Here is a 114588-nt window from a genome sequence, read left to right as displayed (position 1 = left end):
ATCGAAGATGCAGCTGTGGGGGTTACCCACGATGTCGATGCTCACAATCGGGTCGGTGGTGTACTCGATGATGCCTTTCAGGGGACCTTCCGCGGCGGCTTTCAGGGCCGCGTTGATTTGCTCCTTGGTCACTTCCTTTTTCAGGATAACGGTCAGGTCGGTCATCGAGCCGTCCGGCACGGGCACACGCATGGCGAGGCCGTCGAGCTTGCCCTTCAGCTGGGGCAGCACTAGGCCCACGGCCTTAGCCGCACCGGTGCTGGTGGGGATAATGCTGTAGGCAGCGGCGCGGGCGCGGCGCAGGTCCTTGTGAGGAGCATCCTGCAGGTTCTGGTCCGAAGTGTAGGCATGCACCGTGGTGATGTAGCCTTTTTCGATGCCGAAGGCGTCATCCAGCACTTTGGCCATCGGGGCCAGGCAGTTGGTGGTGCAGCTGGCGTTCGAAATGATGGTTTCCGAACCGGTGAGGATTTCCTCGTTCACGCCCAATACCACGGTCGGGATGTTGCCGGTGGCGGGAGCCGAAATCACGACTTTCTTGGCTCCGGCGGTGATGTGCTGGCCAGCGCCGGCCTCGTCCACAAAGCGGCCGGTCGATTCCAGTACTACGTCAACGCCCATTTTGCCCCAGGGCAGGAGCTTGGGGTCGCGCTCGGCAAGGGCGGCGATTTTCACGCCATTCACGGTGAGGCTCTCCTCGTCGTAGCTTACGGTGCCGTCGAAACGGCCGTGTACGGAGTCGTACTTCAGCAGGTGGGCCAGCGTTTTGTTGTCGGTCAGGTCGTTGATAGCAACGATTTCCACGTTGTCGCGGCCGAGCAGCGACTTGAAGGTGAGGCGGCCGATACGGCCGAAGCCGTTGATGGCGACTTTAATTTTTGCCATTGTAAAACAGGTGGGGATTAGTGGCCAGCCGCCACGCTGGCGGCCGGTTGAAACGCGGGGCGAAGATAGCAGGCGGGCGCGGGTTAGCCCACATTCTGCTTCGACCTTATAGGAGTTCGATTCCCCTACGTGACTACGGCGCGGTTCGGTGGGCAGTTGCCCGGCTCCAATCGTTTTGGTGAGCAGGCAGTAGGATGCCGCGAAAAATTTTCAGCCTGAAAAACAGGGTACTTTGGTCCTAATAGCACTTTTTTTTCTACCAGAACTTGCACGAAACAAAGCGCGCCGTACCTTTGCATCATCAAAACGAACAACGGTCCGTTCGTCTAGGGGTTAGGACAGTAGATTTTCATTCTACCAACAGGGGTTCGATTCCCCTACGGACTACTAAAAAGCCGCTCTACATCACGTAGAGTGGCTTTTTTTTATAACTGGGGCACAGTATAGGGTACAAGTCGGTTTTTTCGGTTTTTACTGATTGCCTCAAAGGGTGAGATTGTCAGCAGGAACATACTTGCTTGATGCGGTGCTGTAAACCTGTCGCATGTGAATAAAATCTTAGCTGTGCCCATGCCTAACGCATAGGCGATGGTAAGCCAAGTAATACAGTAGGCAAACTGACCGCGTAAGCGTACCTTACTTGTGGAAACTGCGCATGGAAGCACTCGTTGAATCATCATTAGGAGCTGTTTACACGCGTGCCTGGGTCGTGGAGCTGTTGCTTGACCTAGCCGGCTACTCTGCTCCTCGTAATCTGGTTGAAGACCGTGCAGTAGAGCCTTCGGTTGGCGAAGGGGCGTTTTTGTTGCCAATGGTGACTCGTTTACTCGATTCGTGCCGCGCACAGCACCGCCCCTGGCTTGATTGCCTCAACTCACTGCGGGCCTACGACGTGGACGCCGCAGCGCTGCGCCAATGCCGCCGTAAATTGCTTCATCTCCTGCAAACGGCTGCCGTGTCCGATACCGATGCCGAAGTGTTACTCAACGCCTGGCTGGTTGAAGCCGATTACTTGCTACTGGTTGGCCGTACTACCCCGAGTGCCGGACGCCCACCCCAGCTCTTTGATGAGGTAGCTCCCGCTGGCGTGGATTTCGTACTCGGTAACCCTCCTTACGTGCGAGTCGAAAGTATTCCCGAACCGCAGAACACGCAGTACAGGCAGTTCTTCCCTACTATGCGAGGCCGGGCCGACCTCTACGTGGGCTTTTACGAGGCCGCCTTGCGGCAGTTGAATCCAGGTGGCGTATGTGCTTTCATTTGCGCCGACCGCTGGATGATGAACCAGTACGGCGAAACCTTGCGCCGCTACATTAGCGAGGGGTTCGCAGTTGAAACCCTGCTCGAAATGCACCAGACGGCCGCGTTCGAAGAGGAAGTAAGCGCCTACCCAGCCATTTCCGTCATCCGCCGCGCCGCCCAAGGAGCTGCTGTCGTGGCCAGCGCCACTATTGCCCTCGAGCACGTCGCAACTGCTCGCATCGTTGCCTCCCTGACCACTACGCGCCAGATGGTCCCCTCAATGGCTGTGCCCGGGCTGACAGCCGCTCACGTGCCAACGTGGTTCCCCGGTGGCGAGCCTTGGACACGCACCACGCCGGCCCGCACGGCCTTGCTAGCCTATCTGGAGCAGCACTTCGAGCCGCTGGTATCAGCCACCACTGGCACCCGCGTAGGTATCGGCGTAGCTACCGGGGCTGATGCCGTTTTCTTCACGCACAATGCCGAACAAGTAGAGCCCGCGCATCAGTTGCGCCTGGCACGCCCGGCCGATGTGCGTACCGGTCAGCTTATCTGGGGCAACCAATGGCTCATTACCCCATGGCACCAAGGTAAGTTGGTTGACTTGAGTCAGCGCCCGCGGCTACGCGGCTATTTAACCACTCATCGAACTCAACTAGAAGGACGCCACGTAGCCAAACGCAACCCCGCAGCCTGGCACCGCACCATCGACAAGATAGATGAGCAGCTTTACAGACGGCCTAAGCTCTACATTCCCGATATTAAGAATACCTTGTTCCCGGTACTTGACCGCGGCGAAACCTATCCCGACCATAATTTATACTTTATTACCTCTGACACTTGGGACCTGGAAATTTTAGGTGGCTTGCTGCTCAGTGATATCGGCACGTTCTTCGTGGCCTGCTATGGGGTACGGATGCGCGGTGGCTACCTGCGAATGCAGGCCCAGTACTTACGCAAAATCCGGGTGCCGGCCCCGGCGGCCATCACTCCATCCCAGGCCAACGCGCTCCGCCAGGCTTTCCGTACCCGTGACGTGGCGGCTGCCACCGCTGCGGCGGTTAAAGTGTACAATATCGCCCACCTTTGGCCTGCCACTTAATTTTTCCTTTTCGTGCCCTCGTCCTTAGACAGTCTTTTCCAACAGCTTGATGCTGAATTACAGCAGGCTGTACAGTATTACTGGAACTCCCGCGAGCAAGCTCGTACCAAGCAGCAAGCTACCGGCTTGCCCGATGCCGGCACTCGCGGTGCGGTCACCGCTGGCGGGCAGATGGCCGGTCTGGAAGCGCTCATTGTGCGGGCGCTGCGTTTAGTAGGACTACCGAACCTCGACATCAAAGTAGGTCGCTCCGAAGATGCGACATCTCAGGGTCGGCTGGAGATTCCCGGCTATTACCGACCCGAAAAGAAATGGGATATGTTGGTGCTATCCAACGGCCAGCTCATCGCGGCGCTGGAGTTCAAGAGCCAGGTCGGCCCTTCCTTTGGCAACAACGCGAATAATCGCGTGGAAGAGGCCGTGGGCAGTGCCGAAGATGTGTGGAAGGCCTACCGCGAGCAGCGTTTTGGAGCCGGGCCACGCCCATTTCTAGGGTATGTTTTTCTGCTCGAAGATTGTCCGAAGGTCCATACTCCGGTCAAATTTAGCCAGCCGCACTTCAAAGTAGACCCCGTTTTTATCACTACGCAAGGAGGTACGTCTTATGCGCAACGCTACGAAATTCTCTGTCGGCGACTAATGCACGAGAATCTTTATTCGGCAGCCTGCCTGCTGTTGGCTAACAATGCTACTCCTACTACCGTTACCCAGCCAGCCCCTGACCTTACGTTTAGGTGGTTATTAGCGGCGCTGGTAAAACACGCTGAAGCCGTGGTTTTAGGTTCTGCTATTTAGCTTTTCCATTGGGGTTTAGTGCAGTATTCAACCTACGATACCGGCGGGGCACTTCCAGTTGAAACTACAACGCTATTTGACCGACCTTGAAGCCCTGCACAAGGAATTGGCCTAACTCACCGCGTGACGTTCGCGAGCTAAGAGTCAGTTGTAACCATTCGGTAAAGCTTTTGCTTTTTTTAGCCAGCCAGGATGGTCTTTCTTGATAATTATCCATGCAGCGGCTACTGCTTTCACAAAGTGTTTATTCATAAATTGCTTATCAACATCGCTGCAAATCCTGTATTTAGAAATACCTTCACTAATAACTATATCCAATTCTTCTTCTAGAGCATATTTCCACTCCTTAATATTTGTATCCTCAACTTTTCCAATCCACTGCATGAGGTTAAAAACAGCCGCTGCTGAAGCACTAGTTTTGTGTTCGGTACGAGTACTAGGACTGGTTTTAATTCTGGGCGGCAAACTGTTCCAAATAGTCTTTGTGAACTCAGCTATCTGTTTCTGAGTCTCTTTAGCATTTGGGATACACAGGTCTGCCAATGATTTTCTTGCTTTACTTTCTCCTCCGTTGTTTGGTTTATCACCAAGCCGACCTTTCTTAGAAGCAGAATTATTTTGCAATAACTGTAGCTCTAAAGAAGCGCTTCGCCTCTCACCTTCTTTATAGGTAGAATTTAGAACGTGAGCAGGCTCGTTGCGCTTTACATCAAGCACTTTTAGCCTTTTATCCAACTGGTCAATAATTTTCAAAGCTTGTTTTTCCCATTCTAAGAATCTTTCTTCCGAGTGTTTTGACTTAGGGTATTCTTCTTCAAACGGAAATCCTTGCACTAATTGGGTTCGCCGACTTCTCAAGTCTAGTCTGTCTTGCTCGTTAATATATTGGCGTTTCTCAGGATAGGTTGCGCCCGTCAAGTATGTCCCTTGCTGCAATTCCAAAACACATGAAATACTATGTTTCTTATCTGCTTCTAGCTTACTATCAGCTAGATAATTTCGCATCCGTTCAAGATGCCTCCCAAAATGCTCCCAGCTGGTAGACATGTAGCGATGCTGCCAATCCTTAACTGCTAAGCAAATATCGCCTGACCCAAATATCCGGAATGCTTCAAACAATTCTGAGTAGTCTCTGCTGATACTCAATGGGTCAGTAGGTATACCTTGGAGGAACATAAAATATAATCTATGCTTATAGGCACTTGATTTACTTATTATACTTGGCTGATTGCCAGGCTTAGCAATCCTTTTGTTCACCGTGTTCAGCCGAGGAATCACTCTTCCGCATGCCAGCGGGCTAACTCAGAACTAGGCGCGATTCGCCCGTCAGCTGATTCTTTATAAATCAAACGACCAACTTTCTGGACGAATTTTATTGGGATTTTGGGGTTGTTTAGGTGACGTCCACCTCCTCCAGCAGCGGGCTCCCAGCGGGCTTCCCAGGCGCTGAAGTAAGGTTCCAGAGCCTGTGGCCGCACGAGGTACAGTTCGACGACTTCAATCCCGGCGTACACACAGAAAATCCAGTTCACCTGGCGATACTTGGATAGAACAGCCGGACTAAGGTGGTGATGGGTAGAGAAAGCCGCTGTAAGGCTTCGGTTGACCGTTTTTAGCTCGTACTCATTGCCCTGCTCGTCCTGAGCGTCATTGCCCGTGCTGCCCGGCAGGTTCCGAAGCCGGGTGATGATGAGCGTTTGCAAGAGCTTGCCCCCATTATCCTGGAAAATGTCGCCGATGCCGAATTCGCTAGCTAAGCGCTGGTACTGTCGCAGGTAGGGCAGCAATTCATTGAGCCGGTCGAGAGGCGACAAGGCCTCTGGTTCGCGGTTGCCAATAGTTGGTTGATTCTCCTCGCCTCCGAAGAGCTTGGAAATCGGTACTCCTAAGGCTAAGGCCAAACGGTGAATGATTTCCACACTGGGGCTATTCCGGACATTTTCAATGTTGCCCACATGGGTCTGATTAACACCAGCTGTCTCGGCTAAAATTTCCTGTGTGAGCCCCCGCTGTTTGCGAATTCGCCGAATGTTATCGGCCAATACACGGTGAATCGCGGAATTAGCGGGAGGGAGCCCCATAAATAAGGGTAAATTTTAGGACTCAAAGGTCCCAGACGTGCATCACCCTTCCTCGCTAATATTTTAGGTATTTTGCTTGTGTAAAGCTGATTTTAGCATCATATTTGTGATTCGCATAGACATGTGTAGGCAAGCTAGCATCTCGCTCAGGCAACCACATGGCTGATTATTGAGGTAAGCTATATCTAGGCCGCTTCAACTCGCCCATCTACGAGCAACGTGTACCCTTACCCTTCACTGATTGATTGCTTCAACCTATTTCACCCGGCACCTCAAGTCCCCCAATACTTTCACCTACCCGCCTTCCAGTGTTTGTATTGACCGTCCTAACCCTCACTAGAAATCTTTCGCACGGCCTTCACCTCCCCATCTCCATGAAATCGAGTACCCCTCCCCACGCAGAAACAATGGGCTGCCGCATACCCTATGCACAAGCCTCGCCCCCGCAGATTGCTCAGGCGCTCGTGTACGCTAACCACGAATTGCGGGAACACTTTCCAACCCTGAGTTCCCTCACCTGGTCCAACACGCTCCAAGAGCTACAACCTGACTTGTGGGTCGGGGAAGAAACGGTTACAATCGACGGGGATAACCTCCGGGTACTCGTGCAGCGATTGAACGATTCGCCGGAATTACCGGAATTGGAACCCCTCATCCACGGGCCGCGCGCCGGTTACATGGCGAAAACGCTGGTTAATTACGAGGACGACGCCATCCATGCCCTAGCTGATATGGAAGCGAATCCGCTGGCCTACGGCCCCCTGGTTTACCGCCTGGTCGTCAGCCTGGCCCTGGGCAACGCTGTGGCCGACGAGGTTTTCCGGGACACTGCCTCAGGGCCGTGGGGTCGGCCCGGGGGCGCGGACCGGGACGTGGCCCGCGCCACCGTCCACGAACGATTGAAGGCCTTACGCCGCGCCCGCGGCGAGGGCGAGTTCGGCACCCATTGAAGCCGACCAGGAAGCGCCTTTCCCTTCCCACCTAATCCTTATTCTCTCCCATTTTTAGCACATGTCGTTCGCTTTTCGTTGCATCTTCGCGCCCTCTGTGGCCTTGGTCCTTGCCAGCGGGCTGCTGGCTAGCTGCTCATCGCCGAGCCCCACCAGCACCGCTGCGGATTCCACCGCAGGTAATTCAACTCCCCCACCGCCCGCGTTTCCGTTTGGCGGCAAAATCGATTCGCTGGATGGCATCGCGGGCCATGCCTTCGGAGAGCCCTTGAGTGCCTTTCCGAAGATGCGCCTGCTGCCCCCCATACCAGGCGTGCCGGCTGGCCCAACCGTGACCTATACCTCCGAGGAGACCACCGGCTGGTTTGGCAAGCACCGGACACAGGTCCGGACCCAACTCTATTCCTTTCTTGATGGCAAATTCTGCGCCTTCCTGGCCATTGGCGACCCGGCCGTGCTGCGGCCGGAGGCCACCTTCCTGTTCGGCCCCGGCCTGGCGCAGGGCAAGTACCAGCTTTTCTGGGAGGGGAGCCGGGCCCGGGCCGTGTACGCCGAAAAAGCCGAGGGCTTTGGCATGGAAGGCCGCTTGGACGTGCTGAGCAAGCCCTACGAAGCTGAGCTGGCCGCCCGGGCCAGTGCTAAACTGAAAGCGGAGAACGCGCAGTAGGCTCCCACGCAGCCAATCGCACCCCGTCCTCCCGAGCCGCTTATCCTGTTCACTCCTTGCTTTCCCTTGTTTATGAAGTCTTTTTTTCCCGGCCTGGTGGCGGCTTACCTCCTTTCCAGCCCCGTACAAGCCCAGATTACTGGCAAGTCTGTACCGACATTCACCACCAGTGCCGGCACCGTGGTTCACATGGGCGACACGCTGCGCCTGGGCCGCGGCTCGCTGCCCAGCGGCGAATTTCAGTACGTGTTCGTCCCCGATAACGTGTTCACTGGCAGCAGGCGGCTCAACTTCACGTCTCAGATGAGCAACCTCACGGTGCGCGTCAAGGACCTGCGCTTCCAGCACTCCGCTAATTACGGGGATAAGACCGTGGCCGTAATCAGGGCCAACACTATTAACGGTTGCGTCGACTTAAACGCGGCCGAAGATGCCGGCGAAATCATCACGGCCCATACCCGGCGCGCGGCCGTTTCCGCTGCGGCGAGTCCAGCCAGCACTACCCCGCCCCAGAGCACGGCCGATGAGTTGCGCAAGCTCAAGCAGCTCTACGACCAGAAAGTACTCACCAAGAATGAGTACGACGCGCAAAAAGCCAAGCTGCTGAAGTAACTCTCATAGGTTCCTGGTCCGGCGTAGCTTCTCCACACGCACCATGCTAACGGGCACTGGAACGCGTAGGCCACCCAGAGGGGACTTAGTCCTTTTTCTACCATGAAACTACACTTGGATGGCAGTCAGCTGCCAATGCCGGGCCGGGCCTGGTCTTTGGGCTGGCGGTTTGTTCTCATGGCTTTCCTGCTGGCGCTCGCGCCTCCGGCTGGCTGGGCACAACGGGTGGACACCACTCGGGTTATGCCGCCCCCGCCCACAATAGCGCTTGACAGCGTGGGGGTTGCGCCTCAAGCCATTAACACAAATGGCTGGCTCCTGCTGAACCCCGACATCCAAACCGAGTTGGATGGAGCCGTGCACAACCTCTACAACTTCAAGTTTGATAAAGCGGAAAAGCAATTTCGCTCGCTTCGCCGGCGCTACCCGCAGCACCCCATGCCCTACTTTCTGCTAGGCCTGAGCACGTGGTGGAAAATCCTGCCCACTACGCTCGGCACCAAGCAGTACGACAACACATTTTACGCCTACCTGGACACGGCCATTACCAAAGCCACGACCTTGTACAAGGCGGATGATAAAAACCACGAGGCCAGCTTTTTCCTGGCCGCCGCCTACGGCTTCACGGCCCGGCTGCACGCCGAGCGCCGCGACTGGCGCAAGGCTACGGTGAGCAGCAAACGCTCCCTAGAATTTCTACAAAAAAGTAAGGGGGCCAACGGCTTGAGCCCGGAGTTTCTTTTCGGACATGCGCTGTTCAATTACTACGCAGTCTGGATTCCGGAGCACTACCCCCTACTCAAGCCCGTGCTCCTTTTTTTTCCCAGGGGAAACAAGACACTGGGATTGAACCAGCTGCGCACTGTGGCTACCCACGGCTTCTACACCAGCGTCGAAGCCAAGGTATTCTTGATGCGAATTCTAAACAACGAGGAAGACCCGTCCGGTGAAGCGCTACCCGTCGCCCGGCAGTTGGCGCTGGAGTACCCAGACAATGCTTACTTCCAGCGCTACTATGCCTTTTTGGCGTTCGGGCAGGGAGAATTTGTCGACTGCGAGCGCACCAGCAAAGCCATTCTCAACGAGCTCAACCGGGGCCTGCCGGGTTATGAGGGCACCAGCGGGCGCTACGCCGCGTACTTTCTGGGCTACCTGATGGAACACCAGTACCGCGACGTGGCCCAAGCCAAGGACTACTACCAGCGGTGCATCGTCTTTTCAGAGAGCACCGGCGACACGAGCGGTGGCTTCTATCTCTTTGCCCACACTAATATGGCCCGCATCGCCGTGCGCGAGAAAGACCTGCCAACCGCCCGACGTTACTATGCCGTAGTCGAGGCTAAAGCTGGGCGCAAATCCGCTCAGGCCCGCGAGGCCCGGACTTTTCTAAAGAACGGAAAGTAGCACCAGCCCATTGTCGTATCTACTGAGCGGACAGGTGGAAAAGCCGTATACAGCCAAGCGCTCATTGGGGTTCTGCGGACTTGCGCTGGCTACCAGCAGGTCATTGTTTAAATAGATGGACCTTGCTTGGTTGCCGCCGCTGGCTCGCCTAGCTTCCTTTTTGGGAGTAGTTGCCCCCTCCAGCACACGCTGACCGAACTACGCGCCTACGACCTGAACCGACGCGGCCCGTTGACGCTGCCGGTCACTCTCATTGACGAGTTTACCGAACTCAACCAGGCCCTGACGCAGATGAGCGCGCGCCTAGCCGCCGACTATCAGCGCTTCCAGCTTATCGACCACAGCTAAATAACTGCTCCATTTTCCCGATTCAGAAGTGCACGAACCCCGCGTAGCTTCGTAAACCCAGGGCTGAATGTGTAATGATTAGGTCAGATGGACTAGATTGAGCGCAACCACCGAAATAGTATTTTGCCGGGTTGGCGGTGCATCACACTTCTTACTTCCGATTCAGTCCAGCCTAAAATCCAGTAACCGGCGATTGGTCTATTTTGGAACATAGCCAGCGGATAGTCTGGACGGCCAAATCCGCAGACCTGGCTCGCTACCGAATTGTTGAACTGATTCTAGCATACTAAGCAGGGAGTGGCCGCGCCCTAAGCCGCGCTATACTTCCTACTCTCCCATCCCCTTGTCCTTGTGTTTGCCTTGTTGCTCAACGAAACCCTGCGAACGGGAGATATCGGACTGAGTATTCCTTTCTCGCTGAGCCGCGTCTTGCGGCCGCTCAAACACTTCCCCGTTAGTAGCTCGTACGTGCGCCACAACACGGCTCACCAGCCAAGTCGAGCCGGAAGAGTTGTAAGCAATGTTTACCCCCACCCGCCCGTCAGCACCCGGAGCCTTGTCCTCGATAGCGAACGACCCGATACTTTTCTGAATAGGTTCCACTTGGTCAGGAGCTACTCGCACCCGTACGACCTCCCCTTTCCACGCGTAATTGCGGCGGGCCATTTCCAACGCGTCCATTTCGGTATCCCGATGGCGCGTTTTGATTGCTTCCGCAACAGCCCGGTCGGCCGCTTCCTGCCGGGCTTTTTTCGCTTCCTCTTCTTGGGTGGCCCACTGTGCCTGAGCGACCCGGTCCGCCTCCCGCTCCTGGGCGGAGCGCTCCAGCTGTGCCATCCGTTCTGTTTCGCGTACCTCGATGGCCTGCCGCTCCTTGTGCTCCTCCTGCGCCTTGGCAATCCGGTCGCCTTCCTCCAACTCGGCTAAGAGGGACCGGCCGGCAGGCGTGGCCTGCGCCCGCGCCCGGCATTCCACCAATTGCTGCTCCGCCGCTGGAATTTCTTTGTAACGCAACTCCGCTACCAAAGCGTAGTCCCCGATGCGCTCCGCCTGGTCGGCCTGCGCCCGCAATGCCGGTACTACCGACCACTCCCGGCGCAAGGCTTCCAGTTGCTGAGCGGCCAGTTCCTGGCCTCGTTGCAACAAGTCGGTTGGCAAGCTACCCAGTACCACTCGTAGAAGCAGTTTGTCTAATTCGGCGGCGTAGCGCTCCCGTTCGGCCTGCCCTTGGCTGATTTCTTTGCTTACCTGCTGCTGCAAGGCAGCAATTTCGCCCTGCGCCGCATCAATCTTTTGGAGCGAATCGCCCGCCCATGCGCGCGACTGTTCTGACTGCGTTGCAGCCCCCGTCGCCGCCACGGCCATTGCACCAACCGCGCCCAATTGCTCGTTCACAGCCCCGACCTGACGGGCAATCTCTGCGTTAATCTCTGCCTGTCTTTTTTGCTGCCAATCATCACGACCTGTCATCGGAGGCTTTTCCAGCACGAAGGGTCGCGCCTCGACTGGCTTCACTAAGGCTGCTACCTCGACTGCCGTTTCTCGGCCCAAAGCGTACATCTGCCGCATTGTTTTGTGAGGGGTTCGGCTGCCCTTGATACCGCGCTCCAAATTAAACGGCTGCATTGCTTCCCCGAAGTCAGTTTGCAGTTGCGAAAGTGTTGGGGGAGAAAACATATCCCGGGCCGACAGCCGCGCGCTCTGGCCTGGCTTCGGTCCTACCTCCCCAGCCAAGCCGCCGCCCTGACCAAAAATAGGGACTACGAAACACTGGAAATGCGGCGTTTTCTCGTCCTGATGCAGCTTCATCGCAACCAGATTGTCTCCCCATTCCCGTTTGGCCCACTCCAGGTTTTGCTTTTCCCACGCGCTGCCGCGCATGTCCGCCGCCTGCCCCGTCTGGGCATCACGTTGCCAGATTTTAGCTTCCGGGCTACCCGTCATCAGCACCTCCAAGCACAGCACTGCCCCTTTGCGTGGCTTGCCCAGCTTAGCTGCTTCCATACGCTTGTCTACTAATTCTACAATCGGCCGGTCCTCAACATTTAAGTACTCCTGATTAAAATCGCGCCGGGCCTCGTCGGCATTTGGCGTGTATTTACTCCGGTCATTGTGTGCTTGACGCTGCCCAATCCCCTGACGAGTTTTTATTTTTTCGATGCGAATAACAGCGTGTGCCATACGGAAAACGAAAATGGCCAGTAGGCCAGAACAGGTGAAAATAAAATAATTGGAGAAATCGTAGGGGGGCGTGAAGGAACTACTTAAACGTAGCTATTTTTTGCTTGTATAGTGTGTTACACCTTACTCTCCACATCCTGTATAAAACCTTTGACTTATCCAATGTATGCCCGTTCTTTCAAATCACCAAATCTAACCTTGCAGCCGACCTCCTAATTTCCTGCATTCGCTGGCTCATCTGCCTGGTTATACCTGCTTCTGTCCGCTCCAGGCAAAATAGATTATCACATACTGGCCATTTTTATTGATATTCATCAGCTCAAAACAACAACAGCAAGTGATTTTTCAATTTTTGGCAGATACCAGAGTCAGCTACTATATAAATACGTAAAGTCCTAAAAGCACAGCAACTGTATGTGTATCCATTCCCCTGAAATTCGCGCAACCGATTATCTACCTCAAAGCCAGCATCAGCAAACCATCATTTCCAAGTTTCTTTCCATAGTATCCACTACCCTGCAACAAGCCCCTTATCAACTAGCTTCATTTACTCTCCAGTTCCGAACCTATGAACTGCCCTCTTCACGTAAAACCATCGCCCTCCTTAGTATTTACAGGACTGCTTCAATACCTTAAAATAAAAGCCTCAGAGCCATGCCTGCAGCCCTTACCTTGTTGTGCATTCTTGTATCACTAACTGCTTTCCTCGGCTTCAACATTCGCCCGACTTCCTTTCCCCATGTGTCCGGTCAATTGAAAATTTGCTGACCTCAATCAAACCATGGCTAATTCACAACTCTTTAGCCCCGCCTGCTCGCGTCAGATTCGGTTCTCATATCAATGATTTTTTGCGGCTCAATAGCATCCATTCGCTCGCCTGCTTTGCCGTTCGTAGTACCTTTTCCAGCATCAAGCCTTTTCTTCCCCACTGCCTTTTGTGTCCTACCGCTACGTTCTTGGTAGCCGGCCCTGTTGAATACGTTCCCGTCGCTGCTGCTCTCGCTCTCTTGCCTGCTCAGGCCGAGGCGCTACAGAGTCATTGCTGGCAAAAAGCAAGTCCAGGGCATCTTGCAACGCCTGCTTCTGGGAGTAAGTGTAGTCTCCTCCGGCCCGCCGCGCATGAACATGGTCACGTAGCTGCTCCAAATGCATTCGACTCAATACAAAGGTTTGGCGGGCATCTCCACTTAATTCGGCTTGTTGTACCGCAACCGGAATTTCTGAAGACGCAGTATTACCAGAGCCATCACCGTTACTAGTAGTACCGACATTACCGGTGTTATCGACGCTGATTCTTTTTTCAGCGGGAATAGTTTTCTTCCTGACAATAATGGTATCGGTAACACCATGATTGTCAATATTACCCTGTATCCGTGTGTTATCGGTATTACCAGAAGCTGGGTCCGCTGTTGGAGTGACTTCAGGAATCGTGTCTGGCTGGGGGTCATCGGTCAGGTCAAAGAAATCCCGTTCCGACGCTCGTTTAGCAGAGGTCATTGAGGTGGGAGACGGCAAGTTTTTAAAGGTCTTGGCCATGCGTTTGGGTCGAAGCAAAAAGTGAATTAACGGGCAAGAATTTCGGCTACCAGCGCCCGGTAATCGATGGAGCCGGCACTCGTGGGAGCGTAGGTGAAGATGTCTTTGCCAACGTGCGGTGCCTCTCCCAATGCAATACTTTCCCGGATTACGCTTTCCAAAACCAGGCTGGGATACTTGATACGTAGCTCTTCGGCGGTTTCGCGGCGCAAGACCTTTCGCTTGTCATAGCGGGTAAAAAAGATGCCGCCCACCGTCAATTTCGGGTTCAACCGTCGCTGCATCCGCGCGACTAGTTCTAGAACTTTTTCAAGACCGTCGGTCGCGTACAACTGTGCTTCTAAGGGGATATATAACGTATGGGCGCAGGCGTAGGCATTCAATGTCACCAAGCCCAAAGCAGGTGGGCAGTCCAGCAAAATATAATCACACTTATCGCGCAACGGTTCGAGTAGTTCCTTGAGCAAAAACTCGCGGTCTACCTCATCGCCCTTGGCTTTGTCGAAGCCTGATAGCGCTGACGAACCAGCTACCAACGCCAGATTCTGGCAAATCGAATAGAGTGTAAGGTCATATTCGCCGAGTAAAGCCCCGTAAACATTCTTTTCGGCATCAGCCAGGCCCAGACCTTTGGTTAGGTTTGTCTGTGGGTCCAAGTCAATCAATACTACCCGTTGCCCCGCCTGGGCCAAGCCGGCCCCAATGTTGGCCGTAGAAGTTGTTTTACCTACCCCACCCTTCTGATTGGTGATTGCTATAATCATGCTCATGCGTTCAGGAACTTAATGTTGTTGAAAAAACAGAATTCATCAAAGGCAGTAATTTTACTGGCATTGGAAACAATTGCCCCAAAATTTTCAGGACTCATCTTTTGATAAGCCAAATAGTAACCAAGTTGGATGACCATGCTGGAAGCTGGAAGCTGGAAAATCCTCGCTACTTACTTTTCCAGCTTCCAGCTTCCAGTATTCCACGCCATTGGAAAGAAAATCATTGGAAATTTCCTGCTTCCAGCATTAGGAAGATGGTACTGGCTGGAGTGAAAAAAGGACCTCCCGGCCAGTTTGCCGTTTAATTAACTTGCATAGTACACCGGCCCCATCAAGCACATAATCAGCACTTGGAGCGGTTAATTCAGCCAGACGTTTGCGGATGGTGCGGGCATCAGTCAAAAACTGTTTAGCTAACTGGTTTTCAAGTTGATTTGCGGATTGTGGAGTAACCAGCAGTGAAGGCAGCTTCGCTATAACTTCCGCCAATGGGGCTTTACGAGAGCTTACTCCTGCTTCCTCATTCGCCACAGCCAAATGGTTGGCCTCCTCGTCCACTCCTACCGTTTCAAAACCTAAATACCCCGCAGCGGTGCCCAACTCACACACCAATACGCCACGCAACTCCTCGTCCGTGCGGTTTTTGACTTGTTTAAGATAGCGCGTCGTGGCACTTTGCACTGACCGTCCAATAAAAAATACGCTGTCCGCAAAGTTTGACAGGTTTTTACTGCCAGCTAGTTGATTAAGGGAAAGAGCGACACCAGGAAAAAGCTTGGGGGTATGCGCAAGCACTAGGCTAGAAATTCCCCTATCCAGTTGGAGGCGCTTCAGTCCTCGCATGATGCCAATGCTTATATCGGCATCAGCTGTAGTTTTTAACGCCAAAGCGGTGATGTTGTCCAGAATAATTACTTGTGCACCCGTGCGGTCAAGGTCAGCGGTAATGTGAGCGAAGGTGAACGCGGCTACGTCTTCCGCGTCGGGGTTCGTGTCACCTCGCAGGAAATCAGCGCTAAACGGGAAGTCAGCAAACCTTTTCTCAAACTGGCGGTCCGTCAGCTCAAAATCATAATAGAGCAACCGTCTTTTTTCCTGGCATTGAAAGCCCAACAGCTCCGTTTGGTCAGACGTGATAATGTGAGCAATATGCACGGCCAACACGCTCTTTCCAACCCCGGTGTCGCCGACCAAAATGGCGATGCCAGGCGTTTCCCAGAGGCAGCCGAATAATGGCACCAAGGGCGGAGCGTTTTGCGCATCCAGAAGGCATTGCGCAGCCGTGCGGATGCGCGTAACGGGCGATTCAGCAGCAACATCAGCTGCATGTACTGGCTTTGAGCTGGGCTGTATCCAACCTTCTGCCGGCGGCCGGTAAGGCTTCGCATTATGTTGCGCGGTCTTGCGGCGGTAGATGCCTTTTATGGTCGTCTGTATTCGCTTTTCTCCATGCCCTTGGAGCGGGCTATGGCCTTGTGCCCAGTTCAATAAATCCGCTTCAAACACACCTCGCTCATTACAGAATTCAGCAAGGGTTGCTAACCATGTATTGCGATTATCGCTGGGGCATGGCCCATGGCTAAAATAGGTTAGGCACCAGCTCAGTGCATCATTTGGGGCTGCTTGCCTAATACGTTGTGACGCAGGCCGGCCAATCGTAGCTTGAATGACTTTGGGTTGAGGTTGGGCCGCTGTTTTAGCGGCCCGGGCGATGGCTGTAGCAGCCCGCAGCTTATTGATATCCATGAGTTACCAGCGAATCACTGCTAAGAATGGATTGGATTCAACCAAGCGTCGGGTGCATACGATAAGAAGCAGGCTCGTGCAATGTCCTTACCACTTCTGTCTGCTATCAGGCCAAATGGAGCGTAGTACTCCGCTATGTAGTCCGCATACCCGTTAAAATTATCTAAGTGACTGACTCTTAAATCCGCTGCCAGCAGCGCCTTTAGCCCTGCACCGCTTGGGCTGGTGAAAAGCAACCCAATTTCCGGCTTCAGCAACTCATCGTTCAGCAACGCGGCACGGGCGGCATCTAGGTCAGGGAGATGGTCGAAATCAAGCACCAGCCAGCCTGACCGTTCTTGCAAGTGATTTGCGTCACGCCAAGGCGCAAATGTGCCGCTCGGAGATACGTGGTCGAGTTGCTGTTTAAGCTTTTTGTATGTATCACTGTTACCAGCACCCATGAATTCAACTCGTGCAGCGTTACATCGCTGCCGCAAGCAGGCCGGAGGGCTGGTAATAACCTGATGCAACTTAGCTACCGTAACTGATGCACATGGAACGGGATGACCGTAAATTCCAGCATTGAAATAGCTGAACAAACCTGTACCACTTGTAGCAGAATTAAGTGTTGCATCCTGATTGAGAAGCAATAATGACGCATTATCTTTGCTAGCAGTCTCCCCAGATTGCGCAAAAATATTTTCGAGCTTGTTGGTCGTTTCCATCGATTAACAAGCTTTTTTGTTGGTCCGGCGGGCATATTTACGACACCCATCTGTACGGGTCTGGGCTTGCAGTGCTGCTAATACCTGTCCTCTTTTGAAGCGCACCGCACGGCCCAAGCGGAAAGCTTGCAGCTTATTTTGCTTCACCCATTCGTACACTGTTTGTTGGCTTATTCCCAATAGTTTGGCTACTTCGGCAACTGTTAGAATGTCATCGCGCCGGTCGGCCTCTTCGGCAGCGGCGGCTTTTTCAGTCACTATCAATTCGTATTCTTGTCGAGCTACTTGGCGAGATTGACGAGTAAGCTCGTTGAAAAGTGGGGTCAGCACTTCCGCCCAGCCCGTTGGTGGGGCATTAAAAAATTTGTTTGGTTCCATGAAAGCTGATGCATTCGCTAAAAATCACGGCGGCCCTTACCGGGGTGATGGGCGTTTACACTGCATAGTTCAGCTGGCTGGTTAGGCATTTCCAAATACCGGTATTTACCGGTAAATACCGGTAAATACTCTTTCACTATTGCGCTTTGTTATACAGCACTGAAAGAGATACATAGAATTTATTTCGGCGATAGAAACCCGTTAAGAGATGGCTAACTTTTATTGCACTGAGTTGAAGTTCGGGTGATGCTCAACTGCGGACAAGCTAACAAGCCCGATTTCTTTCGCCAGCATCTCGGCACACTCAAACACGTCAGATTCATCCTTCTTACGTATACTGATTCTTATTCCAGAAGGAAGAATAAAATGATTTAGATGAGAAGGTGTTTGGGATAATATGGTCGTCTAAATAGAGACGAGCCAGTAAGTTGCAAGCGGAGTTTCTAGGCTCCGGCTACACTATAGTTGACGCCTATCAACCTCTTACTGACTGCCAGTGGCAAGGTATACAGCAGCTGTTGCCTGTACATGTCAACCGCCGTTTGTGTTTGCGCCGCGCGCCGCGCCGCATTCGCTTGTGTGCGTGGACAGCCAAAGTGTGAAGCTGGCCCCGCGTATTTTTGAGCACCGGGGCACCGACGTGGAAGGGCGTGTTTTTGCCTGCTACGTCCACGCGGCCAATGACCACGACGGCACAGCCGCCAGCCAAGTCTTGCTGCCCCTACGCCCTGGCTGGGGCCAACGCTTAGTCACCGTACTCACCGACAACGGCTACCAGGGCCGGCTGTGCCGCATACCTGAAGGCCCTAGTTCTGCGCCACGAACTGGCCAGCAGACCGTAGACTGTACGCGGCTTTGTGCCCGTGGCCAAGCGCTGAGTCGTCGAGCGCACCGTTGCTTGGCTGACCTGCTCAGGGCGCTTGGCCGTCGATTATGAATTCCCCCTGCCAGCCATGAAGCGTGGCTCTTGATTGCTAATTCGACTATGGGCCTCAACCGCCTATGCCCGGCTTAAATCCCAAACACGCTCTTAGCCACCCAAGCATCAGGCCTAAATTATTCCCCCAACGACCTGTGCTGTCGGTGAGAGGCACCGGAAACAAATGGCGCTGATTGAGAAGCTAGGACTGTCTGGTGCTCTATTTGACGCATGTCATGCGATGCGGCAATTCTGGTCATTGGTAGGATAGGGAACATTGGGCACTTTTGTGGAAAGCTGGTTTTCAAGCCGGTCCTCTTTCCCTCCCCCAATCCCACCCGCTCATGCCAACTGTTCAAATGCCACTGCCACCCGCTCCCACCGAACGCGTGACGGATGCCGCCATTACGGCTGCCATCGAAACGTTGCTAGCCACCAAAAAAGGCCTCATCGCGCACCGGATTGACGTGCATACCCGCGCGGGTATCGTGGAGCTGACCGGTTGCACCAGTAACCTGCTGGTGAAGCAATGGGCTGAGGGAATTGCGCTGACCGTACGTGGGGTGCGCGCCCTGAACAATGCTTTAGCCGTGCGTCCCGCTGACGTGCCTGATGCCGAGTTGCAGCACGCCGTGGCCCACGCCCTGGCCGATGACCCGGCTACCGACGACTACCAGGTGCATTGCCTAGCCCGCCACGGCGTGGTTACGCTAAGCGGCCTAGTACAGTCGGGGGCCGAAAAGCAGTTGGTACTGCGCGTGGTGCAGGGGGTGCGTGGAGTGTGCGCTTGCGAAGCCGGACAACTGGCAATTCGCGGGGGCAAAATCCGGAATTCGGATGAGGAAATCACCACCCAAGTCCGGGAGCGGCTCGCCCAGGACATTCGCGTCAACGGAGCGCTGCTAGTAGTGGGCACCACCGAGCAGGTGGTGCATCTATCGGGCACGGTGGGCACGGCCGCTGAAAAGGACCGCCTCATTGCCCTCGCCTACCAGACCGGGGCCATGCGCGTGGATGCCCGCGACCTGTTTGTGGCCTACTGGGCGCTGGACCGCGCCATTCGCCGCGAGAAATTTTCCCCTACAACCGACGCTGCCATTTGTGCCGCCGTGCGCGCCACGCTGCGCTTCAACCCGCGGGTGCGCTCGGCCGAAACGCTGGTGCAGGTGCTCGACGGGGTGGTGACGCTGGCCGGCACCGTGCGCAACCTGCGCATCCGGCAGGAGGCCGAGCAGGATGCCCGCCAGGTCGTGGGCGTAGCCAACGTGCACAACCTGCTCAAAGTGCGGCCCGCCCAGCTGGTGCCCGACGAGAACATTCGCCAGAACATCGCGGCCGCGTTGGCCTGCGACCCCTACGTAGGCCACCTGGCGTTTGGCGTGCAGGTACGCGGCGGACAGGCCCAGCTCACGGGCCCGGTTGCCACGCATTTTGAACTGGAGCACGCTGGCGAGGTAGCGGCCGGAGCGAGCGGCGTGCTCAGGGTGGATAACCGGCTGCAGATGCTCATCAACCGCCCACTTAGCAGCGCCCAAACGCTAACCAGCCATGGAATCGAAGCCTAGCCCCGACCATCACCGCGCCGAAGACACGGCGTGGTCCATCAGCGCCGGCACACGGCAGGGGGCGCGAGAAGCCGATGCATGCATAGCGTCCGACGAGTGGTTGTACGCCCCATCCACCCCGATACCGCGAGCGGAACGCCGGACCACCAGCGCCGCCTCCCCTGCCTGGACTCCGGCGCGCTGATTTTTAAAACGCTCTTTTCATGGCTATAATGTCTTTAATCGTTGTTCAGGCCAGTTCTTAGACGTTTTTAATCGGGCTTTGTCGTACGCGGCGGGGCTGGTGCTGACAGTTACCGCGCCTGATTCGGGCCAGCTGGCCACCGCCGCCCAACGCACTAACTAGCTGCTTTCCGGTCTGACCTCCGCCAGCTAACAGCCGGTGTGCTAACGTTTTTGTCCCGCATTTTCACCAGACCACTTTTAATCTTGAAACCATGAAAAAGAAGCCCACGCACCCGCCTGCTACCATTCCAGCCGTGCCAGCCCTGGCCACCGAAGCCCAGAACGGCACGCCGCTGTACGGCAGGTTCGGGCATCCGCCTATCGAGCCTGCTGCGGAGCCCGCCGCCGACCACCGGGCCGAGGGCGGCAACGTGTTCAACCTGCGCAACGAGCAAACGACCCTCTAATCCCTGCCTTCCATGATACCGCCCACGATAATGTTCTCGGTCATGCTGCTGGCGGTGCTGGCCTTATTCAGCTCCTATTCCCACGCCTCGCGGGTCCGCGTCCAGCCCATCGGCCGGTAAAGCCGCATTCACCATTCTTTACCAAGGAATCAGGAAGTGATTGCTAACCGCGTGCCCCGGTGAGGTAATAGGAAAGCATACCTCAATCAATGGCTCAAGGAGAAGCTCTTGGAACATAAAGCAGCGCGTCACGCATCATAGCGAGGATATGCCCGACCTAATCAACTGGTAGTGTAAAGCATAGTAAGTACCTGATTAACAAATGGACTACCACTTGCTGCCCGCCACGGAAGTAGCCCAAGCGCTGCATACCACGGCGGCCGGCCTCGACGCCGCCACCGCCGCCCAACGCCTGGCCAAATACGGCCCCAACCAATTGGCCGATACCCGGCGCAAAGCCTGGTGGCAGCTGCTGCTGCGTCAGTTCACCGACGTGATGATACTGGTGCTGCTGGCGGCGGCCGGCATCTCGGTGCTGGTGGGCGAGGCGCAGTCGGCCTACGTCATCCTGGCCATAATTGCGCTGAACGCGGCCCTGGGTTTCGGGCAGGAATACCGGGCCGATAAGGCCATGGCCGCCCTGCAACAGCTGGACCCGCCGCAGGCCCAGGTGCTGCGCGATGGCCAGCCGCGGGCCGTGCCCGCCGCCAGCCTGGTACCCGGCGATGTAGTGCTGCTCGAAGCCGGCAACGTCATCCCGGCCGACATACGCTTCCTGGAAACCCACGCCCTGAAGGTTGATGAGTCATCGCTGACCGGGGAGTCGGCCAACGTGGAGAAAAACCCCGCCCCGCTTGCTCTCGGCACCTACCCCCTCGGTGACCGCCTGAACCTGGGCTATAAGGGCACCTTCGTGACCAACGGCCGCGCCACGGCCTACGTGGTAGCCACCGGCATGCACACCGAGCTGGGCAAAATCGCCAGCCTCCTCCAGATGCCCGATACCCCGACGCCGCTGCAACAGCGGCTGGGAACATTCGGCAAGTGGCTGGCGGCGGGGGCGGTGGGCATTTGCGCGGTGTTTTTTGCGACGGGCTGGTGGCGGGGCGAGCCCCTGGGCGACTTGCTGCTGGTGTCCATCTCGCTGGCCGTGGCCGCCATCCCAGAGGCGTTGCCGGCGGTGGTGACTATCGCCCTGGGGCTGGGGGCCCAGCGGCTGGCCAAAGACCAAGCCCTGGTGCGCAAGCTGCCGGCCGTGGAAACGCTCGGCTCCGTCACCTACATCTGCACGGATAAAACAGGTACCCTGACCCTCAACAAGATGACCGCGCAGGAAGTGTACGCCAATCCGGCGTTTGCCTTGCCCGCGCTGGGCGACCGCGACGCGCTGCTGACCGCTATGGCCCTCAACACGGATGCCACCCAGGGTTCCGACGACCAGTGGCAGGGCGACTCGACCGAAGTGGCCCTGGCCCGCTACGCCGCCGAAAAAGAATACCTGCGCCCCACCCTCGAAGACCAGTTTCCGCGCCTAGCCGAGCTGCCCTTCGATGCCGAGCGCAAATGCATGAGCACCCTGCACCAGACCGCGCACGGCGTACTTGTGCTCACCAAAGGTGCCCCCGGTGTGCTCTTCGCTAAGCTCGCCGAAGACCAGAAAAGCCAGCTCCCCGACCTCGAAAAGCGCGCCAACGCCCAGGCCGCGCAGGGCTTCCGGGTGCTGGCCTACGCCGCTAGGCTGCTACCCGCGATGCCCGAAAAAATAGACGCGGCCACCCTCGAAACCGGCCTGGCCTGCATCGGTTTTGCTAGCCTCATCGACCCGGCCCGCGCCGAAGCTGCCCAGGCCGTGGCCGAGTGTCAGGCCGCCGGCATCATCCCGGTCATGATTACCGGCGACCATAAGCTCACTGCCGAGGCCATCGCCAAAAAGCTGGGCATCCTCTCCAAGCCCGAGGAATTGGTGCTCACCGGCCCTGAGCTGGCCGAGCTGGACGAGCCTGCCTTCGCCGCCGTGGTGGAAAAAGTGCGGGTGTACGCCCGCGTTGACCCGGCCCAGAAGCTGCGCATCATCAGTGCTTTACAAAACAGGCACCAGTTTGTGGCCATGACCGGCGATGGTGTGAACGACGCCCCGGCCCTCAAGCACGCTGACATCGGTATTGCCATGGGCATCGGCGGTACGGAGGTGGCCAAGGATGCCGCGCACCTGATTTTGCTGGATGACGACTTCGCCACCATCGTGCAAGCCGTAAAGCACGGCCGGCGGATTTACGACAACATTCTCAAGTTTATCCGCTACATTTTGTCGGGTAACGCGGGCGAAATCTGCGCCATTTTCCTGGCTCCGTTTTTCGGGCTGCCCATTCCGCTGCTGGCCATTCAGATTCTGTGGGTCAACCTATTGACGGATGGCCTGCCCGGGCTGGCCCTGGCCTACGAGCCTGCGGAGGCCAATACCATGCAGCGCCCGCCGCGCGGCCCGCGCCAGTCCGTTTTTGCCGGCGGGCTGGGCTGGTTCATCGGCTGGGTGGGGCTGCTGATTGGGGGCCTCACGCTGGGCACCCAGGCCTGGGCCCTCCGCGACGGCGACGCGCACTGGCAAACGATGACCTTCACCGTGCTCTGCTTCACGCAGCTGGGCAGCGCGCTGGCCATTCGCTCCTCGCGCGAGTCGCTGTTCACGCTCGGCCTGTTTTCCAACAAGCCCATGCTGGTCGCGGTAGCGCTGTCGGCAGTACTTCAATTGCTGATTATCTACTTGCCTTTCTTCAACAAGATTTTCACCACCAGTCCTTTGTCCTGGGGCGAGCTGGGGCTGGCGGTGGCCATTTCGAGCCTCGTATTCTGGGCCGTGGAGTTGCAAAAGCTCCTGGCCCGGCGGCGCATCAGGCTTGGCCTACAAACACCAAATAGCTTGATGTAAATCAAGTTATTGCCTGCACCGCATCATAACGACCGAAAACGGGGGCCGGTAATTTTGTGGTGGCCGCAACCTGATTTGCTTGGTCGCTTCTCCGCTCATTACGCCCTCGTTTCGTGTCCATTAGCTCCATTCTCGTCGAAACCGGCAACATCACCCGGTTTGCCGGGCGGGTCTTCCGCGAGGGGGTTAGGCCGCGCTACGAGGTGCGGGAGCTGCTGTACCAATGCTACGTCATCGGCTACCAGTCCTTGCCGCTGGTGGGCCTCACGGGGTTCATCATGGGGCTGGTGCTCACGCTGCGGCTGCGGCCGACGATGGTGCAGTTTGGGGCTGATTCGTGGATTCCGGTGATGGTGGGCCTGACCATCATCCAGGAAATGGGCCCCATCATTACCGGGCTGATGGTGGCTGGCAAGGTGGGCTCCACCATCGGGGCCGAGCTGAGCTCGATGCGCGTGAGCGAGCAGATTGACGCTATGAGCGTATCGGGCACCAACCCTTTCAAGTACCTGGTGGTGACAAGGGTGCTGGCGGCCACCCTCATGGTGCCCGTGCTCACGGTGCTTTCCGACGCCATCGGGCTGCTGGCGGCCTACATCGGCATCAACATGAGCGGCGTGACCACGGTGGCGCTGTTCACCAACCAGATTATTGCCCGGCTCACCTTTGGCGACGTGCTGCCGGCGGTGATAAAAACCTTTTTCTTCGGCTTTGCCATCGGGCTGATTGGTTGCTACAAAGGCTACTATGCCGACAAGGGCACCGAAGGCGTGGGCCGGGCCGCCAACTCAGCGGTGGTGGCCGGTTCGCTGGTTGTCTTCCTGCTCGACCTGCTGGCCGTGCTCATCAGCACCCTGATGGGGCTGTATTAACCTGCCATGCCCATGCTGCCTACTCCCGCGCCTGTGCCCGCCGCTCCCGCTCCCGCCGCCAATCCGGCCGAAGCGGTGCTGACGATTGCCGATGTCAGCCTGGCTTTCGGCGAGAACCACGTGCTGCGGAATTTCTCGCTCACGCTGCACCGGGGCGAGAACATCGTGGTGTTGGGCAAGTCGGGCGCGGGCAAATCGGTGCTCATCAAGTGCGTCATTGGCCTGCTGCGGGCCGATTCGGGCACCATCACCGTGCTGGGCCAGGACGTGGCCACCATCGACCACGAGGGCCTTGACCGGCTGCGTACCAAGCTGGGTTTCCTCTTTCAGGGCAACGCCCTTTACGATTCGATGACGGTGCGCGAAAACCTGCTCTTTCCGCTGCGCCGGCAGTGGCTGACCCACACCCCAGCCCAGGAAGCGGAAATGGTCAAGCAGGCCCTCGAAGACGTCGGGCTGGCCGATACCGCCGCCAAAATGCCGGCCGAGCTCTCAGGTGGCATGCGCAAGCGCATTGCGCTGGCCCGCACGCTCATCCTGCGGCCCGAAATTATTCTCTATGACGAGCCCACCACGGGCCTGGACCCCATTACGGCCCGGGAAATCGACCACCTCATCCGCGAGGTGCAGAAAAAATATAATACCTCCGCCCTCATCATCTCCCACGATTTGGCCTGCGTGCGCCTCACCGCCGACCGCGTGGCCCTGCTCGCCGAGGGCCGATGCTACGCGGAGGATACCTACGCGGGCATGCAGGCGAATACCGACCCCCAGGTACACGACTTTTTCGTGTGATTTAGTGGTAGGAAGGTTGCCAGACCGTCATGCTCGCCTGTCTTTCACTTACCCCTTACCACTCACCATTAATTCCAATCAACCATGCCCCAGCGCCCCATCGGAAATTCTATTCGCCTCGGCGCGTTCGTGCTGGCGGGCCTGGGGTGCCTGCTGGCCGTGCTGTTTCTGCTGGGCCGCAAGCAGAATCTGTTCAGCCGCAGCCTGGTCATTGAGGCCGATTTTCGGAACGTCTCAGGCCTGCTCACCGGAAATAACGTGCGCCTGGGCGGCATCACGGTGGGTACGGTCAAGAAGATTCAAATTGTGAACGACAGCACCATCCGCGTGGCCATGAGCTTGAATACCGACGCGCAGCCCTACGTGCACCGCAACGCGGTGGCCACCATCGGCACTGATGGGCTGGTGGGCAATACCATCATCAACCTGACGGCGCAACCCACTCCCGCCCCGCCCGTAGCTGCCGGCGACCGGTTGCGCACTACCACCCCGGCCAGTATCGACGCCATGCTCGGCACCCTCGACGTCTCCAACAAAAACCTGGTCGTCATCACCCAAAGCCTGCGCCAGATGGCCGGCAAGCTCGATACCAGCGCCGTCTGGCAGTTGCTGAACGACCGGCAGTTGCCCGCTAACGTACGCCAAAGCCTGGCCAATGTGCTGGCCACCACCACGCAGTTGCACCAGGCCGCGCAGAACGCCGTGCAGCTCACCAGCGACGTGCGCCGGGGCCGGGGGCCGCTGGGCTACCTGCTCACCGATAAAGCATTTGGCGGCCAGGTCGGGCACGCCGCCCGGCAGCTGGCCGGCACTTCTGACACCCTGGCGGCCACCATGACGAGCCTGAAGCGGCAGCTGCAAACCGGCGGCGGCCCGGTGCACACCCTACTCACCGACACCGCCGTCGCCCGGCAGCTGCGCCAGACGATGGGCAACGTGGCGCAAAGCACTGTCAAGCTCAACCAGAGCATGACGGCTCTTCAACACAACTTCCTGCTGCGCGGCTATTTCCGCAAGCAGGCCAAGAAAAAAGCCCGTGCCACGGCCGACTCGCTGAAGCACGCCGGCGGAGCCCGCTGATATGTTGCCCGGCGTTCGGCATACCTGGCTGGTTCAACAGGCTTTTATTCCGCATTCCGCTGCCCTTTTTCTTCACCGCTTGCTTTCGTGCCATGACAGATTTCGCTGATTTTTTCCTGGCCCAGGCGGCTGCCAGCACCCATGTCCAGTTTGTGTACGACCTGACGGCTGGCCGCGTCGCCTTCGTGAACGCGGCGTATGAGCGGATGCTGCACCGCTCGCTACCCCTGGTGAATGCCGACCTGCCCGCCCTGCTCGCGCAGCTGCACCCCGACGACCGCGCCTACCTCGCCCACTACTGGGGGCAATGGGTGCGCAACCAGGTAAACGACGAGGTGGAAATCCGCCTGCAACACCCCGGCCAGCCCAACCAATGGTTTTGCCTCACGCCTTCGTACCATGAAATGGCCGATGGCCGCGTGCTGCTGGGCGGCACGCTGCGCGACATCAGCGTACTGAAGCGCTACCAGGAAAACGCCGACCTCTTCAACAGCCGCAAAAATGCCACCCTCGAAATCCTCTCGCACGACCTGAGCGGGGCCTTTATCCTGGTGCAGCAAATCGCGGGCTTTCTGCGCGAGGAAGTGGTGGCCCCGCCCCTGAGCCAGGTGCCCGAGATGCTGGGCGTACTCGAAGCCACCAGCCAAAGCAGCGTGAAAATGATTCGCGAACTGATAAACCTGGAGTTTCTCACCTCAGCCAACACCGACCTAAAAATGGACCGGGTGGACCTGGGGGCCGTGCTGCGCGAGCCGCTCGACCAACTTCAGCGCGGGGAGCGTATTCTGGGCCATACGTTCGATTATTCACTGCCTGCCGAGCCGGTGTACGCCAACGTGGACGTGAACAAGTTCACTCAGGTCATCATCAACCTGGTCAGCAACGCCCTCAAATTCACGCCCGATACCGGCCAGGTCACGGTCCGCATCACGGCCGGCCCCACCGTGGTGCGCATCGAGGTCGCGGATACAGGCGTGGGCATTGCGCCGGACCTGCAACCCTACCTGTTTGAGCGGTTTACCAAGGCCCGCCGGCCGGGCCTGCGGGGCGAAGCCACCACCGGCCTGGGCCTGGCCCTGTGCAAAACCATTGTGGAATGGCACCACGGCCACATTTATGTGGCCAGCGCCGTGGGCCAGGGCAGCACCTTCACGGTCGAAATTCCCCGGGCCGAGTACAGCAGCAGCATGACACCAGCCGAGGTGGAAGGGGTAGGTATAACGGAAGTCATGTAATTCGCTTGAGGCTCGTTAAGGCGCTGCGGCGGGTGGTAACGGAGCTTTGTCTTCCTCCCCCGCCGGCCGGCACGTTGGGTGGCCCTGGCTCCGAATTTTCTTTTTCCTGACTTTTCCCACTCTTCTATGCAAACCCTCGAAACCACTGCCCCCGCCACCGACTACGTGGCCGACGGCGACATTACGGCCGCCCTGGAGCTGCTGTACATCACTCAAAAAGGGGTGAACGCCCATTTGATTGACGTGGCGACCCAGGAGGGCATCGTCAAGCTGACCGGCATCACCGACAACCTGCTGGCGCGGGAGCGGGCCGAAGACATCGCCCTGGCCCTGCGCGGCGTGCGCGGCGTCGTCAACGAAATCCTCATCAGCACCCCCGACGTGCCTGACGCCGAGCTGCAAGCCTCGGTCGCCAACGCGCTCCTGGACCCCGCCGCCCACGATTTTAACATTACCGTGGGGGCCGCCGACGGGGTCATCATCCTGACCGGCACCGTGCGCACCTGGGCCGAGAAGGAGCTGGTGCTGCGCGTGGTGCGGGGCGTGCGCGGGGTGCGTCGCCTGGAGGCCGACGACCTGACCATCAGCTGGGACGAAACGCGGGACTCCGACCAGGAAATCAGCTCCCATCTGCGCGAATTGCTCGACTGGGACATTCGGGTGAACGCCGCCCTGGTGGTGGTGCGCACCCAGGACCGGACGGTGTACCTGTCGGGCACCGTGGGCACGGCCGCCGAGCGCGCTCAGGCGGAAACCATGGCCTATCAGGCGGGCGCGAAGCACGTTGACACCCGCCAGCTGGAGGTGCGCTACTGGGCCGCCAACCCCGACCTGCGGGGCAACAAGTATGCCCCGCGCACCGATGATGCCATTGCCGAGTCCGTGCGCGCGGCCTTTCGCTTCGACCCGCGCGTGCTGGCTTACCAGCCGCTGATTGGAGTCCACAACGGGGTCGTCACGCTGAGCGGGACGGTGAGCAACCTGCGCGCCAAGCAGGCGGCCGAGGACGATGCCCGCCACATTGTGGGCGTCTGGGAGGTGCTGAACCTGCTGAAAGTGCGCACGCCCTTTTTCATTCCCGACCCGCAAATTGAGCAAGCCATCCGCGAAGCGCTGGCCCGCGACCCCTACGTGGGCCTGAGCGAGTTCAGCGCGTACGTGCGCAACGGCAAGGCCTCGCTTTACGGGCAGGTCAGCAGCCATTTCGAGCAGGCGCAGGCCGGCAGCGTGGCCGCCGGGGTCAACGGGGTAGCTGAAGTAGCGAACTGGATAACCGTGCCCGACGTCCCTCCCTTCGACACCTACCACCTCTACGCCGGGAATACCCCCGTGGCGCGCCCCAACCCCGACTTCGCGCTGGCCGAGCGCGTTCGCAGCCGGCTGTTCTGGTCGGCCACCCTGCACAGCCAGGATATCAAGGTACGGGCCGAGAAAGGCCGGGCCACCCTCACGGGCCGGGTCGACACCTGGCTCGACCGCGCGCAAGCCGAAGACGCCGCCTACTACGCCGGTGCCCGCACCGTGAACAACAACCTGGAGGTGGACCTGGACGACGGGGGCCTCTACGAGTAAGGCTTCGGGCTAGGCAGGCGCACGTCTGAGACGCGCGCCTGCCTAGCCCGCATTTTCACTTTTTTCCACTTTTTTCTTTTTTCTAATGGCAACCGCCCCCGCTCCCGTTTCAAAAGCCAACCATGTGGCCCCGCCGGTCCCTTCCACTGAGCAGATTGACCTGCTGGCCACGCCCTCCGACCTGGACCTGGCAGGGAGGGCCCAAGTTTGCGACGGCCTGCGCCGCCTCGTGGCCGACCTGTTCGCGCTCTACGTCAAGACCAAGAACTACCACTGGCACATGAGTGGCCGCCACTTTCGCGACTACCACCTGCTGCTCGACGAGCAGAGCACCCAGATTTACGAAACCATCGACCCGGTGGCCGAGCGGAGCCGCAAGCTGGGCTTCGCCACGATTCACTCCATCCACGAAATTGCCAGCCTGCAACGGGTGGAAGACGACGGCGCGGCCTACGTGACCCCGCTGGACATGCTCACCAACCTCACCGACGACAACCAGGAGTTGGCCCACCGGCTGCGCGAGCTGCACCAGCAGTGCGAGGACATCAAGGACGTGGCAACGGCCAGCCTGCTCGAAATCTACCTTGACGAGGCCGAACGCCGCACCTGGTTTCTCTACGAAGCTACCCGGCCGGTGGAGTAAGCCAGCGGAGCTCAACCCCCCGAGTGCCAGCGCCGACCCGGCCCAGGGTGCGCTCCGAACGCCCAAAAAAAGGCTCCCCAGGGTTGGGGAGCCTTTTTTTAAATCGGATTATGGCCGGTTCGCATCAGACACGCCGCAGCTCGCCCATCTCCAGCAGCTGCCGGTGCTCCTGGTATTGCTCGGGGGTTATTTGGCCGGCAGCGAGGCGCATCCGCAGCACGTCGAGCGGGGTGTCGGGCCGGTGGCGCTGGCCGGGGATGCGGAAGGGGGTGACGAAAATCCAGAACAGCAACACAATCCACATGAACCACCATATAAGATTCATGCCTCCGTAATAACTACCGTACATCATGGCTTTTGTGATTAAGAGTGAATGAAAAAGAGAAAAAAGTAAAGCAGTTAAGTTGGCGCAGCGCGGCAGCTAAAACGAATTGGCCAGGGTGCTGACGCGGTCCACTCGGCTTGGCCCCCGGCGGCAGCTTGCGCGCGTGGGCGCAGAGGATTTGCATTCCCCTTAGTGCGGCCAAGGGGGTGGCAGGAATCACTGCAAAATTGCGGCGGTGGGGCCAGCCGAGCCATGACCACCGTCAAGGCTATGCCTGTTTTTACTCATACTCATCCCGCCTGACGCATGCGGGTAACTAGGCGGTGGCTGGCCCGGCCGCGCCGGCGTGCACGAACCACGCCACCGGCCGGCGCTCCGATACGGGGTCGGGGTAATCATCTACGTAGCCGCAGCGCAGTAGAAACTGGATGGGTTCGGCCAGGCCCAACGCCCCGTTCACTTGCCCGGCGAAGGGCGCTTCCTCCAGAATCTGGGACATGGGGTGCAGGCCGATGCCCCGCGTCCGCACCCGCAACCAGAGGCGCTGCACCCGCCGGCCGGCATCGAACAGGGTGGCCGGGGCGCGGTTCGGGCTGGTGAGCACGAGCCAGCCCGCGCCCTGGCCCACCTCGGTTGCCGCTTTTTTCAGGCCCCGCTCCCGGAAGCTGGCCGTCATCACCGTGGCCGGGGTGTAGAAGTGGCGCACCCACCAGCCGGCCACGCCGTCGAGGCCTAAGCTGGCCGGCGTGAGGCCGTCGCGGTGCCGGGCCGCGTCGCGGTCCGAAAAGCGCATCCAGTGGCTCAGCTCCCGCTCGGCCGGGTCGCGGTAGGTTTGCTGGTGGTTGGCGGCCAGGGTTTGCGCGTCGAGCCACTGGTATTCCGGAGTGCCTCGGCCAATGTAATAAATGCCGGGTTCGCCGGCCGTCAGGGTGCGGATGTCGTCCGGGGTCAGCGCGTCGTTGCGGTAGCCGGTGTGGACCGTGCAACGACTGGTTATGGCGGCCACATCGAAACCGGGGGTACCCACCGTTTTGGTGAGCACGACCGCCGCCACGTCAGCCGCCTGGTTCGATGCGGCTAGCGGCATCCAGCGGCAGGCGTAGCCGTAGTGGGCGGCGGCATATTCCAGGGTTTGCAGGAAAGCCCCGAGCGATAGCATCGTTTCGCGCTGGGTGGGGTCCACGGCCATCAGCCAACGAGCCGGGTCGTTGCCAATCACCCACCGGAAGGGCCCTTGGCGCGTGACTAGCCAGGGCTGGGCGTTGTGGCCACTGGGGGCTTGCGCGGCCAGGTGCAAAATGGCCTGCTCGTCGGGTAGCAGGGGCACGGCCGGGTGGGCCGCATTAGCCGGAGCCGCTACGGAGCCGGCAGGGCGGCGCTCCACCAGCCACTCGGTGGCCGCGCCAGCCGCCAGCACCGCCCCGCCGCCGAGCAGCCAAAATTTTCTACGGGTCATGAGCCGAGGAGTCAAGAAGTGGGGCCGACCGGTAGCCGGCTTTGGTACTCGTAAAGGTGCCGGCCTAACCGCACCGGCCGGAATGCGGCGGGTCAAGCATTTAGGATGATTAACATCATCGTTCGGCTTGACGATTCTCAAGGCGAACCGGGGGCCGGTACCTCAACCTTTGTACTGCCGCGCCACGACGGTCGGGCCAAATCCCGTCCCCCTAACTCCCGCTGTTCCATGATGACGCAAGCAAAAAAGAAATAGACAGCCAGCATCGTCCTCGCTTCCCTGGCCGGGGCCGGCGTGGGAGCCCTATCCGGCGTGCTGCTGGGCCAGCCCCCGGTGGAGTTTGCCCAGTTCGTGGCCGCAAATAGAACCGCGCTGCTAGGCGAAGGGTAGTAAATCTCTACCCGAGGGAGTATTTGGCAAGTAATTGCTGCTCCTTCGCGGTAGATAGCCCGGCTTTCAGGTGGTCGGGCAACGTGGCCCGCCAAGCTAGAGTGGCCTGAATAGTATCTGCAAGGGGGTGAAAACAGAGTCCCTCCGCAAGTGCCCTATCAACATTGGCGGCTAGAAAACCGGCTGTTTCCGGCGTAGATTCTGGCAGGTAAAGCGGTAGCTCACTCCAGGCTTCTACCTGTTCCTGCCGTAAAAACGCCTCGTCCACCCACGTAAAGGTCGCATTGCTGTTAGTCGCCGCTTTCATCGCTGCCAGCAACCTGCCAAAGGATAAGTCAAAGGGGGAACCCGTGACGTTGTATACCCCTGACTTCTGCCCCCCAATCATTTTGATGACCCAGTTCGCTACATCCCGGGCATCAATAAACTGCACAAACCGGCTCGGCTGGCCTGGCGCGAGTACTTCTCCCCCAGCCGCCACCCGCCGCGCCCAATAGGTAAAACGGTCCGTCGCGTCGTGGGGTCCGACCAGCACGCCCGGCCGCACGATAAGGGTATCGGGGCCAAAAGCCTGCTGCGCTCGTTGCTCACAAAGGGCTTTCAGGGGCCCGTACAAGTCGGCCAACCCGCCAGCGGTCAGCGTTGCTTTGGGGTCTATCTCCGCCGCCCGCTGAGCTTGCGCAGCGGTTAGCGGGGCCAACGGGGCCGTTTCCCGGTAGTTGCCGACCTTAAAGTCAGCATAAGCCGCGACACTTGAAATAAAGACGTAGTGGGCCACCGAGCTGCGCAAGGCTTCCGCAACGGCCGTTACAGTGTGGGGCAAGTAGCCACACGTGTCAATTACCGCATCCCACCGGCGGTTTCGCAGGGCTCCCAACCCATTATTTCTATCCCCATAGATTTCCTCGATGCCCGCTAAGCCTACCGACGGGTGATTCCCTCGATGGAAAAGCGTGACGTGGTGATGCCGCATTTGGGCGGCGGTTACGAGATGCCGCCCCAAAAACCCCGTTCCGCCAATAAGCAGGATGTTCATGAAGCAAAAATGGGTTCATTTCAGTAAAGTTTAGGCCTTCGTCGCGGCTTTGGCAGTTGCCGGACGCTTTGCCGCAGTCCGGGTGGTGCGGATTGCCGGTTTGGGCAGCGCGTGAGTTGCAGGAGCTGTTTTTTGGTTATCCTTTACCTCTTTGGCGGTGAGCTTTGCAAACTTGCGAGCGAGCTGTTTGACAGCGCGGGCCACGGTTTTCTGCAGCTTTTTGGTATGTTTCTTATTCAGGCCGCTGAGGTTGTTTTGCAGGCTTTCAGTTAAAGCAGTTCGGAGTTGGTGTTCGGCGTTTTTCATGGACTAAGAAGTTGGGAATGGGATGAGGAAAATGGAGGCTTTCCCAAACGACGGCTGCAATTGCCAACTGACTGGGAGGGCAGCGCAGATGAGCAGTGGAAACCATCAGCAAATAACATGGGCCATTCGATGGGTTTGGTTGACGAGAATCGGCTAAAACCATAATGTGTGTCATGGTTTTAGCGCGCCAACGGCCGGAAACTTGCGGGGCCTGATTCCGGGCGACTGTCACTGCCTTTCCGCTTGGCTACATGAAAGTTACCGTCTTCAGCACCTTAGCATTCGAGCGCCCTTTTCTGGAAAAGGCCAATGCCGGCCGCCACGAGCTGCTGTTTCTCGAAGCCCCACTCAACGCCATTACCGTGGCCCTGGCGCAGGGCTCGGAGGCCGTCTGCGTGTTCGCCTCTGATGACCTGTCGGCCCCGATACTTGAGCAGCTACAGGCCCACGGGGTGCGCTACGTGGCGGTGCGCCCCGTCGGCTCCGACAACGTGGACCTGGCCGCCGCCGCCCACCTGGGCCTGCGCGTGGCCAACGCGCCCGACTACTCGCCCTACGCCGTGGCCGAGCACGCCGTGCTGCTGATACTCGCCCTGTGCCGTCATCTGCGCCAAGCCAGCCAGCAGCTGCGGGCCAACGACTTTCACCTCGACGACCTCATCGGCTTCGACCTGCACGGCAAGACCGTGGGCATTCTGGGAGTAGGGCAAATCGGGGCAGTGATGGCGCGCATTCTGCACGGCTTTGGGTGCAAGCTGCTGGGCATGGACGTGGAGCCCAACCGCGACCTGACCACCCAATTCGACCTGCGCTACGTGCCGCTGCCCGAGCTCTGTGCCCAGGCCGACATTATCACGGTGCACACGCCCCTCACCGCCAAAACCATGCACCTGATTGATGACCAGCTATTGGGCGAAATGAAGTACGGCGTGCTACTAGTGAACACCGGCCGAGGCGGCGTGCTCGACACCAAAGCTGCCCTGCGCGCCCTGGATTCGGGCCAGCTCGGTTATCTCGGCCTGGATGTATACGAGCACGAAAAAGGCCTCTTTTTTGGCAACCACAGCCTGGACCAATTGCGCGACCCGCTCTACGCCAAGCTGCTCACCTACCCCAACGTATTTCTCACCGGCCACCAGGCCTACCTCACCCGCGAGGCCCTCACCAACATTGCCGATACCGTGGTGGCCAGCCTCGATGCCTGGGCCCAGGGCCAGCCCGCGCCGCACCAATTATAAGGGCTTACTACCCATCGAACCTGCTTTTTCTACTTTCTGCGTGCAACCGTATCACCTTATTTATCAGAGCCAGTGGATGGAGCCCATGGGGACCGCCGCGCTCGATACCCTGCTCCATCAGTCCCGCGCCTACAACCGGCAGCACGACATCACCGGCGTGCTGCTGCACACTTCCGAAGGCCGTTTTCTGCAAGTGCTGGAAGGCCCCCGCGCCGCCGTACGGCACCTTTACTATCACGGCATTTTGTCGGACCAGCGCCACCACCACTGCCAGGTACTCGGCGAAGGCCCGTGGCCAGAGCTCAGCTTCGCCACTTGGACCATGGGCTTCCGTCACGCTCAGCCCGGCGACCTGCGTACCCTGCTGGGCGAAACCACCGGTGATTCCCTCGGCCTGACACCCCGCCCCTACCCCCGACCACAGTTACTCAGCCTGGTGCTCGATTTTATGGCGCAGGACCGCATCCCCACTTGGCAGGAGCAGCCCTGAATGCGGTCAGGCTGTAGCTGAGCAAGGCCGCCGAGTTAACATCCAATAAAGAACACGACCTGAGCTACTAACTGGATAAGCGAAGGCGGGAGCACCGCGTCCATATTCAGTTGATGGCGAGCTCGCGCAGGGCATAAAAAAACCTTCCACAGTTGCTGGAAGGCTTTTTTCTACAGCACTGAGAGGCCTGCTATGCCGGGTTATCGGCATTGCCGATTTTATCACCGTCCTTGGCCGAGCTAGGTGCCGCGTTGCCCTCTTTATAATTGCGCGAAATGATACGTCAGCACGGGCGGCAGGGCGTGGGTTGCGACAGTGTCGGCAATCCCGGCGTGCAGGAAGCTGCTCAGGCCGGAGTGGTGATACGTGGGAAGCACGACCAAATCGGCCTGCACCTGTTGGGCATACTGCTCAATGCCCGCACTTACCTCGTCGGCCTGCACCGAAGCGGCCTGGTAGTGCGTGAGCTGGTGCTGCGTAGCAAACGCCTGCATCTGCTGTTTGGCTTCCTCATCGTTGCCGGTAGCGGCGACGTGCAGTAGGTGCAGCTTGGCCTCAGGGAAAGCCGAAAGCAAAGGTTGCAGGCCCGCAAAGGCGCGGTCGGCATCGGCCGAGAAGTCCGACGGAAAGACGATGGTACGCACCTCAAAGGCCGCTTGCGGCGGCTTCACGACCAAGACCGGGCAGGGGGCCTGGCGAATGGTGCGCTCGACGTGCGAGCCCAGAAAGAAATTTTCGGCACCCCCGTGGTTTTGGACGCCCATCACGACCAGGTCGCTGCCGTGTTTCTGAATGGCCGCCAGGATGCCATCGCTGAGGTCAGCGATTTCAACCGTGTCCTGCACCGGCACGTCGGCGGCCAGGGTGGCGGCCTCCTCTTTCAACACGTGCATCCGGTGCTTGGTGGCCTGCATCAGCTTTAGGGTAAAGAGGCCATCCATGCCACTGCCGCCGTCGCTGCTGTTGGGCACAACACCGCCGTGAACGGGAGCGCCGAAGGTGCTGAAATTGCTCGTCTCCGCGGGCTCCTGGTTTTCCAGCACATAAAGCAGCGTCACGTTACCGCCCGTATGCTTGGCGAGCTGCAAAGCCACTTCGTAGGCGTGGTGGGCCTCGGGCGAAAAATCGGTGGGAACCAGGATGTTTTTCATAAGAAGGGGAACGAACGGTAAAAGAACGGTCGCCATTGCCACCGCTGTGCTTCCTACGATGAGCGAGGTTGAAACAATAAATTTCTGCTCGATAATTATCTGCAACCTCCGGATTGTTATGCTTTAGCCCTCTGGCTTTTTACCCAAACGGGTCAAAACCTCTGGTCCGAATGTGCGACTTGCGCCGTGCTCGCTGCCTTTTTGTTTCCCCGCTTCTCGTGTTCAGGCAACTAGTCGCCACCCCGTACCCAACCACTCCGCTGACACGAATTTAACCGCGACCCACTGGCCAGTAGCAGCCCAGAAAGTGATACAGTTGCATCGGACTTGATGAACATCATCCTTTGGCCTGCTGAAAGTCAGCGCGGCACCGCGGGCCCGGGTCTCACCTTTGCTAAAACCCAAACGCGCAGCGCCGAAGGAGGCCTGCGGATTCATTATCCCCTTTTTTAGTCCGCTTATGAAGACGTACGAAACCCCCAAAAACACCACCGGTAAAGTATTGCTCACCGCCCTGGCCGGGGCCGGCGTCGGGGCCCTCACCGGCATCCTGCTTTATTCCAAAAAAGGCATGGCGCGCCGCCAACACTTCCGCAACTACCGCGTTGACCAGCGGCTGCGGCTGCGCGGCGACTGGAACCTGCTCAAGGGCAAGTTGCAACACGCCTACACCCAACTCACCGACGAGGACCTGACTTACGTGGAAGGCAAAGGCCACGAGTTGGTGAGCCGCCTGCAAGCCAAGCTAGGCAAGCGTAAGCGCCAAATTGTCAAAATGCTGAACGCCCTGTAAACCCTCATTAGCTGTAATCCCTGCCCTTATGAAACATGACCAGATAATGTCGGCGCTTTACGACACCCACGCCCAGGCCGAACAGGCCGTCGAGGAGCTGCAAGCCAACGGCTACGATATGAAGCAACTCTCCATCGTGGGCCAGGAATACCACACCGAAGAAAAGGTGGTGGGCTATTATAACATGGGCGACCGGATGCTGAGCTGGGGCGGCAGTGGCGCATTTTGGGGCAGCATCTGGAGCCTGCTGTTCGGCTCTGCGTTTTTTCTGGTGCCGGGGTTTGGGCCGTTACTCATTGCCGGGCCATTTGTGGCGACACTGGTGGCGGCCCTTGAAGGGGCGGTAGTAGTAGGCTCCGTCAGCGCGCTGGCCGGGGCCCTGGCCAGCATCGGCATCCCGGAGAATAGCGTGCTGGAGTACGAGACGGAAATCAAGGCCGGCAAATTCCTGCTCATCGCCCACGGCACGGCGGCCGAGGTAGCACGGGCCCGCGAAATCCTGGGCGTGGGCGAATACGCTACGGCGTAGCCCGGTAGACAAGCTTATTGATAGCCGAGGGCCAGGCGGAATCCGTCTGGCCTTCGTGATGGTCGGCCATCGGCGGCCGGCAACTGAATCAGGAAATCACCCGTCCCGTGCCCCGATGATGCAGATAAGCCCTTTGGCTGGTAAGCCCGCCCCGCCCGATATGCTGGTTAATATTCCCCAGCTCATCGCGGCCTACTACACCGATGCACCGGACCCGGCGATTTCGGCCCAGCGCGTGGTATTTGGCACATCCGGGCACCGGGGCTCATCGCTGACCCGGACGTTTAACGAGGCCCATATCCTGGTCATCACCCAGAGCATTTGTCTCTATCGGAAAGCGCATCAGATTGACGGGCCGCTGTTTATGGGCATGGACACCCACGCCCTGTCGGGGCCGGCACTCGAAACGGCCCTGGAGGTGCTCGCGGCGAATGGAGTGCAGGTACGGCTGGCGGGCAAGGAGGAATACACGCCCACGCCGGTTATTTCGCACGCCATCGTGACCCATAATGCGGGCCGAAAAAGCGGCCGGGCCGATGGCATCGTGCTGACGCCCTCGCACAACCCGCCCCACGATGGCGGCTTCAAGTACAACCCGCCCCAGGGCGGCGGGGCCGCCACAGCCGTCACGCAATGGATTGAAAAAAAGGCCAATGAGCTGCTGACCAACGGCCTGCGTGGGGTGCAGCGCGTGTCGCCGGAAAACGCCCGGCGGGCCGCTACCACGCAGCTCCACGACTACCTCAATGCCTACGTGGCTGACCTGGGCAACGTGGTGGACATGACCCTCATCCGCGACAGCGGCCTGCACCTGGGCGTCGACCCCATGGGCGGGGCCGGGGTGCATTATTGGGAGCCCATCGCGGCGCGGTACAAGCTCAATCTCACTGTTATCAATCCGGCCGTGGACCCCACGTTTCGGTTCATGCCGGTGGACTGGGACGGGCAGATTCGGATGGACCCCTCCTCGGCCTACGCCATGCAGGGGCTGATTGCGCGGAAGGATGCCTTCGACATCGCCTTTGCCTGCGACACCGACCACGACCGGCACGGCATCGTGACCCGCAGCCACGGCCTGCTGCCACCCAATCACTACCTGGCCGTGTGCGCCGACTATCTGTTTCAGCACCGGCCCGACTGGGGCAGCGTGGCGGCCGTGGGCAAATCTTTGGTAACCAGCCAACTGCTCGACCGGGTGGCGGCCCGACTAGGCCGGCCGCTGTACGAAACGCCCGTCGGTTTCAAGTGGTTTGCCGAAGGTCTGCTCGATGGCTCACTGGGCCTGGCGGTCGAGGAAAGCGCCGGGGCCTCGTTCCTGCGGCGCAACGGCCAGGTATGGACCACCGACAAGGACGGGTTCATCCCGGCGCTGCTGGCGGCCGAAATCACGGCCCGCACCGACCACGACCCCGGCCAGCTCTATCAGGACCTTACCCGCACGCTGGGCGAGCCAGTCACGGCCCGAGTGGAAGCGCCGGCTACGCCCGTGCAGCAGCATCTGCTGGCGACCCTGGCAGCCGGTCAGGTTGTCGGCACCGAGTTAGCGGGCGAGAAAATAACCGCCGTTCTGACCCAGGCATCCGGGAACCACGCTCCTATCGGCGGGCTGAAAGTTACGACCCAGAACGGGTGGTTTGCCGCCCGCCCCTCCGGCACCGAAGCCATTTATAAGATTTACGGCGAGAGCTTTCTGGGTCAGGAACACCTCACTCAGATTATGACGCAGGCCCAGGAGATGGTCGATGCGGCGTTGGCGAAATCTCCTTCCTCTCCACCCCCGACAATATGAACACCGACAACCTGAATTTCAGCCGGCAATACGGCTTCCTGCCCACCGAGCTGCCCGGCCTCGAAACCCTGATGGAGCTGGCCCTAGACCTGCAATGGTCCTGGAACCACGCGGCCGATGCCCTGTGGCAGCAGCTCGACGCCGAGCTGTGGGACCGCACCCACAACCCCTGGGTGGTGTTGCAAACGGCCTCCCGCGAGGCCCTACAGCAACACCTCGCCGACCCCACTTTTCAGGGTCAAATGGCGGCGCTGATGACGCAGAAACAAGAGGCGGCCGACCGCTCGAAGTGGTTTCAGGAGCAGCACCCGGCTTCGCCCTTGACGTGCGTGGCGTATTTCAGCATGGAATTCATGCTGAGCGAGGCGCTGCCGATTTACGTGGGCGGGCTGGGCAACGTGGCCGGCGACCAGCTCAAATCGGCCAGCGACCTGGGCGTGCCCGTGGTGGCGGTGGGGTTGCTTTATCAGCAGGGCTACTTCCGGCAGGAGATTGACCGGCAGGGGGCGCAGCAGGCGTTGTTTCCGTATAATGACCCCGGCCAACTGCCCATCACCCCGCTGCGGCTGCCCAACGGCGAGTGGCTGCGGCTGCCGATTACGCTCTCGGGCTTTCCGGTGTGGCTGCGCACCTGGCAGGTGCGGGTGGGTGGCGTAAGGCTGTACCTGCTCGACAGCAACGACCCGGCCAACCTGCCGGTCCACCGGGGCATCACGGCCGAGCTCTACGGCGGGGGCATGGAGCAGCGCATCCAGCAGGAAATCATCCTCGGCATGGGCGGCTGGCAGCTGCTAAAAGCACTGAACATTAAGCCCGACGTGTGCCACCTCAACGAGGGCCACGCGGCCTTTGTGGTGTTGGAGCGGGCGCGGTCGGTCATGCAGGAAACCGACCTCGCCTTCGAGGCGGCGCTGGCCATGACGCGCCCCGGCAACCTGTTTACTACCCACACGGCCGTTGCGGCGGGCTTCGACCACTTCCGCCCGGCGCTGGTGGACCAGTTTCTGGGCGACTACGCCCGGCAGGAGTTGGGCATTGAACTCAACACCCTGCTGGCGCTGGGCCGGCAAAGTCCTACCAACCCGGCCGAGCCGTTCAACATGGCGCTGCTGGCCATTCGGGGCTGCGGGGCTGTGAATGGGGTCAGTAAGCTGCACGGAGTGGTGAGCCGGCAGCTGTTCGGTAGCCTGTTTCCGCGCTGGCCCACCGAGGAGGTGCCGGTGGCCCACGTCACCAACGGCGTACACATGCCCAGCTGGGATGCCGAGGCCGCCGACGACCTCTGGACCACCGCCTGCGGCAAGGACCGGTGGCGCGGCGACCTCGATGCCCTGGCCGAACACATCGCGCAGGTGCCCGATGCCGCCCTGTGGCAATTGCGCACCAGCTGCCGCCAGGCGCTGGTAGCCTACACCCGCGAACGACTGACCCGGCAGTTCACCGTAGCAGGCTATGCACCGGGGCTGGTCGATATCGCCGGCAAGGTGTTCGACGACAACACCCTCACCCTGGGTTTTGCCCGCCGCTTCGTGGCCTACAAGCGGCCCAACCTGCTGCTGCACGACCCCGAGAGGTTCATCCGCCTGCTCACCAACCGCGAGCAGCCCGTGCAGCTGGTGCTGGCCGGCAAAGCCCCGCCCTTCGACGAAGGCGGCAAAGCCCTGATTCAGCAGTGGATGCAGTTTATTATTCAGCATAATCTGTATCAGCACGTCGTCTTTCTTAGTGATTACGATATGCTGCTGGCCGAGCACCTGGTGCAGGGCGTGGATGTGTGGCTGAACACGCCCCGCCGGCCCTGGGAGGCCTGCGGTACCAGCGGCATGAAGGTGCTCGTGAATGGCGGCCTCAACCTCTCGGAGCTCGACGGCTGGTGGGCCGAAGCCTACACTCCCGAAGTGGGCTGGGCCCTGGGCGACGGCCAGGAGCACGGCGACGACCCCGCCTGGGACGCCGCCGAAGCCGACGCCCTCTACACCCTACTCGAAACCCAGGTGGTGCCCGAGTTCTACGCCCGCGATGCGCAGGACATCCCCGCCCGCTGGGTCGAGCGCATGCGCCGGAGCATGGCCACCCTCACCCCGCAGTTTTCGGCCAACCGCACCGTGCGCCAGTACACGGAGGGCTACTACCTGCCCGCCGCCACCCGCTACGCCCAGCGCGCCACCAACCAGGGCGCGGCCGGTGCGGCCATCGTGCAGCAGCGCCAGCAGCTTGCCAGTGAGTGGGATAAGCTGGAATTCGGCGCGGTGCAAACCGAGACCGTCGCCAATGGCTACCTGTTTCACGTCGCCCTCCGCCTCGGCGCGCTCACCCCCGACCAGGTGCTGGTAGAACTCTACGCGCAGGGCCCCAGCGGCACCGAAGCCCAGCGCATCCCGCTGCAACCAGACGCGGCCCCCGCCGCCGACGGCTACCTGCACTACCAGGCCCTGGTCAGCACCCCGCGCCCCGCCAGTGACTTCACGGCCCGCGTCCTGCCCGCCTACGAAGGCATCGCCGTGCCGCTGGAGGACCAGCATATCCGCTGGCAGCGGTGAGGGCGAGAGGAACCAGGGATTAGCTGAATAAATTCTGCTTCAAAACTACAAAGGTTGCACTTATGGGCAACTTTTGTAGTTTTGTGACGTGAGCAACCGCCCAACGTGCCGAACCGTCATCTTCTATAAGGGCTATTTCGAGCAGTTCTTCCTGCGGCAGCGTGACAAGGTGAAAGCCAAAATCATCTGGACGCTGGAGCTGCTCGAAGAAGTAGACCGGGTACCCGAAACCTACCTCAAGCACCTGGAAGGCACCGAGGGGTTGTATGAAATTCGCGTCCAACTGGCTAGTGACATTTTCCGCATCTTCTGCTTTTTCGATGAAGGCAAGCTGGTGGTCTTAGCGAATGGCTTTCAGAAGAAAAGCCAGAAGACGCCCAAAGCAGAAATCGAAAAAGCCCAGAAAATCAAACAAGAATATGAGCACGAAAAAAAATAGCGTAACGACCCTGAGCGAGTTCAAAGACAAGCATTACGGCCCCCGCGGCGCAACGAAACGCGAAGAGCTGGAAGCAGGGTACGAAAGCTTCAAACTAGGCAGCTTGCTGCACGAGGCCCGGCTGGAGCGCGGCCTGACCCAGGCCGAACTAGCCGAAAAAACCGGCACCTCCAAGTCGTACATCTCCAAAATCGAGAACAATGTGAAGGAGGTGCGCCTGTCTACCTTACAGCGAATCGTGGAAGTAGGATTAGGGGGGCGTATTTCGCTGGCAATCAATTTTCAATCGTAGCACAACGACTTACTTTACAGCCCGCCTCCTGCCCACCTATGAAGGCATTGCCGTGCCGCTGGAGAACCACCGTATTCGCTGGCAGCGGTGAGGTTTGGGGGAGTTCAGTTCAGCCTAGAATCGTGAATCAACTATTTCGTAGCGAAGATTCACAATAGTTTGGACGAACATCAATAAAATCAAACATAATCCATTTGCAGCTTCTCAAACAATACTCTGTTACGCTGTGCAGAATCAGACAATAACTTATTGTAAGACAAGACTTCAATGTATGTATTCAGAGACTTAAGCATCGCAAATAATCCGTTGCCCTCAACCATTGGGGTGAAATCATGCATTTCACGAATTTCGCTTTTCAATTCCGGGGTAAGGTCACAAATTAGATACGCATAGAATCTGCATGAATCAGAAACGATAATAGGCCGTCCTTTAGGGTCTAGAGCTTTGCCATTTCGAATCTCACGTATATACCCCTTAATTTGGTCGATTGGGTCTTTGTCACCAGCATAATCTTTGCGCATGGCCCTTTTGAATTCGAGCACAACCATCGAATCAAAAGCGACAACACGGGAACTTTCTGAATATACCAACGGAGTATCAAAAAGTAGCTCTTGTTCCTGAATAGAATTAGTAACTTGCTTGCCAATTAATACATCTGGCCTTCCACTATTCTTCTTTCCTTTATCTAGGGGCAAGTCTGAAGCTATGAATTTATGATAAGAAAGTCTTTCATCAATAAGCCAAAGATTTTGCGATACCCCAAGCATTTCATCTGAAGTTTTGCCCTTGGGAAAAATCAGATTATGAATCTCTTCCTCCCACGGATATTTACCATCTCCTTTTTTTGAGAGCAGTTTTTCAAATATATCTAATAATATTCTTCTATGCACCACATATTCAGACAATTCGCTTTTGCTTATTGCAGTCAATTTTGAAACTAGTTGGTCGAATCCTCTTTTGTATTCGCTCATAGTTTCTAACGAAACATTTTCGTCAGAAATATTCTCCATCTGTGACTGAATGTCGTTAACTTCCTTTTTTGCTTCAAGTAAAATTTCATACTTGGCTTTCTGAAGAGCAAGATTGAGTTTATTTTTATCCTGTAATTGGGCCGGTGTAATCGAATCCACTACACTATCGTAGGCAACCAACGGTAAAAAATGCGGCATGTCATCAAGCGCATTTTCCAGATTAACTCTTTTGTCAACCCGTAAACTACTCAGATATCCCTCAAAATAGTTCCTAACAACTTCAGAACTCTGAAATTCTATCTCTTTGAGTGTTATTTCATTGATTATGTCAGCAGTACCTTCAATATCACCACCTGAACGAAGTGAAAACTTTGTTCTTTCATTATTAACATTTGCATCTAGATAAGCACTTGACACCAACGCTTTAATCCAGAACATTTCACCAGTCTTAACATCTCTCAGAGAATCTGTCAAGCTTGGAATAAATTTATTTAAAGGAGTGGTTGTCACAACTCTATCATTGCCACTCAGATAAATTGAATGGCAAGCCTTTGTATCAGTAGCTCTTACTCGTAATAATGCTACCTCAAACTGATAATTATTAATCTTAAATGAATCAGCATCACTATCCAATAAAAAGTCAGTGTTAAATTTATGGTTGATATCGATTTCTACTGTAGGCAATACACTTGTATCTCTTAGAATTATTTTGGGACAACTTGACGATATCAACCGAGCTATTAAATGCTCAATTATTTGCTCTGCAGTATCCTTGAGCGTCCTTGGAAATTTTTCAAGGTAACCTTCTTTGAGGTGCTTGAGGATGACAGTTGTACCTTTTACCCCTTTGGGGGCGCTAGTGAATTTCTCATTAACAATGGCTTCCTTATTATTAACAAATTCAAAATAACGATTTATAGATTTGCCATCTTGAGTAAAATCACTTTCAACGCAGGCGTGGTCAAATACTTTTAACCACACAAAGCGTCCTATCCCTTTCCCACCTCTATTGAGCTTATATGTTGAGTCAGAACTCAAGAAAGAAATGAAATTTTCTTCTATAAAGCCAACTCCATTGTCTGTAATTTTAATAGTGTCAATAGGAAGTACGCCGTCTTCTTGACCGTCGAAAAGACTTTTCCGTCTTAATAATTCAATCAGTATTTCTCCATTATTAATTTTTGCGTCATCAATACTCTGGATGGAATTTGCTATGGCCTCAAACAGGGCCATGATTCCATCCTTAAAATTCAATCGAGTATTGTGAACTTTACCCACAACATCAGCATTCATCCGTGCCATATTATCCTAATATTGTTTTTTTTAGAACATCTACTACTCTTATTCAGGGCCACAAGATACATTAAGCAACTTCCCCAAAACGAAACTGGTACCGACCAGAACCCCCGCTCATTAATAGACAATGAGGTGAGTTCGGGCCTACTGATAGTGTGGGAACCGGAAGGCTACTCTCCAACACCCACCGCAGCCCAAAGCTGCTTCAGCAACCCGCCGCCCGCGCCCGGCCCCGGTGGCCGGCATGATGAACATCATGGGTTTCGCGGATTCTCGTCAGCGTATAGGCTTGGGGAAACGGCCAACTTTGCCAGGGTCGCCCCGCTGGTTGGGCTGATGGCCGGACCACTCGCCTATCCTTATGAACCCTCAAACCTCCTCGCCGGAAGTGGGCACGTCAGCCGGCGTGGCCGGGCTGGTGCCGCCCGCCGCCCGCACCGATGGCCGTATCCTGTCGGTGCGGGGCAGCGTGGTGGATGGGTGGTTTGAGCACGAGCTGCCGGCCATTTACGCGGTGCTGTATGCGGGGGCCGGGCAGGCGGTGGTGATTGAGGTGCTGACCCAGCTCGACGACCACCGTGTGCGCGGCATCGCCCTGAACCCGACCCAGGGCCTGGCCCGTGGGATGCGCATAACCACGGCCGGCCAGCCCCTGACGGTGCCGGTGGGCCCAGAGCTGTTGGGCCGGATGTTCGACGTGTTTGGTAATACCATCGACCACGGGCCGGTCCTGCCGCCGCTCCCGCGCCACCCTATTCACCGGTTGCCTCCGCCCCTGATGGCGCGCGCCACCAAGTCCGAAATCTTCCTCACCGGCATCAAAGCTATCGATGTGCTGATTCCGCTGGAGCAAGGGGGCAAAGCCGGGCTGTTTGGGGGCGCGGGGGTGGGCAAAACCGTGCTTTTGCAGGAGATGATTCATAACATGGTGGGCCATACCAACGGCGTGAGTATGTTTTGCGGCATCGGCGAGCGGTGCCGCGAGGGCAACGAGCTATACGAAGACATGAAAGCGGCCGGCGTGCTCAAAAACATGGTGATGGTGTTTGGCCAGATGAACGAGCCACCCGGCGCCCGTTTCCGGGTTGGCCACGCCGCCCTCACGATGGCCGAATACTTCCGCGACGAGCAGCAGCGTGATGTATTGCTGCTGATTGACAACATCTTCCGTTTCATTCAGGCGGGCATGGAAGTATCGGGCCTGCTGGGCCAGATGCCTTCGCGCCTGGGCTACCAGCCCACGCTGGCCACCGAGCTGTCGAAGCTGGAGGAGCGCATTGCCAACACCGAGGCCGGGGCTATTACGTCCATTCAGGCCGTGTATGTGCCGGCCGACGACCTGACGGACCCGGCGGCCGTGCACGCCTTTTCGCACCTGTCGGCCTCCATTGTGCTCTCGCGCAAGAAGGCCAGCGAGGGGCTCTACCCGTCCATCGACCTGCTGCAATCCAACTCCAAAATGGCTACCGCCGCCATCATCGGCCCCCGGCACTACGCCGTGGCCCAGGAAATTAAGCGGGTGCTGGCCCAGTACGAAGAGCTTCAGGACATTATCGCCATGCTGGGCCTGGAGCAGCTCTCGCCCGCCGACCGCGACCTGGTGGGCCGGGCCCGCCGGCTGGAGCGGTTTCTCACCCAGCCGTTTTTCTCCACCGAGCAGTTCAGTGGCCTGCCCGGCCGCGACGTGCCCCTGGAGGACGCCCTGAGCGGCTGCGAACGAATCCTGGCCGGCGAGTTCAACGACCTGCCCGAGAGTGCTTTTTATATGATTGGAAAGATTGACGAGGCCCGGCAAAAGGCGGGGAAGGATGCGAAAGCGCCGACGGCGAAAGTGACTGCGGAAGCTGTAGCTGCTTAGCTGGAGTAATAGAAGGGCCAAAAAGGTCGTCATGCTGAGCGAAGGCGCAGCCGCAGTCGAAGCATCTCTATCGCTTCGTTGCAACGGCATTGATTAATAATGAGGTAGAGATGCTTCGACGCCGCTCCGCTGCGCTCAGCATGACGTTCTGATTCTCTCTCCTTCCCTATTCACCCCTACCCCCATGCCAACCATGACCCTCAAAGTGCTGCTGCCGTTTCGGGTGTTCCTCGATATCCGGGACGTGCGCCGCATTATGCTGGAAACCAGTGCCGGGAGCTACGGGCTGCTACCCCGGCGGCTCGACTGCGCGGCGGCCCTGGTGCCCGGCATTTTCAGCTACGAAACCGCCGATGGTGCCGTGCATTACCTGGCCCTGGACGAAGGCGTGCTACTGAAAGCCGGCCCCGACGTGTCGGTGGCCGTGCGCAACGCCATTGGCGGGGCCGACCTCGGCCAGCTCCGCGCCGCCGTGGAAAAGGACTTCCAACACCAGGATGCCGAAGAAGTGCAGGCCCGCACCTCGCTCAAAAAGATAGAGACCGGCTTTCTCGCCCGCCTGGAATTGCTGCACCAACCCGCCTGAACCCCTTCCCCCAACCCGCCCCCATGAAACCCGCCGACCCCAAACCCGCCTCGCCGCTTAGCCAGCGCATCGGCGCGCAGGAAACGCGCAAGCTGCTGGCTCTGCGCGACCAGAAAACGGGCGTGTGGTACGGCCTGGGCCTGTTTGGCATGGTGGGCTGGGGGGTGGTGGTACCGGCGCTGGCTGGCGCGGCCCTGGGCGCGTGGCTCGATAAGCACCATCCCCAATCCTTCTCCTGGACCCTGACACTGCTGCTGGCGGGCCTAGTGGTGGGCTGCTTCTCGGCCTGGGGCTGGGTGGCGAAAGAAGACAAAACGATGCATCCACCAAAGCCTAAAACCGATGACTGAACCCACACATCTGGCACTGGCCCTGGTGGCCGGCCTGGCCCTGGGCATCCTGTTTTACTACGGCCTCTGGCTCACGGTGCGGGCCACGCTCACGGCCCGCCACCCCGCGCTGTGGGTGCTGGGCAGCTTTCTGGGGCGCGTGGGCGGGGCCGTGACGGGCCTCTACCACGTGGGCCGGGGCGACTGGCGGACGCTGCTCGGCGGTCTGCTCGGCTTCGTGGCGGCACGCTATCTGGTGGCCCATTTCACCCGGCCGGCCGCGCCCGCTGGGGTGCCCCTTTCTAAACCGATTTCCCATGACGCTTAGCTCCGACGAACTCATTTTCTGGCAGTCCGGGTTCGTCACCATCAACCTCACGCTGGTCACCACCTGGGGCATCATGCTGGTGATGGTGGCCGGGGCGGCCTGGGGCACCCGCCACCTGCAAACGGGCCTGCGCAGTGCGCGCTGGCAGTGCGCGCTCGAAATTATCGTTACCGGCATCAATACCCAGATTGAGGAAGTGGGCCTGAAGCAGCCGCAGCGTTACATCGGCTTCATCGGCACGCTGTTTCTGTTCATTGCCGTGTCCAACTGCGGCATTGTACTGCCGGGCTATCAGCCGCCCACCGGCTCGCTCTCCACCACCGTGGCACTGGCACTGGCGGTTTTTCTGGCAGTCCCGTTTTTTGGGATGGTACAAGGCGGCGTGCTGCACTACCTCAAAACGTACGTGCAGCCCACTTTTATCATGCTGCCTTTCAATCTCATCAGCGAAGTTTCCCGCACGCTGGCGCTGGCCGTGCGCCTGTTCGGCAACATCATGAGCGGGGGCATGATTGTGGGCATTCTGCTGAGCATTTCGCCCCTGTTTTTTCCCGTCCTCATGAACCTGCTGGGCCTGCTCACGGGCCTGGTGCAGGCGTATATTTTCAGCATTCTGGCCACGGTGTACATCGCGGCAGCGGTGGCTAAGCCGGTGGAGGAAGTCGCGGAAGTCGCGGCTAAATGAACGTCATGCTGAGCGGCGCGCAGCGGAGTCGAAGCATCTCTTCCGCATTAGTAATCAATGCCATTTTAACGAAGCGGTAGAGATGTTTCGACTCCGCTGCGAGCCGCTCAACATGACCATTCCAGGACGCTTCCCTCCCCCCTTCTCAACAAAATTAAACACCCCCAACTTACTATGGACAGCGCCACCACCATTGCCTTCATTTCCATCATCATGGCCGGGCTCACCACGGGCATCGGCACCATGTTTCCGGCCCTGAGTGAGGGCAAGGCCGTGGCGGCGGCCCTGAGCGCCCTGGCCCAGCAGCCTGATGCGTCGGCCACCATTACGCGCACCCTTTTCGTGGGCCTGGCCATGATTGAATCGACCGCCATCTACTGTTTCGTAGTGTCGATGATTCTCATTTTTGCCAACCCGTTCTGGACGCACGTCATCGCCAAATAACGCGCCTGTTATGCATATTAACTGGTTCACCGTCATTGCCCAACTCGTCAACTTCGCCTTACTGGTGTGGTTGATGAAGCGCTTCCTGTATGCCCCGGTTCTGGCGGCCATTGATGCGCGCGAAAAGAAAATCACGGCGCAGCTCAACGCTGCCAAAACCCAGCAAGCCGAGGCCAAAACCGAGCACGAGGAGTTCACGAAGAAGAACACCGACTTCGATGCGCAGAAGCAAGCCCTGCTGGCCACCGCCACCGCCGACGCCGAAACCCAGCGGCAGAAGCTGCTGGAAGCCGCCCGCCAGGAGGCCGAAACCCAACGCGCCAAGCAGCAGAAGGCCCTGCAACAAACCCAGGACGATATGCAGGACAAGATTGCCCGCCAAACCCGGCAGACCGTGTTTTCCCTCACCAAAAAAGCCCTCACCGACCTGGCTTCGGTGGACTTGGAATCGCAAACCATAGCTACCTTCCTCCAGCGGCTGCAAGCGCTGGATGCCGCCGCCCGGCAGCCTCTGCTCGACGCTTTTCAGGCCGACAAAAAGCCGATGCAGGTGCAAAGCGCCTTCCCCCTCACCGACGACCAGCAGGCCGCCATCACCACGGCGCTGACGCGGCTGCTGGGCGCGGCCCCGGCCGTGGCCTTCAGCACCAGCCCCGCCCTCATCAGCGGAATTACACTGAACGCCAACGGTTTTCAGCTGGCCTGGGGCGCGACCAGCTACTTGGCTGCGCTGGAAAAAAGCAGCACCGCCGCTACTGCCCAGCCCCAAACTGCCCCTCAACTTCAATCTGCACCCTAATCTGCTGCTCCCCAGCCTCAACCTGCGCCCCAGTGCGTAGCACCCCAACCGGCCGCGCCCGCCCTGCCTCATGCCGTTGCCTCCTAGCCCGCTCCCCGAACGCCTCACCGCCACCTTCGCCGAATTAGTGCGGGCCAGCGACGCCTTTGCGCCCGCGCTGCTGCCCCGCGAGACGGGCACGGTCATTAGCGTATCGGCGGGGGTGGTGCGGGTGGCGGGGCTGCCGGGGGCGGGATTCGAGGAGTTGTTGGCATTTCCCGGCGGCCTGTTCGGCATTGCCTACAACCTGGATGAGGACGAAATTGGGGTGATTTTGCTGGGCGAGGATGCGCGGCTGAACGTGGGCGATGCGGTGGAGCGCACCGGCCGGGTGATGGACATTCCAGTGGGCGACGCGCTTATTGGCCGGGTTATCAATCCATTGGGCGAGGCGCTGGACGACCTGCCACCCTTCACTACGATGGAGCGGCTGCCCATCGAGCGGCCGGCCCCGGCCATCATGGACCGGGCGGCGGTGAACGTGCCGCTCCAAACCGGCCTGAAAGTGCTCGATGCCCTGATTCCCATCGGGCGGGGCCAGCGCGAGCTGATTCTGGGCGACCGGCAGACTGGCAAAACCGCCATTGCCCTGGATGCCATTCTCAACCAGCTGGGCCACAACGTGCTGTGCATATACTGCGCCATTGGGCAGCGCGCCGCGTCGGTGGCGGGCGTGGTGGCGACGTTGCGCGAGAAAAAGGCTCTGGCCTACACCATTGTGCTGGTGGCCGAGGGCAACGAAGCGCCTGGTCTTAAATATATCGCGCCGTATGCCGCTACCAGCGTGGCCGAGCACTTTATGGCGCAGGGCCGCGACGTGCTCATCGTGTACGACGACCTCACGAACCACGCCCGCGCCTACCGCGAGCTGTCACTGCTGCTGCGGCGGCCGCCGGGCCGGGAGGCGTTTCCGGGCGATATATTCTACATCCACTCCCGCCTGCTCGAACGCGCTACGCACCTGAGCCCGGCACTGGGCGGCGGCTCCCTCACGGCCCTGCCCATTATCGAAACCGAAGCCCAGAACATCTCGGCCTACATCCCCACCAACCTCATTTCCATCACCGACGGGCAGATTTACCTGTCGCCCACGCTCTTCGAGGCGGGCATTCTGCCGGCCGTCGATGTGGGCAAATCGGTGTCGCGGGTGGGCGGGCAGGCCCAGCTGCCGGCCTATCGCACCACCACGGGCAACCTCAAGCTGGCCTACGCCCAGTTTGAGGAGCTGGAAAACTACGCCCGCTTCGGCACGCGGCTCGATGAGCACACCCGGGCCGTCATCGACCACGGCCAGCGGATTCGGGGCTGGCTCAAGCAGCCTAACCAGCACCCCATGCCCGTGGCCGAGCAGCTGCTGGTGCTGCTGGCCCTTACCAGCGGCCTGCTGGACGCCGTGCCGGTAGCGCAGCTATCCGCCGCCGAGGATGCCCTGGCCCAGCGCTACCACGACCTGCCCGCCGACCTGCTCCAGCGCCTGGTAGGCCCGGACCCCCTGAATCCCGCCGACGAGAAAACCTTACTGGCCCTGGCTAAAACCGTCGTGGCCGATTTTCAGGCCCCGCTAAAAGCGGACGAAACCCCCACTGCAAATGGATAGCCTTGAAAGCCTGAACCGCCAGATGGACGGGGCGCGGGACATCAAATCGGTGGTGCGGACCATGAAAGCCCTAGCTGCGGCCAACATCGGGCAGTACCAGCTGGCCGTGGCCGCGCTCGGCGATTACTACCGCACCGTGGCGTTGGGCATGGTAGCCTACTTTCAGTCGGAGCCGGTACCGGAGCCGGGGAGCAAAACCGCACGCCCGGCCCCGCAACTAGTCCTGCGCCCGGTCCTTCCCCCCGTTATCGGGGCTGTCGTGTTTGGGTCCGACCAAGGCTTGGTGGGTTCGTTCAATAACACCCTTGCTGACTTCGTGGCCCACACACTAGCCCCGCTGCCGGGCACCCGGCAGGTCTGGGCCGTGGGCGAGCGGGTGCAGAATCTGCTGACCGACGCTGGCCTGCCCGTCACGGCGAATTTTCCGGTGCCCACTGCTATCACCAGCATCACGCCGCTGGTAGCGCAGCTGCTGCTCAAGGCCCAGCAAGCCCTCGATGACGGGACCCTCACTGAGTGCTACGTCTTCCACAATCAACCCCACGCGGGCACCGGCTACTCGGCGGTGAGCCAGCGCCTGCTTCCGCTCGATGCGCAGTGGCAAAAGGAGCTGGCTGTTTTTCACTGGCCCACCACCACGCGGCCTGAGGTGGCGGGGGCGCGCACGCCCACGCTGCTCACGCTCATCGGCGAGTATTTGTTCGTGTCGTTGTTCCGGGCTTGCGCAGAGTCGCTGGCCAGCGAAAACGCCAGCCGCCTTACCGCCATGCGGCGGGCCGAAAAAAACATCGACGAGCTGCTCGACACCCTATCCAAACAGTACCACCGCGAGCGTCAAAGCACCATCGACGAAGAACTGTTTGATGTGGTTTCCGGCTTCGAAGCCCTAAATGCTGACCAGGCCAAAGAGAAGCGGGGGTAGCCCGCCGTGGCTTATTTCAGCTCGCGGCGCAGCAGCTGCGCGTTCAGGGCCACGATGACGGTGCTCGCGCTCATGAGGACCGCACCCATGGCCGGGCTGAGCACGAAATGCGGGTAAAGCACCCCGGCCGCCAACGGCAGGGCAATGACGTTGTAGCCCGTGGCCCAAAACAGGTTTTGCCGCATTTTCGCGTAGGTGGCCTTGCCGAATTCGACCAGGTTGGTGATGTCGGTGGGCTTGCTATTGACCAGGATGATGTCGGCGGTTTCGGCCGCGATGTCGGTGCCCGAGCCCACGGCGATGCCCACGTTGGCCTGGGCCAGGGCGGGGGCGTCGTTCACCCCGTCGCCGGTCATGGCCACGAACTCACCTTTGGCCTGCAAGTCCTGGATGATTTTTACTTTCTGGTCGGGTAGCACCTCGGCGTACACGCCGTCCAGGCCCAGCTCTTTGGCCACGGCATCGGCCACCTGCTGGTTGTCGCCGGTGGCCATGTACACCTTGATGCCCTGGGCCTTGAGTCGCTGCACGGCCTCTTTGGAGTCGTCCCGAATGCGGTCGGCCAGGGCCACGTAGCCCGCCAGCTGGTCATCGAGCAGCACAAAGACTACCGTTTCGGCCCCGTTGCCGGTGGCATCAGGAGGCAGGGTGATATTTTTGGTTTTGAGGTAGCCGGGGCTAGCCACCATCAATGCCTTGCCGGCCACGGTGGCCGACACGCCCTGCCCCGGCAGCGATTTGAAGTCCTGCACGGCGGGCAGGGTTAGGCTGCGCTTATGGGCTTCGCGCACGATGCCCTGGGCAATGGGGTGCTGCGACTGCTGCTCCAGGGCGGCCACCATGCCCAGCAAGGCAGCTTCGTCGAGGCCCGCGGCCAGCACCTTCACGCGGGTCACGCCGAACGCGCCTTCGGTGAGGGTGCCGGTTTTGTCGAACACCATGGCCGTGATTTTGCGGGCTTCCTCAAAGGCCGTGCGGTTGCGGATGAGCAGGCCCTTGCGGGCCGAGATGGATGTGGAAATGGCCACCACCAGCGGAATGGCCACGCCTAGCGCATGGGGGCAGGCCGTAACCATGACCGTGACCATGCGCTGGATGGCAAACGCCGCGCCCTTGCCCAGCCAGAGCCACACCGCGAGCGTGCCCAGGCCGCCCACCAGCGACACGGCCGTGAGCCAGCCGGCGGCGCGGTCGGCCAGGGTTTGGGTCTGCGACTTGGTTTCCTGGGCTTCGCCCACCATTTTCACCACCTTGTTCAGGTAGCTGTCCGCGCCCTGGTGCGTCACCTTGATGGTGAGGGCCCCTTCGCCGTTCACCGCCCCGGCGATGACCTTGCCGCCCGCTTCCTTCTGTGCCGGCACGCTTTCACCGGTGAGCATGCTTTCGTTCACGGCGCTGCTGCCGTCCGTCACTTCGCCGTCGGTGGGAATTCGCTCGCCGGGCCGCACCAGCACCAGGTCGCCCACCACGAGGGCCGTGACCTTGACGTCGCTGATTTTATCGCCCTGCTTCTGATGGGCCTCGGCCGGGAGCAGCTGCACCAATAGCTCCAGCGCGTGCGAGGCCCCGGCCACCGACTTCATTTCCAGGTAGTGGCCCAGCAGCATGATGTCAATCAGCGTGGACAGCTCCATGAACAGGTCCATGCCCCGCAGCCAGCCCACCGATACGGCCACGCTGTAACCGTAGGCCACCGTGATACCCACCGCCACCAGCGTCATCATGCCCGGCTGCCGGCTGCGTATCTCCGCGACCGTGCCACTGAGAAACGGCCAGCCGCCATACCCGAAAATGGCCGTGGCCAGCGCCAGCAGCACCGGGGTGCTGTACGGGAAGGTGAAGTGGTAGCCCACCAGGTGCTGGAACATCGTGGACCCGGCCACCAGGGGCACCGACAGCGCCAGACACACCCAGAACCGGCGCAGGAAGTCGGCAATCATGGCCCCGTGGTCGTGTCCGGCCATTTTGCTGTGGTCCATCTGGCCGTGGTCCATGGGCTTGGGGGCCGCGCCCGCCTTGGCTGGTGACGATGCGGACGCATCTTGCCCGTGGTGCCCGGTATGGTCCGGCACCGGCGGCTGGGCCGGCGATTTGTCGCCGGAAGCAACGGGTGGCAGAGTGGCCGTGGCCGGTTCAGATTGGGGTTTCATTATGCGAAGGGGTTAGAAAAACAGGAACGAATTGCGCCCAGGCGACTGACCACATAGGCGCTAACTGGGCACGGGTAGCAGCACGTGTTCGGCCACTCTGGTGGCCTTCTCATGTCCCCGGCCCGGTGGTAATTGCCGGCTGATTTGGCGTTTCACTCAGCTACTCTTTCTAATACACCTGCCGGGACGATAGCAACCGCCGCCGCGTTATGGCGCACCTGCTCCAGCAGTGCCCGCTGGGCGGCGGCCACATTAGCAGCCTGACCACCCCAGATTTCCATGGCCGGCTGTTGCAGGGCCCGGCCAAAGGAAAACGTGAGGGCCCACGGCAGCTGCCCGCCGCGCTCGTGCATGGCCGCCAGGTGGCGCGTGGCCTGCTCGGATGACTGGCCACCCGACAAAAACGCCACGCCCGGCACGGCCGCTGGCACCGTGCGCAGCAGGCAGGTCAGGGTAGCGTCGGCGACGTGCGCGGTCGTCGGCTGCTTAGGGCAGTCGGCTCCCGCCAGTACCATGCTGGGCTTCAAGAGCATGCCTTCGAGCGTCACGCCCTGGGTGCGCAGCTGGGCGAATACTTCGTGCAGCACTTCTTCCGTCACGACTGCACACCGGGCCAGGGAATGCGGCCCAGTCAGCAGCACTTCGGGCTCCACGATGGGCACCAGGCCGGCCTCCTGGCACAGGGCGGCGTAGCGGGCCAGCGCGTGAGCATTGGCCTCCATGCAGGCCCGGCTGGGCCGGTCGTGGCCGATTTCCAGCACCGCCCGCCACTTGGCGAAACGGGCCCCGAGCTGCGCGTATTCGGCTAGGCGGGGGCGCAGGCCGTCGAGACCCTCGGTCACCTTCTCGCCCGGCCAGCCGGCCAGCTCGTGCGCGCCTACATCCACCTTGATGCCGGGGATGATACCCGCCTGTTGCAGGATTTCGACGAAGGAAACGCCCGCCGCCGTGCGCTGCCGGATGGTTTCATCAAACAGAATGGCCCCGCTGATGCCCGACGCCAGCTCCGGCGTGGTCACCAGCAGCTCACGGTAGGCCCGGCGGGCGTCCACGGTTTCGGGAATGCCGAGGGCGGCGAAGCGGGCGTTGCAGGTGCCGGTGCTTTCGTCCATGGCCAGCAGGCCGTGGCCAGGGGCTACCAGGGCTTGCGCGGTAGCGGACAGGGTTTTTAGGTTCATTATGTTGTTGTTTATAAGGGCCGTCACACTGAGCGGAGTCGAAACATCTCGCCCGAACGTCATGCCGAACTTGCCGAAGCATCTCTACCGCTTCGTTGAATCGGTTGAATTACTTGCGCGGTAGAGATGCTTCGACTCCGCTCAGCATGACGGCCTTATTAGTCGTTTTTGCTTTCACATAGCAGCTATTGCGCCTTCCATTTCCACTCGCGGATTTCGGGCATATCCTCGCCGTGCTGGTGAATGTAGCGCTTATGCTCAATGAGTTTTTGCTGCATCAGCTGTTGAAGGTAGGCCCCCTTGCTGCCGGGGTCGGGCAGGCGTTCGAGCACGCTCTGCACTAGGTGGTAGCGGTCGAGCTTGTTCTGCACGCGCATGTCGAAGGCCGTGGTGATGGTGCCCTCTTCGAGATAGCCCCGCACATGCAGGTGGCGATTGGTGCGGCGGTAGGTGAGCTGATGCACCAGCGTGGGGTAGCCGTGGAAGCCGAAAATAATGGGGCTTTCTTTGGTGAAGAGCGAGTCGTATTCGGCTTCATTCAGGCCGTGCGGGTGCTCGCTGGCCGACTGCAGCTTCATCAAATCGACCACGTTGATGACCCGGATTTTCAACTCGGGCAAGTGTTCGCGCAGGATGGAGGTGGCGGCCAGCACCTCCAACATGGGCGTGTCGCCGCAGCCGGCCAGCACCACGTCGGGCTCCGGCACGTCCTGGTCGTTGCTGGCCCACTGCCAGATGCCGATGCCGGTCGTGCAATGCACTACGGCCTCGCTCATGGTCAGCCATTGGGGCAGGGGGTGCTTGCCGGCCACCACCACGTTCACGTAGTTGCGGGTGCGCAGGCAATGGTCCATCACCGAGAGCAGGCAGTTGGCATCAGGCGGCAGGTACACCCGCACGATGTCGGCCTTTTTGTTGATGACGTGGTTGAGAAAACCGGGGTCCTGGTGCGTGAAACCATTGTGGTCCTGCTGCCACACGTGCGAGGCCAGCAGGTAATTGAGCGAGGCAATGGGCCGCCGCCAGGGGATTTCTTTGGTCACTTTCAGCCACTTGGCGTGCTGGCTGAACATGGAGTCCACAATGCGCACGAAGGCTTCGTAGCAGTTGAACACCCCGTGCCGGCCCGTGAGCAGGTAGCCTTCGAGCCAGCCCTCGCACTGGTGCTCGCTGAGCATGGCGTCGAGCACGTTGCCGACAGGAGCCAGGAACTCGTCGCCGGGTACCGTGCGGGCCTCCCACTGCCGGTCGGTCACGTCGAACACCGCCCCCAGCAGGTTGGAAATGGTTTCATCGGGACCAAAAACCCGAAAATTGGGCTGCTCCTGGTTGAGCCGGATAACGTCGCGCAGGAACAGGCCGAGCACCATCGTATCCTGGCCGTCCACGGCCCCCGGCGCGGGCACTGGCACGGCATAGTCGCAGAAATCGGGGAGCCGCAGGTCGCGCAGAAACAGGCCGCCGTTGGTGTGGGGGTTGGCGCCCATGCGGCGGGGGCCGGTGGGAGCCAGCGCGGCCAGTTCGGGCCGCAGGCGGCCGGCGTCGTCAAACAGCTCCTCGGGGCGGTAGCTTTTCATCCAGGCTTCGAGCTGCGCCACGTGGGCCGGGTGCTGGGCATCGACGAGCAGCGGCACCTGGTGCGAGCGGAAAGTACCTTCGTTGGGCAGGCCATCCACGATTTTGGGGCCCGTCCAGCCCTTGGGCGAGCGCAGCACAATCATGGGCCAGCGCGGGCGGGGGGCATCGTCGTCCAGCAGGGCCTCCGCGCGGATACGCTGGATTTCGGCCACCACCTTGTCCAGGGTGGCGGCCATGAGCTGGTGCATGGTGGCCGGGTCGTCGCCCTCCACGTAGTAGGGGGCCCAGCCGCAGCCCCGGAAAAACTGGTCCAGCTCGTCGGGCTCGATGCGGGCCAGCACGGTGGGGTTGGAAATCTTGTAGCCGTTGAGGTGCAGAATGGGCAGCACCGTGCCGTCGGTGCGGGCATTGAGAAACTTGGTCGACTGCCAGGCCGTGGCCAGCGGGCCGGTTTCGGCTTCGCCGTCGCCCACCACGCAGGCCGCGATGAGGCCGGGGTTGTCGAACACCGCCCCGAAGGCGTGGCTGAGCGAGTAGCCCAGCTCGCCGCCCTCGTGAATGGAGCCCGGCGTGGTGGGGGCCACGTGGCTGGAAATGCCCCCCGGCCACGAAAACTGGGTGAAGAACTTCTTCAGCCCCGCCTCGTCCTGCGTTATTTCGGGGTACACCTCGGTCCAGGTGCCCTCCAGGTACACGTTGCCCACAATGGCGGGGCCGCCGTGCCCCGGCCCGGCCACGTAAAACATGTTCAGGTCGTACTTCTTGATAACCCGGTTCAGGTGGGCGTAGATGAAGTTCTGGCCCGGCGTGGTGCCCCAGTGGCCCACCACCAGCGGCTTCACGTGCGCCAGCTGCAAGGGCTCTTTGAGCAGCGGGTTGTCAAACAGGTATATCTGGCCCACCGACAGGTAGTTGGCGGCCCGCCAGTAGGCGTCGATGAGAGTGGCTTCTTCCGTCGTCAGCGGCAAAGCAGCTGGGCGCACGGCCGGCGGAGCGAGGGTGTTGGTTTCCATAAGGGGTTGGTTTAAATAGTTTTGTCTTCACCAGTCAGCAAAAGCTGCTGGACGAGCTGCGCAATCATGCGCTCCTCGTTGGTGGGGATGATGCGGACAGTGACGCGGCTGGCGGCGCTGGAAATCACGGCGGCGTGGGTGGCGTTGTGGGCCATATCGAGCTCCACGCCCAGAAACCCCAGCCCGGCGCAGATGCGGGCGCGCACCTCGGCCGCGTGCTCGCCGATGCCGCCGGCAAACACCAGCGTATCGAGGCCGCCGAGCACGGCCGCGTAGGCACCCACCCACTTGCGGGCCTGGTAGCAGAAGAGCGCCACCGCGTCGGCGGCCCGCGCGTCGATGGCCTGGGCAGCTAGCAAATCGCGCATATCGGAGCTCGTTTCCGACACGCCCAGCAGGCCGCTTTCGTGGTTGATGAGGTGGTTGAACTGCTGGGGCGTGAGGCGGTCGGCTTGCAGCAGGTAGGCGGCCACGCCGGGGTCGAGGTCGCCGGGGCGGGTACCCATCACCAGGCCGGCGGCGGGCGTAAAGCCCATGCTCGTGTCCTGGCTCTGGCCATCGAGCACGGCGGCCAGGCTGGCCCCACTGCCCAAATGCGCCAGAATAACGCGGCCGTGCGCCACCGCCGGCCCCGCCTGCCGGCCCAGCTCCTCCAGCAGGTAGGCGTAGGAAATACCGTGAAACCCGTAGCGCCGCAGCCCCTGCGCCGCAAAGCGGCGCGGGATGGGCAGTAGCTGGGCCACGCGGGGCATGTGCTGGTGGAAAGCCGTGTCGAAGCACGCCACTTGCCGCAGCTGCGGGTGGCGCATTTGCACGGCCTCCATCAGGGCGATTTCGCCGGGCAGGTGGTCGGGGTCGTAGGCGGTGAGCTGGCGCAGGTCGGCCAGCAGCGCAGGGGTAATAATTTCTGGGGTCTGGTGCGCAGGGCCACCATACACCACCCGGTGCCCCACGGCCGCCAGAGTAGCAAACACGGCGTGCCGGTCCAGCCAGTTGAGCAGGAAGTTGGCGGCGGCCGCCGGGTCGGCCGCGGCGGCCGGGCTGGTGGTGGGCGACGCCTCCGGCCCCGCGCTGACCGTGAGCTGGGTGCCCGGCAGGCCGATGCGGTCGAGGTGGCCGTGCAGCCGGCGCTGCGGGATTTCGCCCGGCTCGTACACGGCAAACTTAACGCTGGACGAACCGCCGTTGAGCACTAAAATGAGGTCAGCGGCGGTGGCCATAAGGGGATGCGTTAAAGGGAGAGGCCAAAAGCGGCCAATTGGGCGCAGGTCGTGGCATAGTCCTGGTGGCTAATGCCCCGGATGCCCAGCCCGGCCGCCACGTCGATGAACAACGGCTGGTCATCGAGGTACAGGATTTGCTCGGCTGGCGTTTGGGCCAAATCGAGGGCTAGGCGGAAGATGGCCGCGTCGGGCTTGCTGAAATGCACGAAGCTGGAAGACACGAAAAAGTCCACGAACTCCGCCAGCCCAAACGTGTGAATCCGGTAGGCATTCAGCTCGCGGCCCTCGTTGCTGACCACGGCTATTTTGAGGTGGTACTTCGCCTTCAGCTGCCGCACCAGCGCCAGCATCTCGGGATGAGGCTGCGACCGGGCAAACATGAAGTCCTGAAAAGCCGCCGCGCTAAACGACCGGGGCCGGTGGAATACCACTTGCCGCAGATAGTCGGTCAAGCTGAGGTGGCCCAGCTCGTAAGTGCCGAATATTACGTGGTGTCGCTCCTCCATTTCGGCCGCGTCCAGGTCGAAAGTGGCGGCGGCCAGCTGGCGCGAGGCCTGCGTCCAGCCGTTAGTGAGGAGCACGCCGCCAATGTCCACGAAGAGGGTGCTGATAGGCGGGGCCGGGAGAGCGGTTGAATCACTCATTGGATTACTTGGTCAGGTAGCCGCCATCAACCGGGTAATAGGCCCCGGTCACGAAGGTGGCTTTCTCGGAGCTGAGCCAGATAACCAGCTCGGCCACTTCCTCGGACCGGCCCAGCCGGCCGATGGGGTGTAGCGCCACCAGCCCGGCCTTGGTTTCGGCCGAGAAGGCACCCAGTAAGGGCGTGTCGATGTAGCCGGGGCCCACGGCGTTGATGCGGATACCCTGGGCCGCGTATTCCTGGGCTGCCGTTTGGGTGAGGCCCACGATGCCGTGCTTGCCCGCGACGTAGCCCGCCAGCCGGGGCGAGCCCACCTGCCCCAAAATGGAGGACATGTTGATAATCGAGCCATTGCCCTGCTTGAGCATCACTTCCAGCTCGTATTTGAGGCAGAAGAACACGCTGTTCAGGTTCACGTTAATAATTTGCTGCCAGCCTTCGATGGAATAATCGGCGGTCAGGCTCAGCTCGCCGGTGATGCCGGCGTTGTTGCAGGCGATGTCCAGCCGGCCGAAGGTGGCCACGGTGGCCTGCACCAGCTGGTGGCACTGGGCGGCATCGCCCACGTCGGCCTTGCAAAAGCGGGCGTGGGCCCCGGCGGCGCTTAGCTCGGCCACCACCTGCTGGCCCGAAGTTTCGTCGATATCCGACACCATGACGTTGGCCCCGTGCTGCCCGTAGAGCAGCGCCACCGCCCGACCAATACCTGAGGCCGCCCCGGTAACCAGGGCGGTTTTTCCTTGCAAATCCTTGTCCATAGAGGCGCACTTTCTAGTGATAAAATCACTGGCAAATAACCGGGCGTATTCCACCAAAAACTTTGTTGAAAGTCTGCTCAAATCATGATGTTGCTCATGTAGTCCGCGGCTCGGCACACCTAATCTTGCACCACCAGTTTGCGGCACCTTCCGCCAGATGCGGCGGGAACACTTCAATTGCGCGGACGCCAGATGAGGTTGACCTCCCCCTAACTGCTACCACCCGATTCCCCACTTCATGCACCCGCCCGTCCCCTCCCCTGCCGACCGTCACGCCTACCTGATTGGCGGCGGCATTGCCTCGTTGGCCGCCGCAGTTTTTCTCATTCGCGATGGCCAGATGCCGGGTCCGAACATTCATATTTTTGAGCAGGCCGACCTCGTGGGCGGCAGCCTGGACGGCAGCGGGCAGGCTGACACGGGCTACGTGCTGCGCGGCGGCCGAATGCTGAATTTCAGCTACCGCTGTACCTACGCCATGCTGGACTCGGTGCCGTCGCTGGAACACCCAACGCAGTCGGTGACCGATGACATTCTCGCTTTTAATCTGGCCCACAAAACGCATGCGCAGGCCCGCGTAGTGGACCGCGACGGGCACGTCGTGGACGTTACCTCGATGGGTTTTAGCGAGCAGGACCGGCTGGCCTTGGTGGGGCTGCTGGCCATGCCCGAGCTGCTGCTCGGCACCAAGCGCGTGAACGAGTGGTTCGGCGAGGCGTTCTTCGTCAGCAACTTCTGGTTTATGTGGGCCACCATGTTTGCCTTCCAGCCCTGGCACAGCCTCGTGGAGTTTAAGCGCTACCTGCTGCGCTTTCTGCACGAGTTCTGGCGCATCGACACGCTGGCCGGGGTGGACCGCACCCCGTATAACCAGTACGATTCCATCGTGCGGCCCCTCCTCGTCTGGCTACAGGGCCAAGGCGTGGAATTCCGGCTGGGTAGCCAGGTAACGGACTTGGGTTTTGTCCCCCACGCCACCGCTAGGACCGTGGCCCGCATCCATTACCGGCGCGATGAAGCCTCCCAAACGCAGTACGTGGAGCCGCACGACGTGGTGCTGCTAACCAATGGCTCGATGACGGCCAACTCCACGCTGGGCTCGATGACGACGGCCCCGGCCCTGAAAACTGCCCGCGCCAACGGGGACTGGACCTTGTGGGAAACGGTAGCCAAAAAGTATTCGGATTTCGGCCGGCCCTATGTCTTCGACGAGCGCATCGATGAATCTAAATGGGAATCGTTCACGGTTACGAATAAGGGCACGTTGTTCTTTGATTTGATGGAAGCCTTTTCCGGCAACGCGGCGGGCACCGGGGCCTTGGTCACGCTCAAGGATTCGAGCTGGCTGCTGTCGGTGGTGCTGGCCTACCAGCCGCATTTCCCGCAGCAGCCCGCCGATGTGACGGTATTCTGGGGTTACGCCCTATACCCCGACCGCGTGGGCAACTACGTGCCCAAGCGCATGAGCGACTGCACGGGCGCGGAAATCCTGACCGAGCTGTATCAGCACCTGCACTTCACCCCGCACCTGCCGGCGCTGCTGGCCGAAGCCAACTGCATTCCCTGTATGCTGCCCTACATCACCAGCCAATTTCTGACCCGCGCTCCCGGCGACCGGCCCCAGGTAGTACCGGCTGGCTCAACCAACTTCGCCTTCGTGGGCCAGTTCGTCGAAATGCCCGACGACGTGGTGTTCACCGTGGAATATTCGGTGCGCTCGGCCCAGGTGGCGGTGTACGAGCTGCTGAAGCTTGGCAAGGAGCCCCCGGCCATATACAAAGGCCAATATGACCCGACGGTGCTCTTTGAAGCCGTGAAAACCCTGCACCGCTAGCCCCGTTCCCGTTATGCATCATCACCTGCTTTCTCAATCGGCATCACTTGTCCTCGATTACGACCTGGTGGACAACCTGCTGGATGCCCGCTGGACCTCGGCCCAAACCCTAGCCACCACCCGCGCCGGCTACGAGCATATACTGGCGGAGCTGCCCATGCTGCACTGCCACCGCCTGCTCGACGACCGCCGTGAGTCGCACCTGATGTGGGACGAGCTGGCCGACTGGATGGCCACCGACTGGTACCCGCGGGCGCACCGGGCGGGGCTGCGCCACCACGCCGTGGTATTTGCGCAGGACTTTTTCGGACACCGCGCCACGGCGGCCGTCTTGGCCCGGGTGGACGATGGCCAGCTGGTGGGCTACGACTCGGAGGCCGCCGCCCGCAGGGCGCTGCTGGCCTCGTAAGGCAACGGGCGGAAGCAGACGGGAACGGGTGCCCGGTCATCCAGTAGGTTTCCTGGTGAAATGCTGCTCGATGACAGACACCCCGGCGTTGCGGGTGCCAGCAAATCCGCCCCAATAGGTGCTGCTGCAGCTGCTTGACGAACGTCATGGAATGAGCCGATTATCATCAAAGGTTTGCCTTCGGGCCTGGTCGACTTTTGCCTCAGCATTCCTGCTGACCATCACTTCATTTCGTTCTTTCCCATGCAAACGCTTGATTACGACACCCAGCCCGCCACCGCCAACCACGTCAGCGACGCCGCCATTACGGCCGCCGTTGAGCTGTTTTTCCTCACCGAAAAGGGCGTGCCCACCCACCTGATTGACGTGCGCACCCACGCGGGCATCGTGGAGCTCACCGGCATCACCGACAACCTGCTAGCCCGGGAACGGGCTGAAGAAATCACGCTGGCCGTGCGCGGCGTACGGGGGGTGGTCAACGAGCTGCTCATCAGTACGCCCGACATGCCTGACGCGGAGTTGAACGCCCACCTGGCCGCGGCCCTGGCCGACGACCCGGCCACTGCCGGCTACAATGTACAGGCTACCGCCACCGATGGCGTGGTGCGCGTGACCGGCATGGTGCAGTCCTGGGCCGAGAAGCAGTTGGTGCTGCGCGTGCTGCGCGGCGTGCGGGGCGTGCGCCGCCTCGAAACCGACGATTTGGTGATTCAGTGGGGCGAGGTGCAGAACTCCGATGAGGAAATCACCACCCAAATCCGCGAGCTGCTGGACTGGGACATCCGCGTGCACAGCGCCCTGGTCGAAATTCGGACCTACGACCGGGTGGTGCACCTGGCGGGCACGGTGGGCTCGGCGGCCGAAAAGGCGCAGGTCATCGCCACCGCCAACCAAGCCGGCGCGAGCCGCGTCGATGCCCGCGACTTGTTCGTGGCCTACTGGGCGCTTAGTCCGGAGTTGCGAAGCCACAAGTACGCCGACCGTAACGACGAGGATATTGCCGCCGCCGTGCGCGATTCCTTCCTCTACGACCCGCGCGTGCTCTCCTTTCAGCCCACCATCGTGGTACACAACGGTATTGTGACGCTGAGCGGGCACGTGAGCAACCTGCGCGCCAAAAAGGATGCCGAGCGCGACGCCCGCGACGTGGTGGGCGTGTGGGACGTGCATAACCTGCTGAAAGTGCGCACCAACCGCTTCATCCCCGACCTCCACGTCACTCACAGCATTGAGCAGGCGCTGTCCCGCGACCCCTACGTGGGCTTCTTCGACTTCAGCGTGTACGTGCGCAACGGCAAGGCCTCGCTCTACGGCCAGGTGGGCAGCCACTTCGAGCAACAGCAGGCCGGCGACGTCGCTTCCGGCGTGAATGGCGTGGCCGATTTGGAAAACTGGGTAACCGTGGCCGCCAGCCCTGGCTTCGACGGCTTCGCGGTGTATAATCCCAAGCCGAACGCCGACTTTGCGCTCGCCGAGCGCATCCGCACTCGCTGGTTCTGGTCGCCGAGCCTGCATAACCAACTCATTGAGGTGCTGGTCGAAAAGGGCCGCGCGACCCTTACCGGCACCGTGGCCACCTGGCTCGACCGCGAGCAGGCCGCCTACGACGCCTACAACGCGGGTGCCCGCTACGTGGACAATGACTTGGTGGTGTCCACCGCCAGCGGGCTTTAAGCGGCAGCATTGGCAATGCCCCTAAAACCGCCGCGCAAACTCTTACGCCACGGCCCGGCCTACGCGCAAGCCCCGGAAGCCACCGCGCTGGGCCGGGTCATTAGCCCGGCCACCCTCGAGGTGGTGCGGGAAGCCGACGCCTCTATGTCGGCCGAGGGCTGGACATACGCGCCCCCGACCGAGGCCCCCGCCGGGCCGCCGGCAGGCAATTCCCATTGATAATTCAGTTAACCCGTTTCGCCATGACCCCTTCCCTTGTAGTGCTGACTGATTTTTACGCCGTTACCAATCGGGCGCTTTCTTATGCGGCGGGGCTGGCCGTGCCGCTGCGCGCCCACCTGCTGCTGCTGCACGCCCGCCATGATGCTTTACTGGCCCCCGAAGTGTACGGCGAAAGCCACCATACCGCCCGGGGGGAGCGCAAAACGCTCTACGCCCTGCAAGAGCTGGCTGGCGAGCAGCCCGTGCCCACCGAAGTCGATATTTCGGACGACGCTCTGCCCACGGCCATCCACGAAGCCGTGCAACATCGCCATCCTTTGCTACTGGTGCTGGGCCGCCCCGACCCGGTGGTGACGCCCACCGACCTAGTGACCGACACGGCCCTGCTCCTACTGCGCGACGTCCCCTACCCGCTGCTGCTCGTGCCCAGCCCCGGCTGGGATGCCTTTCCGCCCCGCCGCCTGCTGCTGGTTGTCGACGGGCAGCCCTTCAGCCTGCGCCCCAACCAGGACCTGCTGCGCCGCTTACTCGCCGCCACCGAGGGCACCCTGGACGTGGTACACGTCGTGGGTGAGGGCGAAACCATGCCCGGCCCGGAAACCCTGCTGGGCACCGTGCGCGAAAACGACCTGGTGGATGCCCTGCCCGATACCTGCCTGCATCAGGTGTACCAGCGCACGGTGCATGCCGGCGTGCTCGAAGAAGCCGCGCGGCTGGATGCCGACCTGCTGGTCATCGTGGCCCGGCCCCACAGCTGGCTGGGTGGCCTGTTCCACGCCAGCGTCACGGCCCGGCTGCTGCGCGAAAGCCCCATTCCCGTGCTGCTGCTGCCGGCCGAGGCGTAGCCAGCCGGGGTTTTATCCATCAACTGCTTTCGATTTCAACCAACCGCTCGTCTTTTCCCATGAACGATTCCATCCTGGTGCTCGCCAATTTTGCCGATGCCGCCGAAGCTACCGCCCGCTACGCCGCCGCGCTGGGCGCTCCGCTGCACCTGCGGCTGGCCATGCTGCACCTCGATGCGTACCCCGTGCTGCTGGAGCCGGAGCTGGTGGCCGCATCCGCCGAGCAAACCCAGCGCAACGAGGCCGAAACCATGACCGGCCTGCATGCCCTGGCCCGCCGCCTGCCAGGACATCCCGATGTGCTGGAAGCGACCGGCTTCATGGCCGACGCGGTAGCCGAGGCCGTGCACCAGCAGCAGGCGCTGCTGCTGGCCCTGGGCCTGAGCCACGAGCAGCGCCTGCTGGACCGTTTCCTGCTCGACTAGGTGCTGCCCGTGCTACGCGCCACCCACCGCCCGCTGCTGCTGGTACCCCGGGATGCCCCGTGCGTCGGCCCGCCCCAGCGCGTGCTGGTGGCCGTCGATGGCGAACCCTTCACCCCCAATGCCGCGAGCCGGGCGCTGGCCCCGTTGTTGGCCGCCTGGGGATGCACCTTCACCGTGGTCCAGGTGCATCCCCAGGGTGGCCCCCCCAGTCGGCTGGCCGTGGCTGATGTGCGCGCCAGCGGCCTAGTGCCAGCGGCCAACCCCTTGGAGCTTTACCAGGCAGCCGATACGCCCGCCGCCCCCGGCGTTCTGCAAGCTGTAGCCGACACCCAAGCCGATTTGCTCGTGCTCATTGCCCGGCCGCGTAGCTTTTGGAGTGAGCTGTTTCACCGCAGCGTCACGGCCGCGGTGCTGCGCCATTGCGCCGTCCCCGTGCTACTGCTGCCGGCTGAACCGCTGGATTGAGGCCCCATCCCCGCCGCCCTGGTCAGGTCGCTGCATACCCCTCTCAAATTTCCTTTCGAAACTACTAACCTCCCTTTTCTCATGGATAATTTCCTGCGTTTTATGGCCTCCCCCGCCGGTCGCCTCACCCGCGTAGCCATCGGCACTTCCCTGATTGCGGTCGGCATGGCCCAAGGCCGCAAAGGCTGGGCCTTGGCGGCAGTGGGCCTGCTGCCGCTCTCTATGGGCGCGTTTGACTAGTGCCTGCTGGCCCCGCTCGAAGGCCTGCCTTTTGCGGGCTCGCAACTGCGTGAGGTGCTAGGGCCGGTGTCCGCGGCCGCCGACTCCCGCACGAATCTGGGCAGCCACCACTAGTGCTGCAATTGATTTTACGAAGACGGCTTATTCGCATCCCCCTTGCCCGCTTCGCCACTTCAACGAGTAGACGGAGCGGGCGCTTAGTTGCTCGTCGCGTCCTGGGGCTGGAGGGCGGGGCCACTGGTGTGGTCATCGCCGAGCTTCTGCTCGTGCATCCGGATGCCCGCGCCCAACTCGTAGCTGCCTTCTTCGGTGAAGCCGGGGCCCTGAGCCTGTTCGTCGGCGGTGGTGTAGTTGTTGCCGCCCTGGGGTTCCGTTTCAGAGCCGCCAATGTGCAGGTTCTGGAGCTGGTCTTTCTGGTCATTGCGCTGGGTGTAGCCGTTGGCACCCACATTGCGGTGGGCCGAGGCATCGTCGCTCAGCTTGCCGTTGCTTTCTTCCCGCTGGTAATCGCGCTGCTTGGCCAGCTCCTCATTGTAGCCACCGGGGATGATGTTCACCGGGTTTTGGTTGGGCAAGTCTAGTTCTTTTTCCTCGGGCTGGGCATGGGTATCGTCGTCTTCAAGAATCTCGTCGCTGGGTATCATATCGGGGAGGAAGTTAGTTCGGTGAATGGGGGCCGGGTTAGCCCCTGAGGTGTACGCGCCAGCCGGCCCCTGGTTTGGTCCGCGGCCGCCGGCCTGCATATCTTTCGCTAAAACGCCTGGAGCGCCTCATAACCCAACTCTTGTACGAAGAATCGCGCGTAGGGCTGGCGCTGCCCGTTCACCACCCAGCTGGCCTCGCCAGCGAAGGGCACCAACATACCCTGCTGCCGGCGGTACTGCGAAAGGCGTGCTTCCCAGGGCAGTAACTCGGTGTCGCTGAAGTAGCGCAGGGCTTCGCAGGTGGCTATCTCGTTCTGCTCGTTAAAGCGCACCAGGCAAGTCACCGTCTGGCCCGCGTGCGTGAGCGTGAGGCGGGCCGACTGGTCGTCTACGGCCGTCCAGGCGATGCGCTGGCTGGGCAGCAAGGCCGTGGGCAGCCAGGCAGCTTCGGACAGCCAGCGCAGCAGCTCGCCCTGGTCGTAGTGCGGGCCCTGGCCGTGCACAATGGGCACGGCCCCAAGCAGGCGCACCGTGAGGCCGCCGTGACCGGCTACGTACTCGTCGCGGGCCGTAAACCAGCGCGTCGTGCCCTGCCAAAGGAAGCCCGGCGGGTCGGCCGTGATGTACTGCTCGCCTTCGATGGGCACCCAATCTTTCTTTAAATCGGTTTTGAACTGCCCGCCGTGGCGCAGACGCAACCCGCACGGGTAAGGCTGCCCATCGGGCAGTACGTGGCCGAAATACCGTTGTACCGGGGCGGGCAGCCCCGCCAGTTGGGCTTCGTGGTACACGCGGGCGGGGCCATTATCAGCGGCGGCAAACAGCTGCCGCACATCGCGCCGCAACCGCCGGGCCGCCGAGGTGCGGGCGGCCAATAGGGCTAAAATGGGGGCAGCCAGGGCCGTGGCGGCCAACAGACGAAGCATGTTTCTGGTCATGGCAAAGGAGTGGCTTGTTACGAATGACCCCGCACCAGGCGGTAGCCCAGCAGCAGGAGCCCAAATCCATAAATTGAGGCAAAAATTAACTGGTTGTGGCGGGCCAGCCAATTGGGCAGGAAAATATCGAAGTTGTCCTGGGTGGAGGCCGAGTAACGCCGGGCCAGCAGCGTGAGCGGGCAGTGGCGTTGAAAAACCAGCAGCACCACGCCCTCGGCCACCACCAGCCCGCTGGCCAGCCAGGTATAGCGTGTTACTTTATTGGCAATTCCGCAGTACAGCACGTAGCCAATCACGGCCACAAAAAAGGCCCATACCACCGTGTGCAGGGCTTTGATTACGAGCAGCTTCATTTTGACACTCATCATTGGATGCGGCTGGCTTGAGGATGGCTAACAGCCGCGCTCAAAAGCGATTTTACGGCGGGAACAGTGGCCCACATCTCCGGCTTTTTGTAGCGCCGGCGGACGCTGGGCAGCAAGGCCACGAAGAGAATGGCAATGGCCCACACCATGTACACTGTGTGCAGCCAGTTGACGGCATTGAGAAAAACCATTTCCAGCTGTATCCACAGGATGAGGGCGAAAGCCACGTAGATGCTGCCCGTCCACGCCCAGTGCATGTCGCCGAAGCAATTGAGGCGTTCGGCCAGTGGGCTTTGGGGTTTCTTCAGTAAGGCTACGACCAGTAGGCACGGGGCCACTCCCAGCACGGTAAACAACACAATGCCGGGCACGAGAAAATCAGCGAAAGGCGACCCGGCCAGCATGGCCACCGGCATTCCCAGCAGCCGGCCAGTGGGAGCGATGACCAGGAGCCCGCCCCCGCCCAGAGCCCCCAGCCCCAGCAAACCCAGGAGCCATATCAGAATTGAGCGTGGGGAAAAGACCGCCATGGGATAGTAAGAATCTGTTCAGCTACATCCGGTGTCCGCTTGTCGAAGCATATTTACCGCAGTAATAATTTGGCAGATTGCGGCCCCTGGAGCAGTTTCGGGGTTAGGGTACAGCCCCTCGTAGCGCGAACTTTTAGTTCGCGTCCCCGCATCGGAACTACGGCCCATTTCGCGACGCGAACTGAAAGTTCGCGCTACTATCCACTAATTCCGAAACCCCACTAATCATCGAATGCCGCCAGCTTACTCAGCAGCAGAGCCGCCATGGGCGTGCCTTCGGGCAGGCCCTGCTGGCGATATACCTCTTCCCCATCGCGCAGCAGCACGAAAGCCGGCAGGCCCCGGCCATCGAAGGCGTGCAGGACGGCGGGGTGGCTGTCCTCGTCCACTTTCAGCACCCGGACGGCAGTTCCTAATTCTACCTGCAAGCCTTTCAGCAACAGATTGGTAGCGGTGCGAACGGGCTGCGTTTCCTGCTTGGTGCCGGGGCCTACGGCGGGCAGCAGCACCAGCAGCATGGCGGCGTGGGCGGGCAGCAGCGGACGAATAGTGGCGGGGAACATAGGCTGGGGAAATTAAGCAACACCGTGGCACGCCGTAAGCGTGCCATAATTAAGTAGTGGCAAAATTATCGAAAGCCGCCCCCGACTCGTATGACACCCATCACGGAGCCGGGTTGATGTTTGTCAAGTCCGGTTGCATAAGCCTGCGCGAGTCTGCTGCCCCCTGGGGCCTCCGCGCGGCTAAACTCGCGCTCCTGTCCTAGCTTCCGGCTGCCTGCCCGGCGGTGCCGGCGAAGCACGGCAACTCGCTGGCCAGTTGCGTGATGCCCGTCAGGGGACCGCTGATGGGCGTAGCCGCCCCTGTACGCCGGCCCAGACCTTTGACCAACTGCCCCCTATGTCTTACTCCCTGCCCACCCCCGGAGGCTTTCCGCCGCAGGAGCTGCTGGAAACCCTGCTAGAAGCTTCGCTCACCGGCATCGTGCTCTACACCCCGGTCTATGGCCCGGCCGGGGAGGTCGTGGATTTCGCCTTCGCCTTCCTCAACCCGGCGGCGCAGCGGATGCTCGGCCTGCCGGCCACCACCACGCACACCTACCTCCAGCAATTCACCAACACGCTCGGCAACGGGGCCTTCGCGTTTCACCGCGACACGTTTGTTTCCGGGCAGCCGGGCCACTACGAGGTGAATTATCAGTCCGACGGCTACGATAATTACTTCCGGGTGGCGGGCCAGCGCGTGGGCACCGGGCTGCTGGTGAGCTTCACCGACACGGCCGACCAGCCCCGCACCGATGTGGAGACCGCGCTGCGTGCGAGCCAGGCGCGCGAACAAGCGGCCCGCGCCGAAGCCGAAAACCAGCGCGGGGAGCTGCAGCGCATTTTTGAGCAGGCCCCGGTGGCCGTGGCCGTGTTCCGCGGGCCGCGCTTCGTGGTGGAATGGGCCAACGTGGCCGTGTGCGCCATGTGGGGCCGCACCCCGGCCGAGGCGCAGGGCACGCCCTTGTTCGAGCTGCTGCCCGAAGCAGCCGGCCAGGGCTTCGAGGAGCTGCTCGACGGGGTGCTGGTCACGGGCGTGCCCCACGTGGCCCACGAGTTGCCCTCGTTCATCGACCGCGACGGCCGGCGCGACACCGTGTACTGGAATTTTGTGTACACCCCCCTGCGCGAGCACGATGGCCGCGTCGCGGGCATCACCGTGGTGGCCACCGAAGTAACCGAACAGGTCCTGGCCCGGCAGCGCATTCAGCAGCTAAACGCCGAGTTGGATGCCAGCTTCGCGCGGCTGCGGGACACCAACGTCGAGCTGGAGCAAAAGGTCAACGACCGCACCAATGCCTTGCTCATCACGCTCGACCAGTTGGAAAAGCGCGGCGACGAGTTGGCCCTGGCCCTGCAAGCCGAGCAGGAGCTGGGCGAGTTGAAGTCGCGCTTCGTGAGCATGGCTTCCCACGAGTTCCGCACGCCGCTCACCGCCGTGCTCACCTCCGCCGATTTGATTGCCGAATTCCCCGGCGGCCACCAGCAGGCCCTGCGCCTTAAGTACATTGACCACATCCGCACCTCGGTGCAGCACCTGAACAACATCCTGGAGGAATTCCTGTCGGTGGGCCGCATCGAGGAAGGGAAAATCGAAGCCAACCCGGCCAACCTCAACCTCGACAGTCTGGTCGAAGAAACGGTGGCCGACGTGCAGGGCTTGCTCAAAGTCGGCCAAACCATCGACTGGCACGTGCACTGCCCCATTCCGGTGCGGCTCGATGCCTCGCTGCTGCGCAAAATCCTGATGAACCTGCTCTCCAACGCCCTCAAGTATTCGGGCGAAAACGCGGTGACCACCGTGCGCGCGGGCTGCCAGGGGCAGGAGCTGACCATCACGGTGCAGGACCAGGGCGTGGGCATTTCCAAGGAAGACCAAGCTCACTTGTTCGAGCAGTTTTTCCGGGCTCCTGGCACCATCACCGAGCCCGGCACCGGCCTGGGCCTTTACATCATCACCAAATACTTAGAGCTGATGGGCGGCACCATCGACCTGCAAAGCGCCCCCGGCCAGGGCACCACCGTCACCATCGCGCTGCCCCTCACCACGCCCGACTAATCCTCTTCTAAAATGTCCCTTATTTTACTCATTGAAGACCACCAAATCATCCGGGAAAACACGGCCCAACTGCTGGAGCTGGCTGGCTACGCCGTGCTAACGGCCGAAAACGGCGAGCTAGGCGTGAAGCTGGCCCTCACCACCCGGCCCGACCTGGTCATCTGCGATATCATGATGCCGGTGCTCGACGGCTACGGCGTGCTCCAGATTTTCAACCAGCACCCGCAGCTCACGGGCGTGCCGTTTATTTTTCTGACCGCCAAAACCGAGTTGGCCGAGCGGCGGCGCGGCATGGCCCTGGGGGCCGATGATTACCTCACCAAGCCCTTTGAAAAGGCTGATTTGCTGAGCGCCGTCAGCGGCCGCCTGCACCGCTTCCAGCAGCTCCAGCCCGACTACGAGGCCACGCCCGCCGGCCTGAGCCACTTCCTGGACGACGCGCAGAAAACCGGTACGTTGGCCAGCCTCTCGCTGGACCGCAAAGCCCACCTGATTCGCAAGAAGCAGGATATTTACCTCGAAGGCGACGAGGCGACGAGGCTGTATTTCGTGCAGAGTGGGCGGGTGAAGACGGTGAAAACCACCGACGGCGGCAAGGAGCTGGTCGTGGGTCTGCACGGCCCCGGCGAGTTCTTCGGCTACCTGCCCCTGCTGCAAGACGCGCCCCACGACGATTCGGCCATTGCCGTCGACGAGTCGGAGCTGCTCTACATTCCAAAGGCCGATTTTACGGAGCTGCTGCTACGCAACCCCGCCGTGGGTCAGCAGTTCGTGCGCCTGCTGGCCGGCCAGGTGAGCGGGCAGGCCGAAAATCTGCTGGCCCTGGCCTACAACTCCCTGCGCCGGCGCGTGGCCGACACGCTGCTGCAGCTGCACGCGCAAGCGGGCGGCCAGCCGGACACCGCCATCCAGCTCACCCGCGACGACATGGCCGCTCTGGTAGGCACCGCCCCAGAGTCGCTGAGCCGCACCCTGAACGAATTCAAGCAAGATGGCCTGATTGCCCTGAACCAGCACTCCATTCGGGTGCTTGAACCCGAAAAGCTGCGCCGGGCGCACTGGTAGGTCGCGGGGCGGTGAGACGCTGCGGGCGGCACAGAGTGCGTTTGACAAAGCTCAACCTATGGGGTTGAGCTTTGTCATTTCAGGGGCTTTTAAGGCCCGGTAGTTTTGGGTTTGCCTGACCAAGAGCCTCCCTCAGCTATTGGCTTCACCTCACCCGCTGCTTTCATGAGAAAACTACCTTTTGGTACGGCTGGCCGCGCGGGCCTGCTGTTTGGGCTGCTGCTGGCCGGCCGGCCGGGTAGCCTGCTGGCCCAGGCCACTACCCCAGCCGAGGGGCCGATACTAACGCAACCTGCCGTGCTGGGGATGCTGGCGCTGCTGCTCGTTATCGTCATCGGGGCCGTTATTGTGCTGGTGTCGCGCGTGGGCGCGCTGGTGAGTCGTAATCAGCCGCTGTCTACCGAAAATGAGGCCGGGCGCTTCGATGAGACGGTGACCAACCTCTCGCCCGCGCAGTTGGCGGCCATCGTGGGCCGCCAGCAGGCGCAGGGTTTTGGCCTGCAAGGCGACGAGCTGGGCAGCGACAACCTCGCCCGCGACCCGCAGGGCCTGGTGCAGCACGTCGAGCTGGACGTGCATTCGCCGTGGCTGCACGAGAAGCGGCACACGGCCCGCCTGCCTGACCTCGACCCTAGGCTGGTGCGCCTAGTGTCGGCTTACCTGCTGTGCGCGGCCTTCTGGCTGGTGCTAGGCACCACGGTGGGCTGGTACGCGGGCATCAAGTTTGTGAGCCCTGATGTGGACCACGTCGCGGCGCTCTCATTTGGGCGGCTGCGGCCTATTCACACTAATATGGTGTTCTGGGGCTGGACGTCGCTGGCTATGCTGGGCCTGGGCCACTTCGTGGTGGCGCGCACCAACAACACGCCCCTGTTCAGCCTGAAATGGGGCTGGTGGACGCTGGGCCTCATCAATGCCAGCGTGGTGCTGGGCACCGGCTGCCTGCTGGCGGGCATCAACAACGGCGGGGGCGAGTACCGCGAGTACATCTGGCCCGTCACGCTGCTCTTTGCCGTGGGCGTGATTCTGGCCCTGGCTAACTTCTACCAGACCGTGGCCGCCCGCACCACCGAGGAGTTCTACATCTCGAACTGGTACATCCTGGGTGCCACCGTCTGGGGCATCGTGCTCACGGTGGTGGCCTACCTGCCGGGATACCAGAACGGGCTGGGCGAAACCATCATTCAGGGCTACTACATGCACATGGGTGTGGGCATGTGGTTCATGACCTTCACGCTGGGCCTGATGTATTATTTTCTGCCCATGTCGCTCAATAAGCCCATCTACTCCTACTCGCTGGGCGTGCTGGCCTTCTGGACGCAGCTGCTGTTCTACTCGCTCATCGGCACGCACCACTACATTTTCAGCCCGCTGCCGTGGTGGCTGCAAACCATCGCCATCGTGTTCAGCGTGGGCATGATTATCCCGGTGCTGGCCGGCACCATCAACTTCCTGATGACCTTCCGGGGCGGGCGCAAACGGGTGGGCGACTCCTATTCGCTGCCGTTTATGCTGCTGGGCACACTGTTCTACTTCGTGGGCTCGTTCCAGGGCTCGTTGCAGGCGCTACGCTACACCAACCTGGTGTGGCACTTCACCGATTTCAACGTGGCCCACTCGCATATCACCATGTACGGCATCGTGTCGTTCATGCTCTGGGGCTGCATTTACACGCTGGGGCCGCGGCTGCAAGGGCACGAGCCGCGGCAGGCGCTGGTAGGCGTGCACTTCTGGTTTGCGCTGGTGGGCCTGCTGGCCTACGCCGGCTCTTTGATGATTGGCGGCACCCTGAAGGGCCTAAGCTGGATGGCGGGCGAGCCGTTCCTGAAATCGGTGGTCCTGATGGCCCCTTACTGGCTCTGGCGGGCCATTGGCGGCACGTTTATGCTGCTGGCCCACTTCGTGTTTTTCTATAACCTGGTGGAAATGCTGCGTCCCCGCCAGCCAGCCCCGGCCCCGCTGCCCCTGGCTACCACCCCTGAAACCCGCTCCCATGAAATCCTGGAGTCTGTATAAAAACCACCGCCTGTTCACGGGTACCGTCTTCGGGGTATTTGTGGGGCTCACGGTGCTGATTGCCGTGCAGCCCGCCGCTCGCATTCAGGCCAACAACGCACCCCTGCCCACCGCCGTGGCCCTCACGGCCGAGCAGCAGGCGGGCCTGCGCGTGTTCATCGGCGAGGGCTGCGTGGCCTGCCACACCCAGCAGGTGCGCAACATCGACATGGACAAGACCTGGGGTGGGCGGCCAGGCATCCCGGCCGACTACGCTTGGCGCCAACGCCTCGACGTGTGGCGGGCCACGCCCTCCACCCTGGGCTCGGAGCGCACCGGCCCCGACCTGACCGAGGTGGGTGAGCGCCAGCCGAGCGACCTCTGGCACCTGCTGCACCTCTACCAGCCCCGCAGCGTGGTGAAGGAGTCCATCATGCCGGCCTTCCCGTGGCTGTTTCAGGACAGCGTGGCCGGTACCCCGGCGGGCCTAGCCCTCACCATTCCGGCGGCCTGGCGAGAACCGGGCCGCCACGCGACCATTGTGCCTACGCGCCGAGCGCAGCAGTTGGTGGCCTACCTGCTTTCGCTCAAGCAAACTGACCTGCCCACGGGCGACGAACCCGCCTTCCTGGCCCTTTCGCCGCCTAAAGCTGCCGCGTCCGGCGCACCCGGCGCGGCCCTATTCCCCGACGGCGCGGCGCTCTACGCTACCCACTGCCAGGCCTGCCACCAGGCCAGCGGCGAAGGCCTGAAGGGTGCCTTCCCGCCCCTGAAAGGCAGCCCCGTAGTCAACGATAAGGACGCCACGCTCATGGTCAACATTGTGCTGCAAGGCTACAACCCCCGCCCCGAATACGGCGTCATGCCGCCCTTTGCCGCCAAGCTCAACGACGCGGAAATCGCGGCCCTCGTCAGCCACGAGCGCAGCACCTGGGGCAACAGAGCCGCCCCGGTTACCGCCGATTTTGTGAAGCAGCTCCGTGCCCTGGTGAAGCCAGTGGCCGCGCTTTAACTCCTCCCCGCCATGAAAAAGAATCTGCTATTGCTGCTGGTCGGCCTGCTCCTCACGGGGCCGGCCCTGGCGTGCCCGCTCTGCGCAAAACAACAGCCCAAAGGCTTTGCCAACATTACCCACGGCGTGGGGCCGGGGGGCTGGTTCGACTACGCCATGCTGTATGGCTCGATTGCCGTGGTGGTGCTCGTGTTTGCGGGTTTTTTCTGGTTGCTGATGCGGCCCGATAGTGCGCGCAATCGGGCCCGGCGGCAGCAACTCTCTTTCTCCTAACGACATGAAGACTTCCCTCGCCATGCCTATTCCCACGCTTCTTCCTGTCGCCGAAGAACAGCAGGTACTGCTGTTTCTCGACGACAACCCCGTGCCGTTTGCCCGCTACGCCCCGCCAGTCAAAATCGACCTCGACACGACCCGGCTCGTGGATGGGCCGCACGCGCTGCGCGTGGTGGCCCGCTCCTCCAGCGGCGTGGAAGGGATTCAGAACATTGCCTTCATCGTGCGCAACGGCCCGGCCATCACGGTACTGGGCTTGCAGAACGACGACATCGTGTCCGACGTGGTGCCACTGACCGTGACGGCCTACGGCAGCGAGCGCACCGACTCGTTCGTGATGAAAGCGTCCGAAACCCCGCAGATTATCCCGGCCTGGGTCTGGGCCACCCTGCTGGCTTTCGTGGGCTGGGGGGCCTACTACCTCATCACCACCCTGGCCATGCCGGTGCCCGCTGCCTGAGGCTTCTTGCCGCAAGGGGGAAACTGCCTGCACACCGGCAATGGCCATTATTCCTCCTTTATTCTCTTCCTGCAATGAACCCCATGACCACGCTTTCGGAACGACTCATTCAACTGAAAAAAGAGGGCTACACTGAAGATTTCAACTTGCGGGATAATTGCCTGATGGGCCCCGGCGATGCCCTCCAGCTTCATCCGGAGGATTTTCTGGTTGATAAGTACTACCGCTTCGAAGGCATGTCGGACCCCGGCGATGAGGCCGTGCTGTACGCCATTTCCTCGCCCCGGCACGACGTGAAAGGCACCCTGGTGAACGGCTACGGCATTTCCAGCGAGCCCTTGAGCGCGGAGATGATGAAAGCCCTGCAAGAGAACCCGGCGTTCAACGCCGTGTCCGAGGAACCCATGGACTCTGTCGAAAAATTGAACGAGGCCACGCCGCAGCGCCCGGCCGGCACCCGCCCGCTGAATGCGCCCCTGCTCGTGCTCGACCTGCTCCAGGCTCAGGCGCAAATCAAGCAGGAGCCGGCCTGGCACCGCAGCGACCGCAACGCCCTGACGCTGCTTCAGGCCGACGGGATGCGCCTGGTGCTCATCGCCCTGCACGAAGGGGCGGAAATGAAAACGCACACCGCCCCCGGCATTATCAGCGTGCAGGTGTTGGAAGGCCACCTCGGCTTCCAGGCCGAGGGACATACAACGGAGCTGAAACCCGGCCAGTTGCTAACGCTGCAAACCGGCGTTCCGCACCGCGTAGTGGCCTGGCAGGAATCGGTGTTTCTGCTCACCATGGCCAACTAGGCGGCAGAGCATTAGGAGGGGTGGCTAAAAGCGCATTTGCGTTTTACGGGGTGGCCTGAAACTACGTGTCCGTGGCAATGAGCGGGTTGTTGCAGCGCGGCAAAATAACCCGTTGCGGGCTGCTTGCACCGGCCCGGTAAGTGGTCCGGCCGGGGGCTCCTGCTTGACGAAAGTCAGGCAATGCGGCAATGCTTGTCATGGGTGGGGGCGTGAGGGGCAGGGACCTTTGTGGCAGGTTGGTTTTCCACCTCACCCGCAATCCGTTGGCTTGCTATGCAATCGAAGCCCTCCCCAACCAACTGAGTTCGGTGCATCTATACCCACGGCCCGCCAGGCCGCGGGCACTTCAACAACTCCCACATGAGAGTTCACCCCCTTCTCTTTTTTCCGCTGCTGCTGCTGCTGCTCACGGGCCGGCCGGCCTGGGCCCAGACGGATACGACCGTTTATCACCTGACCCTGCGCCAGGAACCAGTGAATAAGGCCGGTAAAACCGTAACGGGGACGACCGTCAACGGTGGAATTCCCGGCCCCACCCTGCGCTTCAAAGAGGGCGGCTTCGCCGTGATTTACGTCAAGAATCAAATGAACGTGGAAGCGTCCGTGCACTGGCACGGGGTCCTGGTGCCTAATTTTTACGATGGCGTGCCTTACCTCACCACGCCGCCCATCAAGCCGGGCCAGGAGCTGAAATACCTGTTTCCGCTCAAGCAGGCCGGCACTTACTGGTACCATGCGCACTCCCTGGAGGAACAAACCGGCGTGTACGGCGGCATCGTCATCGAGCCCAAGCACGAGCGCCTGACATACGACAAGGACCTGGTGCTGATGCTCTCGGACTGGACCAACCAGAAGCCGAAGAACGTGACGCGCTACCTTAAGCGGGGCACCGAGTGGTACAACATTGCTAAGGGCACGGCCACGCCGCTCAACCGCGTAATTGCCCGCGGGGCCTTCGGGGCGCAGCTCAACTTCTGGAAGCAGCGCATGGAAAGCTTCGACATTGCCGACGTGTACTACAATGCCTTCCTGGTAAACGGTCAGCCCGAGCAGCAATACCCGGATTTGAAGCCCGGCGAGCGGGTACGTCTGCGCATCATCAACGGGGGAACCTCGACGCAGTTCTGGCTGACGTTTGGGGACGAGGACCCGTTGCTGGTGGCGGCCGACGGGCAGGACGTGGTGCCGGTGAAGCACAATAAAACCTTCATTGCCATTGCCGAAACCTACGATTTCCTGGTCACGATTCCGGCCAGCGGCAAGTTGGAGTTGCGGGCCATGGCGCAGGATGGCTCCGGCACCACCTCGGCTTACCTGGGCACGGGGCCGGTGCTGGCCGCCCCGGTGCTGCCCCGGCCCGATAAAATTGCGCTGATGCAGCAGATGGCCAAAATGGACATGCGCATGGGCGCGCCCGCCCTCAAATTCCGCCCCCACCACGTCGACCCCGAGCAGATGAAAGCCAACTGGGGCATGCGAATGGGCAAGCAAGGGAAAGATGGAAAAATGGTCGGCATGTCGATGGGCGGCGATAAGCCGATGCCCGGCATGAACATGGGCAGCAGCGACAAGAAGGCTGGCATAAAAATGAACGACCAGCCCACGCCACCCAAGCTCGCCCTGGCCGGTATGAAGATGGATGGTATGAGGAAGATGGATGGCATGAAAATGCCCGCGGACTCGACCCACGCCCGTCACGATATGCCGATGGCCGACATGCAGGTGGGTGCCGATAAGCCAATGGCCGGCATGGATAGGAGCGGCCAGAAAACGGCGGCCGGGATGCCCGGCATGGACATGTTCGCTGAGTACAACTACGACTTCTTGCGGGCCCCGCAGAAAACGGCCTATGCCAACAGCCTGCCCGTACGCAACATCCTGCTCAACCTCACCGGCAACATGCAGCGCTACATCTGGAGCATGAACGGCGTGCCCCTGTCGTCGGCGGATGTAATTCCCATCCACGTTAACCAGATTACGCGCATCACCTACAACAACCTGACGATGATGCACCACCCCATGCACCTGCACGGGCACTTTTTCCGGGTACTGAACGCCAACGGCGACTACTCGCCCCTCAAGCACACCGTGAACGTGGCCCCCATGCAGCAGGTCACCATCGAGGTGCTGGGCGACGAGTCGGGCGACTGGTTTCTGCATTGCCACGTCCTCTACCACCTGGTGGGCGGCATGGCCCGCGTGGTGAGCTACGGCACGCCCCGCGACCCGCGGATGCAGGGCTTCCCGGCGAGCACGGCGGTGCGGGGGACCGACCAGTACTACACCTGGGGCCTGCTCGGCGTGGCCTCGCACATGGGCACCCTCAACCTGATGTCGTCCAACATCCGCAACCAGTTCAACCTGAGCGTGGAGAACGGCTGGAACCGCAACATGGAAACCGAGGCCACCTACGAGCGCTACCTCTACGACTACTTCCGCGTGTTTGGGGGCGTGAACGTGGAGAACACCCGGGAGCGGCTACCCGCCCCGCTTACCGAGCCGGGGGCCGCGGGCCGGATGGTCACCACCACCACCACTACGGCCGTGGTCGGGGTGCGCTACCTGACGCCCTACCTGTTCAGCCTCGACGCCCGCATCGACAACAAGCTGCGGCCCCGCCTGAGCCTGGGCCGGACCATTATGGTGCTGCCGCGCCTGCTCGTGTCCGGCTACTATGAGTACCAGGCCGACTTTGGGTGGGTGAACACGTTCGACAACAACCGCCGCTTTGCCAAAGAAGTCGTCTGGCGCACCGGGGCCGAATACTTGCTCTCGCGCAACTTCTCGCTGATGGGCAGCTACGAGAACCGCTTCGGCGGCGGCGGCGGCCTGAACCTGCGGTTTTAATCCCGGAAACGCAAGCCCCGCCAGCTAGCAGCAGCCCTCTTCGTCAAACCCATTCACGAGCTACTGCAACCTCAATGACGAATCTAACCCCGGGCATGTTCGTGGTGCCGACGATGGCCTTGACCGTTATAGGGGTGCTTTACGCCTACTTCGCGAAGAAAGCGCCGGACCGTAGCGAACTCAAGCGGTTTGTCGGCTTCGCCCTGGTGCTGGCGTTTGCGCTGAATTTCATTTGGGAGCTGAGCCATTGCCTCTTGTACGAAGGCTGCGGCTATGACCCGTTGCACGTTGCTTTTTTAGCCCTGGCCTCGCTGGCGGATGCCATCATGGCGGCGTTGCTGTACTTGGGCCTGGCGCTCGTGTACCAGGACGGCCTCTGGGTGCGGCAGCTGACGTGGGTACGGGCTTCCTGGCTCGTGATAATTGGAGGTGCCGGAGCCGCGTTAACCGAGGTTGTCCACCTGGCGGCGGGAAACTGGGTTTACACCGACCGGATGCCCCTTATTCCGGGCCTCGGGGTTGGCCTTTCCCCCGTGCTGCAATTTGCGGTCCTCCCACTACTGATTTACAGCCTGAGTTTCTACTTCATGGTTCCCCAAAGCATTCCTGTTGCCCATGTAGCTCCGCCGAAAGCAGTTTAACGAACATCGGAAAAGATGGGGCAATTCAGCTATTTGACCGTTTTATGCGAAAATGAGGCGAATAGCCGCTTAGTCTAGACTCGGCTTGCCCTACACTTTTTGATGCGCTCGGTCTCTTGCCGCCTATTGGCCATTTCCAACCAGCGTACATATCGAATTAGTCTCGCAACCTCCCCTTATTTCGCCGCGCATCCTGAATAAAACTAAATTCCAAAAAGGTGTGGCCCTGCTGTCTCTCGGGACCCTGTTGTGGGGGGACTCAGTGCCCACCGTCTCAAATCACTTACACGGGTGGCGGCTCCCCCGTGGTTCACCAGTTACTGGCTACGCCCCAGACCGTGACGTGGGGCTACTACGATGCCACGGCCCCGCCTAAGCTGCGAATTAAATCGGGCGAGGTGGCCAGATGCAAACGCTGGTGGCGTGTACCCCCGCGCTGTTGGCAGAAGCGGGCCTGCCGCCCGGCTACGGCGCGCTGCCCAACGACTTCCCCTACGCCCAGATGCGCATCGTGCCGCTGGACCTCAAGCGCCTGGTGGGGCTGTTCGCTCCCGGCATCGAGGTGCCGCTGCGGCCCTTTTTCGGGAGCATGGGCGTCGCCCCGCCCAACGTGTCGGGCCGCATCAGTTTCTACCCGCCCTGGATAAACGCGGGCAACATCAACAACAAGGAGATGGTGGCCGGCAGCACGCTCTTCATTCAGGTGCACGCGCCGGGGGCCTTGTTCTCGGCCGGCGACGGGCACGCCGCCCAGGGCAACGGCGAAGTGGATTTGAAAGCGCTGGAAACCTCGCTGGTGGGCACTTTCCAATTCATCGTGCACAAGGGCCAGCACCTGAACTGGCTCCGGGCCGAAACCCCCACAGAATTCATTGCCATGGGGGTTGATAACAGCCTGGACGAGGCCGTGAGCCTGGCCACGCGCAACATGATGGACTTCCTCGTCACCGAAAAGCACCTGAGCCGCGACGACGCCTACGTACTGTGCAGCGTGGCCGTGGACCTGCACGTGACCCAGCTCGTGGACAGTTCCAATTGTACGCTTCCCTGTTCGGTAAGCCATTCGTTAGCAGAGGCTAAGCAGCTTGTTTAAATTCGATGGGGGTCATAAAATTCAAGGCTTGGTGCGGCCGTTGGGTGTTGTAGTCAAGCATCCACTCGTCCACCAGTTGGCGCACATGAGCCAGCGAGCAGAATAGGTGCGCGTCGAGCAATTCGCGGCGAAACGAGCCGTTAAAGCGCTCGATGTAGGCGTTTTGAGTTGGCTTGCCGGGCTGAATCCAGTGCAGGGCGATGCCCTGCGCCTCGCACCATTCGGTCAACCGGGTGCTGATAAACTCCGGCCCGTTGTCGGTACGCAGTTGCGCCGGCCGGCCGTGGCACTCGACTAAGCGCGTCAGCACCTGCACCACGCGGGCGGCGGGCAAGGAAAAGTCAATTTCGACGCCCAGCAGTTCCCGGTTGTAATCATCGAGCACATTCAGTGTCCGAAACCGGCGGCCATCCGTCAACACATCGCTGGTAAAGTCGAGCGACCAGCACACGTTGGCCGCCACGGGCACGACCAACGGCTGCTTGACACGGGCAGGTACGCGCTTTTTTAGGCGCCGGGGCAGGTTCAGGGCCAGCGCCCTATAAATACGCAGGGTGCGCTTGTGATTGATTACCAAGCCGTTTTTGCGCAAGCGGTGGTGCAGCTTCCAGAATCCCCAGCCGGGGTGCCGACCTGTTAAGGCACGCAGTGCGTCCTGCACGGGCTCGTCGTTGCGCCCTCGCACCACCGGTTGGTAGCTGCCGCGCGCGAGCCCCACCAGCGCACACGCCCGCCGCTGGCTCCAGCCTTTGCTTACTAAGCCCTGCGCTGCCTGGCGCCGCGCCGCAGGGCTGGCTACTTTTTTCGCAGTATCTCCTTGATAGCTTGGTTCTCTAAGCTTAGGTCGGCGAACATTTGTTTGAGGCGTCTATTCTCGTCCTCCAGGTGCTTGAGCCGAGTCAACTCGGCGACGCTCGCCCCGGCGTACTTGCTTTTCCAGGCGTAGAAGGTGGCCTCGCTCAGGCCGTGCTCACGCACAATTTGGGCCACCGTTTGCCCACTTTGTTGTTGCTGCAAAATCGCCACAATTTGCGCTTCGCTGAATCGTCCTTTTTTCATGGGTCAGAGGTGAAGTAGTGAAAATACGCTTTTCTCTACTACCAACTGGCACTCTATTTAGGGAAGCGTACACAAGGGCGTACACGACATTCTACCCAAAGGCCTTTTCACCGCCGCTACGCGCAAGTGAATGTCCCTTTTAATAATAGACCAAGAAGTGGATTCTAAAATTTTTCAACCTCTAAGCTTGTAAGCCCTACTTTCTGGGCCATGCAGGGCACGTTTGATAAAAACAACAAAGCATCCATTTGCGAGCTGCAAATGGATGCTTTAGTACCAGAGACGGAGCTATTCATCTTCTCCCCACGCCTGCCGTGAAACTTCGATTTGGCGAGCCACAGTATTCTGATTATACCGCAAAGTGGTTTTAGGATTGGTGTGCGCGGCAGCCATCATCACCAATTCCAACGGAATTTTCCTGGCAAAAGAATGCGTAATAAACGTGCGACGAGCTGTGTGGCAGGTAACCAACTCGTATTTAGGATGTACCGTTTTTAGGGTACGACTCGTTTGGCCGTAGGATGCTCTTTTCTCAGTAGGCTCGTTGATGCCAGCGCGGCAGCAAACCTCTTTTATGTATTCATTTAGAGTGGGATTTGCAATACTGTGGACCTCTCCGCTCCAGCACTTGGCCAGCAAAGCCCGGGCTACTTTGCGTACATACACTATTGCCGAGACGTCGGTGGTTTTACGCGGTACGAGTTGGAGGGTATCTCCTTTGTCATGTTCAGGCTTCAAATCCATCGCATCGCAGTAGCGCAGGCCTGTGTAAGCCATCAATAGCCAGAGGCAACGTGCATTTTCCAAGTAAGGAGGAAGTCCTCCCAGCGACTCTAATAGGGCTAGTTCATTGGCAGAAAGCGCCATAGGCTCACTTTCTGTAAAATCCCAGCCCCACCCCCGCTTAGTGTCAATACGCTCCAATAAGCCGTGGTCGGCTGCATCGTGCAGAAAGGCTTTGAGGTTTTTGAGTTGCTTGTTGACGCTACTATCAGCCATTGGCTTTTCACTTCCGGCACCAGCTGCTAGCCAAGCACAGAAGTTGTTTTTCCAAGCTCGCGTGAAATCACTGTATTCAAGCGGGTTGCGCGTGACAGCCACAAAGCTCGTCAAATGGTTAAACGTTGACCGGTGCGACTTAACAGTGTTAGCAGCCTTTATCGCTACCATGCGTTCCAGATAGACGGCAAAATCAGCCAGCGGCTGCGGACGCTCCGGTTTAACCGTCGGGGCCTGAGGCTCCACAGCGGAGCGTAGCTGTTCAGCCGTTAGTAAAGTTCCTGCCGCCCGACATGTTGCCCAATAGTCCAGCAGGCGCTTACTCATCCGCTCATTACTTGTATTGATGGTTTTATTCCACTCGGTGTCAGCACCACGCTTCGGAGTTTTGGCGCGTTGCACATCACCGCCCTCCCACTGGTCAGGATGGATTTTATCGCCCGTATAGATGCGGATGCGAGGCTGCCCGTTCTGAGGGTTAAACCAGATAAAAATAGCTGTTAGCTTATCGCCGTTTGGTTCTTTCAAGTGAAAAGAGACTGTTGCCATACCTCAGTGATTTTGTTGTTGAGACTAAGGTACAATGCAAAACGGTCCAGGGTACATCCTGGGGTACAATTAAAGATATAAAGAGCGTAAAACAGTCAAAAAACAAGCGTCAGTAATTCATAAAATGTGCTTAAAAGGGCAGTAAAGACATATTTTTAATAGGTAGTTTATAGTGAGCTTGGGTATACGTAAGATTCCCCTACGGACTACTAAAAATCCTCATTGCTGCTCGCAATGGGGATTTTTTATTTTCTAGGGGACCCATTAGGGGACCCGAAGGCCAAATTCCACCTTTTGCCCCTAGTTGGCGAATACCCTAAGCCTAGCATTGAGTGATACCCAAGCTGCCCCATACCTTTGGACATGGGCGTCTTTCCAACTATAACCTGAAAGGCCCAGCGTGCTGACTAGCGCGACTGGGCCTTTGCTTTCAATATTACTCAACTCTAATATTTTCACCTTCTTTTAAGGGCAACAGCTAGTACTTCTTTGACACGGCTGCTTCACCTTTAAAGCTTGACCTTGCTTAGGCTTGTTCTTTTTTTCTGTTTTGTATGACCATCGAAGAGATTCGCGCCCTATTGATAGCTCTGGACTTTTCAGCTGATGCTGAAACCCCTGATATCTACATGAAGACATACGATGCTTTTCACTATGTGATAAGTGTCGACCTGAGCCAAGGCTTAGAAGGACATATCAATTATGGCCCTTCTATTCGCTTTGGAGACCGTACAACTACGCACTTCAAAGCAGATGAAAATTTCGTTGTCTTGGAGTGTGTTGACCGACTACTACGAAAGGGCTATTATCCAAGCGATATCGAATTAGAGAGAAAGTTCAAATTAGGACGTACGCAAAAAAGCGGCAAGGCCGACATATGTGTATACCAACATAAAAAGAATAAACTGCTTCTTATCATAGAATGCAAAACAGCTGGGGAAGCATATGAAGAAGAGTTAGTAAATACTCAGCGTGATGGAGGTCAGGTATTTTCGTATTTTGTAAATGGCGGAACTGCACAGTTTCTAGCTCTATATGCATCCCACCTTACACCAGAAGGCACAGTAAGCTACACATCAGCCGTCGTATCCGTAGTAGATACACCCGCAGAAGAGGCAGCGCAACGATTAAGCCCCGACGAGTATCTTACATATAAAGCCTACAAGGAAAAGGACGACCTACTCAAAGTTTGGGCTAATAAAAGTGGTGGTACCCCACAGTTTGCTCCAGCTGGCATATTCGAGCCCGAATGCCCCGCCTATAACCCTGGTTATGAGCCCCGTCGTTTAAGAGACCTTCGAAATTTTGAACCTGAAGACCGTGCTAAAGTTTTTCAGGAATTCATGGAGATTTTGCGTCGGCATAACGTGTCAGACCGCTCAAATGCCTTTAATAGGTTAATTTCCCTTGTACTCGCCAAGATTGTTGACGAAGGCGGAGCGCCTGAACAAGAGGCAGGTTTCCAATTTATTATAGGCCGCGATAATGACGAACGATTGTATGAGAGGCTGCAAACGCTCTACACAAGAGCTATGCGTGACTATTTGCATGAGGACGTAATCAATTATACACAAGCCGATATCGACAGTGTTGTCTCAGCGTTTCCACGTCAGTATGCTCAAGAGCAAATAAGGAGGATTTTGAGAGAACTGAAGTTCTACTCTAATAATGAATTTGCATTTAAAGAAGTATATAATAAAACATTATTTGAAGGGAATGCTCATGTGTTACGTGACATGGTGCATTTATTTGAGCCGTTTCGGTTTAAACACAATAAGCGAGCAGCTGTATTAGGTGAGTTGTTTGAACAGTTGCTGGAAACAGGATATAAGCAGAGTGAAGGACAGTTTTTTACTCCTATTCCTATCGCCCGATTTCTTGTAGGTAGCCTGCCCCTTGCTGAAATGGTGCAAGAAAAAATCGCTGCAAGAGCGGCCGATTTTCTCCCTAGCGTAATAGATTATGCTAGTGGTGCAGGACACTTCCTTACGGAAACACTGGATGCAATTCAACACATTGTAAACAGCCTCAATACTGGTGACCTAGGCATTGAGACTGATATAGGCCGTCAGGTAAAGGCGTTTCAGGACCAACCCATGAGCTGGGCCGGTCGTTACCTGCACGGTATCGAGAAGGACTATCGCTTGGCTAGGACAAGTAAAGTTGCATGTTTTATGCATGGTGATGGAGATGCTAATATAATATACGGGGATGGGCTTGAAAAACACGCCAATTTGCCTGCTAATGGCACTTTTGACGCTGTAGTTGCCAACCCACCTTATGCAATTGATGCATTTAAGCCAAACTTAAAAGTAAATGCAGACGACTTTGTCTTATTACCTCATATAACTGACACTAGCGGTAACATAGAAGTGCTATTTATCGAAAGGGCAGCTCAGTTACTACGAACTGGTGGTGTAGCAGCACTTATCTTACCCAGTTCCTTTTTGGGTAGTGATGGACTTTACAGCCGCACAAGGCAACTACTATTGGAGGCTTTTGAGGTTAAAGCCATGGTAGAATTTAGTAGCGAAACCTTTCTTGCAACTGGTACCAATACAGTTGCCTTATTTTTATTAAAACGGCCTGACGCAGATGTCTACAACGCAGGACAAGTATCTAAAGACCTTATAATTAGCGGAATTAGCAGAGACCCCACCTTAGATTCCTTGCATGGGGAAAAGCACTTGGCAGCTTATCAATACTCACTGGGAATACTACCAGAACAGTATCAGATGCTATTACGCGGCGAGTTAGCTGATGCTGAATTAGCTAAAACTGATATCGGTCGTGACTATGTGCAGTGGCTCAGTGAACAGGCAGAATATGTAAAGTTGCCTACGCGTGCTGCTTATCGAAACAGCACGAAGGATGAACAAAGTGAGCTGAAGCGGCAGACAGCAGAGCGGCTGATAAAGGAACATGAATGCGAGCGTTTTCGCCTTTACCTTCTCGTTGAAAGTCAGCACACAATATTAGTTAGAGGCGGGGCTGGAAAACCTAAGCAGCGCAAGTTCTTGGGATACAAGTTTAAGAAAGCTAACCGAGCGCATAGGCTAGTTGCTATAAGAGCCGACGCTAATGGCAACCCTATATCCCCTCTTTATGATAGCACTAACCCCGCGAACCAAGAACGCATTAATACACATATCCAAGCTGCTTTACTTAATCGGCCCATACAAGCCATACCCGAATTTTTATCGCCATACTTAAAATCCGCGCCTCTATTACAATGCTTGGATTTGCATAAAGTTGGTTTTGAAATCTCTTTGCGTCTTTCACCCCGGCCGTTAGGTCGATACTTAGGCGAAGGAGTTGCTTCGACTTGGCCTTATCAAGTTCTTGGTGGGGCAAATGGTTTGTGTAGTATCAGTATAGGTGGAACACCTGACCGTGACAACCCTGCCTATTGGGAAGGCACTAACCCATGGGTATCGGTCAGTGAATTAATAGGGGGTCGCATTACCGAAACGAATGAAAGCATTACTGACGAAGGTGTTAAGCGTTCTAACGTAAAGCCTATACCTGCTGAAACCGTACTCGTAAGCTTTAAGCTTTCTATTGGAAAAACTGCTATAGCAGGTATTCCACTGTATACAAACGAAGCTATTGCTGCGTTAATACCCAAACCGGAGTACAATGACGTATTGCTTCCGCTCTTTCTATTCTATCTGCTTAATACCAAGGCTGTAGACTTATCCGCTACTAAGGATACAGATAATGCATTTGGGAATAGTCTCAACATAGGCCACTTGCAGAGTGCATCAATTCCTTTACCTCCAAAGCAAATACAAGAGTTGATTATCGCTCAGATGCAGGAACTTCAATCTGAAGATGATAAATTAGCTGAACAACAAGCCCAGCTAGCTAAACATGCAGGTACATTACTTAAGGATAATGCGCGCCCCGTTCCAGTAAGGGAATTCGCAACCCTTTGCCGAGAAACTATAGCAAGCAATGAAGACAATCTGGTCGATTTTATTGGCCTGCAGCATATAGAGAAAAATACTGGGCAATTAAGCGCTGAGTGGGAGCCTAGTGCTGTAAAAAGCACTAATAATGTCTTTCAACTTGGCGATGTACTTTATGGCAAATTGCGTCCAAATTTGAACAAAGTGTGGCTTGCAGACCGGGCTGGACAATGCTCTACAGAACTGGTTGTATTACGTTCTGATTACCCGCATTTGCTAAGCTTTGCACTACGGCAACCTGAACTAGTCGCAGAGGCTGAAACATATGCGACAAATTCTTATCCACGCATTAGGCCAGACCAATTGATGACCCTAACGCTTAATTTGCCTGAAGCCAGCAAACTGCCTGCAATTGAAAAAGAACTCACCAAGTTATATGCAAAGCAATTAGAATTGCGAACTGAGCGAGCTGATATACCGCGACGTAAACGTGCTATAATGGAGAAGCATTTAGTTTCAGCTACTCCACCGACAGAAAAGGAAGATACCATTTCTGATATTATCTCTGCAAATCCCTTAAGAGATAACCAGGATGTTGAAGAGGTTAAATCGGTACAGATGCCTTCTAAGAAAAAGGCGACGGTTAAGAAGTCTAAGGTCATTAAAGAGGTTTCAAAGCCCGCCGAACTACCAGGCTTAGAAGACCAATTACTTCCCAAATCCACAAACTCCAACAGAAGAAAAAACGGCAAATAACTCAAATCTTCTTACGCTTTCACATTTTTTCGAAGGCTACTGGGCTTTAAGTCAACAGCTAAAGCACGAACAAGAATGTTTGCAACATCCTTTAATGCGCAATCAATTTCCTTGTTCAATAATGCTAAAGCTTCAGTGGAATTATCTGCAGCGAGCATGTCCTCTATGATACGATGAGGTATTGCTTCTAGCCGAATCCTCACCTCTTGCCCTTTTTCGAATAAAGCTTGGTAAACTGCTCTTCTTGGTAACAACTCCCCCAGCAGTACGCCCAATTCTAATTCGGCTAGTTCTACCTTCAATTGCAGCGCGTACCGCCGTAGTTCGGCCATTTCGCCTATTGGCAGCCCTTCGCTGTTGCGCTTCAACGGGGCCAGGGCCACGGGTTGCCCGGTGTCCGAAACGGGGCCGGCAGCAGCTCGGCCGGCGGCCCGGTTGCGAGCCGTGCCAGTGGGGGCACCACCCGAAAGGGCAAACCGAAATTCGGTTACCTCGCGTGCTTCCAAAAAGTGCCGTTTCGCAAGCTCAAAGCTTAGGCCGGCCACTTTGCCGGTGGGCTTATAGGCCACGGCTGGGGCGCAAATTTTACCCTCTCTAACGTAGCGCCGCACCGTGCTTTCGTCACAGTCAAGTCGCCGGGCAAATTCAGCGCAAGAAACAATTTCGGCGGGTTTTGCGGACATGACAATTTGGGGTTTACCGTTTGAAAATCAATAACAAACAGGATTAGACCCCCGAAAAAATGAAAAACCGGCATGTTTTTCAGGGCTAAAACTAGCGGCTTTCTGGGGTGTAGCCACCCGCAAGCCTAACCCTCTCGGAAGGACCCAACTAGGGGGGGAGGGTTGGCCCCAGGCCCACGGCGGCGGCAGTAGCGGGGCCAGCGGCGTTAGACAAATGCGCCGGGGTTTGTCGAGTGGGGCAAGACGGCGCGGCTACTCGGCCGCGTCCCAACTTGGCGGGTAGCCCGGCCACTCACTCAGCAGCACGTCGGCCAAGTCTAAGCCGGCGGCGCGTTCGTGTTCGTCGGCCAGGTTTTCAATGTCGGCCGATACTTCAACCTGAAAGCCCAGCGCCCGCAGCCGTTCGGCACGGGCTTGCCAGTTGGCAAAGCTGCCCGCGTCGGGAAAGAGTACGACCCGGCGGCCCTTTACCGGGGCCAGCCGTTCGGGGGTTAAATAGGACTGCCCACCCGTTGCCAGCCAGACGAACGCCGGTAGGTAGGGCGTACATAGAACAGCCGTTTTAGCACTTTCCACAATTGCCACGGGCTGCCCGGCGGGGGCCGTGTCAAGTTGGGGCAGGCCGAATAAACACGGGCTTTTAGCAGCCTGCTTTTCGTAGGCTGTTAGCCAAGCCGGCGGGGCTTGCCCAGCTTCGCGTAGGCAGTGCGCTAGGGCCGTGTGTGCCCACGTAGTGCAACGGCGGGGGTACTTCACGGTGTGCCCGGTTTCATCGAATAGTACGACTTGCCCGCCCCGCACTTGCCCGCGTTCGTCAAGTAGCCAGAATACGCAAGCCCCCGGCCAGTGGGCCGACGTGCCCAACCGGAACCGGGCCAGCAGTTCGGCCGCTATGCCGGCCCCGAAATGCCCCCGTAGCAGGTGAGCCAAGTTGTTGCGTTCGTAGTGCCCCAGCGAAGCCCGGTACAACTCGGCCGGAATAAAAACCGGCTGCGGGGGCGGGCCGGTGGGCTTATGCGTAGGGGGCGCATACGGGGCCGGGGCCGCCCCGGCGGCGGTGTTGAGGGTAGCGCGGTGGGCGTAGCTCTCCCCACTGGGACCGGGCGCGTAGGGGCTGGCATGGTGCCCACAATTACTCTCCCGGTTGCAGCGTCCAAACTCGGCCGGTAGTAGCTCCTCGGTTTCAGTATCCAGGTAGCGGGCAAACTGCCCCACCGTACCGCAAGCCGGGCACGTTGCCCGACTGCGGCGGCCGGCGTAGGGTTGCAGAATATAGCGGAAGGCCGGGGCCATAAAAAATAAAAAGAAGTTTACAGCCCTGCACTTTTGACACTTTGACACTTTCAGCCCCAGCCGGTCGGCCCGGTGGGGCCAGCACTCAAAGGGGACGGCTCAGGTGAAAGCCCCGGCCCGCGTTGCGGCGGGTTTCGTCAATTCCAGCCGCCCGTAGCCGGCCCTTAAATTTTTGCTGAGCTACTGGCCGGTATCCGTCCGACTGGCAAAAGCTCCGATACTCGGCGTACACTTCACGCGCCGGCTGCCAAGCTGAGGGGGCGGCTACGTAGCCGTATTCTTCCAAGAACAGCCGCACGCTATCCGATTGCCGCCGGTATTCGTCAATTTGTTGCCGGGCCGCTTCGCAGTCCGTAAAGCCGTTTTGCGCTAGGAGCCGGTGTAAGCCGGCCAGCATCCAATTAAATACCCCAGGTAATTCGTGGGCAATAATTCGGGCGGCCAGTGTTTTATCTTGCTCGGCTTCGGGAATCGTAACCGGGAAGGGTATAATCAGAAACCGCCGGAAATAGGCGTGGGTGTGTTCAACGTCGGTGGGTAATTCGTTGCAGTTAAAAATTAGCTTTGCGTAGTCCTGAATAATAAACGGCTTGCCGTAGGGTAGCCGGGCCTCAATCGGTTCGCCGGAAACTAATTGCTTAAACGCATCGGCTTCTAATCCTTTGCTTAGCTCACTGGCATAATTCACTAACGATTTCGTCAGGTTGGCCCGACAATACGCCGGCTCCGAAGTGAGGGAGTTAAGCGAGTAATTACTAACGTTTTCCGGCCCCAGTAGCGCCGTAACAACCTCAAAGAATACTGATTTTCCGTTAGCGCCCGACCCGTGCAACAGCAACACTTTTTCTAGCTTCAATTGCGAAGGATGCACGAACACGTACCCCAGGTATTCAGCTAAAACTAATTGGCTGCTTTCGTCGGGCAATACCCGGTTTAGAAAGGTTTGCCAGTTGGGCGCGGCGGCCGTTTCGTCGTGAGCGAAGGGCAGTTGGTGAGTTAGAAAATCGGCCCGGTTCGGCGGCCTCAGCTTTTGCGTTTTGGGGCCAATGTCAAAGGTGCCATTTTGCAGATTTACCCGAATTATTTCCCGGTTGGGAGCTGGCGCGGGCAGGTAGGCGCTCGTAAGGAATTGCTTTAGCAGCTGCTCCCCCACCAAGTGCGAACGGGCTTCTAATTTCATTAGGCCCATTCGCTCGGCTGCTTGCATTAAAAAGCGTTGCAATTCGTCGGCCTCGAATTGCCGCCAATAAGCCCCGTTGTAGGTGTAAACGAACCCTTCGCGCCGGCAAAGTCCCCAATTATTGCGGTTTGCTAAGTCTAGCAAATGCTCCACCACAATTACTATATGGTGCTTTTGCTTTAGCTTTTCGCTAGGGTCCTCTAATTGAGCCAAGCCGTAAAAATCTACCTTTTTGACCTGAGCCAAAAGGTCAGAAATTAGTTGTTCGTGCGAAACGGGCGCGGCGGCCGGGGGCGCGGCCCGTTCGTTAGCGGCGGCCAGTAGCGCCACTTTTTTAGGAGTTTTCATAAGGGAGTGCCAGCTAAAAAAAATCACCAACCGGGAGCCAGCCAGGCGGCCGGGTCGTAGCCCAGTGGGCAGGCGTGGGGCAGGGTGCGGCCGTGGGGGCGGGCGCGTAGGCCGTGCCGTTCTTGAATCCAGATAGCCCACCCCAGGAAGTTTTCGGCCAGCACTCGGCCGGCTTGCGCTGGGGTTAATTCGGGTTCGTGAGGCGCGGGCCAGTTGCCGATACCGCAGGGAAGGAAGGCGGCCAGTACGACCCGTAAGCCCGTGCCCCGTGGGCTGGCAAATACTAGCAGCAGCGCGGGCGCTAAAACCGGGTCGGCTAGCAGCGCGGCGCGGGCAGCGGCCACGTCGGGCACGGTGTCAAATTCGAGTAGCAGGCAGCGCGAAAACCGGGTTAGGTCCGCGTCGGCCCGGTGGGGTATAAATACCCCGGCCCCAGTGAAGCAGGGCAACCCGTTTTCGACGGCTTGCGCAGCCTTGCTACCCACCGGGGCGGCCCGTAACCGGGCGGTTGGCTCCCGAAGCGTGGGGCCACTCAGCAGCGCGTACACGGCCCGCAAATCTAGTAGGGCGGCTTCGGGTTTCGAGTTGGCTAAAGGGCTTTTATAGTGGCCGAAATAGGGTGCGAAAGCGGGCGTTTTCACTTTCTGGCCCCCTTCCCTTCCTTTGCGGCGGCCTTGCCCCGGCGGGGCGTAGCCCGACCGCCCGTGGGGGCCGTGGGCGAGTGCAGCGCGGCCAGCACTTCGGACCGTTTGAAGTACGTCCGGCCGCCCATTTTGCAGTACGGCAGCAACTCGCGCCGCTTCCATTCGTGTACGGTTTGCCAGGTTACGCCCAGCAGCTCGGCCGCTTGCCGCACGTCTAGCAGTTGCTCAGGCTCGGCCCCGGCGGCCGTGGCAGCCGTGGGCGCGTGGGCTTTCAGTACCGAAAGCATTTCGGCCCGAAAGTCGGCCAGTAGGGTTTCGTAGCCCACCCCAACCGTAATAATTTGCTTTTCCATTTTGCCGGCTGGCCTCAGTTAGTGAGGCGAACCGGCGGCAAGTGAGCTAAGAAAAGTTGCCCATTTTTGCCCGGTGAGCTTGCGCTAACAAAAGACAAAAACGGGCAGAAACAGGCAAGTTTTGAGGCACTTTTTAGTCGGCATTTATCGGGTCAGGAAGTCGCCTAATAGTGCTTTGTAGTGCGTAAATGTTTGGTAAAATTTGCCTTTTTTATCCGCTTTGGCATTGTCCCGATTCTTCATAGTCCCGGCGCTTACCGTCGTACTAAACGCCTCAGAAAATACGTCGGCTGCTTGCTCACTTGAAAGCTGCCCCAGCAAGCCGGCTTTATACAAGGCTTCGCGGGCAGCAGCCCACTCATAGGGCTTTGCGTTTGGTTTAGCCGTGCCCGTTTCGGGGTCAATTAGCCCAACTTCAGCCAACCATTTTTTAAGCTGGGGTAAGGTAAAGCGCGAAGTAAGCAACTTAGCTAAGCGGGGCAGTTGCTCGGCCGCCGGGTTGGGTGTAGCAGATGGGACGGGCGCAGGTTGCGCCGAGCTGGCCGATACAACGGGAGCAGGCGGTGCGGCGGGCAGGGTTTGGGTGGGGGTAGCAGCTAGCGCGAGTCGGTCGGGGCTACTTGCAGCTACGGGAGTGCCCACGTGGGCCAGAGTGTGCGTAGGCAGTACCATAGGAACCGGGGACGGGCCAGATTCGGCGGCGGGTCCGGTAGGCGGCGGTATTACTTCGCGTGTAAAAAATAGTGCTTCATGTTGCCGGTTAGCTTTGAGCATAGGGGCAATTATCTTTTGCATTTTTGCGTCTGCTTCTACAAACTTTCGCACTGTAGCTGCTGCCTCAGCCATTTTTTGCATACTGGCATACGTTGGACCTAATTGCGAAAGCAAAGTATAAGCTGTTGGCTTAAAGCGGGTAATACTCCCGTCAGGGTGTATAATATCATCGGGGGTTTTCATGCTTGCCAGCTAGAAAAGTAAGAGAAACAGGGCGGGCTTTACCAGGCCAGCGCCGGGGCCGTGGGGCCGCCCCGGGGCTATAAAGTAGCCGGGGCGGCCCAGCCGCTTACGGTGTCAAAGTGTCAAAAGTGTATAGCGCTAAAAACCTTTTATTTTTTTTAGGCTGCCCCGTACACGTTCGCAAATTCGTCTAAAACGGTTTCCCGGCTCACGTTTACGTACCGTTTGAAGGACTTCAAATCTTCGTGCCCGGTAATCTTCATTACCACGTCAGGCCGCAAACCGGCTTCTAAGGCCAGCGTAACGAACGTGCGGCGGCCGGTGTGGAACGTGATAAATTCATGCTTTGGCTTTAGCTCTTTGCGGCGCTCGGCCCCGGCAAAGCGTACCCGTTCGGTAGGGGTGTCAATTTCGGCCAGCTCCCCCAACGTTTTCAGATGGACGTTTAGCTTTTGCGGGGAAACGCCTTGCCGTAGCTCCCCAGCCAGCAACCGGGCCACTAGCTGCCGTGCCTCTGGCCGTAGGGGAATGGTGAGCGGCTGCCGGGTCTTTTGGGTAGTTAGCACTAGCCGCCCGTCTGCTATGTTTTGCGGCCGTAGGGCGGCCACGTCCGAATACCGTAGGCCAGTGTAGCAGCTCAGCAAAAACAAGTCGCGGGCGTTTGCCAGGCCGGGCGTAGTGGTGAGGGGGAGCGCGGCCAGCGCCGCCACTTCGGCACGGGTAAGCGTTACTATTTCGGGTTCCTCAAATTTGTGCCGTAGCTTTTTGGTATTGATTTCTACCGCGTGGCCGTGTTCGTCGGCCCAGCGCAGGAAGTTTTTAAGAATAGATAAATTCTTATTTACTACCGAATCCAATAAGCTCAAATCAGTGAGCAAGTAGTTTTTGAAGCGCTCAGCCAGTCCCGTATCGAGGCTACCGAATTGCAGCGCGTAGCCCTTTCGCTCGGCAAATTCGCGTAAGTGCCGCAACGTAGTCCGGTTTGATTTCAAGGTATTAGGGGCAAGCGTAGCGCCCCGGCCAGCTATCCAGTCCCCGAATAGTTGCAGCAGGTCCGTAGCGGCGGCCGGCGCTTCGGGTTCGGCGGGTTGCAGCTCAATAGCTTGCCGTAATTGTTCGGGCGTGGGAAGCGCCCCGGCGGCCCGGTGTTCAGCGTGGGCAGCTAGTAGCGTGTCCCGAATGCCAGCCAGCCGTCCGTTTAGCGTAGTGGCCTCAGTTTTGAGTTTGCGCGGGTTGGCTTCCTGAGCGGCTTGTATCCAGTTGCCGGGTAGGATGCTTTCGCCCGTGTAGATTTTCGTTTTGGTGCCCGCGTGGGCCAGCCGGGCAATAATGGGCGTGGGCCGGGCTGCCGCCGGCTCTTTCAGGAAAAAAGTAAGGGTTGCCATCTGGAGGGAGTTTAGGCCAGCGGCGGGTCCCCAGTGGGGACGGTTTGCCGGTCTTTTTTTGAAGTTGCCGCCCTAAAGGTATAGAACGGCCCTCAAATAGGGGACCCGTGAGGGGACCCACAAGCCGATAAACCCCGATAAATGCCAGCATCAAACCAACAAGGCAAAAACATAAAACCTCATTACAGGCTATAAAAAGGGTTTTTTAGTCGGTTTAGTGTTGGATGCTTACGCTGGGGTTCGACTCCCCTACGGACTACTAAAAGGCCTTCACAGAAATGTGAGGGCCTTTTTTATTGTCTGTGGTACGGAATAGGGTATAAGTCGGCTTTTTTCGATTCTTAGCTACCTGCTTCACTCGCTGAAAGGATAAGCAGCGAGAATTTTCAGATGCGGTGTTGCCAAAATGCCGCATCTGACTGAAATTTAGCCGCGTGCATGTTCGACTAACAATAGTGGCGGTGGCATTGGTCAGTCAAGCAGCACAGTAGGGCTGTTTAGAAAGTCAGTTTGCAGATGTAATTGAGACGCCTGTTTGCGAATTTCTAAACAGCTTCAGTAAGCGAATTGGCCGTGTAAGCGTGCCTTACTTATAGACACCGCTTCTCAGGGCAGGCTGGAAATTCCTGGCTACTACCGTCCCTAAACGAAATGGGATGTGCTGGCATTTTCCAACGAACTCATTGCCGCACTGGAATTCAAAAGTCAGGCAGGCCCCTCATCCGGCAGCAACGCCAACAACCGTTTGAAGGAAGCCGTAGATGGTGCCAAAGCTGTATTGAAAGCTTTCCGTGAGCAGCCTTTCGGTCCCGGCCCACGCCCCAGCCGTATTCGCTGTCCTAGTTGCCGCCTAAGCCCACGTATTTGCTCAGAATGGAATAGGAGGCGAGGTGATATTTTCGGTTGGTGTTCATCATCAAGTCGGCGCGCAGGCGGCGGGTGATGGGCAAGCTTTCACGGGTAAGCAGATGACCATGGCTCCGTATTGGCCCGGCTGATTGTTGAGGCGGCTAGGCGGGTTGTATCAGGAGGGGCCATGCTGCCTGAGGGCAAACCTGAGCTCGTGCATCTGGCCGGGCTCAATCAATTCCATATTCAGTATGGGAAGACCATCATGGCGGTTGGGCAGCAGAATGACGGGCCAGTGAAACAATACGGTTTTGCGGGTGCGGTTATGTCCGTAAATCAGGGCAGTGCGCCTCCGGCGGAGGTGAGCGTGGCGCCAGAATGGAATGGTTGGTGGCCGTCCACGCCGATAATGGTTCAGGTGTATCGCTCTCGCGCAACTCGTAGCGCCCCAGGCGGTTAGTACGGTGGGGGACTACCGGCCATGAGCTGGTGATGACCTGTATTTGAAGCAATACGCGCCATCACCAGCCCAAGCGGCGGGCAGTTTACTTTTTAACTATCAGGTCCATGCCGCACTTGGGGCACTGGCCGGGCTTGTCGCTCACCACTTCGGGGTGCATGGAGCAGGTATAAGTGGTAGCCATGGCGTCGGGCTTCATGGCTGAAGTTGTGTCGGCCGCCATCGGGGAGCTGGTGGCGGGCGTCGTGGTGGTGGTTTCGGTGGTGCTCTTGTTGTCGGAGCAGCCTGCCGTAGCGAAGGTGAGGCTGGCCAGGGCCAGGCCAAGGGTGAGGAAGGATTTCATGGGTTGAAAAAAGTAAAAGGTTGAAAAAATGGGCCGAACCGTGGCCCTGACGGGTGCTAATTCCTGTGATTGGTGCTACATGGCCATGCCGCTCATATGGTCGTCGCTGGCCCCCTGGCGCAGGGTGAACTCGCTTTGCAGCAGGTAGGCCCCGCTGACCACTACTTGGTCGCCGGCCTGTACATCGCCGGAGACGGCCACCGTGGCTGCCGTGCCCGCGCCGGTCCGCACCCGCACCCGGCGAAACTGCCGCTCGCCGGTCTGCGTCCAGACGTAGCTGGCGGCTCCGTCGTGAATAATGGCTTCCTGCGGTACGCGCAGGGCAGTTTCGGTGGGGGCTGTAGTGGCCGGCGACGCGGCCGGGGCATCAAGCAGCACGTTGGCCTGCGCGCCTGGCTGCAAGGCCCCATCGGGATTAGGAACCTCGATGCGGGCCAGGGTAATCTGGCTGGCCCCACTCAGCTCGGGGCTGAGGAACACCACTTTGCCGCGCAAGGGCCGAGCCTGGCCTGCCACCTGCACGGCTACCGACCGGCCCAACGGCAGCCGGCCGGCATCGGCGGGGTACAGCTGGGCTTCGACCCATACGCTGCGCAAATCACTGAGCGTGAGCAGCGGCGAGCCTTCGGCCACGTACTGACCCTGCACCACATCGAGAGATTGCACGGTGCCGGTGCTGGGGCTGTAATAGGTTACCAGCGGGCTGGGCTTGCCGCTACGGGCCAGCTGGCGCAGCTGCCCGGCCGATACGCCGAGCAGGCGCAGCTTCTGGGCCGTGGCTTCGGCGAAATGCTGGTAGGTGGGCTCGGCTACTTGCAGGTCCTGGGCCAAGGCCAGCAGGTACTCGCGCTGTAGGGTTTCGAGTTGCTCGCTGTACACCGAAAACAGCGGCGCACCCTGGCGCAGCAGCTGGCCGGTCTGGCGTACGTAGAGCTTTTCGACGCGGCCGGCTACGCGGCTGCTCACGCTGCGGGTGCGCTGGGCATCGGCCGTCACGGTGCCGGTGAGGACGGCTTGGAGTGCGGGGGCCTCAGCCGGGCCGGTAGCGGGGCTACTGGCCGTGCCGTTACCGATGGTCTGGACGTGGATATTGCCCAGCTCCAGCTGTTGGGCCGTGAGGATGAGGTCGTTGGCGGCCGGGTTGCCGGCGGGCATGGCCGCCATCTCGGCGGGCGTCATTTTCACGGCGGGGCGGCTGGGGGTTTTTACCAAATCCATTCCGCAGATGGGACAGCTGCCGGGCTTGTCCTCGCGCACCTGCGGGTGCATGGGGCAGGTATAAACGGTGGTCAGCGCGGCTTTTTTAGCAGCCGGGGCGGCTACCGGGACCGGCTGCACCTTTATCAAATCCATGTGGCAGATGGGGCAGCTGCCGGGGCCGTCCTTGTGAATTTGCGGGTGCATGGAGCAGGTGTAGTAACCGGCTTTGGAGGTGCCGGGGGCGGCGGTTTCGGTTGTAGGCTTGGCTTTCTGGCAAGCGGCTGTGGAGAGGGTTAAGAGGAGCAGGAGCAGCCAGTAGATTCTGCTGTGACGGCTCGCCTCACCCCCAGCCCCTCTCCGCAGGCGAGGGGAGCCTGACGACTTATGCGCCAGGATTTCTTGGCTTATAAACGGGGCGTTATTCATGGGCTGTTGGCGTAGGAGCGCTAATGGACGCGGTTTGAATGAAGCCTTCGCTGTCGATGAGGTACTGGCCATTGGCGGCCACGTCTTCGGTGCCAATGAGGCCGTGCAACACCTGCACCTGGGCGGCGGTGCGCTGGCCAACCTGCACCGCTACCGGCACGAAGGTGGCCCCGCGCCGCACGAAGGCTACCTGCCGCATTCCGAGGTCGACCACGGCGGCGCGGGGCAGCCAGAAGCTGCCGGCCAGTGCTGGGGTTGCGGCAGCGGGCAGCAGGCGGCCGGTGAGGCGCTGGCCGCGCCGCAGCCGGCCCTTGGGATTGGGCAGATATACGCGCACGGCCGCCGTGCTGGCCCCGCTGCGGAACTCGGGCTCCACCAAATCGAGGCTGGCTGTGAGGGGGGGCAGGTCGGTACCCTCGGCCACCACGCGCAGGCGCTGGCCGGGCCGCAGCCGGGCCAGTTCGGGCGGCGTGGGCTGGAAAATACCCCACACCTGGTCGGTGTTCATTACCTGAAACAAGGTCTGGCCGGTGGCTACGTAAGCGCCTTCGGTGAGGGTGAGGCGGCTGGAGGAGGTACTGGCGTCCGACATGACGGAAGCGGCTGGGGCCGAAGCGGTTCCGCTCATGCCGGGGCTGGCTCCGCCGCCAGCCGCGCCCATCCCGCCAGGGCTGGCAGCCACGTCGCCCATGCCGCCGGCCGGGGCGGGCGGCGCGTTGGGGGCCGGGGTTTCCACCACGTAGCCGTCGTAGGGGCTGAAAACGGCCACCCGGTAGCTGGCGCGGCGGGTACGGGCCAGGTCCGCGAGCTGGCCTTCGGTGAGGCCGAGGAGCAGCAGCTTGCGGCGGGCCCCGCTTACCAGGGGCTGGTTGTCGGCATCGTTGGTCAGCAGAAAAATGTACTCCTGCTCGGCTGTCACCAGCTCGGGGCTGTAAAGCTCCAGCAACTTCTGGCCCCGGCGCACGGGCTGGTAGTTATAACGAATCAGCAGGCGCTCGATGCGGCCGCCGAAGCGGGCGGCCACGGCGCGGCTGCGGCGCGGGTCGTACTCTACCAGGCCGGGCAGGCTGAGCGTGTCGGCCGTTGAGCCGTCGGGGCTTACACCTTCGGCGCGGGGGAGCACGGTGGCCACGGCCGCCACCACGGCGGCGTTGGGGGCCTGCACCACGTTGCCGAGGCCGGCTTCGGCCCGCGCTGCGGCATTATTCAGCACCTTCGGCACCAGGTCCATGCCGCAGATGGGGCACTGGCCGGGGGCCTCGCGCACGATTTGCGGGTGCATGGGGCAGGTGTACTGCATGGCCGCCATGCTGGCCACCGGCTGGGCACCGGCCTGCGACTCGGGACCGTGGGCCTGACCGTGGCAGCCGGCCAGCAGCGCGGCGGCGGCCAGCAGCGGAAGCCACCGGGCGCGGCACGGGGGGCGCGGACTATTGCTCAAGTTCTTGGTCATAACGCACATGTAAGGTCATCAGGTCGTATTGGGCGTCGAGGTATTGTAGGCGGGTGGTCAGCCAGGTTTCCAGGGCTTCGACCACGGCCGGGAGCTGGGCGGTGTTCTGCTGGTAGGCCAGCAGCGTGACCTGGTAATTTTTGCGCAGCGCCGGCAGAATGCCTTTTTCAAAATTCTGCACCTGCTCGCGCTTCACCCGCAAATCCGATTGCAGGGTGCTGATGCGGCCGGCCGCCTCGTTGAGCACGTCGGCGCGCTGCTGTTGCACGGCGCGGGCCTCGTAGCCGAGGGCGGCGGTGTTGGCCTTGTACTCGCGGGCCGCCCACGGAGCGAAGGGAATCGTGACCATGGCCATGGCCGTGAACTGGTTGGGCGTGGCCCCGATGCCGTTCATGTGGTCGTAGCGCAGACCGAAATCGGGCCGGCGGCGGTTGGCCTCCACGTTCTGGCTGAGGCGCACCACGGCCAGGGCGCGGTCGAGGCTGCGCACGTCGGAGCGGCGGGCGGCCAGGGCGGCGGTGTCGGGGTACGGGCCGCCGAAGGCGGTGGGCAGCAGCGAGTCCACGGCAAACTCGGCTTCGGGGTCGCGGGCCATCAGCGTGTTCAGGCCGATGGTGGCCTGGCGCAGCTGGCCGTAGAGCTGGGCATGGTCGTTGCCGTGCATGGCCACCCGCGCCTGCACCTGGTAGATGCTGGGCAGCGTGGTCTGGTTGTAGGGGTAGCGGGCCTGGGCAATTTTCAGCAGGAAATCCAGCAGCTCCTGGCTCTGGTCCAGCACGTTCAGCTTCTTTTCCAGAATCACGCGACCATAGTAGAACGTGCGGGCCTGAGCGCGCAGCTGGCTGAAGCTGGCCGCCTGGTCGGCCTGGGCCACGGCGGCCTGGCCGGCCAGGTACTCGCGCTTCGCCCGTTGCTTGGCCGGGTTGGGCAGCATCTGCTCGACGGATACCATCTGCATGCCCATGCCCTGGCCGTTGTTCATCTCCTTGATGGGCTTTTGGTTATAAGGCGTCATCCAGTACCCGGCGCTGACTTTGGGCGGCTCCCAGGTATTGGCCCCGGCCACGGCGGCATTTTTGGCCTGGGCGCGGTAGTCGTACTGGCGCAGGGCCGGGTTGCGGGTCTGGATTGCCCGGAGCACGGAATCGAGCGGCAGCGGGCGCTGCTGGGCGGCGGCGGGGAGGGCCAGTAGCGCCAGCAGGCACCCGGCCGTGAGGATGATGGGATAGTAACGCATAACGCTTGTATTTAATGTTTTACAGCCAGCACATCCAGCTTGCCGAACTTGCGCAGCTCATACTCCTTGGTCATCAGAAAAATCAGCGGCGTAACCAGCAGAATGTGGGTCGAGGACGTGAACACGCCCCCAATCATGGGCAACACGATGGGCAGCATCACATCCGAGCCCGTGCCGGTGGCCCACAGCACCGGCACCAGTCCGAACAGCGCCACCGACACGGTCATCAGCTTGGGCCGCAGGCGCTTGGCCGCGCCGTGAAACACGGCGTCGCGCAGGTCCTGCTTCGTGATGGTTTCGCTGGAATTGCCCTTGGCGGCCACTAGCTGCTGCATGGCGTCATTCAGGTAAATGACCATGATGACGCCCGTTTCCACGGCCAGCCCGAACAAGGCGATGAAGCCCACCGCCACTGCCACCGACAGATGCACGCCGTAGAAATACACCATGTAGGCCCCGCCAATGAGCGCGAACGGGATGGTGACCAGACTCAGCAGCGCCTCGCGCACCGAGTGGAAGGCGAAGTACAGGCAGCCGAATATGACCACAAGCACGATGGGCAGAATGAATAGCAGCGTGCGCTGCGAGCTGATTAGGTTTTCGTACTGCCCGCTCCACTCTAGGTAGTAGCCGGCCGGCAATTTGCCCTGCATGCTCTGGACTTTTTTCATGGCCTCCTGCACGGTGCTGCCCAGGTCCCGGTCGCGCACGTTGAAGAGCACCGCGCCGCGCAGCTGGGCATTTTCGGAGTTAATCATGGGCGGGCCGTTTTCGAAGCGCAGGCTGGCCACGGCCGAGAGCGGCACCGGGCCGTAGGCGGTGGTCTGAATGGGGATGCGGCCCAGGGCGAGCAGGCTGTTGCGGAAGTCCTCGGCCAGGCGCACGTTGATGGCGAAGCGGCGGCGACCTTCCACGGTGTTGGCCACGGGCGCGCCGCCGATGGCCATTTCCACCACCTCGTTCACCTGGTCCACCGTCAGGCCGTAGCGGGCCAACTGGTCGCGGTTGAGGTCGATTTGCAGGTACTTGCCACCCGTGATGGGGTCCACGTACAGGTCCTTCACGCCGGGCACGCCGTTGAGCGCCGCCCGCACTTGCTGCGAGATATTATAAATGGTATCAAGCTGCTGGCCATACACTTTCACACCCACGTCGGTGCGGATGCCGGTGCTCAGCATGTTGATACGGTTGATGATGGGCTGGGTCCAGCCGTTCACCACGCCGGGGATTTGCAGCTTGCCGTTCAGTTCCTCGATGAGCTTGGCCTTGGTCATGCCCGCCCGCCACTCGGCGCGCGGCTTGAGCTGGATGATGGTTTCAATCATGCTCAGCGGGGCGTTGTCGGTGGCGGTGCTGGCCCGGCCGGCCTTGCCGAGCACGCCCTTCACCTCGGGCACCTGCCGGATAATCTTGTCCTGCACCTGCAGAATGCGCTTCACCTCGGTGTTCGACACGTCGGGCTGGGTGATGGGCATGAACAGAATTGAGCCCTCATCGAGCGGCGGCATGAATTCGGTGCCCAGGCTCAGCAGCAGCGGAATGCTGATGGCTAGCAGCAGCAGATTAATGGCAATTGTGGTTTTGCGCCAGGTCAGGCACCAGTTGATGAGGGGCGCGTACACCCGCTCCAGCCCCCGGTTGATGGGGTTCTGCTCCTCGGTCTTGAACTTGCCCTTCATGAAAAAGGACAGCAGCACCGGGGCCAGCGTCACGGCCAGCACGGCATCGATGAGCAGGATAAAGGTCTTGGTATACGCCAGCGGGTGAAAGAGCTTGCCTTCCTGCCCGGTGAGCAAAAACACCGGCAGAAAGGACGCCACGATGATAATGGTGGAGAAGAAAATGCCCCGCGACACCTGCTTGCTGGATTTCTCGATGATGGCGAGGCGCTCGTCGTTAGTCATAATGCATAGGTTCAGGCGTGGAAATGGTGGCGACGGGCGCGGATGGCAGCGCACCGGGCGGCCCGGCCGCTGCTTCCTCCGCCGCCTGATGCAGCGCCAGGTTTCGGTAGGCATTCTCGGCCATGACGATGCCGTTGTCCACAATCACGCCGATGGCCAGGGCGATACCCGTCAGCGACATGATGTTAGACGAGATGCCAAAGGCATTGAGCAGGATGAAGCTCGCGGCGATGGTAATCGGAATCTGGAGCAGAATGCTAAGGGCGCTGCGCCAGTGGAACAGGAACACCAGCACCACCAGCGACACGACGGCCATTTCTTCGAGCAGCGTGTGCTTAATATTGGCCACGGATTCCTCAATCAACCCGCTGCGGTCGTACACGATGTCGAACGACACGCCGGCGGGCAGGCCCTTGGCCACTTCGGTCATTTTGGTTTTCACGCGGGTTATCACCTCGTCGGCATTCTCGCCGTAGCGCATCACCACGATGCCGCCCACGGCCTCCCCCTCGCCGTTGTGGTCGAAGATGCCGAGGCGGCTTTCGCCGGTCATCTGTACCGTGCCGAGGTCGCGCAAGCGCAGCGGCACGCCGCCGGGGCGGGTGAGCACGGGCACGTTTTCCAGCGTGGCCACGTCCTGGATGTAGCCGCTGGTTTTGATGATGTAGCCCACGCCGGACTGCTCAAACTTGCGCCCGCCGGCTTCGTTGTTGTTACTGCGCACGGCGGCCAGCACTTGCGGCAGGCTCACGTTGTAGTAGGTGAGCTTGGTGGGGTCCACCGTCACCTGGTATTCGGGTTGGAAGCCGCCGAAGCTGGCCACCTCGCTCACGCCGGGCACGGTTTGCAGGCCGAACTTCACGTACCAGTCCTGCAGGGCGCGCTGCTCGCCCAGGTCCAGCTTGGGGGCATTCAGGGTGTACCAGAGCACATGGCCCACACCCGTGCCATCGGGGCCCAGCGTGGGCGTGAGGCCAGCCGGCAGCAGGCGCTGGGCGTAGTTGAGGCGCTCCAGCACCCGCTCCCGCGCCCAGTAGATATCCGTATTGTCGTTGAAAATGACGTACACGAAGCTCATCCCAAACATGGAGGCTGCGCGCACGGCCCGCACCTGGGCCAGCCCCTGCAGGTTGGTCACCAGCGGGTAGGTCACCTGGTCCTCGATAATCTGCGGCCCACGCCCGGCCCACTCGGTGAACACAATCACCTGGTTTTCCGACAGGTCCGGAATGGCGTCAATCTTGCTGGCCCGGATGGAAAACGCGCCCCAGACCAGCAGCCCGGCCGCCAGCAGCAGCACGACGCCCCGGTTGCGCAGGGACAGGGAAATAAGTTGCTCAATCATCTGATAGTTACTGCTAAGCGCACGCACGAAAGCCCCACGACCAACCGGCCGGGGGCACCAGGCAACACCCAAAAGCTAAATCAGGAAAGCATGCCCGCGCACGTAGGCAGGGCAGGCGGGCGGCGGGGCAGCCGTGGCCGCTAACGGCGCGGCCGGCTCATCGGCCGGATAGGTGGGAACCGGCAGGCGGTAGGCAAGCCGCAACGCGGGCGGCGCAGGCACCGCCACGGGCACCGGCAGCTTGAGTTGCGCGGTGGTGACCTTCACGTCCTTGAGGGTGCTGCTCAGCTTTTGGTCGTGGCAGCAGCCGACGGGTTTCTTGGGCAGCGGACAGCAGCAAGCCACCTCGTGGGCCACGGAAACACCCGTCATCGTTGCCCCACAGAAGTGCATACTGTACACCAACCCGGGGCTGGACAGCAGGTAGCTTATAAGGAGAAACAGACTGAAGAAGCGTTTCAAGACAGCGAGTTATCGGGGAATCAACCGAATACAAAGATACGGTGGCCGGACGAGGTGGGATTTACAGAATTCGGCTGAGAACCTTGCATAATTTGTGGGCCATCCGTAGATAGGGGCTGAAAAAGAACTTTTGCGGGCCGGGTTTTCCGGGTGCTCCTCGGCAAAAAGCCGGGTTGACTTTCCCCTCGCTGCCACGGGCCAGCGGGGGAAAGTCAACTCGGCACTTCACTAATGCTTTGTTATCGGGGTTAAGGGGTTACCGTGTAAAAAGTATCCATGCCGGCGGCGGCGTGGTTGCTCACGTGGCAGTGGTAGGCCCATTGGCCGGGGTCGTCGGGCGTCATGTCGGCCACCACGGCCACGGCCGGGAGTATTTCAATCACATCGGTGGTGCGCTCGCTCATGATGCTCACGTTGCCATGCCAGTGCGCCGTATGCACTCCCTGCACATCGCCGAAGCCCATCACGTACCAGCGCACATGCTCGCCCTTTTTCATGGTGAGGGCCGCGTTATGGCTGGCCATTATGTAGCCGTTGATGCTGTGCATCTTGTTGCTCATCATGAAATCATCGGTCATGGGCTTGGTAACGCCCGGCAGGTACGTCGCAATGTTGCGGTTCAGGTAGGGGCTCATGTTCTCGTCAAAAATATTGTAGAGCGTCACGATTTCACGGTCCACGTCGGTCGGCGTCGCGTCGGCGTTGGCCATGCTGCGCTTCGTCACCACGATGGCCCCCACCATGCCGGCGTTCAGGTCGGTCTGGGTGGTGTTCACGCCGGAGTGGTATACCCACACCGCCGAGCTGCCCTGGTCGGGGCCCGGTCCCGAGCTTTCGCGGGCGAAAAAGCGGTAGAGGTGCGTGCCGCCGGGCTGCACCACGCCGCGCGGGTCGGTCGAGGAATTCATGGAGCCTTCCGACTCCTTGCCGTAGAGCAGGCCGTGGACGTGAATACTGGTGGCGATGGAGGTCTTATTTTTCAGCACGACATGCACCGAATCGCCTACCACGGCCCGGATAACCGGCCCCAGCAGGCCCAGGTGGGCCCATTGCGGCTGCACGGGCTTGGGCGTGGTGAAGCTGGCGTCGGTATATTCCACGAAGCGGGCTTTCAGGTACTGCCGGCCAATGCGCGGGTGCGGCCCGCCGGGAATGTTGACGGCAAACACCGAGTCCATGCCTTGAAAGGGCCGGCCCAGAAACACGTTGCGGCCTTCGGAAACGTAGTCCCACACCACTTCTTCCGAAGCAATGTAATAGGTCCGGGTTTGCACCGGCGGGCCAGGATTGGGGGTCACGGCATCGTCTTTCTTGCAGCCGGCCAGGGCCAGCAAAAGGGTTACGAAGAGCGCCGGTAGGCGGAAAGATATTTTCATGAAAATGGATATGGATGTTAGAAAAAAGCGTATTGGTAACCAGGGATTAGCTGCTTACCCCACTAAAAAACCGCGGGTTTACCTGTCTGGGGTCGTTTACTGGCAGCACCCCAGCCAGTTTTGCATAAACCGTCCATTTTCTGACATAATTTGGAGTCCGACCTGCCGTAGTTAGTACCGAACAACTTCATCGGCTGTGCTGATAATGGTGGCTTGCCGGCAGTCGGGAATGGAATTGCCAGCGTTTCGCAACGCCCTAATCTGCCCGTGCCTCATGCTGCCGCCGCAGCGGCACATCCAGCAGCATGAGCCCCCCCCTGACCAAGCTGAACACCGCAGGGCCTTGTGAATTCAGGCGGGCTATTCGCAAATCGTTTCAAGCAGCGTGATTTCATTATCGGCCGGGTCAATGAGCGAGATGTGACCGGGACCGGCCGCTACTATCCGTCCCTGGTTTTCGCCCGGTACCAGCGGGCGGTGCTCAAACCGCTGCCGAACGGCGGCAACCGACGTAACCGGGAGAATGTGCGCCCCCTGCCGGGCCTGTTCGGAAAATACCAGGGTATCGGTACCGGACAACTGAAGTGTCGGGGGGGCAGCCTGCACGGCCTCGGCGGGCAGGTTTAGGACGTCGGTATACCAGCGTAGGGAAGCCAGCAGGTCGGGCGCGAAAATGAATCGAATGGCCATGAGCGAAAAGAGTTTATGGTTACTTCAGGGACCGGCGCAGGAGTTGCGCGTTCAACGCCACGATGACGGTGCTTGCGCTCATGAGCACCGCGCCCATGGCGGGGCTGAGCACGAAGTGTGGGTAGAGCACCCCGGCGGCCAGCGGCAGGGCAATGACGTTGTAGCCCGTGGCCCAAAACAAGTTTTGTATCATCTTGCGGTAGGTGGCCTTGCCGAACTCCACCAGGTTGGTGATGTCCATGGGCTTGCTGTTGACGAGGATGATGTCGGCGGTTTCGGCCGCGATGTCGGTGCCCGAGCCCACAGCGATGCCCACGTTGGCCTGGGCCAGGGCGGGGGCATCGTTCACGCCGTCGCCGGTCATGGCCACGAACTGGCCCTGGGCCTGCAGGTCCTTCACGATTTTAACTTTCTGGTCGGGCAGCACCTCGGCGTACACGCCGTCGAGGCGCAGCTCCTGGGCCACGGCGTCGGCCACCTGCTGGTTGTCGCCGGTGGCCATGTACACCTTGATGCCCTGCTGTTGCAGGCGCTGCACGGCTTCTTTGGAGTCGTCGCGGATGCGGTCGGCCAAGGCTACATAGCCCGCCAGCTGCCCATCGAGCAGCACGAAAACCACCGTCTCGGCCCCGTTGCTGACGGCGTCGGCGGGCGGGTTGAGGTTCTTTTCTTTGAGGTAGCCGGGGCTGGCCACCACCACGGCTTTGCCGGCCACGGTGGCGGCTACGCCCTTGCCGGTCAGGGATTGAAAGTCCTGAATGGCGGGCAGAGTGAGGTTGCGCTTGTGGGCCTCGCGCACGATGCCCTGCGCAATCGGGTGCTGCGACTGCTGCTCCAGAACAGCGGTCATCCCCAGCAAAGTCGCCTCGTCGAGGCCGGCGGCCAGCACTTTCACGCGGGTCACGCCGAACGCGCCCTCGGTGAGGGTGCCGGTTTTATCGAACACCATGGCCGTAATTTTGCGGGCTTCCTCAAAAGCCGTGCGGTTGCGGATGAGCAGGCCCTTGCTGGCCGAAATCGACGTGGAAATGGCCACCACCAGCGGAATGGCTACGCCCAGCGCGTGCGGGCAGGCCGTGACCATCACCGTCACCATCCGCTCGATGGCGAAGGCCGCATCCTTGCCCAGCCAGAACCAAGCGGCGAGCGTGCCGAGGCCGGCCACCAGCGAGATGGCCGTGAGCCAGCCAGCGGCGCGGTCGGCCAGGGTCTGGGTCTGCGACTTGGTGTTCTGGGCCTCCCCCACCATCTTCACCACCTTGCTCAGGTAGCTGTCGGCGCCCTGGTGCGTGACGCGCACGGTGAGCGCGCCCTCGCCATTGACCGCCCCGGCGATGACCTTGCCACCGGCCTCCTTCTGTACCGGCACGCTCTCGCCCGTGAGCATGCTTTCGTTCACGGCGCTGCTGCCGTCCGTCACTTCGCCGTCGGTGGGAATCCGCTCGCCGGGCCGCACCAGTACCACGTCGCCCACCACCAGGGCCGTGACCTGAACGTCGCTGATTTTATCGTCCTGTTTCTGGTGGGCCTCGGCCGGGAGCAGCTGCACCAGCAGTTCCAGCGCGTGCGAGGCCCCGGCCACCGATTTCATCTCCAGGTAGTGACCCAGCAGCATGATGTCAATCAGCGTGGCCAGCTCCATAAACAGGTCCATGCCGCGCAACCAGCCCAGCGTCACGGCCACGCTGTAGCCGTAGGCCACGCTGATGGCCACGGCCACCAGCGTCATCATGCCCGGCTGCCGGCTGCGCAGCTCCCCCACCGTGCCGCTGAGGAAAGGCCAGCCGCCGTATCCGTAAATGGCCGTGGCCAGTACCAGCAGCAGCGGGGTACTGTACGGGAAGGAGAAGTGGTAGCCCACCAGGTTCTGGAACATCATCGAGCCGGCGACGACGGGCACCGACAGGGCCAGACACACCCAGAACCGGCGCAGGAAGTCGGCAATCATGGCCCCGTGGTCGTGTCCGGCCATTTGGCTATGGTCCATTTTCTCGTGGTCCATTTGGCTATGCATTTTGCTATGGTCCATCAGCTTGGGGGCCGCGCCCGTCGTGACCGGGGGCGACGCGGGGGCGGGCGGCATGTGGTGCCCGGTATGGTCCGGTGCGGTCGGCTTGGCCGGCGATTTGTCGCCGGGAGCAACGGGTGGCGGCGTGGCCGTGGCGGGCTCAGATGGAGGCTTCATCATGCAAAGGGTTTGGGTAAACAGTAACGAATAGCGCCCATGCGACTGACCGCATGGGCGCTAACTGGGGCCGAGTAGCAGCAGGTGGTGGGCCAAATCTGGTGGCCTCCTGCTGCACTTGCCCGGTAGTACCAGCAGGGCCTGGCGCTTACATTTTCATGTTGTCCATCTTCCCGCCTCTCATTTTTCCGTCTTTCATCATGCCGGATTTTTTCATCCCGTCCATCGATTTCATCTTGCCGTCCATCATCATGCACTGGCCGTCTTTCATCTTCATGGTGGTGCCATCCTTCATTTTGCAGGTGCCGTCGGTCATGCACATGGTGCCATCGGCCATGGTCATGTCGGCGGTCATGGGCATCATTTTGCCGCCGTGCATCATCATCATTTTGCCATCTTTCATCATGCAGCCGTCCTTGGCCATCGACTTGGTGGCGGAATGGGCATGGTGGGCGGCCTTCGGGGTCGTCTGGGCCTGCGTTACACTGGTCAGGCCGGCGCACAAAAGGGCGGTCAGCAGATAGGGGAGCTTTTTCATGAGCGGGGAAATGGCTGATGTTGGGGATAGTGTGGGTAACTGGCGTGACCGGGCCGGCTGTGTTAGCGGCGAAGCCGGCGCGGAACCAGCGGTAGCAAAGGTCCGCCGGGGCTGGAAGGAAGGCCATGACAAGTGCGGCCCCAATGCATGAGCTTTGTCATGCTTCGAAAGGCCAACTATCTGGATTGCATATGCTCGGCATTGATGCAGGAACGGGAACCGCCGCCAACCAAAAACGCCCGGCGTTGCCGGGCGCTTTTAAAGGATGGTACCAGGCGTTAGGCCGCTTGAATCCGGAAACCGGCCTTCTCCACGGCCTGCACCACCTGCTCGGCCGTGAGCTTATCGGAGGTGACGGTGAGAATCTTGTCGGGGTTGGCGGTATCGACCTGCCAGTTGCCGGCCCCGGCTTCCTGGTTGAGGGCGGGCGTCACGGATTTGATGCAGCCGCCGCAGTTGATGTTGGTTTTGAATTGGAGCGTTTTCATGAGGAATGGAGCTAGGGGACCAACGGTGGTCCATGTGAATAGAACGTGCAAAGTGACCGCCAGGTGCTACCAAAGGGGTACAGAATTGCGCCTACGGCTTGCATGATTACCCGACTGGCGCGCGCGTTCGGGCTTAAAACCGCAGGTTCAGGCCGCCGCCGCCGCCGAAACGGTTCTCGTAGCTGCCCATCAGCGAGAGGTTGCGCGAGAGCAGGTATTCGGCCCCAGCGCGCCAGACGACTTCTTTGGCAAAGCGGCGGTTGTTGTCCAGCGTGTTCACCCACCCGAAATCGGCCTGGTACTCATAGTAGCCGGACACGAGCAAGCGCGGCATTACCATAATGGTCCGGCCCAGGCTCAGGCGGGGCCGCAGTTGGTTGTCGATGCGGGCATCGAGGCTGAACAGGTAGGGAGTCAGGAAACGCACCCCGACCACGGCCGTGGTGGTGGTGGTGACCATCCGGCCCCCGGCCCCCGGCTCGGTAAGCGGGGCGGGTAGGCGCTGCCGGGAATTCTCCACGTTCACGCCCCCAAACACGCGGAAGTAGTCATAGAGGTAGCGCTCATAGGTGGCCTCGGTTTCCATGTTGCGGTTCCAGCCGTTCTCCACGCTCAGGTTGAACTGGTTGCGGATGTTGGACGACATCAGGTTCAGCGTGCCCATGTGCGAGGCCAAGCCGAGCAGGCCCCAGGTGTAGTATTGGTTAGTTTCGCGCACCAGCGTGCTCTTTGGGTAGCCCGTCATGCGCGGGTCGCGGGGCGTGCCGTAACTCACCACGCGGGCCATGCCGCTCACCAGGTGGTAGAGCACATGGCAGTGCAAAAACCAGTAGCCCGACTCGTTGCCCAGCACCTCGATGGTGACCTGCTGCATGGGCGCCACGTTCACGGTGTGCTTGAGGGGCGAATACTCGCCGTTGGCGTTGATGACCCGAAAAAAGTGCCCGTGCAGGTGCATGGGGTGGTGCATCATCGTCAGGTTGTTGTAGGTGATGCGCGTAATCTGGTTGCCCCGAATAGGAATTTCATCCGCTGACGTCAGGGGCACGCCGTTCATGCTCCAGATGTAGCGCTGCATGTTGCCGGTGAGGTTGAGCAGGATTTTGCGCACGGGCACGGTGTCGGCGTAGGCCGTTTTCTGTGGCGCACGCAGGTAGTCGTAGTTGTATTCGGCGAACATATCCATGCCGCCCATTTTCATGCCGGCCATTGGTTTCTCGGCTCCCATTTTCATCCCGGCCATCGGTTTTTCGGCTCCCATCTTCATGCCGCTCATCGGCATCTGGTGCGCGGTGTGGGCCGTGTCGGCGGGCATTTTCATCCCATCCATCTTCTTCATCCCATCCATCTTCATGCCGGCCATGGCGGGCTTGGGTGATGCGGGCTGGTCGTTCATTTTCATGCCGGCCTTCTGGTCGTTGCCGCCCATGTTCATGCCGCCCATTTCCTTTCCGGCCATTGGCTTATCGCCGCCCATGTCCATGCTGCCCATTTTTCCAACCTTCCCTTTTTTGCCCATCTGCATGCCCCAGTTGGCTTTCATCTGCTCGGCGTCGACGTGGTGGGGGCGAAATTTGAGGGCGGGCGCGCCCATGCGCATGTCCATTTTGGCCATCTGCTGCATGAGGGCGATTTTGTCGGGCCGGGGCAGCACCGGGGCGGCCAGCACCGGTCCCGTGCCCAGGAAGGCCGAGGTGGTGCCGGAGCCGTCCTGCGCCATGGCCCGAAACTCCAGCTTGCCGGTGGGCGGAATCGTGACCAGGAAATCATAGGTTTCGGCGATGGCAATGAAGGTTTTGTTATGCTTCACCGGCACCACGTCCTGCCCGTCGGCCGCTACCAGCATCGGGTCTTCGCCACCAAACGTCATCCAAAACTGCGTAGAGGTTCCCCCGTTGATGATGCGCAGGCGCACCTTTTCGCCGGGCTTGAACTCGGGGTACTCCTGCACCGGCTGGCCATTTACCAGGAAGGCATCGTAGTACACGTCGGCAATGTCGAAGCTTTCCATGCGCTGCTTCCAGAAGTTGAGCTGCGCCCCGAAGGCCCCGCGGGCAATCACGCGGTTGAGCGGCGTGGCCGTTCCCTTGCGGATATTATACCACTCGGTGCCCCGCTTGAGGAAGCGCAGCACGTTCTTCGGCTTCTGATTGGTCCAGTCCGAGAGCACCAGTACCAGTTCCTTATCGTAGGTGAGGCGCTCGTGCTTAGGCTCGATGACGATGGAGCCGTACACGCCACTTTGTTCCTGCAACGCGGTATGCGAGTGGTACCAGTAGGTGCCGGCCTGCTTGAGCGGGAACGCATATTTCAGCTCCTGCCCCGGCCGGATGGGCGGCGTATTGAGGTAGGGCACGCCATCGTAGAAGTTGGAAACCAACAGCCCGTGCCAATGCACCGACGTCTCCACGTTCATTTCGTTCTTGACGTAGATAACGGCGTAGCCGCCCTCCTTGAACCGAATGGTAGGCCCGGGAATCCCGCCGTTGACGGTCATGCCCAGCATGGTTTTACCGGCCTTGCTCACCGACTCCTGCCGGATGGTCAGGTGGTACACGGCCGTATCCGTCTGAGCCCGGGCCGGCCGGCATGTGAGTAGCAGCAACAGCAGCGAAAAAAGGAATAATGGGTAAGCTTTCATATGTAAAATATTGAAGTACCCGCGGGCAGCGAGGGGTGCTATATTGATGCCTCCTGCCGCTAAGCGGCGGGGTTGGCCATGGTGAGGAGGAATACCGACTCCTGCCGGGCCACCACGCGGTGCGGCATGCTGGTTTGTAGCGCCAGCAATTGGCCAGGTTTCAGCTCCGTTGTCTGGCCCTCGGCCTGAAAGCCGAGGTGGCCTTCGAGCACCTGCACGCTGATAATGCCGGGAGCAGTATGCGTTTTCATCTCCGCGGCTTCGTGCAGGGCGATGAGCACAAGGCGCATGCCGTCGGCCTGGAGCAGCGTCAGGACGTTGCGGTCGCTACGGTGCCAGGCAAGTTCCTGCCTGATTTGCAACAGGGCGTCGGGCAGGTCGAACACGAGTAGGGGCGCATCCAGCGGGCGGGTGCCGGCCGGGCGCTGCGGTGTGGCCTAGTTCGCCTTTTCAACGGGGTTCGTGGTGTCGTTCAGTACTCTGATTTTGCATACTGCAAATTTCCGGCGCTGGAAGAGGCGGCACTATGATGTCCGGCAGGCAAACGCACGACTTTCGTCATGGCTGGCAAACGCCTATGCACCGTGGCTGTTGCAGAACTCGGGTTAAGCGGTTGCGTTTTTAGGTAGCGACTTTGCGATTGCCCAAACGGGCGCTTTGGGGCGCCTGTTTCGCCGCC

Annotated in this window: 102 protein-coding genes, 1 tRNA gene and 1 pseudogene (1 of these 104 only partly in view); 54 read left to right on the top strand and 50 right to left on the bottom strand. The window is 59.9% G+C overall.

The window, feature by feature from the left end; genetic code table 11:
• Positions 1–885, bottom strand: the 5' portion of a protein-coding gene (gap, locus tag ACVWYF_RS19965) for a type I glyceraldehyde-3-phosphate dehydrogenase (protein ID WP_457071376.1). The gene continues 123 nt to the left of window position 1, outside the view; only the first 885 of its 1008 coding nucleotides appear in the window; the start codon lies at positions 883–885; the stop codon falls past the left edge of the window.
• A 315-nt stretch (positions 886–1200) separates the two neighbouring features.
• On the opposite strand from gap, the gene ACVWYF_RS19960 reads away from it, so the two are divergent.
• The 3 genes from ACVWYF_RS19960 to ACVWYF_RS19950 all read left to right on the top strand — a co-directional run bounded on the left by ACVWYF_RS19960 (position 1201) and on the right by ACVWYF_RS19950 (position 4024).
• Positions 1201–1272 (top strand) — tRNA-Glu (locus tag ACVWYF_RS19960).
• A gap of 424 nt (positions 1273–1696) precedes the next feature.
• On the top strand, positions 1697–3229 hold the full coding sequence (locus tag ACVWYF_RS19955) for an Eco57I restriction-modification methylase domain-containing protein (protein WP_457071374.1): 1533 nt from the start codon (positions 1697–1699) through the stop codon (positions 3227–3229).
• A gap of 12 nt (positions 3230–3241) precedes the next feature.
• Positions 3242–4024, top strand: a complete 783-nt coding sequence (locus ACVWYF_RS19950; RefSeq protein ID WP_457071372.1) for a PaeR7I family type II restriction endonuclease — start codon at positions 3242–3244, stop codon at positions 4022–4024.
• A gap of 144 nt (positions 4025–4168) precedes the next feature.
• Here ACVWYF_RS19950 and ACVWYF_RS19945 read toward each other — a convergent pair whose 3' ends face one another.
• Both ACVWYF_RS19945 and ACVWYF_RS19940 read right to left on the bottom strand, forming a co-directional pair.
• Complete coding sequence (locus ACVWYF_RS19945) at positions 4169–5200, bottom strand: hypothetical protein (protein WP_457071370.1); 1032 nt, start codon at positions 5198–5200, stop codon at positions 4169–4171.
• Positions 5201–5298: 98 nt separating this feature from the next.
• Entirely contained in the window at positions 5299–6066 is a 768-nt protein-coding gene (locus tag ACVWYF_RS19940; RefSeq protein ID WP_457071368.1) for a helix-turn-helix domain-containing protein, read from the bottom strand.
• A gap of 413 nt (positions 6067–6479) precedes the next feature.
• Here ACVWYF_RS19940 and ACVWYF_RS19935 point away from each other — a divergent pair, with 413 nt between their 5' ends.
• From ACVWYF_RS19935 to ACVWYF_RS19915, 5 genes are all read left to right on the top strand, one after another.
• Entirely contained in the window at positions 6480–7055 is a 576-nt protein-coding gene (locus ACVWYF_RS19935; protein WP_457071366.1) for a hypothetical protein, read from the top strand.
• Positions 7056–7116: 61 nt separating this feature from the next.
• A complete protein-coding gene (locus ACVWYF_RS19930; RefSeq protein ID WP_457071364.1) occupies positions 7117–7722 on the top strand; it encodes a hypothetical protein in 606 nt (201 codons plus the stop codon).
• Positions 7723–7794: 72 nt separating this feature from the next.
• A complete protein-coding gene (locus ACVWYF_RS19925; RefSeq protein WP_457071362.1) occupies positions 7795–8334 on the top strand; it encodes an SHOCT domain-containing protein in 540 nt (179 codons plus the stop codon).
• Between the two features lie 102 nt (positions 8335–8436).
• Positions 8437–9738 carry a tol-pal system protein YbgF gene (locus ACVWYF_RS19920; RefSeq protein WP_457071360.1) on the top strand — a complete coding sequence of 434 codons (1302 nt, stop codon included), beginning with the start codon at positions 8437–8439 and terminating at the stop codon, positions 9736–9738.
• Positions 9739–9864: 126 nt separating this feature from the next.
• Entirely contained in the window at positions 9865–10086 is a 222-nt protein-coding gene (locus ACVWYF_RS19915) for a hypothetical protein (RefSeq protein ID WP_457071358.1), read from the top strand.
• Positions 10087–10413: 327 nt separating this feature from the next.
• On the opposite strand, the gene mobV is transcribed toward ACVWYF_RS19915, so the two are convergent.
• From mobV to ACVWYF_RS19885, 6 genes are all read right to left on the bottom strand, one after another.
• Positions 10414–12267, bottom strand: coding sequence for a MobV family relaxase (gene mobV / locus ACVWYF_RS19910; protein ID WP_457071356.1), 1854 nt, complete (start codon positions 12265–12267; stop codon positions 10414–10416).
• A 948-nt stretch (positions 12268–13215) separates the two neighbouring features.
• On the bottom strand, positions 13216–13803 hold the full coding sequence (locus tag ACVWYF_RS19905; protein WP_457071354.1) for a hypothetical protein: 588 nt from the start codon (positions 13801–13803) through the stop codon (positions 13216–13218).
• 26 nt (positions 13804–13829) lie between these two features.
• Positions 13830–14573: a ParA family protein gene (locus tag ACVWYF_RS19900; RefSeq protein ID WP_457071352.1), complete on the bottom strand. Its 744-nt coding sequence runs from the start codon at positions 14571–14573 to the stop codon at positions 13830–13832.
• Positions 14574–14819: 246 nt separating this feature from the next.
• Positions 14820–16319: an AAA family ATPase gene (locus tag ACVWYF_RS19895; protein WP_457071350.1), complete on the bottom strand. Its 1500-nt coding sequence runs from the start codon at positions 16317–16319 to the stop codon at positions 14820–14822.
• 20 nt (positions 16320–16339) lie between these two features.
• A complete protein-coding gene (locus ACVWYF_RS19890; RefSeq protein ID WP_457071348.1) occupies positions 16340–17026 on the bottom strand; it encodes a BT4734/BF3469 family protein in 687 nt (228 codons plus the stop codon).
• A gap of 3 nt (positions 17027–17029) precedes the next feature.
• Positions 17030–17404, bottom strand: a complete 375-nt coding sequence (locus tag ACVWYF_RS19885; RefSeq protein ID WP_457071346.1) for a helix-turn-helix domain-containing protein — start codon at positions 17402–17404, stop codon at positions 17030–17032.
• A 1263-nt stretch (positions 17405–18667) separates the two neighbouring features.
• Between ACVWYF_RS19885 and ACVWYF_RS19880 the strand changes: the two genes are divergently transcribed.
• The 9 genes from ACVWYF_RS19880 to ACVWYF_RS19840 all read left to right on the top strand — a co-directional run bounded on the left by ACVWYF_RS19880 (position 18668) and on the right by ACVWYF_RS19840 (position 29643).
• Positions 18668–19888, top strand: a complete 1221-nt coding sequence (locus tag ACVWYF_RS19880) for a BON domain-containing protein (RefSeq protein WP_457071344.1) — start codon at positions 18668–18670, stop codon at positions 19886–19888.
• A gap of 437 nt (positions 19889–20325) precedes the next feature.
• The gene (locus ACVWYF_RS19875) at positions 20326–20520 is read left to right on the top strand and encodes a hypothetical protein (RefSeq protein ID WP_457071341.1); all 195 of its coding nucleotides are present in this window, start codon (positions 20326–20328) and stop codon (positions 20518–20520) included.
• Positions 20521–20842: 322 nt separating this feature from the next.
• Positions 20843–23446 carry a cation-translocating P-type ATPase gene (locus tag ACVWYF_RS19870; RefSeq protein ID WP_457071339.1) on the top strand — a complete coding sequence of 868 codons (2604 nt, stop codon included), beginning with the start codon at positions 20843–20845 and terminating at the stop codon, positions 23444–23446.
• A 113-nt stretch (positions 23447–23559) separates the two neighbouring features.
• Positions 23560–24318: an MlaE family ABC transporter permease gene (locus tag ACVWYF_RS19865; RefSeq protein ID WP_457071337.1), complete on the top strand. Its 759-nt coding sequence runs from the start codon at positions 23560–23562 to the stop codon at positions 24316–24318.
• 12 nt (positions 24319–24330) lie between these two features.
• Entirely contained in the window at positions 24331–25113 is a 783-nt protein-coding gene (locus ACVWYF_RS19860) for an ABC transporter ATP-binding protein (protein WP_457071335.1), read from the top strand.
• An 84-nt stretch (positions 25114–25197) separates the two neighbouring features.
• Positions 25198–26193: an MlaD family protein gene (locus tag ACVWYF_RS19855; RefSeq protein ID WP_457071333.1), complete on the top strand. Its 996-nt coding sequence runs from the start codon at positions 25198–25200 to the stop codon at positions 26191–26193.
• A 92-nt stretch (positions 26194–26285) separates the two neighbouring features.
• Positions 26286–27428, top strand: coding sequence for an ATP-binding protein (locus ACVWYF_RS19850; protein ID WP_457071331.1), 1143 nt, complete (start codon positions 26286–26288; stop codon positions 27426–27428).
• A 126-nt stretch (positions 27429–27554) separates the two neighbouring features.
• On the top strand, positions 27555–29000 hold the full coding sequence (locus ACVWYF_RS19845; protein WP_457071329.1) for a BON domain-containing protein: 1446 nt from the start codon (positions 27555–27557) through the stop codon (positions 28998–29000).
• An 85-nt stretch (positions 29001–29085) separates the two neighbouring features.
• Positions 29086–29643 (top strand): Dps family protein, encoded by a 558-nt coding sequence (locus ACVWYF_RS19840; RefSeq protein WP_457071327.1) that lies wholly within the window; start codon positions 29086–29088, stop codon positions 29641–29643.
• Between the two features lie 124 nt (positions 29644–29767).
• Here ACVWYF_RS19840 and ACVWYF_RS19835 read toward each other — a convergent pair whose 3' ends face one another.
• From ACVWYF_RS19835 to ACVWYF_RS19820, 4 genes are all read right to left on the bottom strand, one after another.
• Entirely contained in the window at positions 29768–29968 is a 201-nt protein-coding gene (locus tag ACVWYF_RS19835) for an SHOCT domain-containing protein (protein ID WP_457071325.1), read from the bottom strand.
• Between the two features lie 316 nt (positions 29969–30284).
• Positions 30285–31424: an Acg family FMN-binding oxidoreductase gene (locus ACVWYF_RS19830; RefSeq protein WP_457071323.1), complete on the bottom strand. Its 1140-nt coding sequence runs from the start codon at positions 31422–31424 to the stop codon at positions 30285–30287.
• A gap of 397 nt (positions 31425–31821) precedes the next feature.
• Positions 31822–32850: an NAD-dependent epimerase/dehydratase family protein gene (locus ACVWYF_RS19825; protein WP_457071321.1), complete on the bottom strand. Its 1029-nt coding sequence runs from the start codon at positions 32848–32850 to the stop codon at positions 31822–31824.
• A 30-nt stretch (positions 32851–32880) separates the two neighbouring features.
• A complete protein-coding gene (locus ACVWYF_RS19820) occupies positions 32881–33156 on the bottom strand; it encodes a hypothetical protein (RefSeq protein ID WP_457071319.1) in 276 nt (91 codons plus the stop codon).
• A 251-nt stretch (positions 33157–33407) separates the two neighbouring features.
• On the opposite strand from ACVWYF_RS19820, the gene ACVWYF_RS19815 reads away from it, so the two are divergent.
• Together ACVWYF_RS19815 and ACVWYF_RS19810 are read left to right on the top strand one after the other, a co-directional pair.
• Positions 33408–34394: a 2-hydroxyacid dehydrogenase gene (locus ACVWYF_RS19815; protein WP_457071317.1), complete on the top strand. Its 987-nt coding sequence runs from the start codon at positions 33408–33410 to the stop codon at positions 34392–34394.
• A 40-nt stretch (positions 34395–34434) separates the two neighbouring features.
• Positions 34435–34884: a BLUF domain-containing protein gene (locus ACVWYF_RS19810; protein WP_457071315.1), complete on the top strand. Its 450-nt coding sequence runs from the start codon at positions 34435–34437 to the stop codon at positions 34882–34884.
• Positions 34885–35144: 260 nt separating this feature from the next.
• Here the strand turns inward: ACVWYF_RS19810 and ACVWYF_RS19805 are convergent, their stop codons facing one another.
• On the bottom strand, positions 35145–36035 hold the full coding sequence (locus tag ACVWYF_RS19805; protein ID WP_457071313.1) for a universal stress protein: 891 nt from the start codon (positions 36033–36035) through the stop codon (positions 35145–35147).
• Between the two features lie 460 nt (positions 36036–36495).
• Between ACVWYF_RS19805 and ACVWYF_RS19800 the strand changes: the two genes are divergently transcribed.
• The 6 genes from ACVWYF_RS19800 to ACVWYF_RS19775 all read left to right on the top strand — a co-directional run bounded on the left by ACVWYF_RS19800 (position 36496) and on the right by ACVWYF_RS19775 (position 42417).
• Positions 36496–36828, top strand: coding sequence for a hypothetical protein (locus ACVWYF_RS19800; RefSeq protein ID WP_457071311.1), 333 nt, complete (start codon positions 36496–36498; stop codon positions 36826–36828).
• A 28-nt stretch (positions 36829–36856) separates the two neighbouring features.
• Positions 36857–37357 carry a general stress protein gene (locus tag ACVWYF_RS19795; RefSeq protein ID WP_457071309.1) on the top strand — a complete coding sequence of 167 codons (501 nt, stop codon included), beginning with the start codon at positions 36857–36859 and terminating at the stop codon, positions 37355–37357.
• Between the two features lie 115 nt (positions 37358–37472).
• Positions 37473–39146, top strand: coding sequence for a phosphoglucomutase (alpha-D-glucose-1,6-bisphosphate-dependent) (gene pgm / locus ACVWYF_RS19790; RefSeq protein WP_457071307.1), 1674 nt, complete (start codon positions 37473–37475; stop codon positions 39144–39146).
• The gene (glgP, locus tag ACVWYF_RS19785; RefSeq protein WP_457071305.1) at positions 39143–41686 is read left to right on the top strand and encodes an alpha-glucan family phosphorylase; all 2544 of its coding nucleotides are present in this window, start codon (positions 39143–39145) and stop codon (positions 41684–41686) included. The genes pgm and glgP overlap by 4 nt, the downstream gene beginning before the upstream one ends.
• An 88-nt stretch (positions 41687–41774) precedes the next feature.
• On the top strand, positions 41775–42125 hold the full coding sequence (locus tag ACVWYF_RS19780; RefSeq protein WP_457071303.1) for a type II toxin-antitoxin system RelE/ParE family toxin: 351 nt from the start codon (positions 41775–41777) through the stop codon (positions 42123–42125).
• Positions 42106–42417: a helix-turn-helix domain-containing protein gene (locus tag ACVWYF_RS19775; RefSeq protein WP_457071301.1), complete on the top strand. Its 312-nt coding sequence runs from the start codon at positions 42106–42108 to the stop codon at positions 42415–42417. The genes ACVWYF_RS19780 and ACVWYF_RS19775 overlap by 20 nt, the downstream gene beginning before the upstream one ends.
• A gap of 179 nt (positions 42418–42596) precedes the next feature.
• Here ACVWYF_RS19775 and ACVWYF_RS19770 read toward each other — a convergent pair whose 3' ends face one another.
• The gene (locus ACVWYF_RS19770; RefSeq protein WP_457071299.1) at positions 42597–44621 is read right to left on the bottom strand and encodes a hypothetical protein; all 2025 of its coding nucleotides are present in this window, start codon (positions 44619–44621) and stop codon (positions 42597–42599) included.
• A 424-nt stretch (positions 44622–45045) separates the two neighbouring features.
• Here ACVWYF_RS19770 and atpD point away from each other — a divergent pair, with 424 nt between their 5' ends.
• The 9 genes from atpD to ACVWYF_RS19725 all read left to right on the top strand — a co-directional run bounded on the left by atpD (position 45046) and on the right by ACVWYF_RS19725 (position 52271).
• Positions 45046–46542 (top strand): F0F1 ATP synthase subunit beta, encoded by a 1497-nt coding sequence (gene atpD / locus ACVWYF_RS19765; protein ID WP_457071297.1) that lies wholly within the window; start codon positions 45046–45048, stop codon positions 46540–46542.
• Positions 46543–46726: 184 nt separating this feature from the next.
• Complete coding sequence (locus tag ACVWYF_RS19760; RefSeq protein ID WP_457071295.1) at positions 46727–47128, top strand: F0F1 ATP synthase subunit epsilon; 402 nt, start codon at positions 46727–46729, stop codon at positions 47126–47128.
• Between the two features lie 23 nt (positions 47129–47151).
• Positions 47152–47478 (top strand): AtpZ/AtpI family protein, encoded by a 327-nt coding sequence (locus tag ACVWYF_RS19755; RefSeq protein WP_457071293.1) that lies wholly within the window; start codon positions 47152–47154, stop codon positions 47476–47478.
• On the top strand, positions 47471–47785 hold the full coding sequence (locus ACVWYF_RS19750; RefSeq protein WP_457071291.1) for an N-ATPase subunit AtpR: 315 nt from the start codon (positions 47471–47473) through the stop codon (positions 47783–47785). Before ACVWYF_RS19755 ends, ACVWYF_RS19750 begins: the two co-directional genes overlap by 8 nt.
• Positions 47775–48470 (top strand): F0F1 ATP synthase subunit A, encoded by a 696-nt coding sequence (locus tag ACVWYF_RS19745; protein ID WP_457071289.1) that lies wholly within the window; start codon positions 47775–47777, stop codon positions 48468–48470. The genes ACVWYF_RS19750 and ACVWYF_RS19745 overlap by 11 nt, the downstream gene beginning before the upstream one ends.
• A 174-nt stretch (positions 48471–48644) precedes the next feature.
• Positions 48645–48914 (top strand): F0F1 ATP synthase subunit C, encoded by a 270-nt coding sequence (locus tag ACVWYF_RS19740; RefSeq protein WP_457071287.1) that lies wholly within the window; start codon positions 48645–48647, stop codon positions 48912–48914.
• A 10-nt stretch (positions 48915–48924) separates the two neighbouring features.
• Complete coding sequence (locus ACVWYF_RS19735) at positions 48925–49713, top strand: F0F1 ATP synthase subunit delta (protein ID WP_457071285.1); 789 nt, start codon at positions 48925–48927, stop codon at positions 49711–49713.
• A gap of 70 nt (positions 49714–49783) precedes the next feature.
• A complete protein-coding gene (locus ACVWYF_RS19730) occupies positions 49784–51349 on the top strand; it encodes an alternate F1F0 ATPase, F1 subunit alpha (protein ID WP_457071283.1) in 1566 nt (521 codons plus the stop codon).
• Positions 51342–52271 (top strand): F0F1 ATP synthase subunit gamma, encoded by a 930-nt coding sequence (locus ACVWYF_RS19725; RefSeq protein ID WP_457071281.1) that lies wholly within the window; start codon positions 51342–51344, stop codon positions 52269–52271. Before ACVWYF_RS19730 ends, ACVWYF_RS19725 begins: the two co-directional genes overlap by 8 nt.
• Positions 52272–52282: 11 nt before the next feature.
• On the opposite strand, the gene ACVWYF_RS19720 is transcribed toward ACVWYF_RS19725, so the two are convergent.
• The 6 genes from ACVWYF_RS19720 to ACVWYF_RS19695 form a co-directional block, all read right to left on the bottom strand.
• A complete protein-coding gene (locus tag ACVWYF_RS19720; RefSeq protein ID WP_457071279.1) occupies positions 52283–54421 on the bottom strand; it encodes a heavy metal translocating P-type ATPase in 2139 nt (712 codons plus the stop codon).
• 152 nt (positions 54422–54573) lie between these two features.
• Positions 54574–55599, bottom strand: coding sequence for a class I fructose-bisphosphate aldolase (locus ACVWYF_RS19715; protein ID WP_457071276.1), 1026 nt, complete (start codon positions 55597–55599; stop codon positions 54574–54576).
• A 185-nt stretch (positions 55600–55784) separates the two neighbouring features.
• Positions 55785–58190 carry a phosphoketolase family protein gene (locus ACVWYF_RS19710; protein WP_457071274.1) on the bottom strand — a complete coding sequence of 802 codons (2406 nt, stop codon included), beginning with the start codon at positions 58188–58190 and terminating at the stop codon, positions 55785–55787.
• A gap of 11 nt (positions 58191–58201) precedes the next feature.
• The gene (locus ACVWYF_RS19705; protein WP_457071272.1) at positions 58202–59410 is read right to left on the bottom strand and encodes an acetate/propionate family kinase; all 1209 of its coding nucleotides are present in this window, start codon (positions 59408–59410) and stop codon (positions 58202–58204) included.
• 11 nt (positions 59411–59421) lie between these two features.
• Positions 59422–60057, bottom strand: coding sequence for an HAD-IA family hydrolase (locus ACVWYF_RS19700; protein WP_457071270.1), 636 nt, complete (start codon positions 60055–60057; stop codon positions 59422–59424).
• 4 nt (positions 60058–60061) lie between these two features.
• Complete coding sequence (locus ACVWYF_RS19695; protein ID WP_457071268.1) at positions 60062–60814, bottom strand: SDR family NAD(P)-dependent oxidoreductase; 753 nt, start codon at positions 60812–60814, stop codon at positions 60062–60064.
• A 238-nt stretch (positions 60815–61052) separates the two neighbouring features.
• On the opposite strand from ACVWYF_RS19695, the gene ACVWYF_RS19690 reads away from it, so the two are divergent.
• From ACVWYF_RS19690 to ACVWYF_RS19655, 8 genes are all read left to right on the top strand, one after another.
• On the top strand, positions 61053–62648 hold the full coding sequence (locus ACVWYF_RS19690) for an oleate hydratase (protein ID WP_457071266.1): 1596 nt from the start codon (positions 61053–61055) through the stop codon (positions 62646–62648).
• A 13-nt stretch (positions 62649–62661) separates the two neighbouring features.
• Positions 62662–63057: a hypothetical protein gene (locus ACVWYF_RS19685; RefSeq protein ID WP_457071264.1), complete on the top strand. Its 396-nt coding sequence runs from the start codon at positions 62662–62664 to the stop codon at positions 63055–63057.
• Positions 63058–63300: 243 nt separating this feature from the next.
• Entirely contained in the window at positions 63301–64731 is a 1431-nt protein-coding gene (locus ACVWYF_RS19680) for a BON domain-containing protein (RefSeq protein ID WP_457071262.1), read from the top strand.
• A gap of 15 nt (positions 64732–64746) precedes the next feature.
• The gene (locus ACVWYF_RS19675; protein WP_457071260.1) at positions 64747–64950 is read left to right on the top strand and encodes a hypothetical protein; all 204 of its coding nucleotides are present in this window, start codon (positions 64747–64749) and stop codon (positions 64948–64950) included.
• Between the two features lie 23 nt (positions 64951–64973).
• Positions 64974–65798, top strand: coding sequence for a universal stress protein (locus ACVWYF_RS19670; RefSeq protein WP_457071258.1), 825 nt, complete (start codon positions 64974–64976; stop codon positions 65796–65798).
• 59 nt (positions 65799–65857) lie between these two features.
• Positions 65858–66223 carry a hypothetical protein gene (locus tag ACVWYF_RS19665; protein ID WP_457071256.1) on the top strand — a complete coding sequence of 122 codons (366 nt, stop codon included), beginning with the start codon at positions 65858–65860 and terminating at the stop codon, positions 66221–66223.
• Positions 66224–66688, top strand: coding sequence for a universal stress protein (locus ACVWYF_RS19660; RefSeq protein ID WP_457071254.1), 465 nt, complete (start codon positions 66224–66226; stop codon positions 66686–66688).
• 81 nt (positions 66689–66769) lie between these two features.
• Positions 66770–66928: a hypothetical protein gene (locus ACVWYF_RS19655; RefSeq protein WP_457071252.1), complete on the top strand. Its 159-nt coding sequence runs from the start codon at positions 66770–66772 to the stop codon at positions 66926–66928.
• Positions 66929–67125: 197 nt separating this feature from the next.
• On the opposite strand, the gene ACVWYF_RS19650 is transcribed toward ACVWYF_RS19655, so the two are convergent.
• The 5 genes from ACVWYF_RS19650 to ACVWYF_RS19630 form a co-directional block, all read right to left on the bottom strand.
• Complete coding sequence (locus ACVWYF_RS19650; protein WP_457071250.1) at positions 67126–67572, bottom strand: hypothetical protein; 447 nt, start codon at positions 67570–67572, stop codon at positions 67126–67128.
• A 107-nt stretch (positions 67573–67679) separates the two neighbouring features.
• A complete protein-coding gene (locus ACVWYF_RS19645) occupies positions 67680–68498 on the bottom strand; it encodes a DUF6544 family protein (RefSeq protein ID WP_457071248.1) in 819 nt (272 codons plus the stop codon).
• Between the two features lie 29 nt (positions 68499–68527).
• Positions 68528–68863 carry a hypothetical protein gene (locus tag ACVWYF_RS19640; protein WP_457071246.1) on the bottom strand — a complete coding sequence of 112 codons (336 nt, stop codon included), beginning with the start codon at positions 68861–68863 and terminating at the stop codon, positions 68528–68530.
• 11 nt (positions 68864–68874) lie between these two features.
• On the bottom strand, positions 68875–69405 hold the full coding sequence (locus tag ACVWYF_RS19635) for a hypothetical protein (RefSeq protein WP_457071244.1): 531 nt from the start codon (positions 69403–69405) through the stop codon (positions 68875–68877).
• A gap of 221 nt (positions 69406–69626) precedes the next feature.
• A complete protein-coding gene (locus ACVWYF_RS19630; RefSeq protein ID WP_457071242.1) occupies positions 69627–69968 on the bottom strand; it encodes a thioredoxin family protein in 342 nt (113 codons plus the stop codon).
• Between the two features lie 337 nt (positions 69969–70305).
• On the opposite strand from ACVWYF_RS19630, the gene ACVWYF_RS19625 reads away from it, so the two are divergent.
• The 10 genes from ACVWYF_RS19625 (at position 70306) to ACVWYF_RS19580 (ending at position 82195) form a co-directional block, all read left to right on the top strand.
• Positions 70306–72006 (top strand): sensor histidine kinase, encoded by a 1701-nt coding sequence (locus ACVWYF_RS19625; protein ID WP_457071239.1) that lies wholly within the window; start codon positions 70306–70308, stop codon positions 72004–72006.
• A 12-nt stretch (positions 72007–72018) separates the two neighbouring features.
• Positions 72019–73071 carry a response regulator gene (locus ACVWYF_RS19620; protein ID WP_457071237.1) on the top strand — a complete coding sequence of 351 codons (1053 nt, stop codon included), beginning with the start codon at positions 72019–72021 and terminating at the stop codon, positions 73069–73071.
• 165 nt (positions 73072–73236) lie between these two features.
• Positions 73237–75087, top strand: a complete 1851-nt coding sequence (locus tag ACVWYF_RS19615) for a cbb3-type cytochrome c oxidase subunit I (protein WP_457071235.1) — start codon at positions 73237–73239, stop codon at positions 75085–75087.
• Positions 75065–76078: a cbb3-type cytochrome c oxidase subunit II gene (locus ACVWYF_RS19610; protein ID WP_457071233.1), complete on the top strand. Its 1014-nt coding sequence runs from the start codon at positions 75065–75067 to the stop codon at positions 76076–76078. The genes ACVWYF_RS19615 and ACVWYF_RS19610 overlap by 23 nt, the downstream gene beginning before the upstream one ends.
• A gap of 12 nt (positions 76079–76090) precedes the next feature.
• Positions 76091–76351, top strand: a complete 261-nt coding sequence (locus ACVWYF_RS19605; protein ID WP_457071231.1) for a hypothetical protein — start codon at positions 76091–76093, stop codon at positions 76349–76351.
• 4 nt (positions 76352–76355) lie between these two features.
• Complete coding sequence (locus tag ACVWYF_RS19600) at positions 76356–76814, top strand: cytochrome C (RefSeq protein ID WP_457071229.1); 459 nt, start codon at positions 76356–76358, stop codon at positions 76812–76814.
• 74 nt (positions 76815–76888) lie between these two features.
• Positions 76889–77614: a cupin domain-containing protein gene (locus ACVWYF_RS19595; RefSeq protein WP_457071227.1), complete on the top strand. Its 726-nt coding sequence runs from the start codon at positions 76889–76891 to the stop codon at positions 77612–77614.
• 360 nt (positions 77615–77974) lie between these two features.
• Entirely contained in the window at positions 77975–80461 is a 2487-nt protein-coding gene (locus ACVWYF_RS19590) for a multicopper oxidase domain-containing protein (RefSeq protein ID WP_457071225.1), read from the top strand.
• A gap of 74 nt (positions 80462–80535) precedes the next feature.
• Positions 80536–81102 (top strand): hypothetical protein, encoded by a 567-nt coding sequence (locus tag ACVWYF_RS19585; RefSeq protein ID WP_457071223.1) that lies wholly within the window; start codon positions 80536–80538, stop codon positions 81100–81102.
• Between the two features lie 406 nt (positions 81103–81508).
• Positions 81509–82195: an acetamidase/formamidase family protein gene (locus ACVWYF_RS19580; protein ID WP_457071221.1), complete on the top strand. Its 687-nt coding sequence runs from the start codon at positions 81509–81511 to the stop codon at positions 82193–82195.
• Here the strand turns inward: ACVWYF_RS19580 and ACVWYF_RS19575 are convergent.
• Both ACVWYF_RS19575 and ACVWYF_RS19570 read right to left on the bottom strand, forming a co-directional pair.
• A protein-coding gene (locus ACVWYF_RS19575; RefSeq protein WP_457071219.1) for an IS3 family transposase occupies positions 82179–83254 on the bottom strand; the annotation gives its coding sequence in 2 pieces (ribosomal slippage) (positions 82179–83002 and positions 83002–83254; 1077 coding nt in all). The genes ACVWYF_RS19580 and ACVWYF_RS19575 overlap by 17 nt on opposite strands.
• Positions 83255–83542: 288 nt before the next feature.
• Positions 83543–84781, bottom strand: coding sequence for a tyrosine-type recombinase/integrase (locus ACVWYF_RS19570; protein WP_457071217.1), 1239 nt, complete (start codon positions 84779–84781; stop codon positions 83543–83545).
• A 575-nt stretch (positions 84782–85356) separates the two neighbouring features.
• On the opposite strand from ACVWYF_RS19570, the gene ACVWYF_RS19565 reads away from it, so the two are divergent.
• Entirely contained in the window at positions 85357–89469 is a 4113-nt protein-coding gene (locus ACVWYF_RS19565) for an N-6 DNA methylase (RefSeq protein ID WP_457071215.1), read from the top strand.
• A gap of 11 nt (positions 89470–89480) precedes the next feature.
• Here the strand turns inward: ACVWYF_RS19565 and ACVWYF_RS19560 are convergent, their stop codons facing one another.
• The 7 genes from ACVWYF_RS19560 to ACVWYF_RS19530 form a co-directional block, all read right to left on the bottom strand.
• Positions 89481–90152, bottom strand: coding sequence for a hypothetical protein (locus tag ACVWYF_RS19560; RefSeq protein ID WP_457071213.1), 672 nt, complete (start codon positions 90150–90152; stop codon positions 89481–89483).
• A gap of 252 nt (positions 90153–90404) precedes the next feature.
• Positions 90405–91445 carry a DUF6371 domain-containing protein gene (locus ACVWYF_RS19555; RefSeq protein ID WP_457071211.1) on the bottom strand — a complete coding sequence of 347 codons (1041 nt, stop codon included), beginning with the start codon at positions 91443–91445 and terminating at the stop codon, positions 90405–90407.
• Positions 91446–91530: 85 nt separating this feature from the next.
• Entirely contained in the window at positions 91531–92973 is a 1443-nt protein-coding gene (locus ACVWYF_RS19550; RefSeq protein ID WP_457071209.1) for a DNA primase family protein, read from the bottom strand.
• 23 nt (positions 92974–92996) lie between these two features.
• On the bottom strand, positions 92997–93614 hold the full coding sequence (locus tag ACVWYF_RS19545) for a BT4734/BF3469 family protein (protein WP_457071207.1): 618 nt from the start codon (positions 93612–93614) through the stop codon (positions 92997–92999).
• A complete protein-coding gene (locus ACVWYF_RS19540) occupies positions 93611–93970 on the bottom strand; it encodes a helix-turn-helix domain-containing protein (protein ID WP_457071205.1) in 360 nt (119 codons plus the stop codon). The genes ACVWYF_RS19545 and ACVWYF_RS19540 overlap by 4 nt, the downstream gene beginning before the upstream one ends.
• A gap of 144 nt (positions 93971–94114) precedes the next feature.
• Complete coding sequence (locus tag ACVWYF_RS19535) at positions 94115–94927, bottom strand: hypothetical protein (protein ID WP_457071203.1); 813 nt, start codon at positions 94925–94927, stop codon at positions 94115–94117.
• A gap of 158 nt (positions 94928–95085) precedes the next feature.
• Positions 95086–96312 carry a tyrosine-type recombinase/integrase gene (locus ACVWYF_RS19530; protein ID WP_457071201.1) on the bottom strand — a complete coding sequence of 409 codons (1227 nt, stop codon included), beginning with the start codon at positions 96310–96312 and terminating at the stop codon, positions 95086–95088.
• Positions 96313–96970: 658 nt separating this feature from the next.
• Here ACVWYF_RS19530 and ACVWYF_RS19525 point away from each other — a divergent pair.
• Positions 96971–97123: pseudogene (locus ACVWYF_RS19525) on the top strand (PaeR7I family type II restriction endonuclease); the annotation flags it as partial.
• A gap of 213 nt (positions 97124–97336) precedes the next feature.
• Here ACVWYF_RS19525 and ACVWYF_RS19520 read toward each other — a convergent pair.
• The 15 genes from ACVWYF_RS19520 to ACVWYF_RS19450 form a co-directional block, all read right to left on the bottom strand.
• A complete protein-coding gene (locus tag ACVWYF_RS19520) occupies positions 97337–97546 on the bottom strand; it encodes a multicopper oxidase domain-containing protein (protein WP_457071675.1) in 210 nt (69 codons plus the stop codon).
• Positions 97547–97706: 160 nt separating this feature from the next.
• Positions 97707–97964 carry a heavy metal-binding domain-containing protein gene (locus ACVWYF_RS19515; protein ID WP_457071199.1) on the bottom strand — a complete coding sequence of 86 codons (258 nt, stop codon included), beginning with the start codon at positions 97962–97964 and terminating at the stop codon, positions 97707–97709.
• Positions 97965–98039: 75 nt separating this feature from the next.
• Positions 98040–99590: an efflux RND transporter periplasmic adaptor subunit gene (locus ACVWYF_RS19510; protein WP_457071196.1), complete on the bottom strand. Its 1551-nt coding sequence runs from the start codon at positions 99588–99590 to the stop codon at positions 98040–98042.
• On the bottom strand, positions 99583–101043 hold the full coding sequence (locus ACVWYF_RS19505) for an efflux RND transporter periplasmic adaptor subunit (RefSeq protein WP_457071194.1): 1461 nt from the start codon (positions 101041–101043) through the stop codon (positions 99583–99585). Before ACVWYF_RS19505 ends, ACVWYF_RS19510 begins: the two co-directional genes overlap by 8 nt.
• Positions 101021–102280: a TolC family protein gene (locus ACVWYF_RS19500; RefSeq protein ID WP_457071192.1), complete on the bottom strand. Its 1260-nt coding sequence runs from the start codon at positions 102278–102280 to the stop codon at positions 101021–101023. Before ACVWYF_RS19500 ends, ACVWYF_RS19505 begins: the two co-directional genes overlap by 23 nt.
• A gap of 11 nt (positions 102281–102291) precedes the next feature.
• Entirely contained in the window at positions 102292–104184 is a 1893-nt protein-coding gene (locus ACVWYF_RS19495; RefSeq protein WP_457071190.1) for an efflux RND transporter permease subunit, read from the bottom strand.
• Complete coding sequence (locus ACVWYF_RS19490; protein WP_457071188.1) at positions 104177–105529, bottom strand: efflux RND transporter permease subunit; 1353 nt, start codon at positions 105527–105529, stop codon at positions 104177–104179. The genes ACVWYF_RS19495 and ACVWYF_RS19490 overlap by 8 nt, the downstream gene beginning before the upstream one ends.
• 75 nt (positions 105530–105604) lie before the next feature.
• Entirely contained in the window at positions 105605–105991 is a 387-nt protein-coding gene (locus tag ACVWYF_RS19485; RefSeq protein ID WP_457071186.1) for an HYC_CC_PP family protein, read from the bottom strand.
• A 248-nt stretch (positions 105992–106239) separates the two neighbouring features.
• Positions 106240–107367, bottom strand: a complete 1128-nt coding sequence (locus ACVWYF_RS19480) for a multicopper oxidase domain-containing protein (RefSeq protein WP_457071183.1) — start codon at positions 107365–107367, stop codon at positions 106240–106242.
• Positions 107368–107727: 360 nt separating this feature from the next.
• A complete protein-coding gene (locus ACVWYF_RS19475) occupies positions 107728–108057 on the bottom strand; it encodes a hypothetical protein (RefSeq protein WP_457071181.1) in 330 nt (109 codons plus the stop codon).
• A gap of 19 nt (positions 108058–108076) precedes the next feature.
• Positions 108077–110140, bottom strand: coding sequence for a heavy metal translocating P-type ATPase (locus ACVWYF_RS19470; RefSeq protein WP_457071673.1), 2064 nt, complete (start codon positions 110138–110140; stop codon positions 108077–108079).
• Between the two features lie 250 nt (positions 110141–110390).
• A complete protein-coding gene (locus ACVWYF_RS19465; RefSeq protein ID WP_457071179.1) occupies positions 110391–110780 on the bottom strand; it encodes a DUF6799 domain-containing protein in 390 nt (129 codons plus the stop codon).
• A 278-nt stretch (positions 110781–111058) separates the two neighbouring features.
• Complete coding sequence (locus ACVWYF_RS19460) at positions 111059–111268, bottom strand: heavy-metal-associated domain-containing protein (RefSeq protein ID WP_168673446.1); 210 nt, start codon at positions 111266–111268, stop codon at positions 111059–111061.
• Positions 111269–111401: 133 nt separating this feature from the next.
• The gene (locus ACVWYF_RS19455; RefSeq protein ID WP_457071177.1) at positions 111402–113909 is read right to left on the bottom strand and encodes a multicopper oxidase domain-containing protein; all 2508 of its coding nucleotides are present in this window, start codon (positions 113907–113909) and stop codon (positions 111402–111404) included.
• Positions 113910–113968: 59 nt separating this feature from the next.
• Positions 113969–114295, bottom strand: a complete 327-nt coding sequence (locus tag ACVWYF_RS19450; protein ID WP_457071175.1) for a cupin domain-containing protein — start codon at positions 114293–114295, stop codon at positions 113969–113971.
• Positions 114296–114588: the final 293 nt, after the last annotated feature.

The sequence above is a fragment of the Hymenobacter sp. UYAg731 genome, from assembly GCF_054061335.1.
Note: the sequence above shows the minus strand (reverse complement) of the source record. Positions and strands in the feature narration are given on the sequence as shown.

What these genes read in the sequence shown, in the direction of transcription:
- ACVWYF_RS19955 (WP_457071374.1), top strand. Translation starts at nt 1,697, where the DNA reads ATGGTGACTCGTTTACTCGATTCGTGCCGCGCACAGCACCGCCCCTGG.
- ACVWYF_RS19945 (WP_457071370.1), bottom strand. Translation starts at nt 5,200, where the DNA reads ATGTTCCTCCAAGGTATACCTACTGACCCATTGAGTATCAGCAGAGAC.
- ACVWYF_RS19935 (WP_457071366.1), top strand. Translation starts at nt 6,480, where the DNA reads ATGAAATCGAGTACCCCTCCCCACGCAGAAACAATGGGCTGCCGCATA.
- ACVWYF_RS19930 (WP_457071364.1), top strand. Translation starts at nt 7,117, where the DNA reads ATGTCGTTCGCTTTTCGTTGCATCTTCGCGCCCTCTGTGGCCTTGGTC.
- ACVWYF_RS19925 (WP_457071362.1), top strand. Translation starts at nt 7,795, where the DNA reads ATGAAGTCTTTTTTTCCCGGCCTGGTGGCGGCTTACCTCCTTTCCAGC.
- ACVWYF_RS19920 (WP_457071360.1), top strand. Translation starts at nt 8,437, where the DNA reads ATGAAACTACACTTGGATGGCAGTCAGCTGCCAATGCCGGGCCGGGCC.
- mobV (WP_457071356.1), bottom strand. Translation starts at nt 12,267, where the DNA reads ATGGCACACGCTGTTATTCGCATCGAAAAAATAAAAACTCGTCAGGGG.
- ACVWYF_RS19905 (WP_457071354.1), bottom strand. Translation starts at nt 13,803, where the DNA reads ATGGCCAAGACCTTTAAAAACTTGCCGTCTCCCACCTCAATGACCTCT.
- ACVWYF_RS19900 (WP_457071352.1), bottom strand. Translation starts at nt 14,573, where the DNA reads ATGAGCATGATTATAGCAATCACCAATCAGAAGGGTGGGGTAGGTAAA.
- ACVWYF_RS19895 (WP_457071350.1), bottom strand. Translation starts at nt 16,319, where the DNA reads ATGGATATCAATAAGCTGCGGGCTGCTACAGCCATCGCCCGGGCCGCT.
- ACVWYF_RS19890 (WP_457071348.1), bottom strand. Translation starts at nt 17,026, where the DNA reads ATGGAAACGACCAACAAGCTCGAAAATATTTTTGCGCAATCTGGGGAG.
- ACVWYF_RS19885 (WP_457071346.1), bottom strand. Translation starts at nt 17,404, where the DNA reads ATGGAACCAAACAAATTTTTTAATGCCCCACCAACGGGCTGGGCGGAA.
- ACVWYF_RS19880 (WP_457071344.1), top strand. Translation starts at nt 18,668, where the DNA reads ATGCCAACTGTTCAAATGCCACTGCCACCCGCTCCCACCGAACGCGTG.
- ACVWYF_RS19875 (WP_457071341.1), top strand. Translation starts at nt 20,326, where the DNA reads ATGAAAAAGAAGCCCACGCACCCGCCTGCTACCATTCCAGCCGTGCCA.
- ACVWYF_RS19870 (WP_457071339.1), top strand. Translation starts at nt 20,843, where the DNA reads ATGGACTACCACTTGCTGCCCGCCACGGAAGTAGCCCAAGCGCTGCAT.
- ACVWYF_RS19860 (WP_457071335.1), top strand. Translation starts at nt 24,331, where the DNA reads ATGCTGCCTACTCCCGCGCCTGTGCCCGCCGCTCCCGCTCCCGCCGCC.
- ACVWYF_RS19855 (WP_457071333.1), top strand. Translation starts at nt 25,198, where the DNA reads ATGCCCCAGCGCCCCATCGGAAATTCTATTCGCCTCGGCGCGTTCGTG.
- ACVWYF_RS19850 (WP_457071331.1), top strand. Translation starts at nt 26,286, where the DNA reads ATGACAGATTTCGCTGATTTTTTCCTGGCCCAGGCGGCTGCCAGCACC.
- ACVWYF_RS19845 (WP_457071329.1), top strand. Translation starts at nt 27,555, where the DNA reads ATGCAAACCCTCGAAACCACTGCCCCCGCCACCGACTACGTGGCCGAC.
- ACVWYF_RS19840 (WP_457071327.1), top strand. Translation starts at nt 29,086, where the DNA reads ATGGCAACCGCCCCCGCTCCCGTTTCAAAAGCCAACCATGTGGCCCCG.
- ACVWYF_RS19835 (WP_457071325.1), bottom strand. Translation starts at nt 29,968, where the DNA reads ATGAATCTTATATGGTGGTTCATGTGGATTGTGTTGCTGTTCTGGATT.
- ACVWYF_RS19830 (WP_457071323.1), bottom strand. Translation starts at nt 31,424, where the DNA reads ATGACCCGTAGAAAATTTTGGCTGCTCGGCGGCGGGGCGGTGCTGGCG.
- ACVWYF_RS19825 (WP_457071321.1), bottom strand. Translation starts at nt 32,850, where the DNA reads ATGAACATCCTGCTTATTGGCGGAACGGGGTTTTTGGGGCGGCATCTC.
- ACVWYF_RS19820 (WP_457071319.1), bottom strand. Translation starts at nt 33,156, where the DNA reads ATGAAAAACGCCGAACACCAACTCCGAACTGCTTTAACTGAAAGCCTG.
- ACVWYF_RS19815 (WP_457071317.1), top strand. Translation starts at nt 33,408, where the DNA reads ATGAAAGTTACCGTCTTCAGCACCTTAGCATTCGAGCGCCCTTTTCTG.
- ACVWYF_RS19805 (WP_457071313.1), bottom strand. Translation starts at nt 36,035, where the DNA reads ATGAAAAACATCCTGGTTCCCACCGATTTTTCGCCCGAGGCCCACCAC.
- ACVWYF_RS19800 (WP_457071311.1), top strand. Translation starts at nt 36,496, where the DNA reads ATGAAGACGTACGAAACCCCCAAAAACACCACCGGTAAAGTATTGCTC.
- ACVWYF_RS19795 (WP_457071309.1), top strand. Translation starts at nt 36,857, where the DNA reads ATGAAACATGACCAGATAATGTCGGCGCTTTACGACACCCACGCCCAG.
- pgm (WP_457071307.1), top strand. Translation starts at nt 37,473, where the DNA reads ATGATGCAGATAAGCCCTTTGGCTGGTAAGCCCGCCCCGCCCGATATG.
- glgP (WP_457071305.1), top strand. Translation starts at nt 39,143, where the DNA reads ATGAACACCGACAACCTGAATTTCAGCCGGCAATACGGCTTCCTGCCC.
- ACVWYF_RS19775 (WP_457071301.1), top strand. Translation starts at nt 42,106, where the DNA reads ATGAGCACGAAAAAAAATAGCGTAACGACCCTGAGCGAGTTCAAAGAC.
- ACVWYF_RS19770 (WP_457071299.1), bottom strand. Translation starts at nt 44,621, where the DNA reads ATGGCCCTGTTTGAGGCCATAGCAAATTCCATCCAGAGTATTGATGAC.
- atpD (WP_457071297.1), top strand. Translation starts at nt 45,046, where the DNA reads ATGAACCCTCAAACCTCCTCGCCGGAAGTGGGCACGTCAGCCGGCGTG.
- ACVWYF_RS19760 (WP_457071295.1), top strand. Translation starts at nt 46,727, where the DNA reads ATGCCAACCATGACCCTCAAAGTGCTGCTGCCGTTTCGGGTGTTCCTC.
- ACVWYF_RS19755 (WP_457071293.1), top strand. Translation starts at nt 47,152, where the DNA reads ATGAAACCCGCCGACCCCAAACCCGCCTCGCCGCTTAGCCAGCGCATC.
- ACVWYF_RS19750 (WP_457071291.1), top strand. Translation starts at nt 47,471, where the DNA reads ATGACTGAACCCACACATCTGGCACTGGCCCTGGTGGCCGGCCTGGCC.
- ACVWYF_RS19745 (WP_457071289.1), top strand. Translation starts at nt 47,775, where the DNA reads ATGACGCTTAGCTCCGACGAACTCATTTTCTGGCAGTCCGGGTTCGTC.
- ACVWYF_RS19740 (WP_457071287.1), top strand. Translation starts at nt 48,645, where the DNA reads ATGGACAGCGCCACCACCATTGCCTTCATTTCCATCATCATGGCCGGG.
- ACVWYF_RS19735 (WP_457071285.1), top strand. Translation starts at nt 48,925, where the DNA reads ATGCATATTAACTGGTTCACCGTCATTGCCCAACTCGTCAACTTCGCC.
- ACVWYF_RS19730 (WP_457071283.1), top strand. Translation starts at nt 49,784, where the DNA reads ATGCCGTTGCCTCCTAGCCCGCTCCCCGAACGCCTCACCGCCACCTTC.
- ACVWYF_RS19725 (WP_457071281.1), top strand. Translation starts at nt 51,342, where the DNA reads ATGGATAGCCTTGAAAGCCTGAACCGCCAGATGGACGGGGCGCGGGAC.
- ACVWYF_RS19720 (WP_457071279.1), bottom strand. Translation starts at nt 54,421, where the DNA reads ATGAAACCCCAATCTGAACCGGCCACGGCCACTCTGCCACCCGTTGCT.
- ACVWYF_RS19715 (WP_457071276.1), bottom strand. Translation starts at nt 55,599, where the DNA reads ATGAACCTAAAAACCCTGTCCGCTACCGCGCAAGCCCTGGTAGCCCCT.
- ACVWYF_RS19710 (WP_457071274.1), bottom strand. Translation starts at nt 58,190, where the DNA reads ATGGAAACCAACACCCTCGCTCCGCCGGCCGTGCGCCCAGCTGCTTTG.
- ACVWYF_RS19705 (WP_457071272.1), bottom strand. Translation starts at nt 59,410, where the DNA reads ATGGCCACCGCCGCTGACCTCATTTTAGTGCTCAACGGCGGTTCGTCC.
- ACVWYF_RS19700 (WP_457071270.1), bottom strand. Translation starts at nt 60,057, where the DNA reads ATGAGTGATTCAACCGCTCTCCCGGCCCCGCCTATCAGCACCCTCTTC.
- ACVWYF_RS19695 (WP_457071268.1), bottom strand. Translation starts at nt 60,814, where the DNA reads ATGGACAAGGATTTGCAAGGAAAAACCGCCCTGGTTACCGGGGCGGCC.
- ACVWYF_RS19690 (WP_457071266.1), top strand. Translation starts at nt 61,053, where the DNA reads ATGCACCCGCCCGTCCCCTCCCCTGCCGACCGTCACGCCTACCTGATT.
- ACVWYF_RS19685 (WP_457071264.1), top strand. Translation starts at nt 62,662, where the DNA reads ATGCATCATCACCTGCTTTCTCAATCGGCATCACTTGTCCTCGATTAC.
- ACVWYF_RS19680 (WP_457071262.1), top strand. Translation starts at nt 63,301, where the DNA reads ATGCAAACGCTTGATTACGACACCCAGCCCGCCACCGCCAACCACGTC.
- ACVWYF_RS19675 (WP_457071260.1), top strand. Translation starts at nt 64,747, where the DNA reads ATGCCCCTAAAACCGCCGCGCAAACTCTTACGCCACGGCCCGGCCTAC.
- ACVWYF_RS19670 (WP_457071258.1), top strand. Translation starts at nt 64,974, where the DNA reads ATGACCCCTTCCCTTGTAGTGCTGACTGATTTTTACGCCGTTACCAAT.
- ACVWYF_RS19665 (WP_457071256.1), top strand. Translation starts at nt 65,858, where the DNA reads ATGAACGATTCCATCCTGGTGCTCGCCAATTTTGCCGATGCCGCCGAA.
- ACVWYF_RS19655 (WP_457071252.1), top strand. Translation starts at nt 66,770, where the DNA reads ATGGATAATTTCCTGCGTTTTATGGCCTCCCCCGCCGGTCGCCTCACC.
- ACVWYF_RS19650 (WP_457071250.1), bottom strand. Translation starts at nt 67,572, where the DNA reads ATGATACCCAGCGACGAGATTCTTGAAGACGACGATACCCATGCCCAG.
- ACVWYF_RS19645 (WP_457071248.1), bottom strand. Translation starts at nt 68,498, where the DNA reads ATGCTTCGTCTGTTGGCCGCCACGGCCCTGGCTGCCCCCATTTTAGCC.
- ACVWYF_RS19640 (WP_457071246.1), bottom strand. Translation starts at nt 68,863, where the DNA reads ATGAAGCTGCTCGTAATCAAAGCCCTGCACACGGTGGTATGGGCCTTT.
- ACVWYF_RS19635 (WP_457071244.1), bottom strand. Translation starts at nt 69,405, where the DNA reads ATGGCGGTCTTTTCCCCACGCTCAATTCTGATATGGCTCCTGGGTTTG.
- ACVWYF_RS19630 (WP_457071242.1), bottom strand. Translation starts at nt 69,968, where the DNA reads ATGTTCCCCGCCACTATTCGTCCGCTGCTGCCCGCCCACGCCGCCATG.
- ACVWYF_RS19625 (WP_457071239.1), top strand. Translation starts at nt 70,306, where the DNA reads ATGTCTTACTCCCTGCCCACCCCCGGAGGCTTTCCGCCGCAGGAGCTG.
- ACVWYF_RS19620 (WP_457071237.1), top strand. Translation starts at nt 72,019, where the DNA reads ATGTCCCTTATTTTACTCATTGAAGACCACCAAATCATCCGGGAAAAC.
- ACVWYF_RS19615 (WP_457071235.1), top strand. Translation starts at nt 73,237, where the DNA reads ATGAGAAAACTACCTTTTGGTACGGCTGGCCGCGCGGGCCTGCTGTTT.
- ACVWYF_RS19610 (WP_457071233.1), top strand. Translation starts at nt 75,065, where the DNA reads ATGAAATCCTGGAGTCTGTATAAAAACCACCGCCTGTTCACGGGTACC.
- ACVWYF_RS19605 (WP_457071231.1), top strand. Translation starts at nt 76,091, where the DNA reads ATGAAAAAGAATCTGCTATTGCTGCTGGTCGGCCTGCTCCTCACGGGG.
- ACVWYF_RS19600 (WP_457071229.1), top strand. Translation starts at nt 76,356, where the DNA reads ATGAAGACTTCCCTCGCCATGCCTATTCCCACGCTTCTTCCTGTCGCC.
- ACVWYF_RS19595 (WP_457071227.1), top strand. Translation starts at nt 76,889, where the DNA reads ATGAACCCCATGACCACGCTTTCGGAACGACTCATTCAACTGAAAAAA.
- ACVWYF_RS19590 (WP_457071225.1), top strand. Translation starts at nt 77,975, where the DNA reads ATGAGAGTTCACCCCCTTCTCTTTTTTCCGCTGCTGCTGCTGCTGCTC.
- ACVWYF_RS19585 (WP_457071223.1), top strand. Translation starts at nt 80,536, where the DNA reads ATGACGAATCTAACCCCGGGCATGTTCGTGGTGCCGACGATGGCCTTG.
- ACVWYF_RS19580 (WP_457071221.1), top strand. Translation starts at nt 81,509, where the DNA reads ATGCAAACGCTGGTGGCGTGTACCCCCGCGCTGTTGGCAGAAGCGGGC.
- ACVWYF_RS19565 (WP_457071215.1), top strand. Translation starts at nt 85,357, where the DNA reads ATGACCATCGAAGAGATTCGCGCCCTATTGATAGCTCTGGACTTTTCA.
- ACVWYF_RS19560 (WP_457071213.1), bottom strand. Translation starts at nt 90,152, where the DNA reads ATGTCCGCAAAACCCGCCGAAATTGTTTCTTGCGCTGAATTTGCCCGG.
- ACVWYF_RS19555 (WP_457071211.1), bottom strand. Translation starts at nt 91,445, where the DNA reads ATGGCCCCGGCCTTCCGCTATATTCTGCAACCCTACGCCGGCCGCCGC.
- ACVWYF_RS19550 (WP_457071209.1), bottom strand. Translation starts at nt 92,973, where the DNA reads ATGAAAACTCCTAAAAAAGTGGCGCTACTGGCCGCCGCTAACGAACGG.
- ACVWYF_RS19540 (WP_457071205.1), bottom strand. Translation starts at nt 93,970, where the DNA reads ATGGAAAAGCAAATTATTACGGTTGGGGTGGGCTACGAAACCCTACTG.
- ACVWYF_RS19535 (WP_457071203.1), bottom strand. Translation starts at nt 94,927, where the DNA reads ATGAAAACCCCCGATGATATTATACACCCTGACGGGAGTATTACCCGC.
- ACVWYF_RS19530 (WP_457071201.1), bottom strand. Translation starts at nt 96,312, where the DNA reads ATGGCAACCCTTACTTTTTTCCTGAAAGAGCCGGCGGCAGCCCGGCCC.
- ACVWYF_RS19515 (WP_457071199.1), bottom strand. Translation starts at nt 97,964, where the DNA reads ATGAAATCCTTCCTCACCCTTGGCCTGGCCCTGGCCAGCCTCACCTTC.
- ACVWYF_RS19510 (WP_457071196.1), bottom strand. Translation starts at nt 99,590, where the DNA reads ATGAATAACGCCCCGTTTATAAGCCAAGAAATCCTGGCGCATAAGTCG.
- ACVWYF_RS19505 (WP_457071194.1), bottom strand. Translation starts at nt 101,043, where the DNA reads ATGACCAAGAACTTGAGCAATAGTCCGCGCCCCCCGTGCCGCGCCCGG.
- ACVWYF_RS19500 (WP_457071192.1), bottom strand. Translation starts at nt 102,280, where the DNA reads ATGCGTTACTATCCCATCATCCTCACGGCCGGGTGCCTGCTGGCGCTA.
- ACVWYF_RS19495 (WP_457071190.1), bottom strand. Translation starts at nt 104,184, where the DNA reads ATGACTAACGACGAGCGCCTCGCCATCATCGAGAAATCCAGCAAGCAG.
- ACVWYF_RS19490 (WP_457071188.1), bottom strand. Translation starts at nt 105,529, where the DNA reads ATGATTGAGCAACTTATTTCCCTGTCCCTGCGCAACCGGGGCGTCGTG.
- ACVWYF_RS19480 (WP_457071183.1), bottom strand. Translation starts at nt 107,367, where the DNA reads ATGAAAATATCTTTCCGCCTACCGGCGCTCTTCGTAACCCTTTTGCTG.
- ACVWYF_RS19475 (WP_457071181.1), bottom strand. Translation starts at nt 108,057, where the DNA reads ATGGCCATTCGATTCATTTTCGCGCCCGACCTGCTGGCTTCCCTACGC.
- ACVWYF_RS19470 (WP_457071673.1), bottom strand. Translation starts at nt 110,140, where the DNA reads ATGCCGCCCGCCCCCGCGTCGCCCCCGGTCACGACGGGCGCGGCCCCC.
- ACVWYF_RS19465 (WP_457071179.1), bottom strand. Translation starts at nt 110,780, where the DNA reads ATGAAAAAGCTCCCCTATCTGCTGACCGCCCTTTTGTGCGCCGGCCTG.
- ACVWYF_RS19460 (WP_168673446.1), bottom strand. Translation starts at nt 111,268, where the DNA reads ATGAAAACGCTCCAATTCAAAACCAACATCAACTGCGGCGGCTGCATC.
- ACVWYF_RS19455 (WP_457071177.1), bottom strand. Translation starts at nt 113,909, where the DNA reads ATGAAAGCTTACCCATTATTCCTTTTTTCGCTGCTGTTGCTGCTACTC.